Origin of the sequence: Microbacterium aquilitoris, from assembly GCF_031932285.1 — a bacterium.
GTDB classification, from domain to species: domain Bacteria; phylum Actinomycetota; class Actinomycetes; order Actinomycetales; family Microbacteriaceae; genus Microbacterium; species Microbacterium aquilitoris.
This window is the reverse complement of record NZ_JAUZVT010000001.1, coordinates 448,857-560,482: the sequence shown is the minus strand read 5'-3', so window position 1 is coordinate 560,482 and position 111,626 is coordinate 448,857. Positions and strand designations below refer to the sequence as shown.

112 protein-coding genes (2 of these 112 cut by a window edge) are annotated in these 111,626 nt (G+C 70.3%); 47 read left to right on the top strand and 65 right to left on the bottom strand.

Features of this window, described 5'->3' with window-relative positions:
* The 4 genes in view from Q9S78_RS02790 to Q9S78_RS02775 are tightly spaced (at most 23 nt apart) and all read right to left on the bottom strand, a layout consistent with a single transcriptional unit that may run on beyond the window.
* On the bottom strand, positions 1-657 hold the 5' portion of the coding sequence (locus tag Q9S78_RS02790) for a LytR/AlgR family response regulator transcription factor (RefSeq protein WP_311858576.1). Its footprint begins 63 nt before the window's first position; the window shows 657 of its 720 coding nt (coding positions 1-657); it begins with the start codon at positions 655-657; its stop codon lies off the left edge, out of view.
* Positions 654-1,841 carry a sensor histidine kinase gene (locus Q9S78_RS02785; RefSeq protein ID WP_018187959.1) on the bottom strand — a complete coding sequence of 396 codons (1,188 nt, stop codon included), beginning with the start codon at positions 1,839-1,841 and terminating at the stop codon, positions 654-656. Before Q9S78_RS02785 ends, Q9S78_RS02790 begins: the two co-directional genes overlap by 4 nt.
* A 23-nt stretch (positions 1,842-1,864) precedes the next feature.
* Positions 1,865-2,101 (bottom strand): YbdD/YjiX family protein, encoded by a 237-nt coding sequence (locus tag Q9S78_RS02780; RefSeq protein ID WP_196800634.1) that lies wholly within the window; start codon positions 2,099-2,101, stop codon positions 1,865-1,867.
* A gap of 1 nt (position 2,102) precedes the next feature.
* Positions 2,103-4,364: a carbon starvation CstA family protein gene (locus Q9S78_RS02775; RefSeq protein WP_018187957.1), complete on the bottom strand. Its 2,262-nt coding sequence runs from the start codon at positions 4,362-4,364 to the stop codon at positions 2,103-2,105.
* A gap of 195 nt (positions 4,365-4,559) precedes the next feature.
* On the opposite strand from Q9S78_RS02775, the gene Q9S78_RS02770 reads away from it, so the two are divergent.
* The 7 genes from Q9S78_RS02770 (at position 4,560) to Q9S78_RS02740 (ending at position 11,953) form a co-directional block, all read left to right on the top strand.
* The gene (locus Q9S78_RS02770) at positions 4,560-4,868 is read left to right on the top strand and encodes a GNAT family N-acetyltransferase (RefSeq protein WP_116227894.1); all 309 of its coding nucleotides are present in this window, start codon (positions 4,560-4,562) and stop codon (positions 4,866-4,868) included.
* A gap of 3 nt (positions 4,869-4,871) precedes the next feature.
* Entirely contained in the window at positions 4,872-5,846 is a 975-nt protein-coding gene (locus Q9S78_RS02765) for a pirin family protein (protein ID WP_116227893.1), read from the top strand.
* A 61-nt stretch (positions 5,847-5,907) separates the two neighbouring features.
* The gene (locus Q9S78_RS02760) at positions 5,908-6,462 is read left to right on the top strand and encodes an ECF transporter S component (protein WP_020097706.1); all 555 of its coding nucleotides are present in this window, start codon (positions 5,908-5,910) and stop codon (positions 6,460-6,462) included.
* A 1-nt stretch (position 6,463) separates the two neighbouring features.
* Complete coding sequence (locus Q9S78_RS02755) at positions 6,464-8,206, top strand: ABC transporter ATP-binding protein (RefSeq protein ID WP_311868754.1); 1,743 nt, start codon at positions 6,464-6,466, stop codon at positions 8,204-8,206.
* The gene (locus Q9S78_RS02750) at positions 8,203-8,997 is read left to right on the top strand and encodes a CbiQ family ECF transporter T component (protein ID WP_116227891.1); all 795 of its coding nucleotides are present in this window, start codon (positions 8,203-8,205) and stop codon (positions 8,995-8,997) included. The genes Q9S78_RS02755 and Q9S78_RS02750 overlap by 4 nt, the downstream gene beginning before the upstream one ends.
* Before the next feature lie 144 nt (positions 8,998-9,141).
* Positions 9,142-10,686 carry an APC family permease gene (locus Q9S78_RS02745; RefSeq protein WP_020097703.1) on the top strand — a complete coding sequence of 515 codons (1,545 nt, stop codon included), beginning with the start codon at positions 9,142-9,144 and terminating at the stop codon, positions 10,684-10,686.
* Positions 10,687-10,708: 22 nt separating this feature from the next.
* A complete protein-coding gene (locus Q9S78_RS02740; protein ID WP_116227890.1) occupies positions 10,709-11,953 on the top strand; it encodes a saccharopine dehydrogenase C-terminal domain-containing protein in 1,245 nt (414 codons plus the stop codon).
* A 72-nt stretch (positions 11,954-12,025) separates the two neighbouring features.
* Here Q9S78_RS02740 and Q9S78_RS02735 read toward each other — a convergent pair whose 3' ends face one another.
* The 8 genes from Q9S78_RS02735 to iolC all read right to left on the bottom strand — a co-directional run bounded on the left by Q9S78_RS02735 (position 12,026) and on the right by iolC (position 21,315).
* Positions 12,026-12,976, bottom strand: a complete 951-nt coding sequence (locus Q9S78_RS02735) for a hypothetical protein (protein ID WP_311868748.1) — start codon at positions 12,974-12,976, stop codon at positions 12,026-12,028.
* A gap of 93 nt (positions 12,977-13,069) precedes the next feature.
* On the bottom strand, positions 13,070-14,080 hold the full coding sequence (locus tag Q9S78_RS02730; RefSeq protein ID WP_311868746.1) for a Gfo/Idh/MocA family protein: 1,011 nt from the start codon (positions 14,078-14,080) through the stop codon (positions 13,070-13,072).
* 33 nt (positions 14,081-14,113) lie between these two features.
* Positions 14,114-15,031: a sugar phosphate isomerase/epimerase family protein gene (locus Q9S78_RS02725; RefSeq protein WP_311868743.1), complete on the bottom strand. Its 918-nt coding sequence runs from the start codon at positions 15,029-15,031 to the stop codon at positions 14,114-14,116.
* The gene (gene iolD / locus Q9S78_RS02720) at positions 15,028-16,953 is read right to left on the bottom strand and encodes a 3D-(3,5/4)-trihydroxycyclohexane-1,2-dione acylhydrolase (decyclizing) (RefSeq protein ID WP_116227886.1); all 1,926 of its coding nucleotides are present in this window, start codon (positions 16,951-16,953) and stop codon (positions 15,028-15,030) included. The genes Q9S78_RS02725 and iolD overlap by 4 nt, the downstream gene beginning before the upstream one ends.
* Positions 16,953-17,861, bottom strand: a complete 909-nt coding sequence (iolB, locus tag Q9S78_RS02715) for a 5-deoxy-glucuronate isomerase (protein WP_116227885.1) — start codon at positions 17,859-17,861, stop codon at positions 16,953-16,955. The genes iolD and iolB overlap by 1 nt, the downstream gene beginning before the upstream one ends.
* Before the next feature lie 39 nt (positions 17,862-17,900).
* Positions 17,901-19,442, bottom strand: a complete 1,542-nt coding sequence (locus tag Q9S78_RS02710; RefSeq protein WP_311868740.1) for a CoA-acylating methylmalonate-semialdehyde dehydrogenase — start codon at positions 19,440-19,442, stop codon at positions 17,901-17,903.
* The gene (locus Q9S78_RS02705) at positions 19,439-20,356 is read right to left on the bottom strand and encodes a Cgl0159 family (beta/alpha)8-fold protein (RefSeq protein WP_116227884.1); all 918 of its coding nucleotides are present in this window, start codon (positions 20,354-20,356) and stop codon (positions 19,439-19,441) included. Before Q9S78_RS02705 ends, Q9S78_RS02710 begins: the two co-directional genes overlap by 4 nt.
* Positions 20,353-21,315, bottom strand: a complete 963-nt coding sequence (gene iolC, locus Q9S78_RS02700; protein WP_116227883.1) for a 5-dehydro-2-deoxygluconokinase — start codon at positions 21,313-21,315, stop codon at positions 20,353-20,355. Before iolC ends, Q9S78_RS02705 begins: the two co-directional genes overlap by 4 nt.
* A gap of 152 nt (positions 21,316-21,467) precedes the next feature.
* Between iolC and Q9S78_RS02695 the strand changes: the two genes are divergently transcribed.
* Complete coding sequence (locus Q9S78_RS02695) at positions 21,468-22,229, top strand: GntR family transcriptional regulator (RefSeq protein ID WP_116227882.1); 762 nt, start codon at positions 21,468-21,470, stop codon at positions 22,227-22,229.
* Positions 22,230-22,313: 84 nt separating this feature from the next.
* Here the strand turns inward: Q9S78_RS02695 and Q9S78_RS02690 are convergent, their stop codons facing one another.
* The 3 genes from Q9S78_RS02690 to Q9S78_RS02680 all read right to left on the bottom strand — a co-directional run bounded on the left by Q9S78_RS02690 (position 22,314) and on the right by Q9S78_RS02680 (position 25,977).
* A complete protein-coding gene (locus Q9S78_RS02690) occupies positions 22,314-23,654 on the bottom strand; it encodes a CotH kinase family protein (RefSeq protein ID WP_311868738.1) in 1,341 nt (446 codons plus the stop codon).
* A gap of 64 nt (positions 23,655-23,718) precedes the next feature.
* A complete protein-coding gene (locus Q9S78_RS02685) occupies positions 23,719-24,882 on the bottom strand; it encodes an acyl-CoA dehydrogenase family protein (protein ID WP_018187937.1) in 1,164 nt (387 codons plus the stop codon).
* Between the two features lie 129 nt (positions 24,883-25,011).
* A complete protein-coding gene (locus tag Q9S78_RS02680) occupies positions 25,012-25,977 on the bottom strand; it encodes a M15 family metallopeptidase (protein ID WP_311868736.1) in 966 nt (321 codons plus the stop codon).
* 95 nt (positions 25,978-26,072) lie between these two features.
* Here Q9S78_RS02680 and Q9S78_RS02675 point away from each other — a divergent pair, with 95 nt between their 5' ends.
* The gene (locus Q9S78_RS02675; RefSeq protein ID WP_311868735.1) at positions 26,073-27,131 is read left to right on the top strand and encodes an Rv2578c family radical SAM protein; all 1,059 of its coding nucleotides are present in this window, start codon (positions 26,073-26,075) and stop codon (positions 27,129-27,131) included.
* A gap of 1 nt (position 27,132) precedes the next feature.
* On the opposite strand, the gene Q9S78_RS02670 is transcribed toward Q9S78_RS02675, so the two are convergent.
* Positions 27,133-27,558, bottom strand: coding sequence for a GNAT family acetyltransferase (locus Q9S78_RS02670; protein ID WP_311868734.1), 426 nt, complete (start codon positions 27,556-27,558; stop codon positions 27,133-27,135).
* A gap of 22 nt (positions 27,559-27,580) precedes the next feature.
* Positions 27,581-29,785 carry a DEAD/DEAH box helicase gene (locus Q9S78_RS02665; RefSeq protein ID WP_311868732.1) on the bottom strand — a complete coding sequence of 735 codons (2,205 nt, stop codon included), beginning with the start codon at positions 29,783-29,785 and terminating at the stop codon, positions 27,581-27,583.
* A gap of 232 nt (positions 29,786-30,017) precedes the next feature.
* Here Q9S78_RS02665 and Q9S78_RS02660 point away from each other — a divergent pair, with 232 nt between their 5' ends.
* Positions 30,018-30,926, top strand: a complete 909-nt coding sequence (locus Q9S78_RS02660; protein WP_311868730.1) for an aldose 1-epimerase family protein — start codon at positions 30,018-30,020, stop codon at positions 30,924-30,926.
* 3 nt (positions 30,927-30,929) lie between these two features.
* Here the strand turns inward: Q9S78_RS02660 and Q9S78_RS02655 are convergent, their stop codons facing one another.
* The 3 genes from Q9S78_RS02655 to Q9S78_RS02645 all read right to left on the bottom strand — a co-directional run bounded on the left by Q9S78_RS02655 (position 30,930) and on the right by Q9S78_RS02645 (position 35,557).
* Positions 30,930-34,235 carry an efflux RND transporter permease subunit gene (locus Q9S78_RS02655; protein WP_311868729.1) on the bottom strand — a complete coding sequence of 1,102 codons (3,306 nt, stop codon included), beginning with the start codon at positions 34,233-34,235 and terminating at the stop codon, positions 30,930-30,932.
* 88 nt (positions 34,236-34,323) lie between these two features.
* Positions 34,324-35,286, bottom strand: a complete 963-nt coding sequence (locus tag Q9S78_RS02650) for a DNA topoisomerase IB (protein WP_181900394.1) — start codon at positions 35,284-35,286, stop codon at positions 34,324-34,326.
* A gap of 1 nt (position 35,287) precedes the next feature.
* Complete coding sequence (locus Q9S78_RS02645) at positions 35,288-35,557, bottom strand: DUF7218 family protein (protein ID WP_020097684.1); 270 nt, start codon at positions 35,555-35,557, stop codon at positions 35,288-35,290.
* Between the two features lie 185 nt (positions 35,558-35,742).
* Between Q9S78_RS02645 and Q9S78_RS02640 the strand changes: the two genes are divergently transcribed.
* On the top strand, positions 35,743-35,901 hold the full coding sequence (locus Q9S78_RS02640; RefSeq protein WP_018187927.1) for a hypothetical protein: 159 nt from the start codon (positions 35,743-35,745) through the stop codon (positions 35,899-35,901).
* A 107-nt stretch (positions 35,902-36,008) separates the two neighbouring features.
* Here the strand turns inward: Q9S78_RS02640 and Q9S78_RS02635 are convergent, their stop codons facing one another.
* The gene (locus Q9S78_RS02635) at positions 36,009-36,764 is read right to left on the bottom strand and encodes a MerR family transcriptional regulator (protein ID WP_311868727.1); all 756 of its coding nucleotides are present in this window, start codon (positions 36,762-36,764) and stop codon (positions 36,009-36,011) included.
* A gap of 137 nt (positions 36,765-36,901) precedes the next feature.
* Here Q9S78_RS02635 and Q9S78_RS02630 point away from each other — a divergent pair, with 137 nt between their 5' ends.
* The gene (locus Q9S78_RS02630; RefSeq protein WP_020097682.1) at positions 36,902-37,753 is read left to right on the top strand and encodes a DUF4097 family beta strand repeat-containing protein; all 852 of its coding nucleotides are present in this window, start codon (positions 36,902-36,904) and stop codon (positions 37,751-37,753) included.
* Between the two features lies 1 nt (position 37,754).
* Positions 37,755-38,357: a PadR family transcriptional regulator gene (locus tag Q9S78_RS02625; protein WP_018187924.1), complete on the top strand. Its 603-nt coding sequence runs from the start codon at positions 37,755-37,757 to the stop codon at positions 38,355-38,357.
* Here Q9S78_RS02625 and Q9S78_RS02620 read toward each other — a convergent pair whose 3' ends face one another.
* Positions 38,358-38,918, bottom strand: coding sequence for a universal stress protein (locus Q9S78_RS02620; protein WP_311868726.1), 561 nt, complete (start codon positions 38,916-38,918; stop codon positions 38,358-38,360).
* Positions 38,919-39,064: 146 nt separating this feature from the next.
* Here Q9S78_RS02620 and Q9S78_RS02615 point away from each other — a divergent pair, with 146 nt between their 5' ends.
* On the top strand, positions 39,065-39,274 hold the full coding sequence (locus tag Q9S78_RS02615) for a DUF3073 family protein (RefSeq protein WP_018187922.1): 210 nt from the start codon (positions 39,065-39,067) through the stop codon (positions 39,272-39,274).
* Positions 39,275-39,289: 15 nt separating this feature from the next.
* Here Q9S78_RS02615 and Q9S78_RS02610 read toward each other — a convergent pair whose 3' ends face one another.
* Genes Q9S78_RS02610 through purM form a run of 3 tightly spaced genes read right to left on the bottom strand, consistent with a single transcriptional unit; the run spans position 39,290 to position 43,135 of the window.
* Entirely contained in the window at positions 39,290-40,525 is a 1,236-nt protein-coding gene (locus Q9S78_RS02610; protein WP_116227871.1) for an MFS transporter, read from the bottom strand.
* An 18-nt stretch (positions 40,526-40,543) separates the two neighbouring features.
* Positions 40,544-42,007: an amidophosphoribosyltransferase gene (purF, locus tag Q9S78_RS02605; protein WP_020097678.1), complete on the bottom strand. Its 1,464-nt coding sequence runs from the start codon at positions 42,005-42,007 to the stop codon at positions 40,544-40,546.
* A gap of 9 nt (positions 42,008-42,016) precedes the next feature.
* Positions 42,017-43,135, bottom strand: coding sequence for a phosphoribosylformylglycinamidine cyclo-ligase (purM, locus tag Q9S78_RS02600; protein ID WP_311868723.1), 1,119 nt, complete (start codon positions 43,133-43,135; stop codon positions 42,017-42,019).
* 79 nt (positions 43,136-43,214) lie between these two features.
* On the opposite strand from purM, the gene Q9S78_RS02595 reads away from it, so the two are divergent.
* On the top strand, positions 43,215-43,823 hold the full coding sequence (locus Q9S78_RS02595; RefSeq protein ID WP_311868721.1) for a zinc-binding alcohol dehydrogenase: 609 nt from the start codon (positions 43,215-43,217) through the stop codon (positions 43,821-43,823).
* On the opposite strand, the gene Q9S78_RS02590 is transcribed toward Q9S78_RS02595, so the two are convergent.
* The 3 genes from Q9S78_RS02590 to Q9S78_RS02580 are packed head-to-tail and all read right to left on the bottom strand — an operon-like array spanning position 43,824 to position 45,318.
* Entirely contained in the window at positions 43,824-44,141 is a 318-nt protein-coding gene (locus tag Q9S78_RS02590) for a potassium transporter Trk (RefSeq protein WP_116227868.1), read from the bottom strand. It abuts the gene before it with no gap.
* 22 nt (positions 44,142-44,163) lie between these two features.
* Positions 44,164-44,916 (bottom strand): HtaA domain-containing protein, encoded by a 753-nt coding sequence (locus Q9S78_RS02585; protein ID WP_311868718.1) that lies wholly within the window; start codon positions 44,914-44,916, stop codon positions 44,164-44,166.
* A 48-nt stretch (positions 44,917-44,964) separates the two neighbouring features.
* A complete protein-coding gene (locus Q9S78_RS02580) occupies positions 44,965-45,318 on the bottom strand; it encodes a sterol carrier family protein (RefSeq protein ID WP_018187915.1) in 354 nt (117 codons plus the stop codon).
* A 44-nt stretch (positions 45,319-45,362) separates the two neighbouring features.
* Here Q9S78_RS02580 and purD point away from each other — a divergent pair, with 44 nt between their 5' ends.
* A complete protein-coding gene (gene purD / locus Q9S78_RS02575) occupies positions 45,363-46,634 on the top strand; it encodes a phosphoribosylamine--glycine ligase (RefSeq protein WP_311868711.1) in 1,272 nt (423 codons plus the stop codon).
* A 7-nt stretch (positions 46,635-46,641) separates the two neighbouring features.
* Here the strand turns inward: purD and Q9S78_RS02570 are convergent, their stop codons facing one another.
* The 3 genes from Q9S78_RS02570 to Q9S78_RS02560 all read right to left on the bottom strand — a co-directional run bounded on the left by Q9S78_RS02570 (position 46,642) and on the right by Q9S78_RS02560 (position 49,365).
* Positions 46,642-48,132, bottom strand: a complete 1,491-nt coding sequence (locus Q9S78_RS02570; protein ID WP_018187913.1) for an MFS transporter — start codon at positions 48,130-48,132, stop codon at positions 46,642-46,644.
* Positions 48,129-48,752 (bottom strand): PadR family transcriptional regulator, encoded by a 624-nt coding sequence (locus Q9S78_RS02565; RefSeq protein WP_311859568.1) that lies wholly within the window; start codon positions 48,750-48,752, stop codon positions 48,129-48,131. Before Q9S78_RS02565 ends, Q9S78_RS02570 begins: the two co-directional genes overlap by 4 nt.
* 64 nt (positions 48,753-48,816) lie before the next feature.
* The gene (locus Q9S78_RS02560; protein WP_311868706.1) at positions 48,817-49,365 is read right to left on the bottom strand and encodes a hypothetical protein; all 549 of its coding nucleotides are present in this window, start codon (positions 49,363-49,365) and stop codon (positions 48,817-48,819) included.
* Here Q9S78_RS02560 and Q9S78_RS02555 point away from each other — a divergent pair.
* The 3 genes from Q9S78_RS02555 to Q9S78_RS02545 all read left to right on the top strand — a co-directional run bounded on the left by Q9S78_RS02555 (position 49,364) and on the right by Q9S78_RS02545 (position 52,647).
* A complete protein-coding gene (locus Q9S78_RS02555; protein ID WP_311868704.1) occupies positions 49,364-50,299 on the top strand; it encodes a phosphoribosylaminoimidazolesuccinocarboxamide synthase in 936 nt (311 codons plus the stop codon). The genes Q9S78_RS02560 and Q9S78_RS02555 overlap by 2 nt on opposite strands.
* Positions 50,300-50,377: 78 nt before the next feature.
* Positions 50,378-51,736: a uracil-xanthine permease family protein gene (locus Q9S78_RS02550; RefSeq protein WP_311858526.1), complete on the top strand. Its 1,359-nt coding sequence runs from the start codon at positions 50,378-50,380 to the stop codon at positions 51,734-51,736.
* A 38-nt stretch (positions 51,737-51,774) separates the two neighbouring features.
* Complete coding sequence (locus Q9S78_RS02545; protein WP_311868701.1) at positions 51,775-52,647, top strand: VOC family protein; 873 nt, start codon at positions 51,775-51,777, stop codon at positions 52,645-52,647.
* Positions 52,648-52,684: 37 nt separating this feature from the next.
* On the opposite strand, the gene Q9S78_RS02540 is transcribed toward Q9S78_RS02545, so the two are convergent.
* From Q9S78_RS02540 to Q9S78_RS02520, 5 genes are all read right to left on the bottom strand, one after another.
* On the bottom strand, positions 52,685-53,719 hold the full coding sequence (locus tag Q9S78_RS02540; protein WP_018187907.1) for a LacI family DNA-binding transcriptional regulator: 1,035 nt from the start codon (positions 53,717-53,719) through the stop codon (positions 52,685-52,687).
* A complete protein-coding gene (locus Q9S78_RS02535; RefSeq protein WP_311868699.1) occupies positions 53,716-55,161 on the bottom strand; it encodes a GH1 family beta-glucosidase in 1,446 nt (481 codons plus the stop codon). Before Q9S78_RS02535 ends, Q9S78_RS02540 begins: the two co-directional genes overlap by 4 nt.
* Before the next feature lie 43 nt (positions 55,162-55,204).
* On the bottom strand, positions 55,205-56,122 hold the full coding sequence (locus Q9S78_RS02530; RefSeq protein ID WP_018187905.1) for a carbohydrate ABC transporter permease: 918 nt from the start codon (positions 56,120-56,122) through the stop codon (positions 55,205-55,207).
* Positions 56,119-57,147, bottom strand: coding sequence for a carbohydrate ABC transporter permease (locus tag Q9S78_RS02525; RefSeq protein ID WP_018187904.1), 1,029 nt, complete (start codon positions 57,145-57,147; stop codon positions 56,119-56,121). The genes Q9S78_RS02530 and Q9S78_RS02525 overlap by 4 nt, the downstream gene beginning before the upstream one ends.
* 78 nt (positions 57,148-57,225) lie before the next feature.
* Positions 57,226-58,500 (bottom strand): ABC transporter substrate-binding protein, encoded by a 1,275-nt coding sequence (locus tag Q9S78_RS02520; protein ID WP_018187903.1) that lies wholly within the window; start codon positions 58,498-58,500, stop codon positions 57,226-57,228.
* A 230-nt stretch (positions 58,501-58,730) separates the two neighbouring features.
* On the opposite strand from Q9S78_RS02520, the gene purS reads away from it, so the two are divergent.
* The gene (gene purS / locus Q9S78_RS02515; RefSeq protein ID WP_020097666.1) at positions 58,731-58,976 is read left to right on the top strand and encodes a phosphoribosylformylglycinamidine synthase subunit PurS; all 246 of its coding nucleotides are present in this window, start codon (positions 58,731-58,733) and stop codon (positions 58,974-58,976) included.
* Positions 58,973-59,680: a phosphoribosylformylglycinamidine synthase subunit PurQ gene (gene purQ / locus Q9S78_RS02510; protein WP_311868696.1), complete on the top strand. Its 708-nt coding sequence runs from the start codon at positions 58,973-58,975 to the stop codon at positions 59,678-59,680. The genes purS and purQ overlap by 4 nt, the downstream gene beginning before the upstream one ends.
* A 6-nt stretch (positions 59,681-59,686) precedes the next feature.
* On the opposite strand, the gene Q9S78_RS02505 is transcribed toward purQ, so the two are convergent.
* Entirely contained in the window at positions 59,687-62,233 is a 2,547-nt protein-coding gene (locus Q9S78_RS02505; protein ID WP_311868695.1) for an excinuclease ABC subunit UvrA, read from the bottom strand.
* A gap of 68 nt (positions 62,234-62,301) precedes the next feature.
* Between Q9S78_RS02505 and Q9S78_RS02500 the strand changes: the two genes are divergently transcribed.
* Positions 62,302-63,219: a 2-hydroxyacid dehydrogenase gene (locus Q9S78_RS02500; RefSeq protein ID WP_311858516.1), complete on the top strand. Its 918-nt coding sequence runs from the start codon at positions 62,302-62,304 to the stop codon at positions 63,217-63,219.
* Between the two features lie 19 nt (positions 63,220-63,238).
* On the opposite strand, the gene Q9S78_RS02495 is transcribed toward Q9S78_RS02500, so the two are convergent.
* Positions 63,239-63,757 (bottom strand): adenine phosphoribosyltransferase, encoded by a 519-nt coding sequence (locus Q9S78_RS02495; protein WP_311858514.1) that lies wholly within the window; start codon positions 63,755-63,757, stop codon positions 63,239-63,241.
* 64 nt (positions 63,758-63,821) lie between these two features.
* On the opposite strand from Q9S78_RS02495, the gene Q9S78_RS02490 reads away from it, so the two are divergent.
* Genes Q9S78_RS02490 through Q9S78_RS02475 form a run of 4 tightly spaced genes read left to right on the top strand, consistent with a single transcriptional unit; the run spans position 63,822 to position 68,559 of the window.
* On the top strand, positions 63,822-65,495 hold the full coding sequence (locus tag Q9S78_RS02490; protein WP_311868692.1) for a glycoside hydrolase family 13 protein: 1,674 nt from the start codon (positions 63,822-63,824) through the stop codon (positions 65,493-65,495).
* Position 65,496: 1 nt separating this feature from the next.
* Positions 65,497-66,522: a LacI family DNA-binding transcriptional regulator gene (locus tag Q9S78_RS02485; protein WP_311868689.1), complete on the top strand. Its 1,026-nt coding sequence runs from the start codon at positions 65,497-65,499 to the stop codon at positions 66,520-66,522.
* A gap of 10 nt (positions 66,523-66,532) precedes the next feature.
* A complete protein-coding gene (locus Q9S78_RS02480; protein ID WP_311868687.1) occupies positions 66,533-67,747 on the top strand; it encodes an amidohydrolase in 1,215 nt (404 codons plus the stop codon).
* Positions 67,744-68,559: a hypothetical protein gene (locus Q9S78_RS02475; RefSeq protein WP_018187894.1), complete on the top strand. Its 816-nt coding sequence runs from the start codon at positions 67,744-67,746 to the stop codon at positions 68,557-68,559. Before Q9S78_RS02480 ends, Q9S78_RS02475 begins: the two co-directional genes overlap by 4 nt.
* Here the strand turns inward: Q9S78_RS02475 and Q9S78_RS02470 are convergent.
* Positions 68,553-69,617 carry a VanZ family protein gene (locus Q9S78_RS02470; protein ID WP_311868684.1) on the bottom strand — a complete coding sequence of 355 codons (1,065 nt, stop codon included), beginning with the start codon at positions 69,615-69,617 and terminating at the stop codon, positions 68,553-68,555. The two genes, Q9S78_RS02475 and Q9S78_RS02470, sit on opposite strands and share 7 nt — an antisense overlap.
* Positions 69,618-69,679: 62 nt before the next feature.
* On the opposite strand from Q9S78_RS02470, the gene Q9S78_RS02465 reads away from it, so the two are divergent.
* Genes Q9S78_RS02465 through sufU form a run of 4 tightly spaced genes read left to right on the top strand, consistent with a single transcriptional unit; the run spans position 69,680 to position 74,317 of the window.
* Positions 69,680-71,731 (top strand): APC family permease, encoded by a 2,052-nt coding sequence (locus tag Q9S78_RS02465; RefSeq protein ID WP_018187892.1) that lies wholly within the window; start codon positions 69,680-69,682, stop codon positions 71,729-71,731.
* Positions 71,732-71,766: 35 nt separating this feature from the next.
* A complete protein-coding gene (locus Q9S78_RS02460) occupies positions 71,767-72,513 on the top strand; it encodes a hypothetical protein (protein WP_311868680.1) in 747 nt (248 codons plus the stop codon).
* 50 nt (positions 72,514-72,563) lie between these two features.
* On the top strand, positions 72,564-73,859 hold the full coding sequence (locus tag Q9S78_RS02455; RefSeq protein ID WP_311868678.1) for a SufS family cysteine desulfurase: 1,296 nt from the start codon (positions 72,564-72,566) through the stop codon (positions 73,857-73,859).
* Entirely contained in the window at positions 73,856-74,317 is a 462-nt protein-coding gene (gene sufU / locus Q9S78_RS02450) for a Fe-S cluster assembly sulfur transfer protein SufU (protein WP_018187890.1), read from the top strand. The genes Q9S78_RS02455 and sufU overlap by 4 nt, the downstream gene beginning before the upstream one ends.
* A 33-nt stretch (positions 74,318-74,350) precedes the next feature.
* Here the strand turns inward: sufU and Q9S78_RS02445 are convergent, their stop codons facing one another.
* The 3 genes from Q9S78_RS02445 to Q9S78_RS02435 all read right to left on the bottom strand — a co-directional run bounded on the left by Q9S78_RS02445 (position 74,351) and on the right by Q9S78_RS02435 (position 76,038).
* A complete protein-coding gene (locus Q9S78_RS02445) occupies positions 74,351-75,319 on the bottom strand; it encodes an SRPBCC family protein (protein ID WP_311868675.1) in 969 nt (322 codons plus the stop codon).
* A gap of 22 nt (positions 75,320-75,341) precedes the next feature.
* Entirely contained in the window at positions 75,342-75,683 is a 342-nt protein-coding gene (locus tag Q9S78_RS02440) for an ArsR/SmtB family transcription factor (protein ID WP_311868674.1), read from the bottom strand.
* Between the two features lie 61 nt (positions 75,684-75,744).
* Positions 75,745-76,038 carry a metal-sensitive transcriptional regulator gene (locus tag Q9S78_RS02435; protein ID WP_116227847.1) on the bottom strand — a complete coding sequence of 98 codons (294 nt, stop codon included), beginning with the start codon at positions 76,036-76,038 and terminating at the stop codon, positions 75,745-75,747.
* Positions 76,039-76,113: 75 nt separating this feature from the next.
* Between Q9S78_RS02435 and Q9S78_RS02430 the strand changes: the two genes are divergently transcribed.
* Positions 76,114-76,503 (top strand): hypothetical protein, encoded by a 390-nt coding sequence (locus Q9S78_RS02430; RefSeq protein ID WP_311868671.1) that lies wholly within the window; start codon positions 76,114-76,116, stop codon positions 76,501-76,503.
* Entirely contained in the window at positions 76,463-76,621 is a 159-nt protein-coding gene (locus Q9S78_RS14300) for a DUF6671 family protein (RefSeq protein ID WP_376716527.1), read from the top strand. The genes Q9S78_RS02430 and Q9S78_RS14300 overlap by 41 nt, the downstream gene beginning before the upstream one ends.
* 3 nt (positions 76,622-76,624) lie before the next feature.
* On the opposite strand, the gene Q9S78_RS02425 is transcribed toward Q9S78_RS14300, so the two are convergent.
* Entirely contained in the window at positions 76,625-76,981 is a 357-nt protein-coding gene (locus Q9S78_RS02425; protein ID WP_311868669.1) for a hypothetical protein, read from the bottom strand.
* A 160-nt stretch (positions 76,982-77,141) separates the two neighbouring features.
* Here Q9S78_RS02425 and Q9S78_RS02420 point away from each other — a divergent pair, with 160 nt between their 5' ends.
* Positions 77,142-78,449, top strand: a complete 1,308-nt coding sequence (locus Q9S78_RS02420) for an HNH endonuclease signature motif containing protein (RefSeq protein ID WP_311868667.1) — start codon at positions 77,142-77,144, stop codon at positions 78,447-78,449.
* A gap of 16 nt (positions 78,450-78,465) precedes the next feature.
* On the opposite strand, the gene Q9S78_RS02415 is transcribed toward Q9S78_RS02420, so the two are convergent.
* The gene (locus tag Q9S78_RS02415) at positions 78,466-78,804 is read right to left on the bottom strand and encodes a TraR/DksA family transcriptional regulator (protein WP_018187884.1); all 339 of its coding nucleotides are present in this window, start codon (positions 78,802-78,804) and stop codon (positions 78,466-78,468) included.
* A gap of 98 nt (positions 78,805-78,902) precedes the next feature.
* Here Q9S78_RS02415 and Q9S78_RS02410 point away from each other — a divergent pair, with 98 nt between their 5' ends.
* Entirely contained in the window at positions 78,903-79,097 is a 195-nt protein-coding gene (locus tag Q9S78_RS02410) for a hypothetical protein (protein WP_018187883.1), read from the top strand.
* Here Q9S78_RS02410 and Q9S78_RS02405 read toward each other — a convergent pair.
* Positions 79,085-79,627, bottom strand: a complete 543-nt coding sequence (locus Q9S78_RS02405; RefSeq protein ID WP_311868664.1) for a septum formation family protein — start codon at positions 79,625-79,627, stop codon at positions 79,085-79,087. The genes Q9S78_RS02410 and Q9S78_RS02405 overlap by 13 nt on opposite strands.
* A 137-nt stretch (positions 79,628-79,764) precedes the next feature.
* Between Q9S78_RS02405 and purL the strand changes: the two genes are divergently transcribed.
* From purL to Q9S78_RS02390, 3 genes are read left to right on the top strand one after another with little or no spacing between them, the layout of a single operon-like run.
* Complete coding sequence (gene purL, locus Q9S78_RS02400) at positions 79,765-82,098, top strand: phosphoribosylformylglycinamidine synthase subunit PurL (protein ID WP_311868662.1); 2,334 nt, start codon at positions 79,765-79,767, stop codon at positions 82,096-82,098.
* The gene (locus tag Q9S78_RS02395) at positions 82,095-82,229 is read left to right on the top strand and encodes a hypothetical protein (RefSeq protein WP_018187880.1); all 135 of its coding nucleotides are present in this window, start codon (positions 82,095-82,097) and stop codon (positions 82,227-82,229) included. Before purL ends, Q9S78_RS02395 begins: the two co-directional genes overlap by 4 nt.
* 8 nt (positions 82,230-82,237) lie before the next feature.
* On the top strand, positions 82,238-82,969 hold the full coding sequence (locus Q9S78_RS02390; RefSeq protein WP_018187879.1) for a YqjF family protein: 732 nt from the start codon (positions 82,238-82,240) through the stop codon (positions 82,967-82,969).
* Positions 82,970-82,975: 6 nt separating this feature from the next.
* On the opposite strand, the gene Q9S78_RS02385 is transcribed toward Q9S78_RS02390, so the two are convergent.
* Positions 82,976-83,374 (bottom strand): DUF4259 domain-containing protein, encoded by a 399-nt coding sequence (locus tag Q9S78_RS02385; protein WP_028497435.1) that lies wholly within the window; start codon positions 83,372-83,374, stop codon positions 82,976-82,978.
* Between the two features lie 83 nt (positions 83,375-83,457).
* Between Q9S78_RS02385 and Q9S78_RS02380 the strand changes: the two genes are divergently transcribed.
* Together Q9S78_RS02380 and Q9S78_RS02375 are read left to right on the top strand one after the other, a co-directional pair.
* Positions 83,458-84,324 carry a hypothetical protein gene (locus Q9S78_RS02380; protein WP_020097650.1) on the top strand — a complete coding sequence of 289 codons (867 nt, stop codon included), beginning with the start codon at positions 83,458-83,460 and terminating at the stop codon, positions 84,322-84,324.
* A 10-nt stretch (positions 84,325-84,334) separates the two neighbouring features.
* Positions 84,335-85,087 carry a hypothetical protein gene (locus Q9S78_RS02375; RefSeq protein ID WP_018187876.1) on the top strand — a complete coding sequence of 251 codons (753 nt, stop codon included), beginning with the start codon at positions 84,335-84,337 and terminating at the stop codon, positions 85,085-85,087.
* A 13-nt stretch (positions 85,088-85,100) separates the two neighbouring features.
* Here the strand turns inward: Q9S78_RS02375 and Q9S78_RS02370 are convergent, their stop codons facing one another.
* The 3 genes from Q9S78_RS02370 to Q9S78_RS02360 are packed head-to-tail and all read right to left on the bottom strand — an operon-like array spanning position 85,101 to position 88,297.
* A complete protein-coding gene (locus Q9S78_RS02370; protein WP_018187875.1) occupies positions 85,101-86,021 on the bottom strand; it encodes a glycine betaine ABC transporter substrate-binding protein in 921 nt (306 codons plus the stop codon).
* 51 nt (positions 86,022-86,072) lie between these two features.
* Positions 86,073-86,999: an ABC transporter permease gene (locus tag Q9S78_RS02365; RefSeq protein ID WP_311868657.1), complete on the bottom strand. Its 927-nt coding sequence runs from the start codon at positions 86,997-86,999 to the stop codon at positions 86,073-86,075.
* Complete coding sequence (locus tag Q9S78_RS02360) at positions 86,999-88,297, bottom strand: quaternary amine ABC transporter ATP-binding protein (RefSeq protein ID WP_116227839.1); 1,299 nt, start codon at positions 88,295-88,297, stop codon at positions 86,999-87,001. Before Q9S78_RS02360 ends, Q9S78_RS02365 begins: the two co-directional genes overlap by 1 nt.
* Positions 88,298-88,678: 381 nt before the next feature.
* On the opposite strand from Q9S78_RS02360, the gene Q9S78_RS02355 reads away from it, so the two are divergent.
* From Q9S78_RS02355 to Q9S78_RS02335, 5 genes are all read left to right on the top strand, one after another.
* A complete protein-coding gene (locus tag Q9S78_RS02355) occupies positions 88,679-89,845 on the top strand; it encodes a MalY/PatB family protein (protein ID WP_311868655.1) in 1,167 nt (388 codons plus the stop codon).
* A 142-nt stretch (positions 89,846-89,987) separates the two neighbouring features.
* Entirely contained in the window at positions 89,988-90,365 is a 378-nt protein-coding gene (locus Q9S78_RS02350) for a GntR family transcriptional regulator (RefSeq protein WP_116227837.1), read from the top strand.
* The gene (locus tag Q9S78_RS02345; RefSeq protein WP_311868654.1) at positions 90,362-91,258 is read left to right on the top strand and encodes an ABC transporter ATP-binding protein; all 897 of its coding nucleotides are present in this window, start codon (positions 90,362-90,364) and stop codon (positions 91,256-91,258) included. The genes Q9S78_RS02350 and Q9S78_RS02345 overlap by 4 nt, the downstream gene beginning before the upstream one ends.
* Positions 91,255-91,953, top strand: a complete 699-nt coding sequence (locus Q9S78_RS02340) for a hypothetical protein (RefSeq protein ID WP_311868652.1) — start codon at positions 91,255-91,257, stop codon at positions 91,951-91,953. Before Q9S78_RS02345 ends, Q9S78_RS02340 begins: the two co-directional genes overlap by 4 nt.
* Positions 91,954-92,049: 96 nt before the next feature.
* The gene (locus Q9S78_RS02335; RefSeq protein WP_311868650.1) at positions 92,050-93,951 is read left to right on the top strand and encodes an alpha-amylase family protein; all 1,902 of its coding nucleotides are present in this window, start codon (positions 92,050-92,052) and stop codon (positions 93,949-93,951) included.
* Between the two features lie 95 nt (positions 93,952-94,046).
* Here the strand turns inward: Q9S78_RS02335 and Q9S78_RS02330 are convergent, their stop codons facing one another.
* From Q9S78_RS02330 to Q9S78_RS02280, 11 genes are all read right to left on the bottom strand, one after another.
* Positions 94,047-94,337, bottom strand: a complete 291-nt coding sequence (locus Q9S78_RS02330) for a chorismate mutase (protein WP_018187867.1) — start codon at positions 94,335-94,337, stop codon at positions 94,047-94,049.
* A gap of 41 nt (positions 94,338-94,378) precedes the next feature.
* Positions 94,379-95,920 (bottom strand): alpha-L-fucosidase, encoded by a 1,542-nt coding sequence (locus tag Q9S78_RS02325; RefSeq protein ID WP_311868649.1) that lies wholly within the window; start codon positions 95,918-95,920, stop codon positions 94,379-94,381.
* A 53-nt stretch (positions 95,921-95,973) separates the two neighbouring features.
* Positions 95,974-96,738: a ComEA family DNA-binding protein gene (locus tag Q9S78_RS02320; protein WP_311858485.1), complete on the bottom strand. Its 765-nt coding sequence runs from the start codon at positions 96,736-96,738 to the stop codon at positions 95,974-95,976.
* Positions 96,735-97,241: a hypothetical protein gene (locus Q9S78_RS02315; RefSeq protein WP_018187864.1), complete on the bottom strand. Its 507-nt coding sequence runs from the start codon at positions 97,239-97,241 to the stop codon at positions 96,735-96,737. Before Q9S78_RS02315 ends, Q9S78_RS02320 begins: the two co-directional genes overlap by 4 nt.
* Entirely contained in the window at positions 97,238-97,975 is a 738-nt protein-coding gene (locus Q9S78_RS02310; RefSeq protein WP_311858484.1) for a 4Fe-4S single cluster domain-containing protein, read from the bottom strand. The genes Q9S78_RS02315 and Q9S78_RS02310 overlap by 4 nt, the downstream gene beginning before the upstream one ends.
* On the bottom strand, positions 97,972-98,178 hold the full coding sequence (locus Q9S78_RS02305; RefSeq protein ID WP_116227830.1) for a DUF2997 domain-containing protein: 207 nt from the start codon (positions 98,176-98,178) through the stop codon (positions 97,972-97,974). The genes Q9S78_RS02310 and Q9S78_RS02305 overlap by 4 nt, the downstream gene beginning before the upstream one ends.
* Before the next feature lie 32 nt (positions 98,179-98,210).
* Complete coding sequence (locus Q9S78_RS02300; protein WP_311858481.1) at positions 98,211-99,830, bottom strand: Ycf46 family AAA ATPase; 1,620 nt, start codon at positions 99,828-99,830, stop codon at positions 98,211-98,213.
* Positions 99,831-99,853: 23 nt separating this feature from the next.
* Entirely contained in the window at positions 99,854-100,615 is a 762-nt protein-coding gene (locus Q9S78_RS02295; protein WP_116227828.1) for a hypothetical protein, read from the bottom strand.
* Positions 100,612-101,385, bottom strand: a complete 774-nt coding sequence (locus Q9S78_RS02290) for a hypothetical protein (RefSeq protein WP_311868648.1) — start codon at positions 101,383-101,385, stop codon at positions 100,612-100,614. Before Q9S78_RS02290 ends, Q9S78_RS02295 begins: the two co-directional genes overlap by 4 nt.
* Before the next feature lie 73 nt (positions 101,386-101,458).
* Positions 101,459-102,580 carry a lactonase family protein gene (locus Q9S78_RS02285; protein ID WP_311858479.1) on the bottom strand — a complete coding sequence of 374 codons (1,122 nt, stop codon included), beginning with the start codon at positions 102,578-102,580 and terminating at the stop codon, positions 101,459-101,461.
* Positions 102,581-102,583: 3 nt separating this feature from the next.
* Positions 102,584-103,870, bottom strand: coding sequence for an adenylosuccinate synthase (locus Q9S78_RS02280; protein ID WP_018187857.1), 1,287 nt, complete (start codon positions 103,868-103,870; stop codon positions 102,584-102,586).
* Positions 103,871-103,976: 106 nt separating this feature from the next.
* Here Q9S78_RS02280 and Q9S78_RS02275 point away from each other — a divergent pair, with 106 nt between their 5' ends.
* The 3 genes from Q9S78_RS02275 to Q9S78_RS02265 are packed head-to-tail and all read left to right on the top strand — an operon-like array spanning position 103,977 to position 105,990.
* Positions 103,977-104,315, top strand: coding sequence for a PadR family transcriptional regulator (locus Q9S78_RS02275; protein ID WP_311858478.1), 339 nt, complete (start codon positions 103,977-103,979; stop codon positions 104,313-104,315).
* Complete coding sequence (locus Q9S78_RS02270; RefSeq protein WP_311858477.1) at positions 104,312-105,253, top strand: hypothetical protein; 942 nt, start codon at positions 104,312-104,314, stop codon at positions 105,251-105,253. The genes Q9S78_RS02275 and Q9S78_RS02270 overlap by 4 nt, the downstream gene beginning before the upstream one ends.
* A 29-nt stretch (positions 105,254-105,282) precedes the next feature.
* Entirely contained in the window at positions 105,283-105,990 is a 708-nt protein-coding gene (locus Q9S78_RS02265; protein ID WP_311858476.1) for a Pr6Pr family membrane protein, read from the top strand.
* Positions 105,991-105,998: 8 nt separating this feature from the next.
* On the opposite strand, the gene Q9S78_RS02260 is transcribed toward Q9S78_RS02265, so the two are convergent.
* The 5 genes in view from Q9S78_RS02260 to Q9S78_RS02240 are tightly spaced (at most 49 nt apart) and all read right to left on the bottom strand, a layout consistent with a single transcriptional unit that may run on beyond the window.
* Entirely contained in the window at positions 105,999-107,006 is a 1,008-nt protein-coding gene (locus tag Q9S78_RS02260; RefSeq protein WP_311868646.1) for a LacI family DNA-binding transcriptional regulator, read from the bottom strand.
* Complete coding sequence (locus Q9S78_RS02255) at positions 107,003-108,526, bottom strand: sugar ABC transporter ATP-binding protein (protein ID WP_311869659.1); 1,524 nt, start codon at positions 108,524-108,526, stop codon at positions 107,003-107,005. Before Q9S78_RS02255 ends, Q9S78_RS02260 begins: the two co-directional genes overlap by 4 nt.
* A 49-nt stretch (positions 108,527-108,575) precedes the next feature.
* Complete coding sequence (locus Q9S78_RS02250; RefSeq protein WP_020097628.1) at positions 108,576-109,604, bottom strand: ABC transporter permease subunit; 1,029 nt, start codon at positions 109,602-109,604, stop codon at positions 108,576-108,578.
* Complete coding sequence (locus Q9S78_RS02245; protein WP_311868643.1) at positions 109,601-110,650, bottom strand: ABC transporter permease; 1,050 nt, start codon at positions 110,648-110,650, stop codon at positions 109,601-109,603. Before Q9S78_RS02245 ends, Q9S78_RS02250 begins: the two co-directional genes overlap by 4 nt.
* Positions 110,647-111,626: the 3' portion of a sugar ABC transporter ATP-binding protein gene (locus Q9S78_RS02240; protein WP_311868641.1), read on the bottom strand. 613 nt of this gene lie beyond the right edge of the window; only the last 980 of its 1,593 coding nucleotides appear in the window; its start codon lies off the right edge, out of view; its stop codon occupies positions 110,647-110,649. Before Q9S78_RS02240 ends, Q9S78_RS02245 begins: the two co-directional genes overlap by 4 nt.

The window sequence follows — 111,626 nt, the reverse complement described above, 5'->3', positions numbered from 1 at the left end:
CAGCGCGGTCTCGCCGACCCAGACGGTCGGTTCCGCTCCCGCGAGTCGGACCTCGGTGACGGATGCCGCTCGCACGAGGAACGAGCGATGGATCCGGACGAAACCGGCATCCGCCCACCGGGACTCGAGTTCCGAGATCGGGATGCGGACGAGGTGCCCGGAGTCGCCGTCGGTGTGCAGGCGGGTGTAGTCGCCCTCGGCGCGCACCCAGCGGACGTCGCGGCGGTGCACGAACCGCACGGCGGAGCCGACGGTGACGGGCAGCACCTCGTCGGACTCGGTGGGACGGTCGTTCTGCGCGATGCGGTCGACGGCGCGGCGCAGCCGTTCGAGGCGTACGGGCTTCAGCAGATAGTCGAGCGCGCGCAGCTCGAACGCTTCGACGGCGTGCGCGTCGTCCGCGGTCACGAAGACGACAGCCGGCGGGGACGCCAGCGCGCTCAGCGCGGTCGCGAGGTCGAGACCCGAGAGCCCGGGCATGTGGATGTCGAGGAAAGCCGCCGCGACCGGCCTCTCGGTGAGCAGGCGCAGCGCCTCGGCTCCCGACGACGCCGTGAGCACCTCTCCGATGCGGTCGTCGCCGCGCAGCAGGAAGGCGAGCTCGTCGAGCGCGGGCTTCTCGTCGTCGGCGACCAGGACGTCGATCACGACGCTCACTCCTCGCCTCGCGTCAGGTGGTGCGGCTGCGATTTCGGGATCCGCATGCGCACGAGGGTACCGGCGCCCGTGTTCGTCTCGACGACGAGTCCGCCCTCGGCTCCGTAGAGCTGCCGGAGCCGGGTGTCGACGTTCCGCAGGCCCACGTTCGCCGCATCGCCGGCACGCGTCAGGAGCGCGTGCAGCTCGTCCGGGTCCATGCCCGCGCCGTCGTCCTCGACCGTGATCTCGGTGTGGGTCGCGGCATCCTCCGAGGCGATGAGGATCGTCCCCCCGCCCTCCCCCGGCTCGAGCCCGTGTCGGACGGCGTTCTCGACGAGCGGCTGCACCGACAGGAACGGGATGACGGTGGACAGCGTCTCGGGCGAGATCCGCAGCGTCACGGTGAGGCGGTCGCCGAAGCGCGCCCGCTCGAGTTCGAGATAGGAGTGGATGCTGCGGAGCTCTTCCGCCAGCGTCGTGAACTCCCCCTGGCGCCGGAACGAATACCGCGTGAAGTCGGCGAACTCCAGCACCAGCTCGCGTGCGCGAGGCGGATCGGTCGTGATGAACGAAGCGATCGCGGTGAGCGCGTTGTAGATGAAGTGCGGCGAGATCTGCTGCCGGAGCGCACGCAGGTCGGCTTCGGCGAGTGCAGCGCGCGAGGCATCCAACTCCCCGAGCGTCGCCTGCGCGGCGCACCACTCGGCGACCTCCCCCGCCGCGCGGACGAGCGCGGCCCGCACGGGGGCGGCGAAGGCGACCAGCACGCCCGCGACGGCGCCGTCCACACGGATCGGCGCGCCGACGGCTTCGAGCCCGTCCCCGCCCTCGGCGCGGGGGAAGACGCGGCGCTTGCCAGTCTCGGCGACCTGCGCCGCGATGCGGTGGGCCGCGGCATCCAGTCCCTCGGTCTGTCCGTCGCGGGCGACGACGACGTCGCCGACCACGAGCATGACGGCGGGGCTGCCGAGCACGGCCCGCAGGTGCCGCGCGGCGCGCGCGACGTCGGGGGTTGCGAGCCCGCCGCGCAGGTAGGGCGCCGCGAGGCTCGCCTGGTGGAGGGCCCGGTACGTGGCCTCCTCGGCCTCGCTGCCGAGCCCTCCCGCGCCCCGGGCGTAGCGGCGGGCGAGGAGCAGCAGGGCGGACAGCACGATGCCGCCGACCACGCCGAGCAGAGCGGCGAGGACGACGGCATCGGTCATGCGACGAGCCTAGATCGCGGGCGTCAGCAGCAGCGGGCGCCCGGGTTGCGGTCCTGGTCGTCCATCTTCTGACGCCAGAACTGCCGCTCGGTCATGGGCTCCTCATCCGGGTGCACCCGACGGTGGTGCGCGACGTACGTCGCGTACGCCGTGTCGCCCATGAGGGTCGTCACGTACCAGCGGATGCCGCGACCCGCCCGCAGCACGAGGTCGAGCATCGCCCGCATCGGCGAGACCGCGGCATCCGTCCGTGTACTCATGTCAGTGCCTGTTCGCGGTGCGCTCGTCGGCGAGGATCGGCTCCCACTGCTTCTCGAGCTCGCGCTCGGCAGCCGTGCCGATGAACCCGGCGGGAGCGAAGCGGCGCGAGGGCACCGCCTCGTCCTCGTGGTTCTCGCCGCCGCCGCGGCGGATCGCGGCGATCGTGACGCACACGGCGGCGATGATCACGATGATCGCGAGGGTCACGAACACGATCGACAGGGTGCCCTGCACGAAGGTGTTGCGGATGACGGCCTCCATGACCGCCGGCTCGCCGAGCGTCGTGTCGCCCTGAGCGAGCGCGTCGCGGTAGCGGAAGTGGTTCGACCAGTATCCGATCGCCGGGTTCGGCGAGAAGATCTTGTACGCCGACGCGGTGATCGTCACGACCGCCGCGAACGCGAGCGGCAGGGCGACGATCCAGAGCCACCGCACGTACGACGGACCGCGCTTGGCGATGATCGCGAGGACCACGGCGAGCGCGATCGCGGCGAGCAGCTGGTTGGCGATGCCGAACAGCGGGAAGAAGGTGTTGATGCCGCCGAGGGGGTCGGTCACCCCGAGGATGAGGATCGCTCCCCAGCCGGCGACCATGATCGCCGTCGTGATCCAGACACCCGGACGCCACGACACGTCGCGGAACTTCGGGACCCAGTGGCCGATCGAGTCCTGCAGCATGAAGCGCGCGACGCGGGTCCCGGCATCCACCGCCGTGAGGATGAACAGTGCCTCGAACATGATGGCGAAGTGGTACCAGAAGGCCATCATCGCCTGCCCGCCGAGGGCCTGCTGCATGATGTGCGCGAGACCGAGCGCGAGGGTCGGTGCGCCACCGGTACGCGAGACGATCGACTCCTCGCCGACCGCCGCCGCGGTGCTCGTCAGCATGTCGGGCGTGAGGTTCACCCCGGTGATGCCGAGCGAGTTCACGAAGGCGACCGCGCCCTCCACGGTGCCCATCGTCGAGGCCGCCGATGCGTTCATCGCGTAGTAGATGCCCTGGTCGATCGAGATCGCGGCGACGAGGGCCATGATCGCGACGAAGGACTCCATGATCATGCCGCCGTAGCCGATGAAGCGCGTCTGGCGCTCCTTCTCGACGAGCTTGGGGGTCGTGCCCGATGCGATGAGCGCGTGGAAGCCCGAGAGCGCACCGCACGCAATGGTCACGAACAAGAAGGGGAAGAGAGGACCCGCGAACACCGGCCCGGTTCCGGCGATCGCGAAGTCGGTGACGGCGGGAACGGTGATCTCGGGACGGACGAGGACGATCGCTCCGGCCAGCATCACGATGACGCCGATCTTCATGAACGTCGACAGGTAGTCGCGCGGGGCGAGCAGCAGCCAGACGGGGAGGACCGCGGCGATGAAGCCGTAGATGATGATTCCCCAGGCGATGACACTGCGGTCGAGGTGCAGGAACTCCTGACCCCACGCGGTCTCGGCGACCCAGCCGCCGGCGACGATCGCCGCGATCAGCAGGACGAAGCCGATGATCGAGACCTCGGTGACCTTGCCGGGGCGGAGGTACCGCAGGTAGAGGCCCATGAACAGGGCGATCGGGATCGTCATCGACACCGAGAAGACGCCCCACGGGCTCTCGCCGAGCGCGTTGACGACGACGAGGGCGAGGATCGCGACGATGATCAGCATGATCAGCAGCGACGCGACGATCGCAGCGGTGCCGCCGATGCGGCCGAGCTCCTGGCGAGCCATCTGACCGATCGTCCGGCCACCGCGGCGCATGGAGAAGAAGAGGACCGTGTAGTCCTGCACGGCGCCCGCGAGCACGACGCCCACGATGATCCAGATGGTGCCGGGGAGGAAGCCCATCTGCGCCGCGAGCACGGGACCGACGAGCGGGCCGGCGCCGGCGATGGCGGCGAAGTGGTGGCCGTAGAGGACGCGACGGTCGGTGGGGACGTAGTCCTTGCCGTCCTGCTTGACCTCGGCGGGCGTCGCCCGACGGTCGTCGGGGCGCAGCAGATGCTTCTCGATGACCTTCGAATAGAAGCGGTAGCCGATCAGGTACGTCGCGACGGCGGCGAACACGAACCAGATCGCGTTGACGGTCTCACCGCGGACGATCGCGAGCATCGTCCAGCCGAGACCACCGGCGAGGGCGATGAGCGCCCAGACGACGATCTTCAGTGGCGTCCAGCGGCCGTCCTTGGTCTTCTGCTCCTCGGTGAGGGCGACGGGGGGAAGGGAGGGATCGGGTTCGAGCGTGGCGGCCTTGCCACGGCGCGACGGTGCAGACATGGGCGACTCCTTCGGGCGCGTCTTTGCGTACACGTCAGGGTAGGAAGACGGATGCCGCTCCCCCGGGCACGGTCGATGGGTGCTGCGACGAGCGGCACGGTCGGCGCGACGAGCGGTCGGACCTCGCGCTGTCCAGTCCTGGCGGGAAGGCAGTCACGCCGCTTACGGTTGATCCACACGACAGAGGGGGTCCCTGTGGCACACGACGCCGCACCGACGGTCACGCGCAACGATGAGAAGAACCGCTACGAGATCCACGTCGACGGGGCGGTGGCGGGTTACACGCTCTTCACGACCGACGACGCGGGCCGCACCGTGATGCCCCACACCAAGATCGACCCGGCCTATAAGGGTCAGGGTCTCGGCTCGACCCTCGTCGCCGACGCCGTGTCGGACCTCGCCGACCGGCACGCGACGGTCGTCCCCGAGTGCCCGTTCGTCGCGGGCTACCTCTCGGAGCACGACGTCCCCGGCCTCACGGTCGCCTCCCCCGACGCGGAGTGAGGGATGACCCGCCTCGACGCCGACCCGACCGAGACCGTCGACGCCCCGGCATCCTGTGACGGCCCGCGCGCACTGCTGCTGACCGCGCGCGAAGTCCCCCTCGGCGGCGTCCGCGGCATGCAGGTGCACCGCGCCCTGCCGCAGCGCGAGCTGCCGATGGTCGGCGCCTGGTGCTTCCTCGATCGGTTCGGCCCTCAGGTGACGACGATGCGCGTCGAACCCCACCCGCACATCGGGCTGCAGACCGTCACGTGGCCCTTCGCGGGCGAGACCCGCCACCGCGACACGATCGGCTCCGACGTCGTCATCAAGCGCGGGCAGCTGAACATCATGACCAGCGGGGCGGGCATCGCCCACTCCGAGTACTCGATGGGCGACGAGCCCACCGTCACCGACGCCCTCCAGCTCTGGGTCGCGCTCCCCGAGTCGCGCCGCCACGGCGGGCCCGATTTCGAGAGACACACCGACCTGCCCGTCGTGGACCTGGGCGACGGCGCAGCGGCGGTCGTCGTGGTCGGCGAGCTCGCCGGCATCCACTCTCCCGCCACGATGTACACGCCGATCGTCGGCGCGGAGGTCTTCATCCCCGCGGGGGCCCGGGTGCGGATTCCACTGAACCCCGCGTGGGAGCACGCCCTCGTCGGGGTCGACGGGGCTCCTCTCGTCCACGCCGGAGACGAGGAGTCCGTGACGCTCGGCGACCACGACCTGCTCTACCTGGGCCTCGCACGAGAGGTCATCGAGATCGAGGCACCGACCGACGTCACGGTCTTCGTGCTCGGCGGCGAACCGTTCGAGAGCGACATCGTCATGTGGTGGAACTTCGTCGGGCGCAGCCACGAGGAGATCGTCGCCGCACGTGACGAGTGGGAGGCGGACTCGCCGCGTTTCGGACACGTCGTCACGCACGGCGACGAGCGGATACCCGCGCCGCCGCTGCCGACCGTGCGGTTGACGAAACGGCGCCGGCGTCTCTGAGCGGTTTTCCACGGCCCGCGCACGGCCCGGCGGTTCACCCTGCGCGGATAGCCTTGAAACCGTGGCCCGGACCCCCCTGCTGTCCACGCGCGTGCTGCTCGTATGCGCGGCGCTCGGGGTGGCCACCGGCCTCCTGGGCGGCGTGGCGGGCGCGATCACCCCTCTCGTGCTCATCGGCGCCCCGTGGGCGTACGGCCTCGTGCTCGGATCGCACGTGCTGCCGGGGATCATCGCCCAGCAGGTGTTCCGCCTGCCGCTCGTCGCCCTCACGACCCACGTGCTCGCCGCCCTCGTCGCCAGCGCCGTCAACCCGGCATGGATTTGGCGCTTCGTCGGCACCGCCCTCCTGTTCGGCGCGATCCAGGAGGGCGTCGCCGCCCTCACCCGCTACCGTTCGTGGGGCGCGTGGCGCTTCTTCACCGCGGCCCTCGTGATCGGCGTCCTCGTCGCCGCCGTCGTCTTCGCGGCCGCCGACCTCGGCAAGCTCGCCGTGTGGGCCCAGATCGCCTACCTGGTCATCGCCCTCGCCGGCCCGATCCTCTGGACGGCCGCGGGACTCGCCCTCGGCGAGCGCCTGCGCCGGGCGGGCGTCGCCCGCGGAGTCAGGACCGGCTGACGTGCCCGACGACCCGGCGCCGCTGCTGCATCTGCGCGGCGTCGCGATCACGCACGAGGGAGCGGATGCCGCGGCCCCGGCATGCGTCTCGTTCGACGTTCGCCCCGGTGAGGTCGTCCTGCTGCTGGGTCCGAGCGGATCGGGGAAGTCGACCCTCGCGCTCGCGTCCAACGGGCTGATCCCGCAGGCCGTGCCGGCGCGGCTCGAAGGGACCGTCACGGTGCGCGGCCTGTCGACCCGCGAGACACCGGTGGCGACCCTCGCTCGCCACGTCGGCATGGTGTTCCAGGACCCCGACGCGCAGCTCGTGACGGGGAGCGTCTTCGACGAGGTCACCTTTGGTCCCGAGAACCTGCAGATGCCGGTGGCCGAGGTGCTCGCCCGCACCGAGCAGGCACTCCGCCGGGTCGGGCTGTGGGACAGGCGCGCGGAGAACCCCGACCGCCTATCGGGCGGAGGCAAGCAGCGGCTCGCGATCGCGTGCGCGCTGGCGATGGGGTCCGAGCTGCTCGTCCTCGACGAACCGACCGCGAACCTCGACCCGGCCGGCATCGAGGATGTGTACGCGGCCCTCCGCGACGTCGCCGCCGACGGCCGGTCGGTTCTGCTCGTGGAGCATGACCTCGACGCCGCCGCCGAGCTCACCGACCGGGTCGTCGTGCTCGACGCGGACGGGCGCACGATCGCCGACGGCGGCGTGGACGAGGTGCTGCGGGACCGCGCCGATGAGCTCGACGCCCTCGGCGTGTGGCTGCCCGTCTCGACGATGGCCGCCCTCGCCCTTCGCCGAGCGGGCTGGGACCTGCCGCGGCTGCCCCTGACCCCGCCCGAGCTGCACGAGGCGCTCGAATCGGCCGACGCTCCGGTGCCCCGTGCAGGTGATTCGCTGCTCGGGCGGGTCGAAGAGCGCCCGGAGCCCCGTCCCGACCTGCACTCGGCACACCCGGCGGTCGAGGTGAGCGGCCTGACGCTGCGGCGCGGGCGGCGGACGGTGCTGCACGACGTCGACCTGACGATCGGGGCAGGCGAGTTCGTCGCCGTCGTCGGTGCGAACGGGGCCGGCAAGACGACCCTCGTGCAGGCGATCGCGGGCGTGCTCGCACCGCCCCATGGCACCGTGCGGGTCGACGGCGCCGACCCCGCGACCACCGCGCTCCGCGACCTGTCGCGCCGGATCGGTTTCGTCTTCCAGAACCCCGAGCACCAGTTCATCGCCCACACCGTCTTCGACGAGCTCGCCCACGGCCTGCGCGGCCGCGGCCTCGAAGACGCCGAGATCCGCACCCGCACGACGCGGATGCTCGCGCGGTTCGGCCTCGAGGCCAAGGCCGACGTGCACCCGTTCCTGCTCTCCGGCGGCCAGAAGCGGCGCCTCTCCGTCGGCACGGCGCTCATCGCCGGCGCGCCCGTGCTCGCCCTCGACGAGCCGACGTTCGGGCAGGACCGCGCGCGCGCCGACGAGCTGCTGCAGCTGCTCCGCGACCTCAACGAGGCGGGCACGACGGTCATCGTCGTGACGCACGACATGCAGCTGGTCGCCGAGTACGCCGAGCGCACCGTCGTCGTGCACGACGGTCGGATCAGGGCGGATGCCGCGACCCGCGACGTCTTCGCCGACGAGGCCCTGCTCCGCGAGGCGGGGCTGCGGCGCCCCGCGCTGCAGCGGGCGCTGCGGGGCGTCACCCGGCATCCGCAGCTCGCAGGGATCACGGCGCTCCGCGACCTCGCCGGAGGACGCGGATGACGGTCGACCCCTCCGCGACCGGATCGCCGGGCTTCCTCGCCCATCTCTCGCCGCTCGCGAAGCTGGCTGCGCCGCTTCCGGCGATGATCGTGCTCGTGGTCGCGCGTGACCTCGTCACGCCGCTCACGTTCCTCGCGCTGGCCTATCTGCTGCTCCTCGTCGGCAGACGGATGTCGTGGCGCGTCGCCGCCCTGTTGTTCGTCGGCCTCCCGATCGGTGCGGCGATCATGGGTCTCGCGCTCGGACTGTGGGTCGATGCCGCGCTCGTCGACGACACCCCGGCGGTGCTGCGGGTCGGCGCGTGGACCCTGCACGCCGGCGCGGTCGAGGTGGGTCTCGCGACGGGCGCACGGCTCGCCGCGATCCTCGCCCTGGGGCTCATCGCCGGCCTCACGACGACGGGGCCGGACCTCGTCCGCGCATCCGTGCAGCAGCTGCGCGTGCCGTACCGCATCGGCTACGCGGCGCTCGCGGCGATCCGCTTCGTGCCGCGGTTCGCCTACGAGCTCGAACTGATCCGCCAGGCGCATCGGGTGCGGGGCGCGCACGGCGGACGCGGCCCGTTCGCCGCCGTCGCCCGTGGCGCCGGCTACGTGGTGCCGCTGCTGGCCGGAGCGATCCGGCACGCGGAGCGCGTGGCCCTGGCGATGGACGCCCGCGCCTTCGGCGCCCACCCCGACCGCACCGAGCGGTACCTGCTGCCCTGGCGGCGCCGCGACACCGTCTTCGTGCTGGCGTTCTGGGCGGTGTCGGCGGCGACGCTCGCGGCGCTGTTCCCCTGGGGTCTCTGAGCGCACCGGACCGACGGAAATCGGGTCTCGTGCCGCGAGGAACCCGGTGCTACTGTGAGGCAACTTTCCCGCAGGGCCCGACGCTCCCGATGCCGCAGGCCGCACCCGATCGCGGGAGCGGCTCGCGTTTCTGAGGAGGCCCGCGTGACCACGACACCCGTTCACCTGACCCGGCCGGACGGCAAGGGGCTCGCCGCCGGCACGCTCGGCCTCTGGGGCTCGACCGTCATCGGTCTCGCCTCGACCGCGCCGGTCTATTCGCTCGTCGCGACGCTCGGCTACGTCGTCCTCGCCGTCGGCGGGCAGGCGCCGATCGCGTTCGTGATCGCGTTCATCCCGATGCTGCTCATCGCCTTCGCCTACCGCGAGCTCAACAACGCCGTCCCCGACTGCGGGACAGCGTTCACGTGGGCGACCAAGGCGTTCGGGCCGTGGGTCGGCTGGATGGGAGGGTGGGGCGTCGCGATCGCCGGCATGATCGTGCTCGCGAACCTCGCCCAGGTGGGCTCGGTGTACTTCTGGGCGCTCCTCGGGCAGGAGTTCGAGGAGCAGAACGACTGGCGCATCATCGTCGTCGCCGTCGCTTTCATCGCGGCGATGACCTGGATCTCGTGGCGCGGTGTCGAGATCGGCGAGCGCATCCAGAACGTGCTGCTCGGCATCCAGTACCTCGCCCTCATCGTCTTCGTCATCGCCGCCCTGACGCAGTTCTTCGCCGGCGACGCACCGGCGGCGACGCCGTTCAGCTGGGAGTGGCTGAACCCGTTCGCCTTCGGCGACTGGGGCGGGTTCGTCGAGGCGATCCTGCTCGCGATCTTCATCTACTGGGGCTGGGACACGTGCCTCGCCCTCAACGAGGAGACGAAGGACCCCAAGCGCATCCCGGGACTGGCGGCCCTGCTCACCTGCGTGCTCCTGCTCGTCACCTACGTCTCAGTCACGATCGCCGCGATGATGTACGCGGGCATCGGCGAAGAGGGCGGCGGGCTCGGCAATCCCGAGAACGCCGACGACTTCTTCCTCGGCATCCGCGACGGACTGCTCGGTCCGTGGGGGTGGCTTCTGGTGGTGGCGGTGCTCATCTCGGCCGTGTCGTCGACGCAGACCACGATCCTCCCGACCGCCCGCGGCACCCTCGCGATGGGCGTCTACCGGGCGCTGCCCGCGAAGTTCAAGGACGTCCACCCCGACTACCGGACCCCGTCGTTCTCGACGCTCGTCATGGGCGTCGTCGCGATCGTCTACTACGTCGTGATGACGACGATCAGCGACGCGATCCTGCAGGACACGATCCTCTCCCTCGGCCTCGCGATCGCCTTCTACTACGCCATCACGGGGTACGCGTGCGTCTGGTACTTCCGGGCCGACCTCTTCCGCTCCGCGCGCGACTTCTTCTTCAAGGGGCTGTTCCCGCTCATCGGCGCGCTCATGCTGACGTACGCGTTCATCCAGTCGGCGATCGACATGCTGGCCCCCGACTACAGCTACTACGGCACTCTGCTCGGGGTCGGCTCGACGTTCGTGGTCGGCATCGGGGCGCTCGCGCTGGGCGCGGTCCTCATGGTCGTCTGGTTCTTCTTCCCTCGGGCCAAGCGCTTCTTCCGCGGCGAGAGCCTCAACCGCGACACCCCCGTCCTCGTCCCCGACGACACCAGCTCGCTCCCCCGTTCGATCGACGGCGGCATCTGACCGCCCGAAAGGAACCCTCCGCATGCGCATCCTCATCATCGGCGCGGGCGGTGTCGGCAGTGCTGCCGCCCGCATCCTCCGCCGCCGCGACTTCTTCGAGGCCGTCGTCATCGCCGACTACGACCCGGCCCGCCCGCAGGCGCTCGTGGACGAGCTCGGCGACGAGCGGTTCGCCGCGGCGCAGGTGGATGCCTCGAACGCCGAGTCCGTGGCATCCCTCCTCCGCGAGCACTCCGCCACCCACGTGCTGAACGCCGTCGACCCGCGGTTCGTCATGCCGATCTTCGACGGTGCGTTCGCGGCCGGGGCGACGTACCTCGACATGGCCATGAGCCTGTCGCAGCGGCATCCGGATCGCCCGTATGAGGAGGTGGGCGTCAAGCTCGGCGACGCGCAGTTCGCGAAGGAGCAGGAGTGGCAGGATGCCGGGCGCCTGGCGCTCGTCGGGATCGGCGTCGAGCCGGGCCTGTCGGACGTCTTCGCGCGCTACGCGGAGGATGAGCTGTTCGACGAGATCGACGAGTTGGGCGTGCGCGACGGCGCGAACCTCGTCGTCGCGGGGTACGACTTCGCGCCCTCGTTCTCGATCTGGACGACGATCGAGGAGTGCCTGAACCCGCCGGTCATCTACGAGGAGGGCAAGGGCTGGTACGTCACCGAGCCCTTCAGCGAGCCGGAGGTGTTCGACTTCCCCGACGGGATCGGCCCGGTCGAGTGCGTCAACGTCGAGCACGAAGAGGTACTCCTCATGCCGCGGTGGACGAAGGCCAAGCGCGTGACGTTCAAGTACGGCCTCGGCGACGAGTTCATCGAGGTGCTGCGGGTGCTCAACAAGCTCGGCCTCGACAAGACCGACCCGCTGACCGTGAAGGGGGTGCAGGTCTCACCGCGTGACGTCGTGGCGGCGGCCCTCCCCGACCCGGCCACCATCGGCGACAAGATGAGCGGCAAGACGTGCGCCGGCGTGTGGGTGACGGGGACCGGCAAGGACGGGCAGCCGCGCTCGACGTACCTGTACCACGTGGCCGACAACGAGCAGACGATGCGCGAGGACAACTCGCAGGCCGTCGTCTGGCAGACGGCGATCAACCCCGTCATCGCGCTCGAGCTGCTCGCCCGGGGCACGTGGTCGGGGACGGGCGTGCTCGGTCCCGAGGCGTTCGACGCGAAGCCGTTCCTCGAGCTGCTCGCCGCACCGAAGCCCGAGGGCTACGGCTCACCGTGGGGCATGCGGGAGCAGCCGCATCCCGTACCGTCCGAGGCCTGAGGAGGGGCGAGGTCCCGATCGGGCCGGGAAACGGGCGCGCATTCCCGGCCCGAACGGGACTTCGACAGCGGCTCAGCGCCGGTAGGTCGTGAGCGCGCGGTCGCGCGAGACCTGCGCGGTGAGCCCCTCGGCCTCGAGCAGGCCGACCGTCCGCCGCGACAGGGGTGGCAGGGCGGGGGTGCGGGTGAGTCCCACGAGCAGCGTGCGGTGCGTCGTGGCGGTCCGCACCTCGAGGCGCGCGTACTCGCCGCGCTCGCGCCAGCGGAGCAGATCGATGTCGCGGTAGGCGAACCGCTCCTCGCGCCCGGCGTTCGCGATGCGCACGTCAGAGGCGCCGAACGTGATCGTGTACGTCGCCGACCGGTGCTGGACGACGGCCCACAGAGCGAGGTAGGCGAGCCCCGCGAAGGGAAGCGCGACCAGGACGACGAGGGAGCGGGGCCCGAGCCGGGGGAAGACGTCCGAGAGGCCGATCAGCACGGCGATGACGAGGACGGCGGCGGCGATGATCGCGAGGACGATCCCCGCAGCGAGGCCACGCATCGACATCGACACCGCGCGGACCTCCACTGCGGCGCCTCCCGCCGGCGCAGCACGCCAATCGAGAGTCGACGGCGGCGATGGTCGCCGCCCGACCCGGATGCGGCCGAGGACGCGTCCGAGGAGGGCGATCCAGATCCACGCGGATGCCGGGGCGAGAGCGATCCCGCCGGCGACGACGACTGCGCGCAGCACCGGGCTGCCCTGCAGGTCGCCCCACGAGCCGACGGTGGCGAGCACGGCTCCCGCCGCGCTCGCGACGACGACGTGGACGATCAGGCCCGCCGCACCGAGACGCTCGACCGCGCCGACGAAAGCAGCACCAAGCGCCCATCCGCCGACGACGGCCAGCAGGATCGACCAGATGTCCAGGTCGGACGCCGCCAGGACGACCGCCACGGCGAGGGCGAACAGGGCGAGTCCCGCCCCGAGGGCAACGACGGGGAACACCCACGAGCGGCGGTCGTCGACGGCATCCCTCACGAGGGTCGATCGTACGGGGCAGCGACGGCGAGGTCCCGATCCGGCCGGGAAACGCGTGCGCTCACCCGGCCCGATCGGGACCTCATCACGACGTCAGGTCAGGTCGACGGCGACCGACACACCCTCGATCGCCGAGCGCTGCGCCGCGTCTGCCAAAAGCAGCGCGGCGCGGCCGTCGTCGAACGTCGGGCTCGCGGACTCCTCGCCGCTCACCAGCTTGAGGAACTCCGCCAGCTCGGCCCGGTACGAAGGGGTGTAGCGGGTGACCATGGATGCCTCGAACGGCGCACCGGCGGCGACACCGTTCGCGTTCGACAGGCTCACGAGGCTCGTGCCCTGGTTGGCGACGGTCAGGTCGCCGTCGCTGCCGTAGGCCTCGATGCGCTGGTCGTACCCGGTCGTGCTGTGGCGCGAGTTGATGATCGTGACGAGCGCACCCGAGGCGGACTTGAGGATGGCGGTGGTCGTGTCGAAGTCGCCGTGCTCGCGGGCGCCGTCGTCGAAGGTCGTCGTGCCGAAGGCGGTGACCTGCACGATGTCGGGCAGGAAGTAGCGCGCCATGTCGAAGTCGTGGATCGTCATGTCGCGGAAGATGCCGCCCGACACGGCGACGTACGACGCCGGCGGCGCCGAAGGGTCGCGGCTGATGATCGTCAGCTGCTCGAGGCGGCCGATCTCGCCCGCAGCGACGCGCGAACGCGCCGTGTGGAAGCCGGGGTCGAACCGGCGGTTGAACCCGAGCGCGACGGGCACACCGGCGGCGGCGACCACGGGACGGAGCGCCTCGACGCGGGCGATGTCGAGATCGATCGGCTTCTCGCAGAGGACGGGGATGCCGGCCTCCACTGCGGCGCGGATCAGGTCGACGTGCGTGGGTGTCGGCGAGGCGACGAGCACCGCGTCGACCTCGCCCGAGGCGAAGACCTCGGCGGGATCGGTCGTGGTCTTCCCGCCGTACTGGGCGGCGAGCCGCTCGGCACCGTCGATGAACGGGTCGGCGATCCACGCGAGCTCGGCGTCGGGTGAGGCGGCGATGCTCGCGGCGTGCACCTGACCGATGCGTCCGGAGCCGAAGAGTCCGAAGCGGACGGGGGTGGCGGTCATGTCGTTCCTGTTCGTCGAGAGAGGGATTCGGTGTCAGACCCAGGCGCGCAGGGCGTCGCGGTTGGTGACCTGATCGGCGGAGCGGGCGGCGACGAAGGCGTCGAGGGCGACGTCGGGTCCGTTGAGCACGTCCTGCTCGACGACGACCCAGCCCTCGTACCCGCGGGCGTCGAGGGCGGTCATGACGGCGGCGAGGTCGATGTCGCCCTGGCCGAAGGCGACGAACGAGCCGCCCGACCAGACCTCCGGCATCCCCCCGCCTGCGGCGAGGACCCGTCGGAGCGCGGCGAGGTCGACGTCCTTGAGGTGCAGGTGGTTGATGCGGTCGCCCCAGCGCTCGACGGCGGCGAGCGGATCGCCGCCCGCGATGAAGAGGTGTCCGGTGTCGAGGGTGAGGTCGACGTCGGTGTCGGCGACGAACCGGTCGATCTCGTCGGGCGACTCGACGAAGGTCCCCGCGTGGTGGTGGAACGTCGGCTCGAAGCCGGCGCCCCGGACGATGCGCGCGGCGCGGGCGACGTTGTCGGTGAGGCGGCCCCAGGCATCCGTGTCGAGCCGGTCGACCTCGGCGCCGCGACCCGGGGCACCGCGGCGGAGCGACGACCCGTCGTCGGCGAGCGTCGGAAGCGGCAGGGGGCCGGCGCCGGCCTCGGCACCCGCCGAGAACTGGCGGAGCGCCGCGCGCAGGTCGGGCAGGGCGGCGGCGAAGGCGTCGTCGTCCGAGAACGGCAGCTGGACCCAACCGCCGGCGAGCCCGAGGCCGAACCGCTCGAGGCGGCCCCGGAGGACGGCGTCCTCACCGAGGAACCCGAGGGGGCCCAGGTCGATGCCGGCGTAGTCCGCCTCGGCGAGCGCCGCCATCATCGCGTCGGGCGAGATCGTCTCGGCGCCCTCCGGGGTCAGCTCGAAGACGCCGAAGCTCACCGGCGCGCCGGCGACGACCGCCTTCATCGCTGACCTCCGCCAAGGAGGGGGCGCTGGGCGGCGCGTTCGCCGACGTAGGCCTCGCGGGCCTGCTGCGTGGACTCGATGGTCGACACCTCCGGGACGGGCACGTCCCACCACCCGGCGTTGTCGGGTGCGTAGACGAGCGGATCGCTGTTGATGTGGATGAACGTCGACCGATCGGATGCCTTCGCGGCGGCGACGGCGGCGGTCAGGTTCGCCGCGGCATCCGGTCCTTCGGCGATCTCGACGACCTCGAGACCGTAGCTGCGGGCGTTCATCGCGAGGTCGACGGGGAGGACGTCGCCGCCCTGGAAGTTCTTCGCGGCGGGGTCGTAGGTGCGGTATTGCGTTCCGAAGCGCTGCGACCCGACCGTCTCGGAGAGGTGACCGATCGAGGCAAAGCCGTGGTTCTGGATGAGGACCACGATGATCTTGATGCCTTCGGCGACCGCCGTGACGAGCTCGCTGTTGAGCATCAGGTACGACCCGTCGCCCACCATGACGACGACGTCGCGGTCATCCCCCGCGGCGACGAGCCCGCGCTTCGCGCCGAGCCCGCCGGCGATCTCGTAGCCCATGCACGAGAACGCGTATTCGACGTGGTAGCCGAGCGGGTCCCGCACGCGCCACAGCTTGTGGAGGTCGCCGGGGAGCGATCCGGCCGCCTGCACGATGACGTCGCGGGGGTCGGTCGCGGCGTGCACGGCGTGGATGATCTCGGGCTGACCGGGACGGTCGGCACCCGACGGCGCGAACGCGCGGTCGACGATCTCGTCCCACTCCGCCTTCTGTCGGGCGATCCGCTCGGCGTGGTCGGCCGTGACGCGGAAGCCCTCGAGGTCCCGCGTCAGCGCGACCAGTGCTTCGCGGGCGTCGGCGACGACGGGCAGCTCCGAGCCGTGCTTGTAGGCGTCGAAGGCGGCGACGTTGATGTTGACGAAGACGACGTCCGGGTTCTGGAAGGCCGTCCGCGACGCGGTGGTGAAGTCGCTGTAACGGGTGCCGATCCCGATGACGACGTCGGCCTCGGCGGCGAGCCGGTTGGCCGCGAGCGAGCCGGTCGCGCCGACCCCGCCGAGGTACTGCGGGTGGTCCCAGGCGAGGGACCCGCCGCCGGCCTGCGTCGTGCCGACGGGGATGCCGGTGGCCTCGACGAACGCACGGAGCTGCTCCTCGGCCTCGGAGTAGATGACGCCGCCGCCCGCGACGATGAACGGCGTCTTCGCCGAGCGGATCGCGGCGACCGCCCGCTCGAGCGGTCCGCGCTCGGGGAGCGGCCGGCGGATGTGCCACTCCCGGTCCTGCAGGAACTCGATCGGCACGTCGAGCGCCTCGGCCTGCACGTCCTCGGGGAGGGCGATCGTGACGGCGCCCGTCTCGGCGGGGTCGGTCAGCACCCGCATCGCGGCGAGCGCGATCGAGTAGAGCTGCTCGGGCCGCTGCACGCGGTCGAAGAACTTCGAGAGCGGGCGGAACGCGTCGTTGACCGTGAGCCCGATGTCCCACGGCTGCTCGAGCTGCTGCAGCACGGGGTCGGCGACACGGGTCGCGAACGTGTCGCTCGGCAGTAGGAGCGCGGGAAGGCGATTGGTCGTCGCGAGGGCGGCTCCCGTGAGCATGTTGGCCGCGCCCGGACCGACGGATGCCGCGGCGGCATACGTGCCGCGGCGGCGGTGCATCCGCGCGTAGCCGACGGCCTGGTGCACCATCGCCTGCTCGTTGCGGGCCTGGTGATACGGCATGAGGTCGGGATCGTGGACGTTCAGCTGAGTGAGCGCCTGGCCGATGCCGGCGACGTTGCCGTGACCGAAGATGCCGAAGACCCCGGGGATCGTGCGCTCGCGCACGTCGCCGTCGACCGTCCACTGGTGGGCCAGGAACTCGATGAGCGCCTGGCTGACCGTCATCCGCTTCGTCTCTGCCATCAGGATCGGCCTTCCTCGGTCGGGTACGGGAGCCGCGGATCGACGTCCTGCTCCGTCCAGGTGTCGCGGACCCACGCGTGCGCGGGGTCGTCGCTGATGAGCCACGCCCGGCCGGGGTCGGGCCCGGCCATGACGTTCAGGTAGTACAGGTCGTAGCCCGGCGCGGCGACGGCGGGGCCGTGGTAGCCGTAGGGCACGAGGGCGATGTCGCCCGTCCGCACCATCGCGGCGATGTCGATTTCGCCCGCGGGCGAGGAGTAGGTGCTGAACATCCCGAAGGCACTGTCCTCGGCGGCCGCCGACCCCGCGACCGGCGCCGACTCGAAGTAGTAGATCTCCTCGAGGCGCGACTCGTGCCCCGGGACGTGCTCGTCGTGCTTGTGCGGCGGGTACGACGACCAGTTGTCGGCGGGGGTGATCACTTCGCAGACGATGAGGCGGTCGGCATCCAGCGCCTGCGGCGTCCCGAAGTTGTGCACCTGTCGGCTCGACGATCCCGCGCCGCGCAGCTCGACGGGGGTCTCCGCCGCGGCGATGTGGCGCCACGGATGGCGGACGGATGCCGGGGCCTCCGCGACGGCCACACGGCCGCCGCCTGTGAGCGTCGCCGTCCGTCCGACCGGGAGGTAGAGCACGTCGGTCGGGCCGTCGAAGACCGACCGACGACCCTGCAGCGTCGTCCGTGCGCTGTCGTCGCCGTCTGCATGGTCGACCTCGAACGAGCCCGCGAGCGGCACGATGATGCGCTCGACGTCGGTCTCGGCCAGCTCGACGGCATCGCCGTCCGCGAGGTCGGCGACACGGATGCCGGTGTGCTGCCAGCCGGGGGTGCCCCGGCCGACGACGCTCTCCCAGCCGCCTGCGGCGAGGTCGCCGCGGCGGTGGAACCAGGTGTTCTCGATGCTCATCTTCGCGCTCTCGGGATGCCGCCGCCGGGCGGCGTGCGATCAGGTGTTCTGGGGGAAGCCGAGGTTGATGCCGCCGTGCTCTCCGAGGGCACGCGTGGCGGGGTCGAGCCACCGGCTGGTGATCGCCTTCTCACGGGTGAAGAAGTCGAACCCGTGGACACCGTACGCTTTCGCGTCGCCGAACAGCGACTTCTTCCAGCCGCCGAACGAGTGGTACGCGACGGGGACGGGGATGGGCACGTTGATGCCGATCATGCCGACCTGCACCTCGTGCTGGAACCGGCGCGCGGCGCCGCCGTCGTTGGTGAAGATCGCGGTGCCGTTGCCGAACTCGCCCGAGTTGATGAGCGCGAGGCCCTCGTCGTAGCTCTCGACGCGGACGACCGAGAGGACGGGTCCGAAGATCTCCTCCGTGTAGGCGCGGGAGGTCGTCGGGACGTGGTCGAGGAGGGTGGGTCCGAAGAAGAACCCGTCCTCGTGGCCGTCGACCGTGAACCCGCGGCCGTCGACGACGACCGTCGCGCCGTCGGCCTCGGCGATGTCGACGTAGGAGGACACCTTGTCGCGGTGGACGTCGGTGATGAGCGGCCCCATGTCGGGCTCGACGCCGTCCTGGCCTGCGCCGTTGCCGATGCGGAGCTTCGCGATGCGCTCGGTCACCTTGGCGATCAGCTCGTCGGCGACCGGCTCGACAGCGAGGACGACGCTGATCGCCATGCACCGCTCGCCCGCCGCGCCGAAGCCCGCGTTGACCGCCTGGTCGGCGACGAGGTCGAGGTCGGCGTCGGGGAGCACGAGCATGTGGTTCTTCGCGCCGCCGAGGGCCTGCACGCGCTTGCCGTTCCGCGATGCGGTCTCGTAGATGTACTGCGCGATCGGAGTCGAGCCGACGAACGAGATCGACTGCACGACGGGGCTGTGCAGCAGCCCGTCGACGGCGAGCTTGTCGCCCTGCAGCACCGTGAAGACGCCGGCCGGCAAGCCCGCCTCCGCCCACAGCTCGGCGAGCCAGAGCGCGGCCGACGGGTCCTTCTCGCTGGGCTTGAGGACGACCGCGTTGCCGGCTGCGATCGCGATCGGGGCGAACCAGAGCGGCACCATGACGGGGAAGTTGAAGGGCGAGATGACACCGACGACGCCGAGGGGCTGCTTGATCGAGAAGACGTCGACGCCGGTCGACGCGTTCTCGGAGTACGCGCCCTTGATGAGGTGCGGGAACCCTGTTGCGAGCTCGACGACCTCCTGGCCGCGGAGGATCTCGCCCATGGCGTCGGAGACGACCTTGCCGTGCTCGCTCGTGATGAGCTCGGCGAGCTCGCCCTTGCGTGCGTTCAGCAGCTCGCGGAACGCGAAGAGCACGCCCTGACGCTTCGCGATCGAGAACGCGGACCACACGCGGAAGCCCTCGTCGGCCGCGGCGATCGCCTCGTCGATCTCGGCCTGGTCGGCCAGGGCGACCTCTGCCTGCACCGCGCCCGTCGCCGGGTTGTACACCGGAGCCGTCCGCCCGCTCGTCGAGGCACGGTGCGCGCCGCCGATCCAGTGGCCGATGACGCGGGTCTGGGTGGAGAGGGTGCTCATGAGTGTTCCTTCGTGACGAGGGAGGAGTGGACGAGACCGGCCGCGATGTCGACCGCAGCCGCGGTGTCGCCGTCGGGCGGGTAGAGGAGGGTCCGGCCGACGGTGAGTCCGCGGACACCGGGAAGCGCGAGGGCATCCTGCCATGAGGCGAAGGTGGTGTCGGGGTCCTCCCCCGAGTCCCCGCCGAGGAGCAGCGTCGGGAGGGTCGTTGCCGCCATGACCCGCTCCATGTCGGGCACGACGGGCAGCTTCATCCACGTGTACGCGCTCGACCCGCCGAGGCCCGACGCGATCGCGACCGACAGGACCACGGCATCCGTCGACAGGTCGTTGACGATGCGGCCGTCTCGCCACGAGCTCATGAACGGCTCGAGCATGATCGGGATGCCGGCGCCCGCCGCCGCGGTCACGGCGTGCGCCGTCGCCTCGAGGGTCGCGGCCGTCGCCGGGTCCTCGAGGTTGATGCGCATGAGCACCTTCGCGAAGTCCAGGTTCGCCGAGATCATCGAGGGCACGTCGTACGCGCCGTAGCGGTCGTCCATCTCGAAGGAGGATCCCCGCAGGCCGCCGCGGTTCATCGAGCCGACGACGATCTTGCCGTCGAGCAGGCCCAGGGCAGCGAGGTCGTCGATCACATCGGGGGTGCCGAGGACACCGTCGACCCCGGGGCGGCTGAGCGCGATGGCAAGGCGCTCGATCAGCTCGTAGCGGTCGGCCATGGCCGCGGCATCCGACCCCACGGCCAGTGCACCGCGGGCGGGATGATCCGCGGCGACGATGAAGAGGCGGCCGTCGCCGGAGTCGAGGTGGCGCCGGGTGCGGGTCGCGACAGCGTGCCGGATCGCCTCGGGGTCGAAGGCGCGCAGCTCGCGCAGACGCGCGAAGGCGGCCTCGCTGATGACTCGGTCGCTCATGTCGCGCTCCCCGCGCTCAGGATCGCCTCGACCTCGTCGGTCGTCGGCATCGCCGTCGAACATTCCAGGCGCGACGCCACGATGGCGCCGGCCGCATTCGCGAAGCGGAGGATCCGCTCCAAGTCCCAGCCGAGCAGCAGGCCGTGACAGAGGGCACCGCCGAACGCGTCCCCGGCGCCGAGCCCGTTGACCACGTCGACGGGATGCGGCGGCGCGACGACGGTCTCGGTGCGGGTCTTCGCGAGGACGCCCTCGGGTCCCTGCTTCACGATCGCGAGCTCGACGCCGCGCTCGAGCAGGGCGTCGGCCGCCCGCATCGGGTCGGTCTCGCCGACGGCGACCTCGCACTCCTCGCGGTTGCCCACGGCGACCGTCACGTGCTCGAGGGCGGCGGACACCTGCGCGCTCGCCTCGGCGGGGTCGGGCCAGAACATGGGCCGGTAGTCGAGGTCGAGGACGGTGTGGCGCGCGCGGCCGCGGCGACGCAGGGCGTCGAAGTGGGTGGAGCGGCTCGGCTCCTGGCTGAGGCCGGTGACCGTGAGCCAGAAGATGGATGCCTCCACCAGCACGTCGTCCGGCAGCTGGTCGGGCGTCACCTCGAGGTCGGGCGCCTTCGGTTCGCGGTAGAAGTACAGCGGGAAGTCGTCGGGCGGGAAGATCTCGCAGACGGTGAGCGGCGTCTTGTAGGTGCCGTCGACGGCGACGAGCGTCGGGTCGACCGAGAGGCGGTCCAGTTCGGCGCGGAGGTAGCGGCCGAACGGGTCGTCGCCGACGCGCGAGACGAGCGAGACGTCGTGCCCGTAGCGAGCGGCTGCGACGGCGACGTTGGCCGCGCTTCCGCCGAGGAACTTGCCGAAAGACGAGACCTCTTCGAGGCCGACACCGATCTGCAGCGGGTAGATGTCGACGCCGAGACGGCCGATCGACAGGACCTCGGGGGCGGTGGCGCGAGAGGTCATCCGGCGGTCGTGTCTCGAGGCGCGAACATGTCCTAACAATAACACATAGATAAATCCGGAAGCCAGGACGGATGTGCCGTTAGCCTGTCACGTGATGTTGTCGGTACAAACGCCGACGACACCCGTCATCCATCAGAAGGAGTGTGAGGGCTGTGGTCGATGCCGACACCTACTGGCCCGCGGAACTCTTCACCGACCTCGACCGCACCGGTCCCGTGCCGCTGTATTTCCAGGTGTCCAGTCGGCTCGAGGCCGCCATCCACTCCGGCGCGATCCCGGCCGGCGGACGCCTCGAGAACGAGATCGCGATCGGGCAGCGCCTCGGCCTCTCCCGCCCCACCATCCGCCGTGCGATCCAGGAGCTCGTCGACAAGGGCCTCCTCGTGCGACGCCGGGGCATCGGCACGCAGGTCGTCCAAGGGCAGGTGACGCGAGCGGTCGAGCTGACGAGCCTCTACGAGGACCTCAAGAACTCCTCGCACGTCCCCGCGACCCGCGTCCTCGGGCACGAGGTCATCCCGGCCACCGACGTCGTCGCCCACAGCCTCGGCCTGACACCCGGCGATGACGTCCTCTTCGTCCGTCGGCAGCGGAGCACCGACGGAGTGCCCGTCGCCGTGCTCGAGAACTACCTGCCGCCGGAGTTCGCCGACATCACCCGCGAGCAGCTCGAGGAGCACGGCCTCTACGAGATCCTCCGCGCGCGCGGCATCACCATCCGCGTCGCCAAACAGAAGATCGGCGCGCGCAGCGCGCGCGGCGACGAGGGAGAACTCCTCGACATCGACACCACGGGACCTGTCCTCACGATGGAGCGCGTCGCGTTCGACGACTCGGGCCGCGCCTTCGAGTACGGCCACCACTGCTACCGCCCCGACCTCTACAGCTTCGAGACGACGCTCGTCGCCAAGTAAGAGGCCGCACGCGATTCGATCGAGGTCCCGATCGGGCCGGGAAACAGCGCATCGTTTCCGGCCCGATCGGGACCTCGGTAGACGTCAGTCAGCGAGGCGTTCGAAGGATGCCGTCAGGTCCGCGGCATCCGAGGCGATGACGTCGGCGTCGACGAGGTCGCCGGCACCGGCCACGAGCGCGTCCGACCACGTCTGGAGGATCTCCTCCGCGGCCCCTGATCCGTAGAAGAGGTCGCGCAGTCTCTCCAGCTCGCTCTCGTACAGCGCGTGGAAGTCCTCGTCGGCAAGGAAGCGCGTGGCCAGGATGTTGGAGCCGCCGCGACCCCCGCCTCCGCCCATCTCCGGCCCGGCGACACCACCGGTATCGTCCGGCCGGGCGGGTCGGTTCGCCCCGGCATCACCCTCGGGCGCTCCCGCGTCGCCGCGGTCGGGCATCGCCATCCCGTCACCGCGGGCACCGCCTGCCCCGGCATCCCCTGGCGAAGCGCCGAAGGCGAGATTGAGGTCCCAGTTGACGACGGTCATCAGGTCGGTGTCCGCATCGTAGGCGAGGTAGGAGTTGTTGCCCGGCCCGTCGATGTCGTCGAAGTTGTCGACGAGGTCCTGGAACGCGAGGTAGGTGGCGAACTCCGTCACATCGAGGTGCTCCGACAGCTCGGCGCTGAACGTGTCGTCGTCGGAATCGTTGATGAACTCCAGGAACGAGATGAGCGGACTGAGATCGTCTTCGCCCGCCTCCTGATCGAAGACGTCTGTGTAGGACTCCGCGTCGTCGCCGCGGTAGGAGTAATCCCCGCCCGACTCGGCCTTGTAGAGCGCGGTCGCGCCGAGGGTGGACTCGTTCCAGCTTTCGCCCGGGTTCTCGACGACGAGGCGCAATGACGTGGACCCCCCGATCGTGAACCGCGTGGCCGCGGCCTGCTCGCTGGCGAGCCCCGCCCGGTCGAGGAGATCGAGTGCGACGGCTTCGTTGAGCGATGTCTCAGAGCTGTTGCCTCGGACGACGAACTCGGTGATGCCCTCGTGGTTCTGGTCGTCGACGAACTTGTCGAGCCGGATGACCCACGGGATGCCGCTGGGGTCGTCATCGCTCGTGACGCTCTTCAGCGACGAATTGCCTTTCAGCTTCAGCCCCGCGCGCTCGTAGACCTGGCCATCGATCGTGACGGTGACCTCGATCCACTCCTTGTCAGCCGTGCTCTCGTACGTCTTCAGAAGCTGGGCGAGCGCATCCTCATCCACGTCGACCGAGATCGCATGCACCGTCGAGGAGTCCCAGAAGCTGGCCGTCGAGGTCGCGGCGCCGGCGGCATCCGTCCCCTCTCGCTCCTCCTCGACGGCCGGCGCGACGCATCCCGCCAGAACGAGGGCGCCGACCGAGACGAGGGCGAGCGAGAGAGTGAGGCGGAGGTGTCGAGTGCGCATGCGTCGATGACACCCCGCCTCCCTTAATCGCGCCTAAGACGCGACTAAAGGCAGCCTTCGGGACTCAGCGCTTGCCGGCGATACGGCGCGAGACGATGTCGCGCATGATCTCGTTCGTGCCGCCGTAGATGCGGTGCACGCGGGCATCGAGGAACGCGCGCGCGATCGGGTACTCCATGATGTAGCCGTAGCCGCCGTGCAGCTGGACGCAGGCGTCGAGCACCTCCCACTCACGCTCGGTGGCCCAGAACTTGACCTGGGCGGCATCCTCCGCCGAGAGCTTGTTCTCGCCGTAGAGGGCGATCGCGCGGTCGATGTAGGCCCACATGACGTCGACCGTCGTGACGAGGTCGGCCATCGCGAAGCGCGTGTTCTGGAAGTCGATGATCCGCTGACCGAAGGCCTCGCGGTCCTTCGTGTACGCGATGGTCCATTCGACACCGGCCTGCGCGGCGGCCGCGCCGGCAACGCCGATCGACAGGCGCTCGAGCGGCAGGTTCATCATCAGCTGGATGAAGCCCTTGCCCTCCTCGCCGCCGATGAGGTTCTCATCGGGCACGAAGACGTCGGTGAAGCTGAGCTCGGCGGTGTCGTGACCCTGGAAGCCCATCTTGTGCAGCTTCTTACCGTGGTCGAACCCGGCCATGTCGGCCTCGAGCAGCAGGAGCGAGAAGGCGTCGGGGCGGTTGCCCTCGCCCGTCTTGACGAAGACGACGAAGATGTCGGACGTCGTCCCCGACGAGATGAACGTCTTCGCGCCGTTGACGATGTACCCGCCGTCGGTCTTCTTCGCAGTGGTCGAGATGCCGCGCAGGTCCGAGCCCGCACCGGGCTCGGTCATCGCGAGTGCGCCGAGGATCTCGCCGGTCGCCATGCGCGGCAGCCACTTCTGCTTCTGCTCCTGCGTGCCCATGTGCACGAGGTACGGCACGGCGAGGTCGTCCTGGATGCCGAAGGCACCGGCGAGCGAGCCCGCACCCGCCCGGATGATCTCCTCGTTCACGACCGTGCGGAAGCGGTAGTCCTGAAGCATGCCCGCACCACCGAACTCCTCGGGGACGCTCAGGCCGATGACGCCGGCCTCGCCCGCCGCGAGCATCGTGGCGCGGTCGATCTCGCCCGCGGCATCCCACTGTTCGCGCTTCTCGTTCGTGACGTACCGCTTGACGAACTCCTTGACGACGTCGCGGAACGCCTCGTGATCCTCGTCGTAGATGTTCCGCTCCATGCGCGGACCCCCTTCGTGTCAGTGCTCTCACGCTCGCGCGACGCTGCGCTCGTGGGCGGCGTCGCCAGCCTCCACTGTACGCGCGTCGTGGGATCGGATGCCAGGGTGGGCGCGACTCAGTTCCGCGGCTCAGCCGTAGTCGGGCGCGGGCTCGAGGCCGAAGAAGTCCTCGAGGGTATGGAACCCGCCGTCCGCATACGCGGCGGCCAATTCGCGGCCGATGAAGCGCAGGTGCCACGGTTCGGCGGAGTATCCGGTGGTCGGCGTGTGGCCCTCTTCGTAGCGGACGATGAAGCCGTAGCGCCAGGCGTTCTCGACGATCCAGTCGGACTGCGGGGTCCCGCCGAAGCCGTCGTGGTCTCCGCATCCGGAGTCACAGGCGACGACGTCGACCGCGAGTCCCGTCTGATGCTCGCTGTGCCCCGGGCGAGCGCTACGGAGGTCTGCGGCGGCCTTGCCGCGGTTGTCGACGTGGCGGTTGTACGTCTCGACCTGGTTGTCATAGGGGCGGAAGCCGCTGCTCACACCGATCTTGCCGGCTCCGGCGGCGCCGAGGTCCGCGGACAGCTCGTCGAGAGCGGCGGCGGTCTGGTCGAGCAGCCACCCGCCCGCGACGATCCGAAGGCCCTGCGGTCGCGCCTGCGGCGTGGGCCAGTGGTCGATCGGGCTCAGCGGATGCCTCTTGTTCGCGACCACCCAGAGGCGCCCCGCCTCGTGCAGGTCGATGCAAGGCGCCTCCCCCTCGGCGACGGCTGCCCGGAAGGGTTCGGCGCCGCCGAATGCCGTGATGACGTCCCGATCCGAGCCGCTGTCGAGTGCGGTGACGACGGCATCCGTCTCGCAGATCGGCGGGGTCTGGTCAGGCTGATCAGCCTCGGGCGTGGAGGCCGCGGGCAGGGAAGCCTCAGCCGCGGGTGGCGACGCGGCGGGATCGGATGCCGGATCGGCGACGGCGTCCTCCGGCGCGAACGCCCGAGACAGGACCATCACGAGCGTGACCGTCACGGCCGCGGCGAGGGTCAGGAGCACGAGAGCGCGCCGCTGGCGTCGCCTGCGGAGCACCCGTCGCCGGGCGGCGCTCCTCGTCTCTGACACGTGACCAGTCTCGCAGTCACCTGTGGGCATCCCTGGTGTTCGATCATCCCGCGTGTGTCGTTGACAGTCTTTCGTATATGTGTTCGAGTATAGAGATGCGGTGGCAGGGGCAAAACATCTCGACGGTCGACGACGCGGCACTGCCCGGCCTCGAGTCGATGGGTGGGCTCGTCCGATCGGTCACGACACCGGAGTTCGCGGGGATGACCTTCCACGAAGTCGTCGCCAAGTCCGCGCTCAACCACGTTCCGAGCGGATCGGCGATGCCGTTCTCCTGGACCGTGAACCCCTATCGAGGTTGCTCGCACGCCTGCACGTACTGCTTCGCTCGCAACACCCACACCTACCTCGACCTCGACGCGGGCGCGGACTTCGATTCGCAGATCGTCGTCAAGGTGAATGTCGCCGAGGTCCTCGCCCGTGAGCTCGCCAAGCCGTCGTGGCGACACGAGCCGGTCGCCCTCGGCACGAACACCGATCCGTATCAGAGGGCCGAGGGGCGGTACACGCTCATGCCCGGCATCATCGACGCGCTGACGGCGAGCGGCACACCGTTCTCGATCTTGACCAAGGGCACGCTGCTGCGTCGCGACCTGCCGCAGCTGACGGATGCCGCGACCCACGTACCGATCCACATCGCCATGTCGATCGCGATCCCCCACGAACCGCTGCGACAGCTCCTCGAAGCGGGAGCCCCGTCGTTCCAGGCGCGGCTCGACACGGTGAAGGCAGCGACGGATGCCGGTTTCTCGGTGACCGTCTTCCTCATGCCGATCGTGCCGCACCTCACCGACGGGGTCGATGTCCTCGATGATGCGATCGCGCGGATCGCCGCATCCGGAGCCCGTCGTGTCGTGTTCGGCGCACTGCACCTGCGACCCGGTGCGAAGGAGTGGTTCTGGGCATGGCTCGAGCGGGAATGCCCCGACCTCGTGCCCGCCTACCGCGGCCTGTACCCGGGGGCCTCGGTGTCTGCGCCGAAGGGGTACCGCTCCTGGCTGTCGGCGCGGGTCCGGCCGCTGCTGCGGCGCCACGGCCTGCACGGTCGGCTCGAGGAGGAGGACGTCCCACCGCGAGGAGCGGGTCCGGTGCGGACCACGGGGCCGGCCATGAAGACCGCGACCCGGGAACAGGCATCCGCGATGCTGTTCTGACTCAGTCGTCCGCGATCAGGCGCTTGCCGAGGACCGAGGTCGCGTCGCGGGCGTAGCCGAGCGTGTCGTAGAAGTCGGTGACGGCGTCGTTGCCCTCACGGACCATGAGCATCACCTTCGGACAGCCGAGTGCCTCGAGTCGACGCTCGGCTTCGGCGACCAGCATCCGTCCGATGCCCTCACCGCGGCGCGCCGGATCGGTTGCGAGGTAGTACAGCCACCCGCGGTGTCCGTCGTAGCCGGCCACGACCGATCCGACGACACGAACGCCGTCGGACGCGACCAGCAAGAGGTCGGGCCAGACGGCGCGGGCACGCGCGATGTCGCGGTGCGGGTCGTTCCAAGGACGCGTCAGGCCGACCGCGTGCCACAGCGACACGACCGGCTCGACGTCGGGATCACCGAGGGGGCGGATGACGATCGGCATCCGCCCACCCTAGTGAGCGATCTCAGGCGTCGACGTTCGCGGCCTGACGACCCGTGATCTCTTCGAGCACGTCGTCGCCGGCGCGCGCCTCGTCGAACGGCGCGTCGATCTCGGCGCGCTCGAGCATCTCGGTCATGCGCCGACGACGCTGACGGGTGATCAGCGTGACGACCGTGCCGGCACGACCGGCGCGACCGGTGCGGCCGGAGCGGTGCGTGTACGTCTTGTACTCGTCGGGCGCGTCGGCCTGGACCACCAGGTCGATATCGTCGACGTGGATGCCGCGGGCCGCGACATCGGTCGCGACGAGCACGTTCACCTTGCCGTCGGTCAGGCGCTGCAGGTTGCGCGTGCGCTTGGCCTGGTTCAGGTCGCCGTGGAGGGCGACGGCGGCGATCCCGGCATCCTCGAACTGCTCGACGAGCATCTCCGAGTAGGCGCGCGTGCGGGTGAAGACGAGCGTCTTGCCGTCGCGGTCGACCAGCGAGGTCAGGATCTCGGCCTTGTCGCGGTGGTCGATCACGAGCACGCGGTGATCGATCGTGCTGGTCTCCTGCGTCTCGCCGGCGACCTCGTAGACGGCCGGGTTCACGAGGAACTCGTCGACGAGCGCGGCGACCTCTCGGTCGAGCGTGGCGGAGAAGAGCAGCTTCTGCGCGTCATCCTGCACGAGGCGCAGGATGCGCTGCATCGGCTCGAGGAAGCCCAGCTCGCTCATGTGGTCCGCCTCGTCGAGGACGACGATGCCGACCTCCGACAGGTCGAGCTTGCCCTGCTTCTCGAGGTCCTCGATGCGGCCGGGAGTGCCGATGACGATGTCGACGCCCTTCTTGAGCGCGCCGACCTGACGGCCCTGCGGCACGCCGCCGTAGACCTGCGTCGTGAACAGTCCCACGCTCTGCGCGAGCTCCTGCACGGTGCGGTCGATCTGCAGCGCGAGCTCGCGCGTCGGCGCGAGGATCAGCGCCTGCGGCGAACGGCCCCAGGCGCGGCGCTTGCCGGCCTGACCGCGCAGCACGCGCTCGACGAGCGGAGCGCCGAAGGCGATCGTCTTGCCCGAGCCGGTGCGGCCACGGGCGAGCACGTCACGGCCATCGAGGATCGGGCGGACCGTGGCCGCCTGGATCGGGAACGGGCTCGTGGCGCCGAGGCCCTCGAGGGTCCGGACGATGTTCTGGCCGAGGCCGAGGTCGCTGAACGAGGCCTGCTCGACGGATGCGGCATCCACCGCTTCGGCCTGGAGACGCTCGTGCACGACGTCGACGTGGTCCTGGTGCGCCTTCGACTTCTCGGCAGCCTGCCAATCCGACCGGTTCGCGCGCTCGTCGCGGCGGGGCCGGTCGTCGCGGCGGGGACGGTCGTCGCGCTGCGGGCGGTCGTTGCGGTCGAAACGCGGACGCTCGGTCCGGTCATCCCGACGCGGACGGTCGTCGAAGCTGCGCGCCGGACGCTCGCTGCGGTCGAAACGGGGGCGCTCGGTGCGGTCATCACGACGGGGACGGTCATCGCGCTGCGGGCGGTCGTTGCGGTCGAAACGCGGACGCTCCGTCCGGTCATCACGACGCGGACGGTCATCGAACGAACGCGCGGGGCGGTCGTTGCGGTCGAAGCGCGGACGCTCGGTCCGGTCATCACGACGGGGACGGTCATCGAACGACCGAGCCGGACGCTCGTTCCGGTCGAAACGCGGCCGCTCAGCACCACCGGAACGATCGAAACGGGGACGCTCGGCGCGGTCATCCCGACGCGGACGGTCGTCGAAGCTGCGCGCCGGACGATCGCTGCGGTCGAAACGAGGGCGCTCGGTGCGGTCGTCGCGACGCGGACGGTCATCGAACGACCGAGCCGGACGCTCGTTCCGATCGAAACGCGGACGCTCAGCACCACCGGAACGATCGAAACGGGGACGCTCGGCGCGGTCGAAACGCGGGCGCTCGCCCTCGGCGTCGCGACGGGGACGGTCGTCGAAACCGCGGTCGCCGCGGCTGTTCGAGCGGATGCCGCGGGCTTCGGCCCGGCCGGCGCGGTCCTGCTCGGTCCAGCGACCCTTCGCGGGTGCCGACTCCTCGGCGGCGCGGAAGCCGCGGTGCTTGGGGCTCTTGCTGCCGGTGGTTCCGGCGGAGGCCTGACCCGGGCGACGCTTCGCGTCCTGGTAGGAGGTCTTCTTGCCGTAGCGGGGTTCGAAGTTCTGCGCGCGGCCGCCGGCCGGCTTCTTGTTCTTGGGCATGCGTGTGCTTTCTGAGTTCTCGCACGAAACAGCGCCGTGCGCCACGCACGGTGATACCCGGACTTCCGTCGGCCGGGGGCCATTCCAGTTACTGGTTCCGAAACCGCGGATCGGGTTTCGAGATCGGCCCCGAGGACTACACAGGATGCCCGCGCACAGCGCGGTGTCCTCCGCCGACTGCTCCACGATACCCGCCCCACCTGAGAAGCCGCCGCGCGGATACGCTGGCCGCATGGCCGCCGACCCCACCGGAACCCGCTTCAGCCTCCACGCCGCCGACGTCTCCGCGGAGATCACCGAGGTCGGCGCCGCGCTCCGTGCGCTGCGCGTCGGCGATGTCGATCTCGTGCCGGACTACCCCGACGACGTGCCAACACCCGCGGCATCCGGCATCGTCCTCGTGCCATGGCCGAACCGCATCCGCGACGGCCGTTGGGAGGACGACGGCGAGCTCCGCCAGCTCGCGATCACCGAGCCGAAGTTCGGCAACGCGTCGCACGGGCTGCTGCGGTTCGCGTCGTACCGGGCCGAACAGCGGACGGATGCCGCCCTCACCCTGCGAGCCGACGTGTTCCCACAGACGGGGTACCCGTACCACCTCGAGAACCGGGTGACCTACGCGCTCGAGGGGCGCGGCGTGCGCGTCACGCACGCGGTCACGAACGTCGGAGACGGCGATGCGCCCGTCGCCGTCGGGACCCACCCCTACTTCCGCATCTCGGACGTCGACACTGCCGACCTGTCGCTGCAGCTCGAGGCGCGGACGTGGTTCCGTCTCGACGAGCAGAACATCCCGGTCGCCGAGGAGCCCGTCGACGACGACCACGATCTGAGCTCACCGCGCCGCATCGGCGACCTGTCGCTCGACGTCGCGTTCGCCGGGCTCCCCCGGCGGGGCGGCCGCATCGAGGCTCATCTGGTCGCACCCGATTCGCGGCGTCTGACGGTGTGGGCCGGCGAGGGCTTCGAGTATGTGCAGGTGTTCACGACCGACCGGTTCCCCGGCCACGACGTGGCCGTCGCGATCGAACCGATGACGGCGCCCGCCGACGCGTTCAACTCGGGCCGGAGCCTCCGCCGACTCGCGCCCGGCGAGACGTGGACGCTCGAGTGGGGTGTCGACCTCACCGAGGCCGACTGACCCTCACTCCTCGCGCCGCGACTCTTCCGCGCCCGGCTCCTGAACCACAGGTTCCTCGACGGCAGCGGACTCGTCCATCGGGATCTCGACGTCCGGCGACTCCTCGATGACGAGCGCCGTGTCGACGGCCGCCGCACCGGTGACGGCAGCGGATGCCGCATCCCGTCGCGCGCGACGCGTGAGCGGCGCCGGGGTGCCCGCCGACGCACCGGCGACCGCCGGCACCACGTCGCCGCGCTTCGCGGCGCGACGCTCCTTGGCGCCTTCGACGAGGTTGTAGAGCGCCGGCAGCACCAGCAGGGTCAGCACCGTGGACGACACGAGGCCGCCGATCACGACGATCGCGAGCGGCTGCGAGATGAAGCCGCCGTGCCCGGTGATGCCGAGCGCCATCGGCGTGAGCGCGAAGATCGTCGCGAGGGCCGTCATGAGGATCGGCCGCAGACGGCGAGCGCCACCGGCGAGCACCGCCTCCGGCGTCGACAGTCCCTTCTCGCGGTACTGGTTGACGAGGTCGATGAGGACGATCGCGTTCGTCACGACGATGCCGACGAGCATCAGCACGCCGATGAGCGAGGCCACCCCGAGCGGCACGCCCGAGGCGATCTGCAGCAGGATCGCGCCGGTCGCCGCGAACGGAACTGACACGAGCAGCAGGATCGGCTGGCGCAGCGACTTGAAGGTCGCGACCATCACGATGTAGACGATCAGGATGGCGGCGAGGATCGCGAGCCCCAGCTGCGCGAAGGCATCCTGCTGCTGCGTGACGACACCGCCGACCTCCGCGTCCGCTCCCTGCGGGAGGTCCGCATCGGCGAGCGCCGCGGTCACGGTCGCGTTGGCGGCGTTGAGGTCGTCGCTCGACGGCGTGACCGTGACGGTTGCCGTCCGCTGACCGCGCTCGCTCGTGATCGAGGACGGGCCTTCGGACTGCGCCACGGTCGCGACCTCGTCGAGCCGGATCGGACCCGACGCGCTGGCGATCTCGAGCGCCCGCAGTTGCGCGATGGTCTTCGGGATCTCGGACGCCTGCAGGTAGACGGTGAGAGTGGAGTCGTCGATCTCGACGGTGCCGATCTGACGGGGCTGCATCGTGTTCGCGACGAGACCGCCGACGGCGACCTCGGAGAGCCCGAGTTCCGCTGCCTTGTCACGGTCGACGGCGACCGAGACGAAGGGGAGGGATGCCGACAGGTTCGAGTCGACCTGGTCGACGCCGTCGGCGTCCCTCAGCTGGGCGACCACCCTGTCGGTCGCGTCGCGGAGGACCCCGGCGTCGGGCGCCGTGATGTCGACCTCGATGTCGCTCGAGCCGAAGCCGCCCTGTGCAGCGGCAACGGTGACGTCACCGGCATCCTTCAGGTCGGCGACGGCCTTCTGCACGTCGGTCCGGATCTGCTCCTGATCGGCGTCGGGGTCGGTGGTGATCGAGTAGGTGATGCCCGTGCCACCCCCCGAGAAGGCGTCGCGGAGCGCGGAACCCGAGGAGCCGATGGAGGTCTGGACGGTGTCGACGCCGTCGACGTCGAGGAGCACCGCTTCGACGCGCTTCGCCGCGGCGTCCTGACTGCTGAGGCTCGCCGTCGCGCCGACGTTCTGGGTCACGGTGAACGTGTTCTGGCCCGAATCGCCCAGGAAGTTGACCTTCATGAGCGGCACGGCGAGGATCGTGCCGCCGAGCACGAGGACGGCGAGCAGCAGGGTGACGACGGAGTGGCGGAGCGTCCAGCGCAGCACCGGCAGGTACGACTTCTGCAAGCGGCTCGGCGGGGCGGTCGGGTCCTCGGGGTCGATGGCCCGGCCCGCGGCATCCAGGACCGGCTTGCCCGGCCGCAGGAACCAGTAAGCGAGCACCGGGACGATCGTGAGCGCGACGAACAGCGAGGCGAGCATCGCGATGGTGACGGTCAGCGCGAACGGACGGAAGAGCTCGCCCGTGAGGTCGCCGACGAACGCGATGGGGAGGAAGACGGCGACGGTGGTGAGGGTGGATGCCGTGATCGCCGCCGCGACCTCGCGCACCGCCAGGCGGATCGAGGCCAGCTTGTCGGCGTCGCCGACGTAGTGCCGCTTGATGTTCTCGATGACGACGATGGAGTCGTCGACGACGCGGCCGATCGCGATCGTGAGCGCGCCGAGCGTCAGGATGTTGAGCGAGTAGCCGAAGGCCTGGATGCCGATGAACGTGATGAGCACGCTCGTCGGGATCGAGATGGCGGTGACGAGGGTCGACCGCACCGACAGCAGGAAGATCAGGATGACGACGACCGCGAACGCGAGGCCGAGCAGGCCCTCCTGAGCGAGGGCCTCGATCGACTGCTCGATGTAGGGGGCCTGGTCGAACACGACCGTCACGGTCGCGCCGTTGCCGAGATCGTCCTTGATCTTCGTGAGCGAATCGCGGACGAGGTGCGAGACGTCGACGGTGTTGGCGGCCGGCAGCTTCGTGATCGACACGGTGAGGGCGGGCTTGCCGTCGACGCGCGAGATCGAGGTGACCGGGTCGGTGTCGAGCACGACCGTGGCGACGTCGCCGACCGTGAGTGCGCCGGCGGCGATCTGGTCGGCGTTGGTCGGGACGAGCGGGAGTGCGGCGATGCCGTCGACGGAGTCGAGCTTCGTGCCCGTCTGCACCGTGAGGGTCTGGTCGCCCTCCGAAACCGTGCCGCCGGGGAAGAGCCTGCCGTTCTGGTCGAGCGCGTCGGCGATCGCCGTCTGGGTGTACCCGGCGGCCGCGAGCTTCTCCTGGTCGGGCGTGATCGTGACGCGGGACGTCCGGCCACCGACGATCTGGGCGGCCGCGACCCCGTCGAGGTCCTCGACGTCGGGGATGACCGCGTTCTCCAGGCGGTCCTGGACGGCGGCCTCGTCGTCGTACCCCGTCACGGCGAGCGAGATGACCGGGAGGTCGTCGGTCGAGAAGGCGAGGACGTTGGTGTCGAGGCCGTCCGGCAGCGAATCGATCCGGTTGATCGCCTGCAGGATCTTCTGCTCGGCCGTCGCGAGGTCGGTGCCGTACGCGAAGGATGCCTGGACGATCGACGCGTTCGTCGTGCTCGTCGACGATGTGGACTCGAGGTCGGGGACCGCCTGGATCGCCTGCTCGATGGGCGTCGACACGTCGTTGTTGACGACGTCGGGTGAGGCACCCGGGTAGGTCGTCAGGATCGACAGCTGCGGCAGCTGGATCGGCGGGATCAGCTCCTGCTTGAGGCTCGTGAGAGCGAGGCCTCCGAAGATCGCGGCGACGATCGTGATGAGGGCGATGAGCGCACGGTTCTTGAGGCTCAGGACGGCGAGGTGAGACAACGAAGGCCCATTTCCACAGTGCAGGGGGCGGTGCGGGGATGCGCGCAAGTATCCCACGCGCCGCAGGGCCCGAGGCTGGGAGGGCGTGTCAGGACAGGATGAGCGTCCGGATGGCGGATTCGGGCGACACCGAGGTGTCGAGGAGGATGCCGCGACGGTACCGGTCGAACACGCGCGGGTCGATGTACGAGCTGCGGGCGACCGACGGGGTGTTGCCGAGCGCCTCGGCGGTCACCTTCACCGCGAGCACCTCGGCGCGCGCGAGTTCACTCTTCTTCGTCGTGGGGCCGATCCGCGCGAGGGCGTCGGCCGCGGTGATCGTCCCGCGGAGCGTCCGGAAGTCCTTCGCCGTGAAGGTTCCGCCGGTCATGGATCGGACGTAGAGATTGACGTCGCGAGGGCTGAGAGCGACGCGCCGTCGCCCGCGCAGATAGGCGAGCAGCGGCGAGGCGGGCCGTCCGCCCACGAGCAGTTCGACGGCCGCTGCGAGGTCGACATCGTCGACCTCCATCTCCTGTCGCTGACCGCTCTTGCCGGGGAAGCGGAGGGCGACCACAGTTCCGTCGACGACGGCGTCCCGGCGCAGAAGGGTCGTGAGTCCCCGGCTGCCGTGCTTCACGAGGTAGCGCTCGGCGCCCACGCGCGGCGCGGCGAGGTCGAGAAGCCGGAACGCGGCGGCGAGCACACGCTCCTGATCGATGTCCTCCCGGCGGAGCGATGTCGTCACCCGGCCGCGCGCTCGCGGCAGAGCCTCGGCGAGCTGCAGCGCGCGCGCGTACTTGCCCTTGTCCCGACCCGCGGTCCACTGCGGGTGGTAGCGGTACTGCACCCGCCCCGCCTCGTCGACGCCGGTCGCCTGCACGTGGCCGTTCGCGTCGGCGCAGATCCACACGTCCTGCCAGGCCGGCGGCAGCACGAGGGCGCGGACGCGTTCGGCCTCCTCCTTCGGGAGGGGATTGCCGTCGGCATCCAGGTATCGGAACCCGGTGCCCGAACGCAGTCGGCGGTAGCCGAGGTCGACACCGGGACGCACCCGCTTCAGGCGAGGCACGTCAGTGCGATCGGAGCATGTCGATGAGGTCGGCCTTGCGCGCCCGGGAATACCCGCTGAGGCCGAGCTCCTTCGCTCGTCCACGAAGGTCGGCCACCGTCCAGTCCTCGTAGTCGCCGGCTGCGCCGCCGCGCTTCCCGACCGCCTTCCGGCCGTCGCGAGCCGCCGCGTTGGAGATGCGGGCGGCCTTCTCCTTCGAGGCACCGTCGGCGCGGAGCTCCTCGTAGAGCTCGGGGTCTTTCAGGCTGTTCGAGCCGCGTCCTGCCGGCATGGTGCATCCGCCTCACGTGTCGATCGCGGGTAAGGATCGCCCGCGTGCGGCCACGTTATGTCACCGCAGGGCCAACCTGTCAAGGGCCTGTGATCACCTGAAAGAACGCTGATAACAATGTCTAGACGCACACCCGCGTCACCCCCGCCCCGGCGGACAACGGAGACAAACAGAGGGAGCCTCCAATGAACCTCGCACTCATCATCATCATCGTGATCGCCATCGTTTTGGCGATCGTGGGTGGCATCACGGAAGGCCTCCAGTTCCTGCTGTGGGTCGCCATCATCGTCGGTGTCATCGCTCTGATCGCATTCTTGCTGCGAGTACTCCGCAAGAACGCCTGATCGTCTGACGCACTCCCCCAGGTGCGTCAGCGGCGCTCTCCCCCAGGAGCGCTTCGAGGCCCCCTCCCGACCACGGTAGAGGGGGCCTCGTCACGTCCGGCATCCGATCACGCGCCGACGTGATGGCGGAGCGCCTCCCTGACGAAGGCCGCACCGGCGGCTCCGCCGTAGTTCTTCGCGAAACGATCGTCCGCCACGTACATGTCGGCGAGCCCGAGGACGTAGCCGCGGACGTCTCCACCCTCGGATGCGGGTGTCCCCGGAATCGTGCGGAGCCACGCGACGTGCCGCGCCGCGAGCTCCTGCGCCTCATCGGAGTCGGGACGGATGCCGCGCTCCGCCGCGCGTGCCCATTCCTGGGCGAGCCGCGCCGTGTCTTCCTGCCACTGCTTCTTCTCGGCGGACGGCATCCCGCGCCACCAGGCGTCTGATCGTGCGTACGCGTCCGCGCCCCAGCGGTCGGTGACCTCCTGTCGGTGGGCGGTGTGATCGAAGCCGTCGAACATCGTCTCGGCCATGGGTTCCTCTCCTCTTCTTCTCGCGTCGAGGGTCGACGCGACGGCGGCGATCTGCCGCTCGATGCGATCCCGCTCGGATTCGAGCAGGTCGAGGTGGGCGCTCAGCGCCTGATCCTCGGGGACGTCGTCGGCGAGCATCTCGGCGATGCGCGGCAGGCCGAGACCCCACTCGCGCAGCAGCAGGATGCGTTGCAGTCGGCGCAGGGCGGCAGCGTCGTAGAACCGGTAGCCGCCCGGCCCGACCCGCGTCGCCGGCAGCAGACCGACGTGGTCGTAGTGACGGAGCGTTCGGCTCGTCGTCCCGGCGAGCCGGGCGAGCTGCTGGATCGACCATTCGCGCGTCATGGAGATCACGCTAAGAGTTGACGCCGCGTCAAGGTCAAGTGCGCACCGTCGCTGACGATCTCGACACTCGAGATATATCGTGTTATCGTCCTTCCAACGCGATATATCTTGATTCGCGCTCATTCGCAGGAGACAACATGACTCTCGAGAAGTGGCTTGTCCAGCCCGGGGAGACCCGCATCATCGACCTCGACGGCATCCGTCGACTCAAAGTGGGACTCGTCGGCGGTCAGATCGACGTCGTCGCCCATGACGAACCGGGCGTCCGCATCGAGGTGCACTCGGTCACGCAGAAGGAACTGCGCATCGAGGCTCAGGACGGCGCGATCGAGATAGACCACGCGCAGCTGCGCTGGGACAACTTCCTCACGTCCTTCCGCAACTTCGGCAGCGGCGGCCCCCAGGCCGAGATCAGCATCGCGGTCCCCCGGGACATCGCCCTCACCCTCGGTGTCGTGAGCGCAAGCGCGCTCGTCGCAGGACTCGCCTCCGACGCGAAGCTGAACACCGTCTCGGGCGACATCATCGTCGACGGTCTCACCGGCGACGTGACGGCGAACTCCGTCTCGGGGGACGTACAGATGCGCGGTCTCACCGGGACGCTCAACGCCAATGCCGTCTCGGGCGCCGTCACGGCGGTCGGCACGATCCGCACCGCCTTCGCCGACACGGTCAGCGGAGCCGTCCTCATCGACTCCAGCGGCCCCACCCAGAACGTGTCGTTCAACACCGTGAGCGGAGCCGCGACTCTGCGCCTCGACGAGGCCGTGGCCGCGAAGTACACACTCCGCACCGTCAGCGGAAAGCTCCACGTCGACGGCATCGACCGCTCGCAGAGCGGGATCGGCTCGAACTACACCGGAACCGTCGGCGAGCTCAGCGGCTCGTTCGCCGAGGTGCGCGCCAACACGGTGTCGGGCGACGTCACCGTCATCCGTCGGGTCGCCGCCGCGATCTCCGACGACGCGCCCGTCGCCGAGGAGTACTGACATGCCCCCCGTCTTCTCGCACGGTGATCTGCGCCTCTACCTGCTGAGCCTGCTCGACGAGGCGCCTCGACACGGCTACGACCTCATGCAGGCGCTGTCGGACCGCACCGGTGGCACCTACACACCGAGCGCCGGCACCGTCTACCCGCGCCTCTCGAAGCTCGAAGAGGAGGGGCTCGTCACGAAGACGGTGGACGGCCGCAAGACCGTCTACGAGATCACGGATGCCGGTCGCGCCGAAGTCTCGGCCCGTTCGGGTGATCTCGCCGGGATCGAAGCGGGTCTCGCCGACAGCGTGCGCCTCATCGCCGATGAGGTGCGTGCCGGTGTCCGCGAGGCCATGCGCAGCCTGCAGGCCGATCTGGCCGCGGCATCCCAGCCCTCGTCCTCCCCGACGCAGCCCGCGGCGGCGGACCCGCGCTCGGCCGCCCGTGAACAGGTGCGCCGCGCCGACGAGCTGCTGGCGGAGTTCCGTGCCGAGCTGCGCGCCGACCTCCGCAGTCATGTCGCGCGGGGCGGCGACCTCGCGGCATCCGTCATCGACGACCTCAAGGTCGCTCTCGACGACGCGGCCGAGGCCGTCCGCCGGGCGACGCGGGGCTGATCAGGCTCCGGGCCAGAGCTCCTCGGGCCAGGACTGCCGTTCGCGCCACGGGTCCTCGTCATCCTTCACCGGTTCGCCGGTGGGGACGACGAGGACCGGTCGGGGCTGACGGTGAGCCAGCCGTGCAGCAACCGAGCCGGTGAAGAACTCCCGGATCGAGTCGCCGATCCCGCGCTTGCGGGTGCCCACGACGATCAGTCGCGCCTCGGTGCGGTCGGCGAGATCCTTCATCGCCAACGCCGGGTCCCCGGCGAGCATCTCGAGCTGCCACGCGACGTCGACGCCCTCGAGCGCACGTGCCGCCTCGTCGCGGAGCTGGGACTCGAGCGCCTCGCCGGGGACCGCGTCCAAGTTGATGGGCGCGGTGTGGACGTACCCGTCGGGGTCCTCGTAGGAGACGAATCGGGTGACATCGACGTGGACGACGAGCAGCGACGCCCCGTGCAGCCGGGCGTAGTGGGCGGCCTCGCGCAGCACCCGCGACGGTTGCCGCGGCACGATCCCCACGATGACGGGCCGATGAGGGCGACGGGCGGTCGGCTGCGATGCGGCATCGGACATGGCAGATCACCTTCCTGCTCGCCGCCCGCGAGGGCGGTGGGAACGCTCCGTGGTACCCTGAATGCTACTCTTCCCGGCCTCTGCCGGACTGTGACTGCGTCGGGCTGCCGGACCAAGCCCGCACTCGTGAAATGAGGGGGTTACGCATGGGGCGTGGCCGTCAAAAGGCGAAGAACACCAAGATCGCCCGTGAGCTGAAGTACGACACCTACAGCTTGAACATCAACGCGCTCGAGCGGGAGCTCGGCGCGCCTGGTGACGAGCAGTACGAGGACAAGTGGGCCGATCAGTACGCCGATGAGGATGACGAGGACGACGAGTCCGAATCCTCCTCCCCGTCGCTCGAGAAGGCCTGACCTCCCCGGTCGTACTCACCACGATCCGTGGCGCGGTTCCCACTCCTGTTCGACCGTCTTCCGTCGCGCGATCACGACGCCGGCCGGGAGTGCGAGCAGCGAGATCACGATGAGGATGACGAGGGGCGCCGTCCATGACCCGCTTGCGTCGTGCAGCAGCCCGATGCTCAGCGGGATGAACATCGTCACGCCGTAGCCGAGGCTCTGCGCGAATGCGCTGAGCGCGACGGTCGCATCGTGCGTGCGCGTGCGAAGACCCACCGAGGTCAGCACCAGCGGGAACAGCAGCGGCAGCGTGCCCAACAGCGACACCCACAACCAGGGGGCGGATGCCGGGGCCACCAGCAGCCCGCCCGCGCCGAGCACCCCGCACGCCGACGCGATGACGAACAGCGGCAGCACGATGTCGCGGCGTGCGACGAGCGCCGGCACGACGAGCGAGGCCGGCAGGCCGATCAGCGCGAACAGCGAGAGCAGGACGCCCGCGACCTGCGGGGTGACCCCCGCCGTGTCGACGAGGATCTTGGGCAGCCACGCGAACGATGTGTACGCGACAGCGCTCGATGCGAAGAACGTGGTGGCGAGCGCCCACGCGGTGGGGAGACGCCACATCCTCCCGAAGACACGGGTGCTGACCGGCGCGAGGTCGACGTCGGCGGCCGCCGCGAGCCGCCGGGCCTGCAGCGCCAGCACGATCCATGGCGCGAGCCCGGCCAGGGCGAAGACGGCCCAGAGCCCGAGCGAGACGCGCCAGCCCGCGGCATCCGCGATGGGCACCGCGATCAGCGGGGGCAGGAAGGTCGAGAGAGCCATGGTCGTCGTGTAGACGGTCGTGAGCAGGCCGATGCGGTCGGCGAAGTACTTCTTCACGAGCGCGGGCACGAGGACGTTGCCGACACCGACGCCGGCGAAGATCAGTGCCGACCCGAGGAGCAGCCCGGACGCGTCGATCGCTGCGGCCCGGGCGACGAGCCCGAGTCCGACGACCCCGAGCGCGACGAGGGTCGTGCGCTCCAAGCCGAAACGGCGCTCGAACCCCGAGGCGAGCAGACCGAACACCGCGAAGCAGAGCGGCGGCACGGTGCCGATGAGACCGAGGACGGCGGCGGGAAGGTCGAAGTCCTCGCCGATCGCATCGAACAGGGGCGACAGCGACGCGACCGCCGACCGTAGCGAGAACGCGAGCAGGACGATGCCGACGAGGGCGAGGATCCGACCCCGTCGCACGGCGATGAGATCGGAGGACGTCACCGATTCAGCCTAGGCGGCTCAGGACTCCTGCGTGCCCTCGACCCAGGCGAGGTACTCGTCACTCACGGTTCCCGTGACGTACCGGCCGTCGAAGCAGCTCATGTCGAGGTCTTCGACGTCGGGCGCGCCCTCGAGGATCGCCGCCTTGAGGTCGTCGATCTCCTGGTAGACGAGGTAGTCGCAGCCGAGTTCCTCGGCGATCTCGGGGATCGTCCGGTTGTAGGCGACGAGTTCGTGACGCGACGGCATGTTGATGCCGTAGACGTGGGGGAAGCGGATGGGCGGCGCGGCGGAGGCGAACGTCACCGACTTGGCCCCGGCATCCCGAGCCATCTGGATGATCTCCTTCGAGGTCGTGCCGCGCACGATCGAGTCGTCGATGAGGAGGACGTTCTTGCCCTTGAACTCGGTCGACATCGCATTGAGCTTCTGGCGCACGCTCTTCTTGCGGATCGCCTGCCCCGGCATGATGAACGTCCGGCCGATGTAGCGGTTCTTGTAGAAGCCCTCGCGGTACTCGATGCCGAGCTTGCGCGCGACCTGCATCGCGGCGGGACGAGACGAGTCGGGGATCGGCATGACGACGTCGATCGACCCCTCGGGGGTGTACTTCGCGATCGTGTCGGCGAGGCGCTCGCCCATGCGCAAACGCGCCTCGTAGACCGAGATGCCGTTCATGACCGAGTCGGGACGCGCGAGGTAGACGTACTCGAACGAGCACGGCACGAGCTGAGGGCTCGGCGCGACCTGCTGCGTGAACAGGTTGCCTTCGAGGTCGATGAACACGGCCTCACCCGGCTCGACGTCGCGGACGACCTCGAAGCCGGCGTTCTCGAGGACGAGCGACTCGGAGGCGACCGTCCACTCGTACCGGCCGTTCTCGGCCTTGCGGGTGCCGAGGATCAGGGGGCGGATGCCGAAGGGATCACGGAAGGACAGCAGCCCGTAGCCGGCGATGAGGGCGATCGCGGCGTACGAGCCCTCGACGCGCTGGTGGACGCGCGTGACGGCCTCGAAGATCTGCTCGTGGTCGAGCTCGAGGCCCGAGATGACCTGCTGCAGCTCGTTCGCGAGGACGTTCACGAGCAGCTCGGTGTCGGAGCTCGTGTTGAGGTGACGACGGTCGGTGCGGAAGAGCTCCTCGGTGAGCTCGCGCGTGTTCGTCAGGTTGCCGTTGTGGACGAGGACGATGCCGTACGGGGCGTTGACGTAGAACGGCTGCGCCTCCTCCTCGTTCGAGGCGGTGCCCTTCGTCGCGTAGCGGACGTGGCCGAGGCCGATCGTGCCGAGCAGCGAGCGCATGTCGCGGGTGCGGAACGCCTCACGGACCATGCCGCGGTTCTTCGCGATGTGGAAGATGCCGCTGGCCTCGGCGGTCGCGATGCCGGTCGAATCCTGCCCGCGGTGCTGCAGCAGCAGCAGGGCGTCGTAGACCTCTTGGTTGGCGGGTCCCTGAGCGACGACGCCGACGATTCCGCACATAGGTGTAGCTCAGTCCGTTTCTGCGTAGGAGCCGACCAGGCGCACTGCGCCACCGTCGACGCCCTTCGCGCCCTGCTCGTAGTCGCCGGCCGGCAGTGCCGCATCCGACACCGTCCCGACCTGCCAGGTGTGGATGCCCTCCGCAGAGAGGGTGGATGCCGCGGCGTCGGCGGTCTCGGCGGAGACGACTGCGAGGAAGCCGACGCCGAGGTTCCAGGTGCCCTCGGTCTGCTCGAGCGTCAGCCCGCCGATGTCGGCGAGGACGCGGAACACGGGTGACGGCGACCAGGTGGAGCGGTCGATGTCGACCCAGGTGCCGACCGGCAGCACGCGCGCGAGGTTGGCGGCGATGCCGCCGCCGGTCACGTGGCTGAGGGAGTGGATCGCCCCGGGGTGCGCGTCGAGCGCGCGCAGCAGCGGCGACGTGTAGAGGCGCGTCGGCTCGAGGAGCTCCTCGCCCCACGTCCGGCCGAAGTCGGCGGCGTTGTCGCCGTAGCCGATGCCGGCGTTCGCGATGATGTGGCGGATGAGCGAGTAGCCGTTCGAGTGCGGGCCGCTCGAGGCGAGGGCCAGCACGACGTCGCCCGAACGCACGCGGTCGGCGCCGAGGACGGCATCCGCTTCGACGACACCCGTCGCCGCGCCCGCGACGTCGTAGTCGTTGATGCCGAGGAGGCCGGGGTGCTCCGCCGTCTCGCCGCCGACGAGGGCTGTTCCGGTGGCGGAGCAGCCGTCGGCGATGCCGCGGACGATGTCAGCGATCCGCTCGGGGAAGACCTTGCCCGTCGCGATGTAGTCCGTCATGAAGAGGGGCTTCGCCCCGACCACGACGATGTCGTCGACGACCATGCCGACCAGGTCCTGGCCGATCGTGTCGTGCTTGTCGATCGCCTGCGCGATGGCGACCTTCGTGCCGACGCCGTCGGTCGAGGTCGCAAGCAGCGGCTTGGCGTAGCCGAGCAGAGCGGATGCGTCGAAGAGGCCGGCGAAGCCGCCCACACCCCCGAGGACCTCAGGGCCGTGGGTTCGACGGACGGCCGATTTCATCAACTCGACGGCGAGGTCTCCCGCCGCGGTGTCGACGCCGGCAGCGGAATAGGGATTGGTGGGGGTGGAGGCCACCCGCACAGCCTACCGGCCACCGGACAGGGTGATCCGCCATCCTCGCTACGGGACGCCGACCACAGGGGAGCCATAGGATGTCGCCATGAGCGGGGCTGAACGGCCCGAGTGGGTCGTACGGGAGGACGCAAGCGCGACGGTGATCGTCGCGCTGTTCGTGCGCCAGGCGCTCGGCATCCGCGCTCCCGAAGAGCTGCCGCATCTGCGGGGCGCTCCCGCCGCGCAGCCCGTCGACGACGATGACGCGGCGGTGCTGCAGCGGCAATGGCTCGCGTACTGGGCGATGTCGGTCGAGCCGCAGGCGCATCCCTCCCCCGTCCCGCTCGATCTGGTCGGCGGGTTCGAGACGCTCGCCGTGCTGCCGGTCGAGGGGTTCGACGAGCTGCGGGCGGCCATGGCTCCGCTGGCGGAGGACGCCGTCGCCTACGCGAACTGGGCGAGCGAGCGCTACGCCGCGCAGGCCCGGTCGGGGTCGGCCAGCAGCTACCGCGCCTATGCGAGCGCGATCGCCGAGCACGAGCGACGCGTCGGTCGGCGCGCGCACTCGTTCGAGCTCAACGTGCAGGTGCTCCCACTGACGCAGCGGGGCGTGTGGTGGATCGGTTCCCTCACGATCGCGGTCACCGACGGCCTGCGCGGCGACGTCGCGGCCTTCGACCCGGCGATCCAGCCGATCATCGCCGAACTCGCCTGATCAGTCGGACTCTTCGACGCGTTCCCGCTCGATGCGCACCGTCCGGTGTCGACCCGCAAGGACGCGGTCGAAAACCAGCGCGATGACGCCGCCGAGCGCGACTCCGGCGGGCACGCAGCCGAGCAGGAGGAAGCCGAACACCTGACTCTGCGAGTAGGTCGCGCCCGTGCTCTCGCTGATCTGACCGTCACCGAAGGCGAAGGTCAGGATGAGGGCGACGAGGATGCCGAGGGCAGCGCCGACGCCGAAGAAGGCGGCGAACTTGGGACTCCGACGCAGCTCAGCGGACTCGACGTGCGATTCGGAATGCTCGGCCATGCTCCCATTGTCCACCCGCGCCTCAGGGAAGCGGGTCGACGATCGGCTCGGGCTGCGCCGAGCGGGCGCTGTTGCGCTTTCGCCGCTGCACCGACCCGACGGCCAGCAGGGCGGCGAGAAGGGCCGCGATCCCCACCACGACGACCGGGACCAGGATGCCGGTGCCCCCGGCATCCGCTTCGTCACCGGCCGGCGCCACGGCGGGCTCGGCGGTCGTGCAGGTGGCGACGACGGTCAGGTCGAACGTGCCGGCGACTCCCGACCAGAGGACATCGCGGCCCTCGGCGGTCAACTCGGTCGCCGCGCCCACGCCGTCGAGGTTGACGGTGTCGCCCGACTCCGAGACCGCGGCGGCCCGCAGATCGACCGTCGCCAGCGGAGCCTGCGGCATCTGGTCGGCGCCCTCGGGTTGCACGTCGAAGAGGAGGGATCCCTGGTCGCCGTCGATGACGAGGGTCGGCGCGGAGAGGGTCGTCTTCACGCCGGCTGCACTCGAGTATGCGAGCGTGCCGTCGAAGCTGGCGCTGCCCGACGGAGCCACCGGCTCGAGCACGCCCGTGCCTTTGTCGAAGGTGAGGATCCCGTCAGCGGCAGCGAGCGACCCGCTCGCCTGCACGTCGGAGGCACCGGCATCCCACACCGCCGTCGCCTGCGAGACGGTGCACGTGCGGGGCGCGGCCTGGGCGGGGAGCGCGGTGACGGGGAGGAGAGCGGCCGCCAGTGCGATCACGAGGATCGCCGATCGCGCGTCCACCCCGAGGTGTCGTGCCTGCATGCGGTTCCTCTCCGCAGGCGATCGTACCGGCGGGCGGGTGCGGAGATGTCAGGGGCGGAGCGGCAGGAGCCCGTCGAGGTTGGCGCGCACGCCCGACGCGCGGACGGAGCCGGCCGTGACGGCGTCGGCCCAGGCGGTCTGGCCCGTCGCGAGCGCGATCCAGGTCGCGGCATCCGTCTCGATCACGTTCGGAGGGGTACCGCGCGTGTGGCGCGGTCCCTCGACCACCTGCACGGCGCCGAAGGGAGGGACGCGCACTTCGACCGAGTTGCCGGGCGCTTTCTCGACGAGCAGTTGCAGCAGATAGCGGACGGCGGTGGCGAGGTCGGTGCGCGCCGCCCCGCCGGCAGCGACGGCGGCGAGCGCGTCGCGCCCGTCTCCGGTGGTGATGGTGCGGGCCATGGATGCCACCGTAACGCGCGGGCGGCGCTCGGTAGTCTGGCGGGGTGAAGATCCTGGTCCTCGGCTCGGGCGCGCGCGAGCACGCCATCATCCTCGCTCTGGTCGCCGAAGGCGCCGGGCACGAGATCTTCGCGGCCCCCGGCAACGCCGGCATCGCCGCCGACGCGACGCTCGTCGGGAACCTCGACCAGAACGACCCCGCAGCCGTCACCGCCTTCGCCAACGAGGAGCACATCGACCTCGTCGTGATCGGCCCCGAAGCGCCCCTCGTCGCGGGCGTCGCCGATGCACTGCGCGAGCGCGGCATCCCCGTCTTCGGACCCGGCAAGGCTGCCGCGCAGATGGAGGGGTCGAAGGCGTTCGCGAAGCGGATCATGGATGCCGCCGGTGTCCCGACCGGACGCGCGGCGCGCGCGCAGACCCGCGACGAGGTCGCCGCCGCGATCGACGAGTACGGCGCCCCCTACGTCGTGAAGGCCGACGGACTCGCTGCCGGCAAGGGCGTCATCGTCACGTCCGACCGCGAGGCGGCCCTCGCCCATGCCGACACGTACCTGCCGAGCGGCCCCGTGCTCGTCGAGGAGTTCCTCGCCGGTCCCGAGGTCTCGCTCTTCTTCCTGAGCGACGGCGACACGGTCCGCGCGCTCAGTCCCGCGCAGGACTTCAAGCGCGCGCTCGACGGCGATGAGGGCCCCAACACGGGCGGCATGGGTGCGTACTCGCCCCTCCCCTGGCTGGCCGACCGCTTCGGCAGCGAAGAGGCGTTCGTCGCGCAGGTCACCGCCGAGGTCGCCGAACCCGTCATCCGTCAGCTGGATGCCGAGGGCACCCCGTTCATCGGACTGCTCTACGCCGGGCTCATCCTGACCGACGCCGGCGTGAAGGTCATCGAGTTCAACGCGCGCTTCGGCGACCCCGAGACCCAGGTCGTCCTCCCCCGGCTGACGACCCCGCTGTCGCGGCTGCTGCTCGCCGCCGCGAGCGGCACGCTCGAGTCGGAGCCCGCTCCCGAGTTCTCAGCCGAGGCAGCCGTCACCGTCGTGCTGGCCAGCGAGGGATACCCCGAGCAGCCGATCACGGGTCGCCCCCTCACGGGAACGGATGCCGCGGCATCCGTCGACGGCGTCCACCTCGCCCACGCGGCGACGAAGGGCGCCGACGGCGGACTCGTCGCGACCGGTGGCCGCGTCCTGAACGTCGTGGCCGTCGGCACGGACCTCGCCGATGCGCGCGGCCGGGCGTACGCCGCCCTCGAGCAGATCTCGCTCGAGGGGGCGCACTACCGCCGCGACATCGCGCTCAGCGCCTCGAACTAGGCGAACCTCAGCGCTTCGCGAGGTGCGCCGGGCGGCGCAGGAACAGCACCAGCACGACGCCCACCGCGATGACGGCGGCCGGCAGCAGCATGGCCTGACCCATGGCGGTCGAGAATCCCTCGGCGACGGCGGGCGGCATCCCGCCACCGCCTCCGAAGTCGCCACCGGCGGCATCTCCGGCACCGGGCAGGTTCGCCTCGAGGCGCGCCTGCATGACGGCGGCGATCGCGGCGGAGCCGATGACCGAACCGATCGTGCGCGTCGTGTTGTAGATGCCCGAACCGGCGCCCGCCTGCTTCGGCGGGAGGTTGCGGGTTGCGGTGGTCGCGAGCGGTCCCCACATGCCGGCGTTCGCGACGCCGATGATGGCCGAGGGGATGAGCAGCAGCAGGACGGGCGCCTCGGTGTTCATGAGGAGCACGTATCCGATGAGCCCGATCACCATGAGCGACAGGCCGGGAACGAGCAGCACGCGCGGGTCGACGCGATCGAGGATGCGACCCGCGAAGGGTGCGAGCACACCCGACAGCACCGCCATTGGGATGAGCAGCAGCGCCGACTCGGTCGGGGTGAGACCGCGGGCGAGCTGCGTGAAGAAAGCCATCGGCAGCGCCATGCTCGTGACGGTGAAACCGACGGCGGCGATCGCGAGGTTCGAGATCGCGAAGTTCCGGTCGCGGAACAGCTCGAGCGGCACGAGGGGTTCGCTCTTGGTGCGCGCCTGCGTCCACACGAAGACCGCGAGCACGGCGACGCCGGCGACGATCATGACCCAGACCCACGCGGCCCACTCGTAGTGCTGACCCTCCTGCAGTCCGAAGACGATGAGGAACAGGGCGACCGCGCTCAGGACCACGCCGAGGACATCGAAGCGGTGCGGATGCGTCTCGAGCTGCGGGACGAGCCGCACGGCGAGGACGAAGGCGATGATGCCGACCGGGATGTTGACGAAGAAGATCCATTCCCAGCCGAAGCCGTCGACGAGCAGCCCGCCCGCGAGCGGTCCGACGAGGGTCGCGACACCGGCGGTCGCACCCCACAGGCCCATGGCCGCTCCGCGCCGCTCGGCGGGGAAGGTGCGGGTGATGACGGCCATCGTCTGCGGCGTCATGAGCGCGGCGCCGAGGCCCTGCGCGGCGCGCGCGAGGATCAGCATCTCGAGCGAACCCGACAGGCCGCAGGCGAGCGAGGCGAGCGTGAAGATCGCGAGCCCGATGAGGTAGATGTTCTTCGGCCCGAACCGATCGCCGAGGCGTCCCGTGACCAGCAGCGGCACGGCGTACGTCAGGAGGTAGGCGGACGTGACCCACACGACGTTGTCGAGGTTGCTCGTCGACGGGTCGAGGGCCGCCTTGATGGCGGGGTTCGCGACCGAGACGATCGTGGTGTCGACGAGGATCATGAAGAACCCGAGGACGAGCGCCCAGAGGGCGGGCCACGGATTCGATGGGGCGGGGGGTGCGCCCGGCGTGCGGACGGTGGTCGTGCTCTCGCTCATGTGCGTGCGGATTCTCTCTGTGCCAGATAGCGGTCGGTGACGGGGATGTCGACGACACCCCAGACGGTGTCGGGACGACGGATGAACTCGACCGCTTCGTCGAGCCAGGCGATGTCGGCGGCGAGCAGGGCGGCCTGCCGGTGGACTTCGATGAGGAACTGGGGGTGGGACCCGTGCGCGATGGCGGTCTCGCGAGCACTCCGGTGCGCATTCAGGGATGCCGCGAGTCCCTCCCGCCGCGCGTCGAGCAGCTCGATCACCTCGTCCCGGCCGAGGTTGTGCGCCTCGGTGAGGGCGATGCGGAACCGCTCGGGATCGTCGATCGAGACCAGCTCGCGACGGATCCAGACGAGGAGCGCGGTGTCACCGGCATCCGTCAGCGTGTACGTCGTGCGTTCGGGCCGGTTGCCGGCGCGGTCGCTGCCGACCTCGGCGATATGACCCTGCCGCTCGAGGCGGGCGACCGTGTGGTAGATCGTGCCGTGGGTCAGGGCGATCATGCGATCGGCTCGGCGCTCGCGCAGCAGGCGCACCATCTCGTAGGTGTGCATGTCGTCCTCGTGCAGCAGCGCGAGGAGCATGATCGCGGTGGGGGTGAGCCGCGAGACGGCATCCGTCATGGGCCTCCCTCCGAGCGATTAGTCCACGTGGACTATACGCCTGTTCGAGATGAAGCCGCAGTCGTCAGTCGGCCGCGCGGAGGATCGCCCACGCCCGATCCACGCCGTCGGTGATCGCCGTGATCTGGATGCCGACCATGCGGTCGACGGTGATTCCCGTCAGACGCCCCGGGGCACCGCACCCCTGCGTGACGGTGAGGGGCCCCTTGATCGTCACGGGCGGCTCGTCCTCGCCGGCCGCGGGACTCAACGAGAGGGTGATGGTCGCGTCACGCGGGATGCAGTCGAATTCCAGGGTGTACTCCTGGTCGCGCACCGCGCTGGCCGACACGTTCAGGGAGGTCACGGGCTCGACGCCGACCGCGTCACCGGTGAAGACGAGTCGGCTCGCCTCGAGCGGATCCTCGACAGGGATGTCGTACGGCGGGTCCGCCGGCTCCTCGGACTCCGGCGATGCAGACGGGGACGGAGTCGAGGACGGCGACGGCGCGGACGACACCGGCATGGACGGACTCGGCGAGGGCGCCGCGTCGTCCACCCCCGTCGTGGAGATGCAGCCGCTCAGACCGAGCGACAGCGTGAGAGCGGTCAAGGCGAGGAGCGGGCGGCGCATGACGACAGGGTACGCACGGGCACGCGCCGCCCGCGATAATGGCCGGGTGACGGATGCCGCGACTGCCCTGCCCGGATGGACCCACGTGTACTCGGGCAAGGTCCGGGACCTCTACCGCCCCGCCGACGGCTCGGACGGACGGATGCTGGTGGTCGCCAGTGACCGCGTCAGCGCGTTCGACCAGGTGCTCGACCCCGGCATCCCGGGTAAGGGCGAGCTCCTCACGCGCCTGAGCCTGTGGTGGTTCGCGCAGCTCGCGGGTGCCGACGGCGGCCGGCCGATCCCGAATCACCTGATCGAGGGCGTCGAGCCGCCCGCCGAGGTCGCCGGCCGCGCCATGGTGGTCCGCGAACTCGACATGCAGCCGATCGAGTGCGTCGTGCGCGGGTACCTCACCGGGTCGGGGTGGGCCGAGTATCAGGCCGACGGCACGGTCTGCGGCATCCCGCTCCCTTCGGGCCTGCACAACGGGGATCGCCTGCCCGAGCCGATCTACACCCCCGCGTACAAGGCACCGCTCGGCGAGCACGACGAGAACATCTCGTTCGAGCGCAGCGTCGAGCTCGTCGGCGAGGCCCGCGCGGCCGCGCTGCGCGACGCGTCGCTCGAGGTCTACCGCCGCGCCGCCGCCCTCGCCGAGGCGAAGGGACTGATCCTCGCCGACACGAAGTTCGAGTTCGGCTACGACACCGACGGCGTCCTCACCCTCGCCGACGAGGTCCTCACGAGCGACTCGTCGCGGTACTGGGATGCCGAGACCTGGCGCACCGGCTCGACGCCGGCCGAACGCATGGCGAGCTTCGACAAGCAGATCATCCGCGACTGGCTCGCGGCGAACTGGAACAAAGAGGGAACGCCTCCTGCCGTGCCGGCCGACGTCGTCGAGCAGACCGCGGCCAAGTATCGCGAACTCCTGGAACGCCTCACGTCCTGACAGCGTCGCTCCCGCACGTACAGCCTGCTCCCAGGTAGCCTGACCCCAGGCATCCCCCACCATCTGAGGAGCACGCGCATGCCCATCTGGACCCTTCACGGCGACGGACGCCGCGTCGCCCCCGGAGCCGTCGTCACCCCGAGCGAGCGTCTCGGCTGGGGCAGCACGATCGCGATCGGCGCACAGCACGTCGTGGCCATGTTCGGCGCGACGTTCCTGGTGCCGCTGCTGACCGGGTTCCCCGTCAGCACGACGCTGCTGTTCTCGGGACTCGGCACGCTCCTGTTCCTGCTCCTCACGCGCAACAAACTGCCCAGCTACCTCGGCTCGTCGTTCGCGTTCATCGCGCCGATCACCGCCTTCGGCCCGGGCCAGGGCAAGCCGCTCGACAGCCCGGAGCAGATCGGCCAGGCGCTCGTCGGCGTGTTCGTCGCCGGCATCCTGCTCGCCGGCATCGGCTTCCTCGTGCAGGCGACGGGAACGCGGTGGCTCGAGAAGCTCATGCCCCCCGTCGTGTCGGGCGCGATCGTCGCCCTCATCGGTCTCAACCTCGCGCCGGCCGCGTGGAACAACTTCAAGACCGACGCCGTGCTCGCGACCATCACCCTGGTCGCGTGCATCCTGTTCGCGGTGCTGTTCCGCGGCATCCTCGGACGCGTCTCGATCTTCCTCGGCGTCGTCGTCGGCTACATCGCCGCGCTGATCATGGGCCGCGTCGACTTCTCGGGCGTCACCACCCTGATCGACCAGGGGCAGTGGATCGGCCTTCCGACCTTCCACCTGCCCTCCTTCGGCGATCCGGTCGCGTGGGGCCTCCTGCCGATGTTCCTGCCCGTCGTGCTCGTCCTCGTGGCCGAGAACGTCGGCCACGTGCGCGGCGTCGCGACCATGACCGGCGACCCCACGGTCAACAAGCGGACCGGCCGCGCCCTTCTCGCCGACGGCCTTGCGACGACCCTCGCCGGCGCGTTCGGCGGCTCGGGCACGACCACCTACGGCGAGAACATCGGCGTCATGGCCGCGACCCGCATCTACTCGACGGCGGCGTACTGGGTGGCCGGCATCATCGCCGTGCTGCTGTCGTTCTCACCCGTCGTCGGTGCTGTGCTCTTCACGATCCCGAGTGGCGTGATCGGCGGCGTCACGACCGCGCTCTACGGCCTCATCGGCGTCATCGGCATCAAGATCTGGGTCGACAACCAGGTCGACTTCTCGCGCCCCGTGAACCAGTACACGGTCGCCGTCGCCTTCGTCATCGCGATCGCGAACTTCACGATGGATCTCGGTCAGCTGCAGTTCGGCGGCATCGTGCTCGGTACCGTGGCAGCGCTCGTGATCTACCACGCCGGGAATGCCATCGCCCGGGCCCGCAAGACCGGAGCGGATGACGGCGGTCCCATCGTCCCGATCGGACAGCTCGGCGGCGACCCGGACTGACGGGAACAACGTCGGGCGCGGCCGCGTTGCATATTCACATGAATACGTCCGCGCTCGACCGGCTCGCCCCCACCACCTCGATGGGCGCGGTCACCTTGCTCGTCGGCGACCTCGACGGGATGACGCGGTACTACCGCGACGTCGTCACGCTCGCGGTGCTCGACGCGGCGGGCGACACCGTCACGCTGGGCCGCGCCGGGCGCCCGATCGTCGTCCTCCGTCACGAGCCGTCGCTCCGCCACGCACCCGCCGGCGCCGCGGGCCTGTTCCACACCGCGATCCTCTTCGAATCGCAGACGGCCCTGGCCGCCGCGCTGTTCTCGCTCGCGCGGCACGCTCCGCAGTCGTTCACCGGTAGCGCCGACCACCTCGTGAGCCAGGCGTTCTACGCCACCGACCCCGAGGGCAACGGCATCGAGCTCTACTGGGACCGCGAACGCACCGCCTGGTCGTGGACCCACGGCCAGGTCGAGATGGACACCCTCTACCTCGACCCCAACGCGTTCCTCCGTGAACATCTGACGGATGCCGCGACCCAGGGCGCGAGCGCCGATGATGCGGCATCCGTCGGTCACGTCCACCTCTCGGTCGGTGACGTGCGGACCGCGCGAGAGTTCTACGTCGACGCGCTCGGCTTCGACGTGACGGCCGAGCTCGGCGGCTCAGCGCTCTTCGTGAGCGCGGGCGGCTACCACCACCACATGGCGATGAACGTCTGGAACTCCCGCGGCGCCGGGCCGAGGATGCCCGCCCTCGGTCTCGGCCGGGTCGACCTGGCCCTGCCCGATCAGGACAGCCTCGGTGAGCTCGGCGACCGCTTGAGCCACCACGGCGTGCAGATCGCCGACGACGGACGCACGGTGTCGTTCACCGACCCGTGGCGCAACGTCCTCCACGCCGCCGTCCGGTAAACCGACGCACCAGCCCGCGCGCGCGGCGCAGGAACCCTCAGGCGGACTCGCGCACCACGAGCTGCGTCTCGAGCAGCGTCTCGCGCGGCGGGAGACCGCCCGCCAACAAGGTCAGCAGAACGTCCGCCATGACCTCGCCCTGCTGGAGCGACGGCTGCCGCACCGTCGTCAGGGTCGGTGAGACCGACGTGGCGACCGGCGAATCGTCGTACCCGACGATCGCGACGTCCTCGGGGACGCGGAGTCCCGCACGAGCGAGCTCGACGAGGATCCCCCGCGCCATGAGGTCGCTCGCCGCGAAGAGGCCGTCGAACGCCGCACCGGAGTCGAGGATCCGCCGGACGGCCGCGGCCCCCGCCGCGGCGGTGAAGTCGCCGTCCTCGACCGCGACGGGCGCCAGGCCCGCGGCATCCAGCGCTTCGAGGAAGCCCGTCAGACGGTCGATGCCGCCGGGCATCGTGGTGGGGCCGGTGATCGTCGCGAGGCGGGTGCGGCCTTGGTCGAGCAGGTGCTGCGTCGCGAGCCGGCCACCCTCGACATTGTCGACGTCGACGTAGTAGTCCCGCTCACGCTCACGCACGGGTCGGCCGCCGTAGACGACGGGCACGGCCGCGGCGATCCGGTCGATGAAGGCGTCGCTCGTGTGGTGCGAGACGATGATCGCGCCGTCGACGGCGCCGCTGCGGAGGTACTCCGTCGCCTTGTCGTTCGGATCATCGCTCGCGATGATCAGGTTGAGGACGTAGTCCGACTTCGAGACGCGCTTGTTGATGCCCGTCACGATGGCCGCGAAGAACGGGTCTCCGAAGAACCGGGTCGTGTCCTCGGGGACGACGAGGGCGATCGCCATCGTCGCGCGGCTCGCCAGCGACCGCGCCGCGCGGTTGGGCACGTAGTTGAGCTCGTCGATCGCACGGCGGACGGCCTCGAGCGCGGCGGGGCTGACGGCCGTCGACCCGTTGACGACGCGCGAGACGGTGGACCGGGAGACCCCCGCTGCCGCGGCGACTTCTTCGATCGTCACGGGAGAGTGAAGGGTATCGGGCACGGCCACCTCGGAGAGTGCTGTCATTCGATCGCTCGGGCAGCGATGACCCGACGATACTCCAGAGCACTGTCCTTGAACGTCCGCTCCTGCGTGGCGTAGTCGACCCGGATCAGCCCGAACCTCTTGTCGTACCCCCACGCCCACTCGAAGTTGTCCATGAGCGACCAGTAGAAGTAGCCGCGCACGTCGACGCCGGCATCGGCGGCGTCGAGGATCGCCGCGAGGTGGCCGCGCAGGAACTCGACGCGGTCCGCGTCGTGCACCCGGACCTCGCCGCCCTCGACGACCCTCTCGTCGTCGTAGGCCGCGCCGTTCTCGGTCACGAACAGGGCGGTACCGGCATCCTTCGCGTACTCGTCCCAGACCCGCTCGAGCAGCACCGTGAGCCCTGCGGGCTGCACCTCCCAGTGCATCGCCGTGCGAGGCAGTCCGCGCTCGTACCAGTGGATGCCGTCGCCCGCCGGCCACGGAGAACCCACCACGCGGTCGGTCGGCGCATCGCCCGGCAGCGGCGGGTCGGCCGGGGCCGTGCCGCCGACGAACTCGCCGTGGTAGTAATTGACGCCCAGCGCGTCGAGCGGCTGCGAGATCGTCTCGAGGTCGCCGTGATGGACGGATGCCTCGAACCGCGCGACGGCCTCGGGGTCGACGGCGCGGATGTCCTCGACGATGTCGGCCGGGTAGCTCCCGCGGAAGATCGGGTCGAGGAACCAGCGGTTGAACTGGCCGTCGATCCGGCGTGCGGCGTCGACGTCCTCGGCCTTCGCCGGATCGGCCGCCTCGGCGACCGTGAGGTTCAGCGTGATGCCGAGGTTCAGCGCGGGATCGCGGCGGCGCAGCTCGTCGACCACGAGACCGTGTCCGCGCAGCAGGTGGTGGGATGCCAGCATCCCGTCACCGATGCTGAACCGGCCGGGAGCGTGGATCCCTCCCGTGTAGCTGAGGAACGACGAGCACCACGGCTCGTTGAGGGTCGTCCAATCGGTGACCCGGTCCCCCAGGGCGTCGTGCACCGAGAGCGCGTACTCCGCGAACCGCTCGCTCGTCTCGCGCGCCGTCCACCCGCCCTGCTCCTCGAGCGCCTGCGGCAGATCCCAGTGGTAGAGCGTGAGCCAGGGACGGATGCCCGCGCCCAGGAGCTCGTCGACGAGACGCTCGTAGAAGTCGATGCCCTTCGGGTTGACCGGGCCGCCGTCGGGACGCACGCGCGACCATGACGTCGAGAACCGATACGTGTCGAGGCCGAGCTCCTTCATGAGGGCGACGTCGCCCCGGTAGCGGTGGTAGTGATCGCACGCGACATCCCCGTTGTCACCGCCGATGACCGCGCCCAGGACACGGCTGAACGCGTCCCAGATCGACGCGGTACGACCGTCTTCGAAGGCGGCTCCTTCGATCTGGTACGCGGCGGTCGCCGCTCCGAAGAGGAAGTCGGTCGGGAAGGGACGCGGGATTCGAGCGGGCACGGGGGCAGAGTACTCCTGCGAAAGCACGTTCACGGGATGACCCTCAGCCCTTGACCGCGCCGGCCATGATGCCGCTGACGAGCTGCTTGCCGGCGAAGACGAACAGCAGGATCAGCGGCACGGTGGCCAGCAGGACACCGGCGAGGACGATCGAGTAGTCGACGAAGTAGTTCGCCTGCAGGAGCGACAGCGCGACCGGGAGGGTCGGGCTCTGCCGATCGAGCACGATGAACGGCCAGAAGAACTGGTTCCACGCACCGACGAAGGTGAAGAGGAAGAGCATGGCCGCAGCGGGGCGCGCCGCGGTGACACCGACCGTCCAGAAGGTGCGGATCTGACTCGCGCCGTCGACGCGGGCCGCCTCGATGAGCTCATCGGGAACCGTCTGGCCGATGTACTGGGTCATCCAGAACACACCGAAGGCGCTTGTGAGGGCCGGGATGATGATCGCGCCGATGGTGCCGGTCCAGCCGAGGTCGGCGAACAGGATGTACAGCGGCACGACGCCCAGCTGCATCGGAACGGCCATGGTGGCCACGACGAAGGCGAGCAGGAACTTGCTGCCGCGGAAGCGCAGCTTCGCGAACGCCCAGCCTGCGAGCGTCGAGAAGACGACGACGGATGCCGCGATCAGCGTCGAGCTGAAGACCGAGTTCCACAGGGCCAGCCAGAAGTTGACAGCCGGGTCGTTCATGACCGAGAGGGCATTCGTCACGAAGTTCGCGCCGGGGATCCACGACATGTTCGGGTCGTTGATCGTGAACTGGTCGCCCGAGCCGATGAGGAACGACCAGTAGTAGGGGAAGATCGCCGACACGGCGACGACGCCGAGCCCGACGTAGACCCAGAAGCCGGCACGGACGCCGCGGATGCGGGTGGTGCGCTCCCCGCGCCGACGGCGGGCGGCGTTCGGGATGTTCTCTTCGACGATGGCCAGGGGCGGCTCGCTGACGGTGGTCATCGTGCGGTGTCCTTCCGTGCGCGGCGGGGCGTTCTCACGCCACGGCCGCCCTCGTCGCGGACGAGGCGGCGGGTGATGAGGAGGTTCGCGAGACCGATCACCACGATGATGATGAAGAGGATCCACGCGAGGGCAGCAGCGCGGCCGAAATTGAACTCGCCCCAGCCGATGTTGTAGAGGTACAGCGTGATCGTCAGCCACTGCTGGGCGGGTCCGCCCTCGCCGGTGTTGTCGAACATGCGCGGCTCGTCGAAGATCTGCAGACCGCCGATCGTCGAGGTGATGATCACGAAGATGAGGGTCGGGCGGAGCGAGGGCAGCGTGATGCTGACGAACTGGCGGAACGCGCCGGCGCCGTCGACCGTGGCCGCCTCGTAGTACTCGCGCGGCACCGCCTGCATGGCCGCCAGCAGGATGAGGGCGTTGTAGCCGGTCCAGCGGAAGTTGACCATGGTGGCGATCGCGACGTGGCTCCAGAACGGGTCCTTGTGCCAGGCGATCGGATCGAGCCCGATGGTGCTCAGCGCGTTGTTCACGAGGCCGTGGACGTCGCCGAACATGTTGCTGAAGATCAGGGCGACGGCGACGGGGGCCATGACGAACGGGAGGAGCACGCTCATCCGCCAGAACGTCTTGGCGCGGATGTTGCGGTCGAGCATCGCGGCGATGAAAACCGCGAGCAGCAGCTGGGGGACGGTCGAGAGCAGGAAGATGCTGAAGGTGTTGCGGAGGGCGACCCAGAACTTCGGGTCGTTCAGGATCCAGGCGTACTGATCGAACCCGACGAAGGTGCCGGAGTTGCGGATCAGGTCCCACTCCTGGAACGAGATCACGGCGGTGAACCCGATCGGGAACAGGCCCACGATCGCGAACAGGATGAAGAACGGCGAGATGTAGAGGTAGGGCGAGACCTTCACGTCCCACCGGCTCAGCCGCTGGCGGAACGAGAGCACACGGATCGGACGCCCCCCGGCGGCCGGGCGGTCCTCCACGGGGGTCTGTGGTCGGATGTCGGTGGTGGTCACGTGGCGTCTCCGTCGTGGTCGAGCGGTGGGGGGATGCCGGCCGCCGCAAGCGCGGCCGGCATCCCGGTCAGGGACGGATCAGAAGGCCTCGACCTCGGCGACCCAGGTCTTCCACGCGGCATCCTCGGACTCCGACTTGTCGAAGACGCGGTTCACGGCGTTCTGCAGCGCGTCGTGGTACTTGAAGTAGTTCGCGCTCTTGAACGGGAGGACCGTGACGGCCTCGGCGCGGTCGGCGCCGATTTCGCCGGTCTTCGCACCGTTGTAGTAGTCGTTCACGTACCCCTGCAGGTCTGCGTTCTCGTACGCGTCGACCTGGCTCGGGAAGGCTCCGACGTTCACGAACGCCTCGACCTGCTGCTCCGGTGCGGACAGCCACGCGGCGAGCTTCTGCGCTTCCTCGACGTGCTTTCCGTTGGCCGGGATGGTCAGGTACGAACCGCCCCAGTTGCCGCCGCCGTTCGGGAACGTGTTGGCGATCTTCCAGTTCTTCTGGTCGGGTGCGTAGCCCGAGATGATGCCCTGCATCCAGCCGGGGCACAGCACGGTCGCGAAGTCGTCGCCCTGGAAGGACGCGATCCAGTCGTCGCCCCACTGAGCGGAGTACGCGGAGTTGGGGACGGCGCGCTCGATGACGCTCTTGTACGCGTCGGCGATCTCGGGGTTCGAGGTGGCGATGACGGAGCCGTCGGGCTTGTCGTAGGTGTACTCGATCTGGTTGACGATGCCCTGCAGGACCGAGTTCGCCGAGTCGATCATCGACTTGCCCGATGCTTCGCGGTACTTGTCGGCGACGTCGAAGTAGTTGTTCCAGTCGCCGTCGAACAGCGCCTCGACCTCGGCCGGCTCGGACGGGAGGCCGGCTGCCTCGAAGAGGTCGGAGCGGTAGCAGATCGCCTGCGGACCGATGTCGGTTCCGTAGCCGATGAGGTTGCCCTCGGGGTCCGTCGCCGCCTTCTCCTTCCAGTCGAGCCAACGACCCTTGAGGTCGTCGGGGACGGGAGCGAGCAGGTCGGAGTACTGCATGGCCTCGCTGAGCCAGTCGACCTCGACGGCCTCGATGTCGGCGAGCCCGCCCTTGCCGAGCTTCTGGAAGAAGTTCTTACGGGCGTCGCCGGACTCGGCCGCCTTGTTGTGGACGATCGTGACGCCCGGGTTGGCGTCCTCGTACTTCTGGAGGAACTCGTCGGTGTAGCCGAAGTTGTTGAAGGTCGCGATGGTCAGCGTGACCTTCTCGCCTTCGGCTCCGGTGCCGCCCTGGTCGCCGCCGCCGGCGCAGCCGGCGAGGACGAGAGCGGAAGTGGTGGCGACGCCGGCGATCAGACCGACGCGGCGCAGGGCGCGTGCGTTCACAGAACACTCCTTTGTGGTGTGGCGAGAGCGAGGTGCAGGGTCATCCCCATGGGAGCGCTCTCATCGAGTGGGTCTGACGCTATGGGATCGCTCCCACGACTGTCAAGGAAGCGCTCCCACCATCGCCATCACGGTTTGGTCACAGCACACGACGCACGCGGACGGTGCGCTGCGTCCGCGGGCTCTAGACTGGTCGCGCACCCCTGCCCGCGACATCCCGGAGCTTTCTGATGCCCACCATCGTCGTCGACGTCATGCCCAAGGCCGAGCTTCTGGACCCGCAGGGGAAGGCCGTCTCCGGGGCGCTGCAGCGACTCGGCCACGCCGGATTCGGCGACGTCCGCATCGGCAAGCGGTTCGAGCTCACCGTCGAGACGGCCGACGAGCAGACCCTCGCCGCGGTCCGCACGATCGCCGAGGAGATCCTCTCGAACTCCGTGATCGAGGACGTCGTGGGCATCGAGGTCGTCGAGTGACCGTCCGCGTCGGGGTCATCACCTTCCCCGGCTCGCTGGACGACGGCGACGCGCGTCGCGCCGTCCGCCTCGCCGGCGCCGAGCCCGTCGCCCTCTGGCACGGCTCGCACGACCTCGAGGGCGTCGACGCCCTCGTCCTGCCCGGCGGCTTCAGCTACGGCGACTACCTGCGCGCCGGGGCGATCGCAGCGCTCGCGCCGATCATGTCCGAGGTGAAGGATGCCGCGGCCAAGGGCATGCCGATCCTCGGCATCTGCAACGGCTTCCAGATGCTCGTCGAGGCCCACCTCCTGCCGGGCGGCCTGATCCGCAACGCGCACCAGCAGTTCATCCGCCGCGACCAGCGCCTGGTGGTCGAGAACGCCGACACCGCCTGGACGAACGAATTCCGCCGCGGCCAGGAGATCGTCATCCCGCTCAAGAACGCCGACGGCGGCTACATCGCCTCCGACGAGACGCTCGCCCGCATCCAGGGCGAGAACCTCGTCGCGTTCCGGTACGCGGGCGTCAACCCGAACGGGTCGCTGGACGACATCGCGGGGCTCACGAACGAACGCGGCAACGTCGTCGGACTCATGCCGCACCCGGAGCACGCGATCGAGCCGGGCTTCGGCCCCGACACCGCCGCGGCGATGCGCTCCGGCGTGGACGGACTGCGCTTCTTCACCGCGGCCGTCTCGGCCGTGGTGCACTCCGCCGCCTGAGCCGCCTCAGCCGCCGAGCCTGCGGGCGAGGTGCGGGCCCGTGCGGCTGTCGGGCGCTGCCGCGACCGCTTCGGGGGTCCCCTGCGCGACGATGCGACCCCCGGCATCCCCGCCCGACGGACCGAGGTCGATGACCCAGTCGGCCGCCGCGACGACGTCCATCTCGTGCTCGACCACGACGACGGTGTCGCCCGAATCGACGAGGGCGTGCAACTGCGCGAGCAGCAGCCGGACGTCGGAGGGATGCAGACCGGTCGTCGGCTCGTCCAGCAGGTAGAGCGTGTGACCGCGCCGCGCGCGCTGCAGCTCCGTCGCGAGCTTGATCCGCTGCGCCTCGCCGCCCGAGAGCTCGGTCGCCGGCTGCCCGAGACGCAGGTAGCCGAGGCCGACGTCCTGCAGGGTCCGAAGGCTTCGGGATGCCGCGGGCACCGCCGCGAGGAACGGTGCCGCCTCGTCGACCGTCATCCCGAGCACGTCGGCGATGTTCTTGCCGTCGTACGTCACCTCGAGGGTCTCGGGGTTGTAGCGCGCGCCGTGGCAGGTCGGGCACCGGCCGTAGCTGCCGGGCAAAAAGAGGAGCTCGACCGAGACGTACCCCTCGCCGAGGCACGTCTCGCAGCGGCCGCCCGCGACGTTGAACGAGAACCGGCCGGGCGCGTAGCCGCGTTCGCGTGCGAGGTCGGTCGCGGCGAAGACGGTGCGGACGGCGTCGAACAGACCCGTGTACGTCGCGAGGTTCGACCGCGGGGTGCGGCCGATCGGCTTCTGGTCGACCCGCACGAGGCGGTCGACGCCGTCCATCCCGGTGACCGAGCCGACGCGCAGGGTATCGGTCGACGACGACGGGAGCGTCGCCTCGGCGATGCGCTCGGACGGGTCATCGGCGCCGAGCGCCGCGTCGTCGGCATCCGTCTCGTCGACGTCGCCGCGCACGTGCCGCTCGACCACCTGGCGGAGCACCCGACTCACCAGCGTCGACTTGCCCGAGCCCGAGACACCGGTCACCGCGGTGAACACGCCGAGGGGGACCTCCACGTCGAGGCCGTCGAGGTTGTGCAGCGAGACGCCCTGGAGCGAGAGGATGCCGGTGGCCTCCCGGCGCTCGCGGCGCACAGCCGCGCTCTCGTTGGGGAACAGGAACGGGCGCGTCGCCGAGTCGGCGACGGCGGCCAGGCCCGCGACCTCGCCGGAGTAGAGGACGGCGCCGCCCGCCTCACCCGCGCCGGGACCGACGTCGACGATCCAGTCGGCGCGACGGACGACGTCCATGTTGTGCTCGACGACGAAGACCGAGTTGCCCGAGGCGCGGAGCTGCTCGAGCACGTCGAGGAGCGGAGCCGCGTCGTCGGGGTGGAGCCCCGCCGACGGCTCGTCGAGGACGTAGACGACGCCGAACAGTCCCGACCCCAGCTGGGTCGCCAGGCGCAGCCGCTGCATCTCGCCGGGCGAGAGGGTCGTCGTCACCCGGCCGAGTCCGAGGTAGCCGAGACCCAGATCGAGGAGCACCTGGATGCGGGCGACGAGGTCGGTCGTGATGGCCACGGCGACGTCGGTGCGCTCACCGGATGCGGTGGTCGGGAGGGCGGGTGCGGCATCCCGGATCCGCGTCGTCGGACGCAGGACCTCGGCGAGCTCGCGGATCGGAAGGGCGTTCAGCTCGGCGATCGAGTGCCCCGCGAACGTGACGGCGAGCGCCTCGCGGCGCAGGCCCGTGCCGCCGCAGAGCGGGCAGACGCCGGTGCGGACGAAGCCGAGCACGCGGCTGCGCATCGACGCGCTCTGCGAGTCGGCGAGGGTGTGGAAGACGAACTTCTTCGCGCTCCAGAACGTGCCGTTGTAGGGCTTCGCAACGCGGTCGCGCTGCGGCGTGATCTGGACGACGGGCTGCTCGTCGGTGAACAGGAGCCAGTCGCGGTCGGCCTGGTCGAGCTCTCGCCACGGGCGATCGACGTCGTAGCCGAGGGCGATCGTGATGTCGCGGAGGTTCTTGGCCTGCCACGCCCCCGGCCAGGCGGCGATCGCGCCGTCGCGGATGCTCAGCGACGGGTCGGGCACGAGGGTGTCCTCGGTCACGGTGTGCGCGACGCCGACACCGTGGCACTCGGGGCAGGCGCCGGCGGCCGTGTTCGGCGAGAACGCGTCGGAGTCGAGGCGCGTCGTGAAACCGGCAGGGAAGGTGCCCGCGCGGGAGAACAGCATGCGCAGCGAGTTCGACAGGGTGGTGACGGTCCCCACGCTGGAGCGCGAACTCGGCGCGCCCCGCCGCTGCTGCAGTGCGACGGCCGGCGGGAGCCCCGTGATCGACTCCACATGCGGGTCGTGACCCTGCTGGATCAGCCGCCGCGCGTACGGCGCAACCGACTCGAGGTACCGGCGCTGCGCCTCGGTGAAGATGGTGCCGAACGCGAGCGACGACTTGCCCGAGCCCGAGACGCCCGTGAAGGCGACGATCGCGTCGCGGGGGACGTCGACGTCGACGTGTCGCAGGTTGTTCTCGTTCGCCCCGCGCACGCGGACGAAGGCATCGGCGTCGCCGCGGGGGTTTTCAGGCATCGAACCAGCCTAGGTGTCCTGACCGCGACGCGGGCCGAGGCCCCGGGCCGGGCGATAGCCTCGAACGCATGGCTTCGATCAGCGTCAGCGTCCCCTCCGCCCGCCTCGCCGAGGACCTCTCCGACATCGAGGGGGCCGATGTGTTCGTCTGGAAGATGGATGCCCCCTCCCCCCGCCCGCGCATCGACGTCGTCGTCCCGCCGTACATGTCGAAGGGCAGCCCGCTCCCCCTGTTGGAGGGCGTCGAGGTCGGCCTCGTGCAGGGTCAGGCGATCGGGTACGAGGGCATCGAGGACCGGCTGCCCGCCGGCTCGGTCTTCGCGAACGCGGCGACCGTGCACGAGGCGGCCACCGCCGAGCTCGCCGTCGCTCTCACGCTGACGGCGCAGCGCGGCATCGACCGGTTCGTCCGCGCCCAGGCGACGGGCGACTGGACCCCCTTCCAGGCCACCGGACTCGCCGACCGGCGCGTCGTGCTGCTCGGCTACGGCGGCGTCGGCAAGGCGATCGCGGCGCGCCTCGCCCCCTTCGAGGTCGAGCTGGTGCCGGTCGCCTCGAGCGCGCGCGACGAGGACGGCATCCGTGTGCACAGCGTCGACGAGCTGCCCGAGCTGCTTCCGGGCGTCGACATCGTCGTCGCCTCGCTCCCCGGTGGCGACGGGACGCGGCACATCATCGACGACGCGTTCCTCGCCGCCCTGCCCGACGGCGCCCTCGTCGTGAACGTGGGACGCGGGTCGCTGATCGACACGGACGCCCTCGTCGCCCACGTCCGCAGCCGCGGCATCCGTGCGGCCCTCGACGTCACCGACCCCGAGCCGCTGCCGGCGGATCACCCGCTCTGGACGCTCGACGGCGTCGTCATCGCGCCGCACGTCGGGGGCGCGACCGACGCGATGCACCCGCGGATCGTACGGTTGCTGCGTCGGCAGATCGGGCACCTGCTCGCGGGCGAGGAGCCCGAGAACGTCGTGATCCGGACCTGATCAGACGGTGAAACCGTGATCAGACGGTGAACACGCTGTGCACGGGACCGCAGACGGAGCGGCCCTCGAGCGCGGTGAGCTCCATCAGCACGGACGTACCGGCGAGGCTGAAGCCGAGCTGCTCGAGCAGCTGCTGGCCGGCGCGGAGCGTGCCGCCGGTGGCGAGGACGTCGTCGACGAGCAGGACGCGGGCGCCCGAGGAGAGGTCGTCCGTCATCTCGATCGTCGCGCTGCCGTACTCGAGGTCGTAGCTCACCGAGCCGGCGGGGCGCGGCAGCTTGCCCGCCTTGCGGATCGGGGCGAGACCCGTGCCCGAGGCGATCGCGATCGCGCCCGCGAGCAGGAATCCGCGCGCCTCGACGCCGGCGACCACGTCGAACGAGCCGACGAACGGCTCGGCCATGGCCATCGCGATGGTGCGCAGCGCCGCCGGGTCGGCCAGCAGCGGCGAGATGTCGCGGAAGAGGATGCCGGGTTCGGGGAAGTCGGGGATCGTCGCGATGAGCGATTCGGCTCGGGCGAGTGCGTCGGGATTCACTGGGTCGAGGGTACTCGCCCTGCCTGATGCACCGTGCGCAAGCGCTTGCGCTAGGCTGGCGCGCATGACTTCGACCCCCTCCCCGACCGCCACGTCGACGCTGGCACCGATCGGCGAGAGCCGCCCCGGCGCCGAGTGGTGGCGCACCGCCGTGATCTACCAGATCTACCCCCGCTCCTTCGCGGATGCCTCGGGCGACGGCATCGGCGACCTGCCCGGCATCACGTCGCACCTCGACGACCTGGCGTCGCTCGGCGTCGACGCGGTCTGGCTGAGCCCGTTCTTCACCTCTCCGCAGAAGGATGCCGGCTACGACGTCGCCGACTACCGCGACGTCGACCCGCTCTTCGGCACCCTCGGCGACTTCGACGACATGCTCGAGGCGGCGCACGCCCGCGGCATCCGGGTCATCATCGACCTCGTCCCGAACCACTCCTCCGACAAGCACGTCTGGTTCCAGCAGGCCCTCGCCGCCGCCCCCGGCAGCCCGGAGCGCGCCCGCTACATGTTCCGCGACGGCCAGGGCGAGAACGGCGAACTACCGCCCAACAACTGGGAGTCCGTCTTCGGCGGTCCGGCCTGGACCCGCATCCCGGACGGCCAGTGGTACCTGCACCTCTTCGACAGTTCGCAGCCCGACTTCGACTGGAACAATCCCGAGGTGCGTGCCGCGTTCGAGAAGACGCTCCGCTTCTGGCTCGACCGCGGCGTCGACGGCTTCCGCGTCGACGTGGCGCACGGCCTCATCAAGGCCGACGGCCTGCCTGACTACACCCCGCCGGCCGAGGCCGACTCGATGGGCGGCGCCGAGCCTGTGCCGTACTGGGGCCAGGAGGGCGTCCACCAGGTGTGGCGCGAGTGGCACCGCGTGCTCGACGAGTACGAGGGCGACCGTGCGCTCTGCGCCGAGGCGTGGCTCCCGACCGTCGACGAGACCGCCAAGTGGGTCCGCTCCGACGAGATGCACCAGGCCTTCAACTTCCCCTATGCGATGAGCGAATGGGATGCCGCGCAGCTGCGCGAGATCATCAGCGAGTCCCTGCGGGCCTTCCCCGCCGTCGGGGCCCCGGCGACCTGGGTGCTCTCGAACCACGACGTCATCCGCCACGCGACCCGACTCGCGATGCCCGGCCACCCGCAGGGCCACGGCGTCGGGCCGAACACGCCCGGCAAGCCCGACCCGGCCGCAGGCCTGCGTCGCGCCCGCGCGGCGACGGCGCTCATGCTCGCCCTCCCCGGCTCGTCGTACCTGTACCAGGGCGAGGAGCTCGGCCTCCCCGAGGCGATGGAGCTGCCCGACGACGTCCGCGAGGACCCGACCTGGTTCCGCACGAACGGCGAGCGCTACGGGCGTGACGGATGCCGCGTCCCGCTGCCCTGGACCGCCGATCAGGGCGCGTTCGGCTTCAGCCCGACCGGCGAGAGCTGGCTGCCCCAGCCGGCCGAGTGGACCGCTCTGGCCCGCGACGTGCAGGAGGACCAGCCGGATTCGACGCTGTGGCTGTACCGCACGCTCCTCGCGACCCGTCGCGTCCACGAGCTGGGTGCGGGATCACTCGAGTGGCTGGACGGCTACGGTGACGACGTCATCGCGTTCCGCAACGGCGACGTCACCGTCGTCGCCAACGTCGGCACGACCCCGGTCGCGCTTCCCAAGGGCACGCTGCTGGTCGAGAGCGACGCGTTCGCGGGTCGCGAGTTGCCGGCCGACACCACGGTGTGGATCGCCGCGGACTGACGTGACCGGCATCGACGACGTCGCCCGCGCCGCAGGCGTGTCGGCGGCGACCGTCTCCCGTGCGCTGAGCGGGCGCGGGCGCATCTCGGATGCGACCCGCGCCCGTGTCCGCGCCGCCGCGGCCGACCTCGGCTACGTGGTGTCGGCCGCGGCATCCGCTCTCGCGACGGGCCGCGCCTCGAACGTCGGTGTGGTCGTGCCGCTGCTCGACCGGTGGTTCTTCGCCAACGTCCTCGACGGCATCGCGAGTCGCCTGGCGTCCGAGGGCTACGACATGACGCTCTACAGCATGAGCGACGACCGCGCGCAGCGCGACGGCGTGCTCGACACGTCGCTGCGCCGCGGCCGGGTCGACGGGCTCATCGTCCTGTCCGTCACGCTCGCCGATGACGAGGTGGACCGGATGCTGGCGCTCGAGCTGCCCGTGGTGGGTCTCAGCGCGACGACCTCGCGGTTCCCCGCCCTGCGCGTCGACGAGCTCGCCGTCGCCCGCGCCGCGACCGAGCACCTGCTGGGCCTCGGCCACCGGCGCATCGCCCACATCGGTGCGGGGTACGCGGGCGATCCGGGACTCGACATCCCGTCGCTGCGTCGTCACGGGTTCGCCTCGGCGATGGCGGATGCCGGCATCCCCGACGCCCCCTTCGCCGCCGCGGACTTCACGATCGAGGGCGGCCATCGCGCAGCGCTCGCCCTGCTGGAGCGCGACGATCCGCCGACGGCGATCTTCGCGGCATCCGACGAGATCGCCTTCGGCGCCCTCTTCGCCGCGCGCGACCGGGGCCTCGACGTGCCGGGGGACCTGTCGGTCGTCGGCGTCGACGGGCATGAGATGGGCGACTTCTTCGGTCTGACGACGGTCGCGCAGTTCCCGCACGAGCAGGGTGAGCGCGCAGCGGATGCCGTCCTCGCGGCCATCGACGGCCGCGACGAGATCGGCGATCTGGCCTTCCGGCTGGTCGAGCGCACCTCGACGAGCGCTCCCCGTGGAGGACTCGCTGAGGTAGCAGGCCGTCCCTCGCCGTAGGCTCGAAGGTATGCCCCTCGATCTCGAAGCGATCTACACCGATCTGCACCGGCACCCGGAACTCTCGTTCCAGGAGACCCGCACGGCCGGCGTCATCACGCGCGAGCTCGCAGCGCTCGGCCTCGACTACGAGGAGGGCGTCGGCCGCACCGGCGTCGTCACCGTGATCCGCAGCGGCGACGGCCCCGTCGTCTGGCTGCGCGCCGACATGGACGGCCTCCCCGTCCCCGAGCAGACCGGACTCCCCTACGCGAGCACGGCCCGAGGCGTCGACCCCGCCGGGCAGGACGTCCCGGTCATGCACGCGTGCGGCCACGACATGCACGTGACGGCGATGCTGGGCGCGCTCGAGAAGCTGCAGGCGACCCGCGGCGAATGGTCCGGCACGGTCGTCGCCGTGTTCCAGCCCGCCGAGGAGTACGGCGCCGGCGCGCAGGCGATGATCGCCGACGGCGTGTTCGACCGGTACCCGAAGCCCGACATCGTGCTCGGACAGCACCTCACCCCGTTGCCCGCCGGCACGATCGGTGTGCGCCCGGGCACGCAGATGGCGGCATCCGACGGCATCACCGTCACCCTCCACGGCCGCGGCGGACACGGCTCGCGCCCGCATTCGACGATCGACCCGATCGTCATGGCGGCGGCGACCGTCATGCGCCTGCAGACCGTCGTCTCGCGCGAGGTCGACCCCCGCGAGATGGCCGTCGTCACCGTCGGCTCGATCCACGCCGGCCTGAAGAACAACATCATCCCGGCCGAAGCGACCCTCGAGCTGAGCCTGCGCTACCCGGACGACGCGGCGCGGGCCGACATCCTCGCCCGCGTCGAGCGCGTCGTCCGCGCCGAGGCCGCGGCATCCGGCGCCGAGCAGGAGCCGACGATCACGACCCTCCACACCCTGCCGCCGACCATCAACGACGCGAACGCGACCGCCCGACTGACGGCGGCGATGGACCGCGCGTTCGGCGAGGGGACGGTCGTCGACCCCGGCATGTTCACCGGCAGCGAGGACGTCTCGTGGTTCGCCCGCGAGGCCGGCGCCCCGCTCGTCTACTGGTTCTGGGGCGGTGTCGACCCCCAGCAGTACGCGGATGCCGCCGCTGCCGGCACGATCTCGCGCGACATCCCGACGAACCACTCCCCGTTCTTCGCCCCCGTTCTCCACCCGACCATCGAGCGCGGCGTCGACGCCCTGACCGTCGCCGCGCGGGAGTTCCTCACATGAGCAACGACGACTGGCTGCCCTTCGCCCCCCTCGACCCGCAGGAGCACCGCGAGCCCGAGCGCCGCGAGAACCCCAACCGGGTCCCGATGATCCTCGGCGCCGTCGCCGGCGTCCTGCTCGTCGCCGTCATCGTCGTCGTCAGCGTGTATCTCGTGCGCGCGACCGAGCCGACCACGGCGGCGCCCGCTCCGGCGCAGAGCTCGCAGTCCGCACCGCAGCCGGCACCCTCGACACCGCAGGACCCGCAGCCGTCGGAGACGCCCGCGCCGGAGCCTCCCGCCGCGGCATCCACCATCGCCCTGAACGGCTCGGGCTTCACGGTGAAGACCGCGGACGGCACGTTCACCCACACGTGGGCGGACGACTCCGGCCCAGCGATCGCCGCGTTGACCAAGGCCTTCGGCACGGCGCCGAAGGAGGACTTCGTCAACGGCGACGCAGAGAACTGGGCCTACGACATCTACGTGTGGCCCGGCTTCCGCTTGTACGACGTGTTCCTCGGCGACGGCGGCCGCTCGCGCAGCGAGGTCCCCGCACCGACGTGGGTCACCGTGACCTCGGGGCTGCCGCAGTCCGTCCAGGTGACGAACGAGTTCGGCGTCGCCGTGGGCGACACCCTCGACCAGGCGCGGAGCAAGGGCCCGTTCGACGAGTTCGCGCTCACCAACGGCCACGTGCGCCTCACCTTCGGCGAGGGCCGCGGCACGTTCTACAGCAACGGCAAGCGCGAGTTCAGCGCCTTCGTCGAATCGGATGACGCGACGCAGAAGGTCGCGTCGATCACCTACACGTTCCGCGCCCGGGGTCAGTGAGCGACCGGCTCGCTCGCACGCGCGTCGACGAGCTGACGGCCGCTGACAACGCCCGGTAGGCCGCGCCCTGCGGGCGTCGCGAACAGCAGCACGAGCCACGTCACGACGAACGCGACGACGAGGATGCCGCCGACGGCCCCGAGCTCGCCGAGCAGGAGGTAGCCGCCGATCCCGCCCGCGAAGCGGAGCAGGCGGCCCACCGGCTCGGGGAACCGCCCGCCGTCGTAGCTCAGCTCGACGCACAGATCGCCGACCGTGCGTCCCGTCGCGAGGGTCACGCCGAGCCAGACCACGATCGGCACCCATCCCGACGCGACGTCGGCGATGACCCCGTCCGACACGATGTCCTCGCGTCGGAGCGCGAACTGCAGGAACAACTGCACGACCGTGCCCGCGGCCCCGGCCAGGATGGCCGTACCCACCAGGTCGCAGACGGCGCCGAGGAGGCGACGTCCGCGCGTGACGGGGCGGGGAGCCCCGGCATCCGCTGCCTTCTCGACGCCGCGGAGCCGCGCCGGGACGATGAGCCCGAGCACCGACCCGATGAGGGCTCCGAGCGTGTTGGTCAGCAGGTCGCCGACGTCGAAGAGGCGGTAGCCGCATGGGAAGATCCCCCAGACGCCGGTCAGCTGGGTCGTCTCGATGAACAGCGACAGCACGAGCCCCGCCAGCACCCCGAGGACGATGCCGCGGCGCCCCACGACCCGGATGAGGAAGCCGAGGGGGACGAAGAGGAGGACGTTGAAGACGACCTGCAGCAGTCGGACATCGGTGAGCGGCGAGCCGTCGGCGAACGCCCCCACGACGTCGTCGACGGTCGGCGCGAGCGACAGGACGGCACCCGCGCACCGGTAATCGTCCGAGGCGGGGATCGGGAGGAGGGTGTAACTCCAGATCGCCAGGAAGTAGACGAGGGATGCCGCCCAGAACCCCACACGGCCGACGCTGAGGCGGCCCCGGCGACGGTAGCTGAGGGCGACGACGGGCACGAAGAGGACCAGCCCCGCCACCGCGCCGAAGAGGATCGCGACGACCGCGGGGAAGACCTGTCCGTTCATGGCGCGAGTCTAGGGAACACGGCGCGACCCGCCCGCGTTGCGGCGGGTTCGCGGGAGGCGTAATGTCGCCCGCCGTGACCACTGACAGCCGCGATCCGAACGCGGCCTCCTCCCCCGCCGTCAAACGGATGCTGATCGGTGAGCCGCTCGACTCCGAGAAGCTCGACGCGCAGCTGCTGCCGAAGAAGCGCGCGCTGCCGATCTTCGCCTCGGACGCGCTCTCGTCGGTGGCCTACGCGCCGCAGGAACTGCTGATGATCCTGCTCATCGGCGGCACGGCGTTCATGGCCTTCGCGCCCCCGGTGGCTGCGGCCGTCGTCGTGCTCCTCATCGTCGTCGTGCTCAGCTACCGGCAGCTCATCAAGGCCTATCCGTCGGGCGGTGGCGACTACGAGGTCGCCCGCACCAACCTCGGCGAGAAGGCCGGTGTGGTCGTCGGGTCGGCGCTCCTCGTCGACTACGTCCTGACGGTCGCCGTGTCGGTGTCGTCCGGCGTCGACAACATCATCTCGGCGCTCCCCGTCCTCGACCCGTGGCGCGTCGAGCTCGCGGTGGGCTTCGTCATCCTGCTGGTCATCGTGAACCTGCGCGGCGTCCGCGAAGCCTCGCAGGCGTTCGCGATCCCGACGTACGTCTTCATCGGCTCGGTCGCCGTCATGATCGGCACCGGACTGTTCCGCTGGCTCATGGGCGACGCGCCCGTCGCGTCGAGCGCGGCATACACGGTCGAGCCCGAGAGCCTGTCGCAGGTCGCCTTCGTCCTGCTGCTGCTGCGTGCCTTTTCGAGCGGATGCTCCGCCCTGACCGGTGTCGAGGCCGTGAGCAACGGCGTGCCCGCCTTCCGCGCCCCGAAGGTCAAGAACGCGCAGACGACCCTGGTGCTCATGGGCGGGATCGCGATCGTGCTCTTCGCCGGACTCACGACGCTCGCCCTGGTCGCGAACGTCCACTACGCCGAGAACCCGTGCTCGCTCATCGGGTTCGACTGCGCGTCGGGCCCCCAGCCGAGCCTCATGGCGCAGGTCGCGGCGGCGACGTTCGGCGGCGACTCGATCTTCTTCTTCATCATCCAGGCCGCGACGGCCTGCGTCCTGCTGCTCGCCGCCAACACGGCATTCAACGGATTCCCGCTGCTCGGTTCGGTGCTCGCCCGCGACAGCTACGCCCCGAAGGCGCTGAACTCGCGCGGCGACCGCCTCGTGTTCTCGAACGGGATGCTGATCCTCGGCGGCGCGGCCATCGCGATCCTCGTGGTCTTCCAGGCCAACCTGACGACCCTCATCCAGCTCTACATCATCGGTGTGTTCGTGTCATTCTCCCTGGGCCAGATCGGCATGGTCCGCCACTGGCGGCGTGAACTGAAGCTGCTGAAGGGGAACACCCCCGAGCGGCGCGCGGCGTACTCGGGCCTCGTCATCAACACCGTCGGCGCGGCGTTCACCGTCGCGGTCCTCGCGATCGTGACGGTGACGAAGTTCACCCACGGAGCCTGGCTCGTCTTCCTCGCCATGCCCGTCCTCGCGTTCCTGATGATCGGCGTCAACCGGTACTACCGCGACGTCGAGCACGAGATCGAGATGGACGACACGGTCAAGTACGGCTCGTCGGGCGACCTCGCGATCATCCTGGTCGGCAAACTGCAGAAGCCCGTCGCGAAGGCGATCGACTACGCCCTCGCCGCCAAGCACGAGAAGACGCTCGCCGTCCACGTCGCGGTCACCTCCGACGACATCGCCGAGCTGAAGGCCGATTGGGAGTATCACCGGATGCCGGTGCCCCTCGTCGTCGTCGACTCGCCCTACCGTCACTACGCGTCTCCGCTGATCGGGTTCATCGAGAAGTACCGCGAGAAGCACGGGCCGTCGGTCGTCACCGTCTATCTGCCGCAGTACATCGTGGGCCACTGGTGGGAGACGCCGCTGCACAACCGTCGTGCGCGGCGCATCGCGCAGCAGCTGATGATGGTCCACGGCGTGACCGTGACCCTCGTGCCGTGGCTGCTCGACTCGTCCGAGATCGTCTACGGCCGGCGCTCGCGCCCGCTCCCCGGCGACGACCGCGGCGGCCGGATCGACCAGCGTCATTACGGTTTGGTGGAGCATTCCGACAACTGATGGAGTTATGACGGTCGTCCTGCCACGATGACGGCATGGCCGAGTCCCGCCGCCCCCGCAACCTCATCCCGCTGCTGACCTTGGCGGGCGCGCTCGCGATCGCCGCCGTCGTCGCGATCGTCCTCCTGATGAATCGGATGCCGGCACCCGCTGCCGCCCCCGCGCCCGGGTCACCGACGCCCGAGGCATCCACTCCGTCCGTCGCGCCCAGCCCGACGCCGACCGAGGCGGAGGAACCGACGGCGAGCGACGTCGCGCTGGGTGAGGACGGCTTCACGATCGTCGCCGACGACGGGTCGGAGCTCTTCGCCTACGGCTGGCGCGACGATGCCGCCGGAGCGGTGTCCGCGCTCACCGACGCGTTCGGTTCGAAGCCGTCGGAGTCGGTCTACGAAGGTGACGGCACGCACTTCCCCGACTACACGTCGTACACGTGGGACGGCTTCACCTACTTCGACATGATCCCGACCGAGGGCGGGAAGTCCCGGGACGAGTACTCCATCCCGTCGTACGTGACGATGACGGGCCAGGCCGTGGACGGCGTCACCGTGACGCCCGAGTTCGACCTGGCGATCGGCCTGACCGCCGACGAGGTCCGCTCCCTCGGACCGGACAAGGAGCTCGCGATGCCGGACGGCGAGCCGCGCTTCTTCTTCGCCATCGACCGCGCCGACGGGGCGGGGGAGAACGGAGAGCTCGACGGGTACTCACCCTGGGTCGACACCGACCCCGCGGACGAGACGGTCGTGTCCATCTCCTACCGTCCGTACTACGACTTCTGACCGACCGGGCCGGCCGACCCGGTGACCCGCCACCGGCGTAGCCTAGGGGGGTGACTTCTCCCGCCCTGTCCGAGCCCGCCACGCTCGACGCCACCCGGTTGCGCGAGGACTTCCCGATCCTCCAGCAGGAGGTCAACGGGCATCCGTTCGTGTACCTCGACTCCGCTGCGACGAGCCAGAAGCCGCGTCAGGTGCTGCAGGCCGAATACGATTTCCTCACCCGCAGCAATGCCGCCGTCCACCGCGGTGCGCACACGCTCGCCGCCGAGGCGACGGACCTGTTCGAGGATGCCCGGGCAACCGTCGCGCGCTTCGTCGGCGCCCGCGAGGAGCAGCTCGCCTGGACGAGCGGTGCGACGCAGGGGCTCAACCTCGTGGCCTACTCGATCGGCAACGCGACGCTCGGGCGGGGGGCACCGGCATCCGCTCGGTTCGCGCTGCAGCCCGGCGACGAGATCGTCGCGACCGAGGCCGAGCACCACGCGAACCTCATCCCGTGGCAGGAGCTCGCCGCGCGCACCGGCGCCGTGCTGCGGCACATCCCCGTGCAGGACGACGGCCGGCTCGACCTGGATGCCGCCGCGCAGATCATCGGCGAGCGCACGCGGATCGTCGCGTTCTCGCACGTGTCGAACGTGCTCGGGATCGTGAACCCGGTCGCCGAGATCGTCGCCCTCGCGCAGGAGGTCGGCGCGCTGACGGTGCTCGACGCCTGTCAGTCGGCGCCGCACATGCGGCTCGACCTGCCCGCCATGGGCGTCGATCTCGCCGTGTTCAGCGGGCACAAGATGCTCGGCCCGTACGGCGTCGGCGGCCTGTACGGCCGCAGCGACGTGCTCGAGGCTCTGCCGCCGTTCCTCACCGGCGGGTCGATGATCACGACCGTGACGCTCGACGAGGCCGGCTACCTGCCGCCGCCGCAGCGGTTCGAGGCGGGCACGCAGCCGATCGGTCCCGCGATCGGCCTCGCGGCCGCCGTGTCGTACCTGGAGGATGCCGGCATCACCGCCGTCCACGCGCACGAGGCCCGGCTCGCGGCCCGGATGCGCGAAGGGCTCGTCGACATCCCCGGCATCCGTCTGCTCGGAGACGCCGAGGGCGCCGAGCGCGTGGGCCTCTGGAGCTTCGTCGTCGACGGCGTGCACGCGCACGACGCCGGCCAGTTCCTCGATGCGCAGGGCATCGCCGTCCGCGTCGGACACCACTGCGCCGCTCCCCTGCACCGACGGTTCGGCGTGACGGCATCCGTCCGCGCCTCGGCCGCCCTGTACAACACCGACGCCGATGTCGATGCCCTGATCGATGCCGTCAGCGGCATCCGGTCCTACTTCGGAGTGAACGAATGAACGGTCTCGACTCGCTGTACCAGGAGCTCATCCTGGACCACTCGAAGCACCCCCACGGGCAGGGCCTGACTCCGGAAGAGGGCCGCACGGCGAGCTCGCACCAGCACAACCCGATGTGCGGCGACGACATCACCCTGCGGGTGCGCGTCGACGAGGCCGGTGAGCGCATCGTCGACCTGTCGTGGGAGGGCTCGGGCTGCTCGATCTCGCAGGCGTCCGCGTCGATGCTCGCCGCGCTGATCGAGGAGGACGGCGGCGACGCCGGCCTGCCGCGCGAGGACGCCGTGAAGCTCATCGACGGGTTCCGCGAAGCGCTGCGCTCGCGCGGCACGATTCCGCTCGACGAGGAGACCTTCGCCGACGCCGCAGCGTTGTCGGGGGTGTCGAAGTTCTCGGCCCGCGTCAAGTGCGCGATGCTCGCGTGGGTCGCACTCGAGGACGCCCTCGCCCGGGCCTGAGCCGGCGGACGAGGGCGTCGTCTCGGAGGCGCGTCACGCCGCCTGCAGCACCTCGCGCTCGAGTCGAGCGTAGGACGCTTCCATGCCGTCGGCCATGCCGGTGGCGAGGATCATGTCGCGGGTCTCCTTGTCGGGGTACTCGATGAGGAGCGTCAGCAGCGTCGCGCCGTCCTCCTCGTAGAACTGCAGGTCGTTCCTCGTCGACGGACCCTCCATGCCGATCATCTTCTCGGTGCTGACCGAGCGGCGCGGCTCGTCGAGGAGCAGGGTCTCGCCCTCGAAGCCGAAGCGTGTCTCGGGCTGACCGTCCTGTTCCCACACCGTCCGATAGTGCTGGCCGACGACGCACTCGACCATCGACCACCCGTCGGGCCCCAGCATCCACTTCTTTATCAGGTCGGGATCGTTGTGAGCGCGCCACACGAGCTCGCGCGGACCGTCGACGAGGCGGGTGATGCGGACGTGGACGTCGTCGAGCAGCTCGACGTTCGTCCCCCTGCCCTGGAACCAGTCGCGCAGGTCGTGGAGCACGGTGTCGAGCTGGCTCATCGCCAGGCGCGACCCCTCGACGGCGCCCATCGCGACGACCTGCTCGAGCGCCTCGACCGAGGTGAAGTACGTGATGTTCGAGAGCCGCGAACCGGTCGCGGTCTCGTCGAACGAGAAGCGCATCCGCATGGACGGGAACTCGGCGAGCGGCTCGCCGTTCTCGTCGGCGAACGCGTCGAGGACCTCGAAGCCGCGGCCCTCGTCGATCGCGAGAAACTCCCACGTGCCGCGGGAGGTCTCGCCCGTCGGGCTCGTCATCGCGTAGTGCGCGTGACCGCCGACCGTGAAGTCGAAGGCGGTGAAGGTGGCCGGCCACCCGGGAGGGCCCCAGAACCGCTCGAGCTGTCGCGGCTGCGTGAACGCACGCCACAGCCGGTCGACGGGGGCGTCGACGTCGGCCGTGAGCGTCATGGTGAGGTTCGCGGTGTCGGTGGTGATGTCGGTGACGGGCATGTCTCACTCCTTCGTGGATCGGTCAGTTCTCGGGCTCGGCCAGCAGTGCGTCGAGTCGGTCGACGCGGGAGCGCCAGAGGTCTTCGTAGCGGCCGAGCAGCGCACGGGCGCGGGCGATCATGTCGGGGTCCGCTCGGACGAGACGCTCGCGGCCCTCGGCGCGCTTGACGACCAGTTCCGCCGCCTCGAGCACGGCGACGTGCTTCTGGACGGCTGCGAACGACATGTCGTAGTCCGCGGCGAGCGCGGAGACGGACTGCTCGTGCTCGAGGGTGCGACGCAGGATGTCGCGCCGCGTCGCCGTCGCCAGGGCGTGGAAGACGCGGTCGATCTGTTCATCGTTGAGCTCCGTTTGTGCAACCATTTGGTTGTACGTTAGGGCAGCGGATGCCGGGCGTCAAGAGGTCCCGGCGTCGGCGGGTCGATCAGGCCAGGGAGAGGAAGAGCTTCTCCAACTCGTCGGGGTCCAGGTCGGCGGACCCCTCGGGGTCGGTCAGGCACTCCCGCAACGCCGTCGAGATGACGAGGAACCCGGCCCGATCGAGCGCCTTGGACACGGCGGCGAGCTGCTGGACGACGTCGCGGCACGAGGCATCCCCCTCGACCGCGGTGATCACTGCGGCGAGCTGGCCCTGCGCGCGCTTGAGGCGATTGACCACCTTGCGCTTCGCCTCGGCATCGTGCGTGACCGGATCGCCGACCTGTGCAGCCTCATCCATGTCGGCATCCTCTCGTTCTCGTCGAAGTGCCACTCACTATACCCCCCTGGGTATTATTCCGGAGGCTTCGGGCCGATGGTGCACGAAGAGGTGGCCGTGTTCGTCGACCTCAGCCGCGGCATCCACGTCTCGCAGGGCCGCCGGACGCACGCGAATGTCGCGCCGGCGCGGACGGTCGAATGTGAGCAGCTGGTGCGGATATCTCGCTCGCATCGCTTTCCGCACCAGGCTGTCGTCGCGCGGAGCGAGGGTCAGCTGTGGAAGGGACTGCAAGCCGAGGCATCCGTTCTCGCGCCGGTGCGCCGCGGAGCCGGCGTCCTCGAACCGGACCTCTGTGGGCACCTCAACCCGGAGCACCGGCGCACGCTCCGCCGCCTGTCGTGGATGAGGGCGGCACTCCTGCGGATGCCCGGGGTTCGGGCTCGTGGACGTGCAGCGCGGCGTCCCCTGCGCGGCGTGCGGTGAGCCGACCGCTCAGATCAGCGCGGACGTCCACGGGTGCGCTGCGTGCGACGAGCGCGAGCTGCGGACCCGGGCGATCTCGGTCGCAGACCCCGCGACGTGCGCGGCGTGCAACCCGTGAGGGTCAAGCGTCGCCCGTGATGCCCCATCGGTCGGTCGGAAACTGCCCGGTGTGGAGGTCCTCGATGGCGTCCAGCACTTCGCTGCGATCGAGCACGTACTCGCGGGGGTAGTCGATCGCCTGGTCTCCGACGGTCAGATCGATCGTGTCGTCATCGTCCTCGTCGTCGCCCTCCGTCGCCGTGGCGGCCGGCGAGATCGCGTTGACGATGCGCGTTCCCGACGGGTTCTGCGCAGTGAGGACGTACCTGTCGGGCCCACCGCCGATCATGACCTCCCACTCGCCGATGCGGTGCGTGATGAGGGTGTTCGCGATGCCGTCGAGGTCGTCGAGCCCCCATGGGTCAGTCTCGTCCGTCACCCCGCCATTATGAGACGTCAGCCGATCCGCCGCCATCGTGTACTTCGGGGCCCCGGGCGTCTCGCAGATGAGGCGTTTCTCATCTGTCGGCCTGTTCGCGACGTGTGATTCCGGCGGTTTTCGGGGTCTCGATGTCGGAGGTTGGTGCAAGAGTGCAGGTATGACGGATGCGGCGGAAACCCCCGGTGGCGAGTCGTATCTCGCCGCCATCTCGGGGATCGTTGCGGACGTCGAGGACGTGGAGCGGCGGATGGCCGCGGTACAGATCGCGCAGCTCCGTACGCTCGCCGCGGCGGGACGGCTAGCCGAGGAACAGGGCGCTTACCCGAACGCGAAGGTGACGCTGCACGACATGGTGCTGCGGTCGATCTCGGCCGAAGTCGCTGGAGCGATGCGCACAACCGATCGGACGGTGCAACGCCGGATCGGCGAAGCCCGGGTGACGATCGAGGGGTTCCCGGCAGCGGTGGCGGCCTGGGAGTCCGGCCGGATCGTGCGCGGGCATGTGAAGGCGATCGTCGAGACCGGGGTGAACCTGCCGGCAGAGTTGTGGGCTGAGTTCGAAGCGATCGCGATCGAGCGGTGCGAAGGCCAGACACCGAACCGAGTTCGGGGTGAGCTAGAGATCCTCGCGCACCGGATGCACCCGCGTTCGTTTGCCGAACGACACGAGGAAGCTGCCGCGGGCCGGTGCGTGCGGTTGATCCCCGGGCGGGATGGGATGTCGGATCTGATCGCCACCCTCCCCACCGTGATTGCGGAAGGGATCCACGACCGGCTCACCCAGCAGGCGCGGGCGATCATCGATACCCGGGAGGAGTGTGCAACCGGCTCGGACGTCGTCGCCACCGATGCGCGCACCACCGATCAGGTCCGCGCGGATGTGCTCGCCGACCTGCTCCTCGCCGGCACGCCGGCGCTCGACGACACCCGCGACACCACCGCCGGACCGCTCGGCGCCATCCGCGCACGCGTGCAGGTTCTGGTTCCCGCGGCGACACTTACCGGTGCCGACGACGGGCCGTGCGATCTTGCCGGTCGTTCCCCCATCGATCCCGCAACCGTCCGCACGCTCGCCGGCGACACCGGAGTCTGGGAGCGCCTGTTCCACGACCCCACCACCGGAGTCACCGTCGCCACAGACTCGTACCGTGTCCCGTCCGGGATGCGACGGTTCCTGCAAGCCCGGGATCAGCGCTGCCGGTTCCCCGGATGCCGCGTCGCCGCGATCCGGTGCGAAGTCGACCACACCCACGACCACGCCCTCGGCGGCAAGACGGAACTGTCCAACCTCGCGCATCTCTGCCAGAGGCACCATTCGATGAAGCAATTCACCGCATGGAAGGTCCGACGACTCCAGGGTGGTGTCCTCGAATGGACCTCACCCCTCGGCAGGACCTACCGCGAAGACGCACCCACCCCGGCCGTCGCCTTCACCCCTGCCACCACACACCCCGCACCCTTCTGAATCGCTCCGTCCCTCCTCAGCCGAGCGACGCGCACGCGACGCACATCGTCGCCTGCGGCCGAACCTCCAGCCGGGCCTCGGGAATCGGGCGACCGCACCGTTCGCACACCCCGTAGGTGCCGGCATCCACTCGCGAGAGCGCCGTCGCGACCTGCGCCAACTCGTCCCGCGTCGACGCCCTCAGCGCATCGACCCGCTGCCACTCCCCCGACAGCGTCGAGCCCTCGGGGTCATGCTCGTCGTCGGCCGTCGCATCCGATCGATCGACCCGCAGCGCCGCATCGTCGGCATCGAGCCGCGCCAACTGCGCCTGCAGCTCCCGCTCGCGCGCACGCAACCGCTCGATCGGATCCATCCGGTCAGCGTAGGCCTACCCACCGACCCGGCGACCGTCAAGACCGTCGCGGCACCGGCATCCGCCCTTCAGAGTGGGTGCAACGGAAGGGAGCCCTCATGGCTGACAACGACGGCACCGAGCACAACGACCCCGAAGAGATGCCCGATACTGAGGAACTCGAGGAGCCCAGCGTCGCGAAGGAGCCCGGCGAGGAGCCGAAGGCGCCGCAGCCCCAGGGCGAGGAGCCCAGCCACCACGCCGTCGGCATCGGCGTCATCGACTCCGACCCGGACGACTCTCAGGACGACTGACGGCCGTCGTCGGCGGCGCTGCCCGTCACGCTCACGCCCTCGTCACCGATGAAGCACTGCACCATGCGGTCCTTATCGATGCCGTCCCACCCGCTCTCGGTCGGCGTGTAGAAGGAGTACTCGAGTAGGGAGTCCTCCCAGGGTTGTCCGACGAAGTCTTCGAACGCCGGCAGACAGCCCTCATCGGCCGCTGTCGCTGTCCCGTCCTCACCGGGATAGTCACCGGCGTGAAGCACGAACACGTGGTAGACCTCGTAGGTGTGCGCGTCCCCGCACGGGATCGCCTGCACGACGTACACCGAATCCTCCGTGGCCCGAGGATGCACGGCGTCCGATTCGTCGAAGCAATCCCCCGCGACGAGATCGAACACGTCGAGTTCACCGCCGACCGTGATCACGCCGGAGGCGTCACGGTAGACCGCGCCCGACAGCTGGTAGAGCGCGGCTTCCGAGCAGCCGGACATCAAGGGCGCCGCAACGACCAACCCCGCCGCTGCGAGCGCACCCGAGCGCCACCGACGTGTCGACATGAATCCCCCAGGAGTATGCGTCGAACTGACGGCGTCAGCGTATCGGAGCGCGGCCCTCGCAGACACGACGGGATGCCGGTGCCCCGCCGATAGGATGAGGGCGTCCCCCGGCATCCCGAGTCTTGGAGCCCAGCCGCGTGAGCACCCCAGTCACCCCCTCCGTCGCAGACACCGTCGAGAACGCCATCGCCACGCCGGAGCGGGAGCAGCCCTACGGCGCCCTCGGCCTGAAGCCCGATGAGTACGACAAGATCCGCGAGATCCTCGGCCGGCGCCCCACCTCGGGCGAGCTGGCGATGTACTCCGTCATGTGGAGCGAGCACTGCTCCTACAAGTCCTCGAAGATCTACCTCCGCCGCTTCGGCGACAAGGTCTCGGACGAGATGAAGGAACGGCTCATGGTTGGCATGGGCCAGAACGCCGGCGTCGTCGACGTGGGCGAGGGCTGGGCCGTCACCTTCAAGGTCGAGTCCCACAACCACCCGAGCTACATCGAGCCGTTCCAGGGCGCCGCGACAGGTGTCGGCGGCATCGTCCGCGACATCATCTCGATGGGCGCACGCCCCGTCGCGGTCATGGACCAGCTGCGCTTCGGCGACATCGACGACCCCGACACCGCCCGCGTCGTGCACGGCGTCGTCAGCGGCATCAGCTTCTACGCGAACTGCCTCGGCCTGCCGAACATCGGCGGCGAGACCGTCTTCGACAAGGTCTACCAGGGCAACCCGCTCGTCAACGCGCTCGCGGTCGGCGTCCTCCGCCACGAGGACATCAAGCTCGCCAACGCCACCGGCGCCGGCAACAAGGTCGTCCTGTTCGGCGCCCGCACCGGCGGCGACGGCATCGGCGGCGCCTCGATCCTGGCGTCCGACACCTTCGCCGACGGCGGCCCCACCAAGCGTCCCGCCGTGCAGGTCGGCGACCCGTTCGCCGAGAAGGTGCTCATCGAGTGCTGCCTCGAGCTCTACCAGGGCGAGCTCGTCGAGGCCATCCAGGACCTCGGTGCCGCCGGAATCTCGTGCGCGACGAGCGAGCTGGCCGCCAACGGCGGCTCGGGCATGAAGGTCGACCTCGAGAAGGTGCTGCTGCGCGACCCGTCGCTCACGCCCGAGGAGATCCTCATGAGCGAGAGCCAGGAGCGCATGATGGCGATCGTCGCTCCCGAGAAGCTCGACGCGTTCCTCGCCGTCGTCCAGAAGTGGGATGTCGAGACGAGCGTCCTCGGCGAGGTCACCGGAGACGGCCGCCTGCAGATCTTCTGGCACGGCGAGCAGATCGTCGACGTCGACCCCTCGACCGTCGCGGTCGACGGCCCCGTCTACGAGCGTCCCGTCGCCTACCCGACCTGGATCGACGCGCTCCGCAAGGACTCCGCCGCGTCCCTCGAGCGGAGCGACGACCCCGAGGTGCTGCGCGAGCAGTTCCTGAAGCTCCTCGGCAGCCCGAACCTCGCCGACACGTCGTGGGTCACCAACCAGTACGACTACTACGTCATGGGCAACACGGCCCTCAGCTTCCCCGACGACGCCGGCATGATCCGCGTCGACGAGGAGTCGGGTCTCGGCTTCGCGATCGCGACCGACTGCAACGGCCGTTACTGCCAGCTCGACCCGTACGCGGGTGCGCAGCTCGCCCTGGCCGAGGCGTACCGCAACGTCGCCGTCACGGGCGCCGAGCCCACCGCCGTCACCGACTGCCTCAACTTCGGCAGCCCCGAGAACCCCGAGGTCATGTGGCAGTTCGGGCAGACCGTCGACGGTCTCGCCGACGCCTGCTTCGAACTCGGCGTCCCCGTCACGGGCGGCAACGTCAGCTTCTACAACCAGACCGGGGACCAGCCCATCTTCCCGACCCCCGTCGTGGGCGTGCTCGGCATCATGGACGACGTCTCGCGCCGCATCCCCAGCGGCTGGCAGGATGCCGGCGAGAACATCTACCTGCTCGGCACGACGTCCACCGAGCTCGACGGCTCGGCCTGGGCCGACACGATCCACGACCACCTCGGCGGTCGCCCGCCGAAGGTCGACCTCGCCGGCGAGAAGACCCTCGCGGGCCTGCTGCAGGCCGCGCGCGACGAGATGCTCGTCTCGAGCGCGCACGACCTGTCGGCCGGCGGCCTCGGTCAGGCTCTCGCCGAGGCGACGACCCGGTTCGGCGTCGGCGCCCGCGTGTGGCTCCGCGAGATCATGGAGCGCGACGGTGTCGATGCCGCGACCGCCCTGTTCAGCGAGTCGACCGGCCGCGTCATCGTGTCGGTGCCGCGCGAGGAGGACGTGAAGTTCCGGGGCCTCTGCGAGGGCCGCGGCTACCCCGTGCTCCGCATCGGCGTGACCGACGACGCCGCCGAGGGCGAGCAGGCGGCCCTCGAGATCCAGGGTGTCTTCACCGTCCCCGTCGCCGAGCTCCGTCAGGTCTCGAAGGCGACGCTTCCCGCCGCCTTCGGAGCCATCGTCGACGAGGCCACCGCGTGAGCGACGACCCGGAATACGCCGACTTCGTCGGGCGCAAGCGCGCCCGCACGAAGGTGGTCGCGTGGACCGTCATCGTCGCGATGGTGCTCGTGGGCGGCGGCGCGACCGTCCTCACCCTCCTGTTCGGCTGACCCGGACCATGGACGCCACCGCGCCTGCCCTGCCGGGTCGCGCGGTGCTGCAGCAGCGCTGGAGCGGCGCCTGCTTCCTGCACTGGCGGGTCGATCCGGCACGGGTCGAACCCCACCTGCCGCCCGGAACCGAACCCGACCTCTTCGACGGGTCGGCGTGGGTCGGGCTGATTCCGTTCGTCCTCAGTGAGTTCCGCTTCCTGCCGCTGCGCCCGGTCCCCTTCGTCGGCCGGTTCGTCGAGATCAACGTCCGCACCTACGCGAAGGATGCCGACGGCCGCCGCGGCGTCGTCTTCCAGACCCTCGAGGCCGAGCACCTCCTGCCGGTCCTCGGCGCGCGTGCCGTCTTCGGCCTGCCGTACCGCTGGGCGAAGGCCGCGATGCGAACGGACGGCGACGCGCTCGAGTACGCCTCGCGGCGGCATCCGGGGTTCGGCGACCGGACGCGCACCCGCATCCGCGTCGTCCCGGGGACCGAGGTCGTCGACGACGATCTGAGCCGCTTCCTCACGGCACGCTGGGGCTTCCACGAGCGACACCTCGGCCGCACGATCTGGGCCGCGAACGAGCACGAGCCGTGGCCGCTGGTGCGCGCCGAGGTCGAGCGTCTCGACGACGGCCTGCTCGCGGATGCCGGTTTCCCGGGCCTCGCCGACCGCGCGCCCGATTCCGTGCTCGCGATGCCCGCCCGGCATCCCGGCGTCATCACCCGCTTCTCGAGCGCACGCCGCGTGCGCTGACGGGCGTCAGGCGGGGAGCGCGTCCCGCAGCCGGGTGAGGGTCGCCCGCCAGTCGTCGATCTCGTCGGACTCATCCCAGAGTTCGGCGAGCTCGGAGTCGCCGCCGACCTTGTCGAGGGCGGCGCGCGCCAGTGCCACGACGGATGCCGGCGGCGCGCCGACCCGCGCGAGGAAGCCCTCGACCGACTCGGCGTCCTCCTCCTCCGAGAGCGGAAGACCGGAACCGTGTGCGACCACGGCGGCCGCCGCGACGGCGATGGCGTCGCGGTCCGTGTCCTCTTCATCACCCGCCGCGTAGCCCTGCAGGACGTCGGTGACGAAAGCCCACGAGTCCGCTTCGTCGAGTTCCCACGCCCAGTCCGCTGCGGTGTCGTTGCCGAACGGTTCCTCGCTCCATGTGCCCATGCGGCAGAGCGTAGCGAGCCCGAGCGACATCCCGACGTCCGATCCCTGGGAACGCGACCATCCGTCGCGGCTAGCATGGCGGCATGCAGCTCTGGATCGTGGGGGTCGGAGCCGCGCTGGCGGAGTTCTGGTGGGTCGCACCCGCCGCCGCAGGTGCCGGCGCGGTCGGGTTCGTCGGCGTCCGCCGCGGCCGGACCACCCGCGCCCGCCGCCTCGGGCTCACGGCGGCCCAGCATGAGCTGCAGCAGGCCCGATCCGACGCGGTCAGCGCGCGCGCCGCAGCGCGCGTCGCGCAGGCGGAACTCACCCGCGCCGAGGCCGAACGCGCCGTCGGCCGCGCCCACCCCGACGACGTCCGCACCGCGCGGCGCGCACTCGAGACGGCGCAGCGCGCCAAAGCCGCGGCGACCGCGACCATCCGCGTCGCTCGCGCCCGCGTCGGCGCGGAGCGCGCCGCCGTCCCCGCCCGCGGCACCGACCCGAAGCACCTCCCCCTCGCGCGTCTCATGGCCGCGCACGACGCGATCGCCGCACGCTGGATGGAGTACGAGACGGATGCCGCCCGCCGCCTCGCTTTCCCCGCGCTCAGCGACGTGCGCGTCCCCGCCACGGCCGAGTTCCTGCGCCTCGAGGGCATCGCCCGCGAGCACCGCCCGGCATCCGCCACCGCCACCCTGACGCCCGAGCAGTTCTCGACCTACCGGGCTGCCGTCGACGACACCGGGCGCGCGTTCGCCGCTGCGGAGCAGGAGGCCTGGCGCCTCGCCGGACACCGACCCGACGACGCCCCCGCGGACCACTCGACCGCTGCACGCTGGACGATCGTCGCGACCGAGGCGATCGCCCGCTCGGTGGACGGGATCTCGCGCGCCGCGGAGGGCGCGGCATCCGCTCTGGACGCCTACCGCTCACGGCGGGACGGTCGCGACCGCGACCAGCACCGCCCGTAAGGTGTAGCGAGTGACCGATTTCTGGCAATTCGCGGGCCACTACTGGTGGCTCGTGTTCCCGCTGTTCGGGCTCGCCTCCGCGGCGAGCGGATCGTTCGCCGCGTCGTCGAAGCGCCGACACAAGCAGCGCCTCGAGATCATGAAGGCGAAGGCCGAACTCACGGCGGCGCGTGCGGCGGCCAAGCGCGGCATCGGGTCGGCCTCCGCCGCCGAGATCGACGCCCCCTCGCAGTCCGTCGCGGACCAGGCCGACGACCTGCGCGCCGTCCACGACGAGGTCACGCACCGCTGGCTCGACTACGAGCTCGACGTCGCCAAGCTCATCGCGTTCCCGTCGATGAGCAACGGGCGCGACCCCCTCACCGCCGGGTTCCTCCGCGCCAAGAAGATCGCCGACCGCGCCCGCCCCGCCGACGGCTCGAAGCCTACGGCCGAGCAGGTCGCCGAGTACCGCCGGGCCGTCACCGACTTCGAGGTCGCCTTCGACCTCGCCGAGCGCGAAGCGCGTCGCACCCGTGACTCGGGACTGACGGACGCCGAGCGCAAACGGCTCGCGACGGCATCCCGCATGCTCGCCGTCGCCACCGACGACGCCGCGACGCCGGCGGAACGCCACCTCGCCTACCAGCGCGTCCGCGAGGAGATCGACGGGCTCATCGCCCTCTCGGACGAGGCGGTCGAGGTGCTCGAGAAGAAGGTGGCCCAGCCGCTGACCGAGCGCCCGAACGACAACGGGGACCCGGCCGAAGCCGGATCCCCGTGACCTCACGGACCGATCAGTCGGTGACGATCGTGTCGTAGGCGTCGGGGTTCTTCGTCAGCCACTCGTCGACGGCGTCGGCGTACTTGCCTTCGCCGTAGGTGTTGACGACGGTGTCCTCGAGGCTCGCGTACTCCTCGTCGTCCAGCTTGATGCCGGCGATGAGCTTCGCCGCCTCGGGGTTCTCCTCCTTGAAGCCGTCGGTCGCGAGGAAGTGCAGGGCCTCAGCCTCGCCCATCGCTCCCTTCGGGTCCTCGAGGTCCTTCAGGTTGTACTTGTCGTTGGCCCAGAACGGACGCCACGACGTCACGACGATGTCGCGCTGCGCGGCCTCGGCGCTGTCGAGCTCGGTGAGCATCGCCGCCGTCGACGACGTGACGAGCTGGTAGCTGTCCTCCAGCCCGTACTCGGGCAGCATCGACTCCTGCGTCTGCTTCGTCAGACCAGCCCCGGGCTCGATGCCGTAGATCTTGCCGCCGAAGCGGCTCGCGTTCGCCTTCAGCTCGTCGATCGAGTCGATGTCGACGTAGTCGGGCACCGCGATGGTCAGCTTCGCGCCCTCGTAGTACGCACCGAGGTCCTCGATCTGGTCCTTGTACTGGTCCATGTAGGACTTGTGGGTCAGCTCGGGCCAGGCCGAGGGGTAGATGTCGACGTCGCCCTGCGCGAGACCGGCGTAGAGCGGTCCCGCCTCGGTGAGCTCCTGCATCTTGACCGTGTAGCCGACCTTCTCGAGCTGGTCCTGGAGCAGGTACGCGGTGCTGAGGCCGTCGGTCCACGAGGGCAGGTAGCCGAGCGTGATGGTGCCGAGGTCGCCCTCGCCACCGCCGTTGGATCCGCCGCCGTTCTCGACGTCGTTGCCGGTCGCGCAGCCGGCGAGGGCGAGGGATGCCGCAGCGCCGATCGCGAGGATGCCGGTCAGGTGTCGCTTGTTCATGTGTGCCTTCCGTATGTGATTGCTGGTTCCGTATCGAGCAGGTCAGGTGGGTCAGACGCCCACGGGCTCCGGGGCGGGAGTCGGGGTCGAGACGCGAGCGTCCTTCGGCGCGCGACGACGCGCGATCGCACCGAGCAGCGAGCCGCGCTGCGTCTTCAGAGCGCCGAGGGCTCCCGTCAGGCGGTCGAGGTAGACGGCGAGGATGACGACGCTGAGCCCGGCCTCGACGCCCTTGGCGATGTCGACGGTCGACATGGCCTGGACGATCTCCTTGCCGAGGCCGTCGGCGCCGGCGATACCGGCGATGACCGCCATCGACAGGGCCAGCATGATCAGCTGGTTGACGCCGGCCATGATGCTCGGCATCGCGAGCGGCAGCTGCACGCCGCGGAGGATCTGGCCCGGGGTGGCGCCGAACGCGTGGCCGGCCTCGACCGTCTCGCTGTCGACGCCGCGGATGCCGAGCTCGGTCAGACGCACGCCCGGGGGCAGCGCGAAGATGACGGTCGCGACGACACCGGGCACGACGCCGATGCTGAAGAACACGATGGCGGGGATCAGGTAGACGAAAGCCGGCATGCTCTGCATGAGGTCGAGCACGGGGCGGAGGATCGCACTGAACGTGTCGTTGCGGGCCGCGGCGATGCCGAGGGGCACGGCGATGACGACGGCGATGATCGCCGCGACCAGGACGAGCGCGAGCGTCTGCATCGAGGTCACCCACTGACCGACCCCGAGGATGAGGACGAAGCCGACGACCGTGCCGATCGCGAAGCGCCACGAACGGAGCACCCAGGCGAGCGCCGCGAAGATCACGATCACGGCGACGATGGGCAACGACAGGAGACCGTTCGCGAGCGCGTCCACGAACCAGCCGACGACGGCCGAGACACCGGACAGCAGCCAGCCGAGCGTGTCGCGGATCCACGCCACGCCTGCTTCGGCCCACTCACCGATCGGGATGCGGAAACCACCCATCAGCGCACCTCCTCCTTCTCGGTGGCCGGTCGGTCGACCGCGCCGCCGGCGAGTGCCTCATCGATCACGGAGCCGGGCACCGGGTCGAGGATCACGGGGATCTCCGTCGTCTCGGTCGTCGACGGGCCGAGCGCGGTGAGCAGCGTGATGCGCGGGATGACGCCGACGAGGCGACCCTCGGCATCCGTCACCGCGAGCGGCAGCGGCGACTCGGCAGCGGGCACGAAGAGGTCCATGAGGACGTCGTCCTGGCCGACGGCCTGCGGCACCGGCCGGAGCGCGGAGGCCAGCGAGCTCTCGCCGCGGCGGACGAGCTTGAGCGCGTCGCGGTCGCTGACCATGCCGATGAGCTTGCGGCTGCGGTCGGTCACGTAGACGGCGGCCATGCGGGCGTCGCGCATGGTGCGCAGGGCGCGGCGGGGGCCGGCGGCATCCGTCACCGAGACCGACCCGGGACGCTCCATGACGTTCGCGGCGGTGAGGACGCGAGCGCGGTCGACGTCCTGCACGAACTGCTCGACGTAGTCGTTGGCGGGGTCGGTGAGGATGTCCTCCGGCGTGCCGATCTGCACGATGCGGCCGTCGCGCATGACCGCGATCCGGTCGCCGAGGAACATCGCCTCGTTGAGGTCGTGCGTGATGAAGATGATCGTCTTCTGCAGCTTGTGCTGCAGCTCGAGCAGCTGCTCCTGCATCTCGCGACGGATGAGCGGGTCGAGCGCGCTGAACGCCTCGTCCATGAGCAGGATGTCGGTGTCGGCGGCGAGCGCACGGGCGATGCCGACGCGCTGCTGCATGCCTCCCGACAGGGCCGACGGCAGCTTGTCGCCCCAGCCCTCGAGGCCGACGAGCCCGAGGATCTCCTCGGCCTTCGCGAGCCGCTCCGCCTTGCCGACGCCCTGCAGTTCGAGCGGGTAGGCGACGTTCGCCGCCACCGTGCGGTGCGGCAGCAGCGCGAAGTGCTGGAACACCATGGCGATGCGCTCACGACGGATGCCGCGGAGCTTCGCGGCCGGGATGCCGGTGATCGGCTCGCCGTGTACGAGCACCTCTCCGCCGGTCGCGTCGTGCAGCCCGTTGAGCATGCGGATGATGGTGGACTTCCCCGAGCCCGACAGGCCCATGATCACGAAGATCTCGCCCCGCTCGACGCGGAAGCTCGCGTCGATGACGGCGGCGGTCCCGGCGTCGCGGACCTGGTCTCGGGGTTCCCCGGCCTTCAGGCGCTTGACCGCCTGGCCGGGATTGCGTCCGAAGACTTTGAACAGATTCTTCGCTTCGACAGCGGCAGTTGTCACGTGCTTCCCTCGGCGGGCGCGCACGCGTCCGCATAGGTAGCGCCCGGGTGGCGATCACCGGCATCCGCACGAGCGAAACCTCACTCGAGTGCAGAGCTTCGGCGACGAACATCGGGTCCATCGCCCAGACCGCCGACCATACGTCCGCTCGTCACCACGCCCTGAGGCGCCGGCTCGAACGGCCGCGGACTGGTCGTCGAGGGCACGAGGCCCACGTTCGACGGTAACGAAGTCGGTTGACGTGGATCAAATCGAGCCACCCCCTTGACCTCTTCCCGAAGCGCGGATATCACGCGCGCGCACCCGCCGCGAGAGCAACCCGTCCATGCCCGCGGGGGTGCAGAGTGGAGGGGAGTCCACCCGGAATGAGGAGCACCACGCATGAGCGATTTCGCCCGACGCATCGACGCCACGACGATCGACCACCTGCGGTCGACGGGCGCCACCAAGTGGTCGGCCGCCGACGGGTCGCTCGGTGCCTTCGTCGCCGAGATGGACTTCGGGATCGATCCCGCGATCACGGCGGCTCTCCACCGTGCGGTCGACGCCGGGTCGTTCGGGTACATGCCCCGGGGGATCAGCGCCGATCTGTCCGAGGCGACCGCCGAGTTCGTGGCGAGGCGATACGGCTGGCAGGTCGCGGCATCCGACGTCCAGCCGGTGCCCGACGTGATCATGGGACTCGAGCTCGCCATGGAGCACTGCTCCGCGCCGGGGTCGAAGATCATCGTGCCCACGCCGTCGTACATGCCTTTCCTCTTCGTGCCCCCGATGCGCGGACGCGACGTCATCGAGGTGCCGCTCGCCGTCCGCAACGGGCGGTACGAGTTCGATCTCGATGCCCTGCAGCGCGCCTTCGACGACGGCGGGAACCTCCTGCTGCTCTGCAACCCCTACAACCCGGTCGGCCGCGTGTTCTCACGGGACGAGCTGCTCGCTATCTCGGAGGTCGTGGAACGCAACGGCGGGCGCGTCTTTTCCGACGAGATCTGGGCACCCCTCGTCTACAGCGGATCGACCCACGTGCCCTACGCCACGGTCTCGCCCGCCGCCGCCCAGCACACGATCACCGCGATGAGCGCGTCCAAAGCGTGGAACCTGCCGGGGCTCAAATGCGCCCAGCTCGTCCTCACGAGCGACACGGACCGCGAGACCTGGGAACGGCTCGGCCCCTTCGCCGGCCACGGCACGAGCAACCTGGGCGCGATCGCGAATGCGACGGCTTACCGCGAAGGCGACCCCTGGCTCGCCGACCTCGTGCCCTACATCGAGCTCAACCGCGACACCCTGCTCGACCTGGTCGCCGAGGAGATCCCCGACGCATGGATGCCGAAGCCCGAGGGGACGTACGTCGCGTGGATCGACCTCCGCGCGCTCGGGCTCGGCGATCGCCCCGCCGAGTTCCTCACCCGCGAAGCCGGCGTGACGCTGACCGAAGGATCGATGTGCGGCGTCGCCGGTACGGGTTTCACCCGGCTGATCTTCGCGACGCCGCGACCGATCCTGGAACAGATCGTGCGCCGGGTCGGCGACGCCGTCCGGGGCTGATCCGAGGCTGACCTCACTGACGACGAATCCCGCGGCACCCCTCAGGGGTCGCGGGATTCGTCGTATCCGGCTGTTGACACCGTCGAGGTTCGGTGGTTACCTACTCACGTAACTAACCAACGAACGAGAACGCGGAGTCGGAATGGTCGACGAAGGACGCCCGCTCTTCCTGCAGATCGCAGAGAGCGTCGAGGACTCGATCATCGACGGCAGCCTGTCCGAGCAGGAGCAGGCTCCGTCGACGAATGAGCTGGCGGCCTTCCACCGCATCAATCCGGCCACCGCGGCGAAGGGAATCGCGATGCTCACCGACAAAGGCGTCCTCGTGAAGCGCCGCGGCATCGGCATGTTCGTCGCCGACGGCGCTCGCGAGCTGCTCCTCACCGAGCGGCGTTCGGCCTTCGCCGACCGCTATCTCGATCCTCTTATCGCCGAGGCACGCAAGCTCGGCCTCGGACCCGACGACCTCGCGCGTCTGCTGACCGAGCGCGCCACGACCACGAAAGGAACGTCACGATGACCGCCGTCATCGAGGTGAAGAACCTCACCAAGCGTTACCGCGACACCACCGCCGTGGACGACATCTCGTTCACGATCGAGCGCGACGCCATCTACGGCCTCCTCGGCCGCAACGGCGCCGGCAAGACGACCGTGATGTCGATCCTCACGGCGCAGAACTTCGCCACCGCGGGCGATGTCCGCGTCTTCGGCGAGGCTCCCTACGAGAACGCCGCCGTCCTCAGCCGGATGTGCTTCGTCCGTGAGAGCCAGAAGTACCCCGACGACGCGACGCCGACGCACGCCTTCCGCATCGCCCGGCTGTTCTACCCGAATTGGGACCAGGGGGTCGCCGACCGGCTCGTCCGCGAGTTCCGCCTGCCGATGAAGACGCGCATCAAGAAGCTCTCGCGCGGCCAGCTCTCGGCCGTCGGCGTCATCATCGGCATCGCCGCCCGCGCCGAGGTCACCTTCTTCGACGAGCCGTACCTGGGGTTGGATGCCGTCGCCCGCCAGATCTTCTACGATCGCCTCCTCGAGGACTACGCCGAGCACCCGCGCACGATCATCCTCTCCAGCCACCTGATCGACGAGGTCGCCAACCTCCTCGAGAAGGTCCTCGTCATCGACGCCGGCCGCATCATCATGGACGAGGACACCGAGTCCATCCGGGGACGCGCGTCGACGATCGTCGGCGAGACCGCCGTGGTCGAGGAGTTCGTCGCGGGTCGCGAGGTCATCCACCGCGAGAGCCTCGGACGCACCACGAGCGCCACCCTCCTCGGCGCGCTGAGCGCCGAGGACCGCACCGAGCTCTCGCTGGCGGGCCTCGACGTCCTGCCGGTCTCGCTGCAGCAGCTCATCGTGCGGCAGACGCAGAACGCCGTCCACACCGACGAAGGAGCACTCCGATGAACCGCACCCTCAACGTCGTGCGCATGCAGCTCGTCAACCGCGCCACCTTCATCTGGGTGCCGCTGATCGTGCTGGGCGGCACGCTCGCCATCAGTCTCCTCATCTTCGGCATGCTCTCGACGAGCGCCATCGACACCACGACGATGTTCGGCGGCGGAGCGCAGGCTCCGCTGTGGTACTTCCTGGCCGTCGGCGTCCAGGCACTGACCCTGAGCTTCCCGTTCTCGCAGGCCATGAGCGTGACGCGGCGCGAGTTCTACCTCGGCACGCTCCTGACCGCCGCGCTGACGTCCGTCGGTCTCGCGGTGATCTTCGTCATCGGCGGACTCATCGAGCAGGCCACGCGCGGGTGGGGCATGAACGCCTACATGTTCCGCCTCACCTGGATCTGGTCGCAGGGGCCGCTCGTGGCGGGACTGTTCTTCGCCGTCGTCGCGATGCTGTTCTTCGTCGTCGGCTTCTTCTTCGCGACCGTCTACAAGCGCTGGGGCAACCTCATCCTCACCGTCCTGCTGATCGGACTCGGGCTGATCCTCATCGGCGGCCTCTGGGTCGTCGGACGGATGGATGCCTGGGGACCGGTGTTCGCCTGGTTCGGCTCGCTGACCCCGATCGCCCTGACGGGTGCACTCGTCCTCGTCATCGCCGCGCTGTCGGCCGTCTCGTACGGGACGCTCCGACGAGCCATCGCCTGAGGACGACACCCTCCGACGGCCGCGGCCGGGGATCGCCTGGCGCGATCCCCGGCCGCGATACGATTCGATCCACTCGACAGGGCGGTGGGGAGCACGATGGCACGTCTGACACCGGGTACGCAGAATGACAGGGATGCCGCCGTCGCCGCCGCATCCGCTGCCTCAGGCCGACCCGATCCGGAGTTCGAGGCTCGCCTCGACGACGTGTTCCCCGTCCTGCACGGCCTGTTCCTGCAGCTCTACGGCGAGCGCGAGGACGGCCAGGAGGCCCTCGCCGACGTCATCGCCGCCGCCGCCGCGAGCTGGCGCGACCGCCCCGCCGATCTCAAATCGCTCGACCGGCGACGCCTCGCCGACCCGGGCTGGTTCCTGTCGGAGAAGATGCTCGGCGGCGTCTGCTACGTCGACAGGTACGCGGGGTCCCTTCGGGGCATCCGGGATCGCATCCCCTACTTCCAGGAGCTGGGTCTCACCTACCTGCACCTGATGCCGCTGTTCGACTCCCCCGAGGGCAACAACGACGGCGGCTACGCGGTGTCGAGCTACCGCGCGGTCGACGACCGCCTCGGCACGATGGCAGACCTCGCCGCCCTGTCGGCGGAGTTGCGTGAGGCGGGGATCTCGCTCGTCGTGGACTTCATCTTCAACCACACGAGCAACGAGCACGAGTGGGCGCAGAAGGCGATCGCCGGCGTCCCCGGGTACGAGGACTTCTACCTGATCTTCCCCGACCGCACGATGCCCGATCTCTACGAGCAGACGGTCCGCGAGATCTTCCCCGACGACCACCCCGGCGCGTTCGTGCAGCTGCCCGACGGCCGCTGGATCTGGGCGACGTTCTACCACTTCCAGTGGGACCTCAACTATGCGAACCCGGCGGTCTTCCGCGCCATGGCGGGCGAGATGCTGTTCCTCGCGAACCAGGGCGTCGAGGTGCTCCGCATGGACGCCGTCGCGTTCATCTGGAAGCGGCTCGGCACCACGTGCGAATCGCTTCCCGAGGCGCACCTGCTGCTGCAGGCGTTCAACCAGGTCCTCACCCTCGGTGCCCCGTCGGTGCTCTTCAAGTCCGAGGCGATCGTGCACCCGGACGAGGTCATCACCTACATCTCGCCCGACGAGTGCCAGCTCTCCTACAACCCGCTGCAGATGGCGCTCGGCTGGGAGGCGCTGGCGACCCGCGACGGACGCCTCCTGCAGAAGGCGCTCGACGAACGCCACGCCCTGCCCGCGGGCACCGCGTGGGTGAACTACGTCCGCAGCCACGACGACATCGGCTGGACGTTCGCCGACGAGGATGCCGCGACCCTCGGCATCGACGGTTACTCGCACCGCCGATTCCTCAACGATTTCTACGTGGGGCGCTTCGAGGGCACGTTCTCGCGCGGCGTGCCGTTCCAGGAGAACCCGAAGACCGGCGACGCCCGCGTCGCGGGGACCACGGCGTCCCTCGCCGGCGTCGAGGCGGGCGACCCGGGCGGCGAGGACCGCGTCATCCTGGCGCATGCGCTCGCGCTGTCGACCGGCGGCATCCCTCTGCTCTATCTCGGTGACGAGCTCGGGCAGCTCAACGATCACTCGTACCTCGACGACCCCGCGCACGCCGGCGACAGCCGCTGGGTGCACCGTCCGGCAGCGGATGCCGCGGCGTTCGCCGCGCGGCACGACAACGCCACGGTCGCGGGGCGCATCCACGCCCGGCTCACCGCGCTCATCGCGGCCCGCCGCCGGACGCCCGAGTTCGCGGGCAATCCACTGACGCCGTTCCACACGCCGCATCCGTCGGTGGTCGGGTTCCAACGCGTCGGCGCCGGCGTCGTGCTCGTGCTCGCGAACGTCGGCGACGACGCGGTGACGGTCGGCCGAGAGACGCTCTCGGGGTTCGAGGCGACAGCGATCGACGTCGTCACGGATGCCGCCGTGGATCTGACCGACGGCCTCGAGCTCGCGCCGCACGGCGTCCGCTGGCTGCGGGTACAGCGTCAGCGGATGCAATAGATTCCGCGCGGCGCGCCGCGGCATCCCTCGCCTGATCGGCGTGTCGCCGCCGAAACTGTTGCATCCGCTGACGGGTCGCGTCGAGGACCCGTCCGTCAGCGCTCTTCGGCGGCCTCGGTGTGGTGTCGGATGACCTCGGCGACGACGAAGTTGAACCACTTCTCGGCGAACTCGGGGTCGAGGTCCGCCTCTTCGGCGAGGCGTCGCAGGCGCGCGGTCTGCTGCTCCTCGCGGGAAGGGTCGGATGCCGGCATCCCGTGCTCCGCCTTGAGGACGCCGACCTGCTTCGTGCAGCGGAATCGCTCGGCGAGCATGAACACGAGGGCGGCGTCGATGTTGTCGATGCTGGATCGCAGGGTCTGCAGCTGGACGTTCGGGTCGGTCATGATTCCTCCGGCGACGAGAGTACCGCGGTCGGTGATGAGACTCAGCCGTGCAGGAAATCCTTGCGCGCCGGCTCGTGCACGGGCTCGAGCCAGAGCTTCACGACGACCCCGACGGCGGACGGCGGTGTCTCGGGCAGCGTGACGCGGAGGGCGTCGGCATCCTGGGTCCATTCGGCCGAACCCGCACCGAGCACCGTGAGCTCTGCGATGGGACGTCCGAGCAGACCGCTCGAGCGTCCCCATGAGCGGATCGACGCGACGCCGTCCTCGGGCCAGCGGAGCACCGTCGCGTAGACGTAGTCGCCGGTGACGTCGGTGCGGGTCGTGAAGCGGACGTCCTCGGACGTGTACGGCGCGAACGCGTCGTCGATCATCGACCCCGCGACGACCTCGGTGGGTCCCTCACCGGGGATGAGCCAGGGCCGGGTCCCGAAGATCGCCTCGCCGTTGACGGTGAGCCAGTCGCCGATCCCCTCGAGCATCTCGCGCTCGGCCGGGGCGATCGTGCCGTCGGCCTTCGGCCCGATGTTCAGCAGCAGGTTGCCGTTCTTCGCGACGACGTCGACGAGTTCGCCGATCAGGTCGTCGACGCTCTTGTAGTCGTGGTCCTCGATCCACCCCCACGACGTCTTGCCGACCGAGCTGTCGTTCTGCCACACGTCGGGACGGATGCCGGGCATCGCCCCGCGTTCGATGTCGTAGACCGCACTCCCCTCGGCGAACGCCGTCCACTTGTAGTTGATGACGACGCCGCGGCCCCACTCGGCCGCACGGTTGTAGTAGTACGCAGCGAGCTTGCGGATGTATGGCTCGAAGGCGGGCTGCTCGAGCCACCAGTCGAACCACAGCACCTGCGGCCGGTATTTGTCGATGATCTCGACGGTGCGCAGCAGCCAGTCCTCGAGGAAGAGCTCGTTCGGCGCGGTCTCCTCGCGCTGGGCGGGGCCGTACAGGTCGAAGAAGCGCGCATCGCGGACGTCGGAGTCGAACCGCATCCCGCCGTTCTGGAAGAACCAGTGCTCGGCACGGTGCGAGGAGGCCCCGCGCACCATCCACGCGTCGTCGACGGCCGTCATGAGGTCGCCGAACACGTCGCGTCGAGGCCCCATCTTGGCCGCGCTCCACCGCGACCGGTCGGTGTCGTACATCGCGAACCCGTCGTGGTGCTCGGCGACGGGCACGACGAACTGGGCACCCGCGCGGCGGAACACCTCGGCCCACTCGGCCGGGTCGAAGCGGTCCATCGTGAACGAGGGGATGAAGTCCTTATACCCGAACTGATCGTGCGACCCGTAGGTGACGCGGTGGTGCTCGAACGCGCGATCGGCTTCGAGGTACATCGTGCGGGAGTACCACTCGCCCTGGGCGGGGACCGAGGGGATGCCCCAGTGGATGAAGATCCCGAACTTCGCGTCGCGGTACCAGAGCGGCGGTTCGTACGCCCGCAGCGACTCCCACGTCGCGTCGTACGGGCCGGCGTCGATGACGTCCTGCACAGCGGCGATCGCCGCCGAGTTGTCGCTGACGTCGACCCGAGGGGGAAGGGATGCCGGGTCGAGGGGCTCGAGAGGGGAGTCGGCCATGCCCCCGATCCTGGACCCCGCACGAACGAATTGCAACGTTGGAAAAGCGTCGGTCAGAGATCCACTCGTCGGCCGAACCGGCGTTCGCCGCGGGGCCGGGGCGAGCAGGTCGCCACCGATCGCAGTCGGACGATCTCGTGCGGCTGCAGGCCGGCGGCCTCTCCGAAGTCCTCGAGCGAGGTGAACCCGCCGTTCTTGCCGCGCGTCCGCACGGCGCGGCGTGCCTTGGTGCGGGTGAGGCCCGGCAGCTCGGCCAGTTCGTCCGCCGTCGCGTTCTGCACGTCGACGGGTTCGGCCGGCTCCGCCGTCTGCAGCAGGTCGGCGGACGACGCGCCGACCGAGGCGGCCAGGCGCGTCGCCTCCGTCGAGCGCGTCGGAGCCGCGGAGCGGGTCGAGGCCGCAGAGCGGGCCGAGCCGGAGGATGCCGCGGTCGTGGCGCGCTTCGTGGACCGCTGGGTGGATCGCCGTCCGCGCGAACCGTGGGTCGACGTCCGCGCCGCTCCCCGCGACGTGCGGGCCTCCCACCGCGACCGCAGCCACCCGGGGTTCAGGATGAGTGCGAAGACGATGCCCCCGAGGTGGGCGACCGCGTTGACCATGCTGGTCAGCCCGCCCCAGAGCTCGGTGATCACGGAGATGTACAACAGCCCGCTCACGGCGGTCGCCACGAATGCGGCACGTCGACGAGAGACCAGCCCCACGATGAGGAAGCCGATCCACGCCGACCCCGGCCCGAAGAAGACGAGGAGGAGCCACGAACTGACGCCGAGCAGCCAGCCCCAGCTCGGCACCCCGCCGTCGCGGGCGGGCGTGCTCACGCGTAATCCCGCACGTTCAGCACCATCGTCACGGTGTCATCCTCGTCGCGCGTCTCGGAGACGAGCTCGAACCCCGCCTGATCGGCGCGGGAGCGGATGCGCTCGGCGACCGCACGCTGCACGTGACGGGCGTAGGCGGCATCCACTCGCATCATGAGGGCGGTCGCCTCGGCCTCGGTCACCTCGTGGCCGTCGAGCCGCGACAGGTGGGCGCCCCAGACCCCATCGGCGGTCCGCGACATGACGATCTCGACGTCGTCAATCGTCGCCGTCAGCACACCGTCGACGAGCGCGGCATCCGCCCCGCCCAGGTCGGCGAGCGCGGCCGCGAGCAGGTCGGGGTCCTTCATGCGGGTCTGCACGGCGATCGGGACGGCCTCCGACCCGCCGCGGGGGCCGGACGTCGCCCCCGAGTTCAGGGCGATCGCGCCGAGGGCGCCCGTACCGCCGACGGCCGCGGCGGCGGCGAGGGCGGCGGGGAGGAGGATCAGCGAGATGCTCATCGGGAGGTTCCCTTTCTGATGGATGCCACGCGGTCACCGCGCACGCCCAGATCGTCCAGCAGGTCGGCGAGCGCGGCATCCGTCGCCCACCCGTTGACGGCGACAGCGCCGTCGGCGGAGATGCGCACTTCGAGGGCGTCCCGGCCGCCGTCGCGCGCGATGCGGTCGACCTCCGCGGCGTACCGGGGCGTGAGGGAGCGGATCGATTGGTTCTGCGACCCGATCCACGGCCGGCGCGTGTCGGGGAGGTCGGCGAGGTACGGTCCGTCGCACAGCAGGTCGGTCGCGGCGAGCAGGCGCGCGACGCCGTCGCGCTCCGCGGCCCAGGCCTGCAGACGGTCCAGCGTGTACCCCGAGAACGCCATGACGCCGAGTCCCGCATCGCGGAACGCCTCGGCGACCGTGGCGAGCGCGTCGGCCTGATCGAACGGCTCGCCGCCGAGGAGTGTCACACCCTCGGCGCCGGCGGCCCGTGCGTCCTCGACCCACCGCGACGCGAGATCGGCGGGGTCATCGAGCAGCGCCCCCCGTTCGGCCCACATGTGCGGGTTGAAGCATCCGGGGCAGCGGACCGAACACCCCTGCACCCACACCGCCGCCCGCAGCCCCGGGCCCTCGGCCGCGGTGGCCGGCACGAAACGCGACCACTGCAGCGCTGCACCGCCCCGCGGGGGCGGCGTCGTCCCGAGGAGGCTGCCCTCCCCGCCGACGCCGAGCGACTGGGTGACGATCACCGGTCCCGATCCTCCTGCACGAGGGAATCGGATGCCGCCGACGCGACGCGCGTGTAGTCCTCGGTGAACTGCGACGACGTCGCCTCCGCATCGAGCAGCGCCTCGAGCTGCTCGATGTAATCGAGGCACTCGGCCCCGGTCATCCCGAAGGTCTCGGCCGCGACCGACCCGTCGGAGCGCAACTGCACCACGAGCTTCTTCATGTCCGACTCCCGTTCCTGCGTGTCTCGACCGGTCAGTAGTCCACGGTACGACCGCCGCGACGCGACGACAGGGCCCCGTGGGTCTCCGTGCCGTTCGCGGTGACGTCGTGGGCGTCGAGGTCTTCGGTCCCGGTCGCACCGACGGCGCGCTGGGCGGCCCAGGCGCGGATGCGCTGGACCTCCTCGGCCTGTGTGACCGCGAGAGGGATCATCGTCTCGACGACACGGGTGACGACATCGGTGGTGATCGTCTTCCGGCCGCTGAAGCCCTCGTACAGGGCGGCGACCACGGCCTGCTCGATCTCGGCGCCCGAGTGGTTCTCGCTCGCGGCGACGAGGGCGGCGACGGCCGCCTCATCGTTCGCGATCGCGTCGAGCCCGTTGGCCGGGGTCGCGTGCGCGGCGAGCTGCAGCGACCAGATGACCTCGCGCTCGACGGTCGTGGGAAGGTCGACGAAGAAGATCTCATCGAAGCGTCCCTTGCGCATGAACTCGGGCGGCAGGGCGTCGATGTTGTTCGCGGTCGCGACGACGAAGACGGGGTGCTTCTTCTCCTGCATCCAGGTCAGGAACGTGCCGAACACGCGCGCCGTCGTGCCCGAGTCTCCCTGCCCCGTGGTGTTCGAGAAGCCCTTCTCGATCTCGTCGACCCACAGGATGCAGGGGGCCACCGCCTCGGCGGTCGCGATGGCCGTCCGCAGGTTCTGCTCGCTCGAGCCGACGAGGCCCGAGAAGATCCGGCCGATGTCGAGCCGCAGCAGCGGCAGCCCCCACGAGGCCGCCGTCGCCTTCGCGGTCATCGACTTGCCGCAGCCGGGGACGCCCGTGATCAGCACGCCCTTCGGCGAGGGCAGCCCGTACTCGTGTGCGCTCGGCAGCCACGACCCGTTGCGGCGCTCGAGCCAGCGCTTCAGGTTGTTGAGGCCGCCGACATCGTCGAGGTCGAGGTCGCCCGTGACGAACTCGAGCACGCCGGACTTGCGCACCACCTGGCGCTTCTCGTGCAGCACGACGCGGATGTCGTCGCCCGTCAGCTTGCCGTCGTTCACCATCGCCTGCGCGAAGGCGTTCTCGGCTTCGGCCATCGTGAGGCCGAGCGCGGCCTGGACGAGCGACTCCCGCGCTGCGTCGTCGGCGTCGACACGGATGTCACCCGAGTTGTTCTCGATCATCGTGTCGAGGAGATCGCGGATCTCCTCGGCGGTCGGCAACGGGAAGTCGAACAGGTGGGTCAGCTCGTCGAGCTCGGGCGGGATCACCCGCACCGGCGCCGTGACGACGAGCGTCCGCGACACGTCGCCGTGGCGGAACTCGAGTGCGGTCTCGCGCACCGTCCGCACGATCGCAGGGTCGCCCTGCCGGTGCTCGCCGCCGAAGTAGGCGTGCAGGTCGCAGAAGATGAAGACGCTCGGGTCGGTCACCCCCGCCGCGTGCTGCAGCGCCCGCGCGGGGTTCGTCGTGTTCGAGACGCTCTTGCCGTCGGGGTCGATGAGCCCGAGCGCCGACGTCCACGTCCAGACGCGGCGACGGTTGCGCTGGGCGTGCGCGGCATCCGTGATCGCGGCCACCGCCCGGACCTCCTCCGCCGTCTCGAGGTACAGCAGGGGCAGGCGGGCCTTGAAGGCCGCATCCAGCGTGGCGTCGAAGGTCACGTCGGTTCCTTTTCGTGTGGTGGTCATGGTGAGTCGGATGCCGGTTCGTCGAAGCGGATCGTCCACTTCCCCGATCCCTCGTCGGAGTCGACGCGGAGGACGACCCGGTCGCTCGGCGGCCAGGACGACCTCGTGTCGACGGCGTCGAACCCCTGCACGACGTCGAGGGCGGCCTCGCCGGGGTAGACGGCCTCGACGCCGAAGAAACCGTCACCGGCGTAGACGAACCGCGCGCTGAGGGCCTCGCCGTCGTAGACGAGGAGGGCAGATCCCTCGCCCGACACCGTCGCACCGTCGACGGGCGTGGGAGTCTCGCGGGTGACCGTTGCGCTCCAGTCCGTCAGCCGAGGGGCGAACCAGAGACGGCTCGCGTGGTCGCCGGCCACGAACGTGAGCGACCGCGACCCGCTCACGAGGCCGATGTAGGCCGGACGATCGTCGGCGGTACTCGCGTCGGCGTCGATCTGCTGATGGATGCTGAGGTAGTCCTGCTGACCCTCGGTGAGCGGGCCGATCACCCAGACGTCGTCCCCCGCGGGGATGTCCAGATAGCGGGTGCCCGCGGCCCCGATCAGCGTGTCGCCGTCGCGACCGACCTCCTGCGCGGCGGGGTCCGCCCACGGGCGGTACTCGTACTCGTTCGGATCGTCGAGCAGCAACTCCCCCGTGGCGGGGTTGATGCCCACGAACGGCACGACGATGAACGCCAGGACGACCGCGACGACCGACCCCGCGAGGAACGTGATCGTCGAGAAGCGCCGGATCCGGGCATCCGCGGTCGTCATGGCGTCCCCTCCGGGGTCGGGGTCGGCGTGGATCCGGCGTCGGTCGGGAACTCGATCCGCCAGGCCGTGTCGTGCCAGGACTCGATGTAGAAGAGCACGAGCGGCGCGTCGCGCCAGGCGATCGACCGGTCGAACGGCGAATCCTCGGTGAGCGGTCGTTCGCTGCCGTGGGCGGTCACGGCCTGGATCGAGAGGTTGTCACCGCCGCGTGCGCTCAGGCGCGCCGTCGTCGCGCCGCCGTCGTGGGTGAACATGAGGGTCTGCGAGCTCGAGAGGACGTCGTCGGCGCGCAGTCCCCGGTCGAAGCGCAGCGACGCCTCCCACGGCTCGTCGCCGGAGCCGTCGATCCACAGTTCGACGTCGGGCTGCTCGACGAGGATGACGATCTGACCGTCCCACAGCGTCGAGAAGCGGGGCGGCTCACCGCCCTCGCCCTCCGTGACGATGCGGCCATCGGCACCCGTGACCCAGACGGCGCTGACGCGGGTGTCTTCCGCGGGGGTGAGGACGATCGGGGTGTCGACGTCGAGACCCGTCAGCCGGATGACGGCGCCGTCCGGGCCGCGGTACGTGTCGGCGTCGCTCTCGTCCGCGACGACGGGATCAGGGTTCGTCCAGGGCGAGAGGGCGTAGTCGCCGCCACCCCCGCCGGCCCCGATCCGATCGAGCTCGAAATCGCCGGCATCCGCGTACGCGAGACCGATAATGGCGGCGACCACGAGGCCGAGGGTCGAGACGAGCACGGTGAAGCCGTCGAGGTTCGGGCCCACGGACCTGCCCGCCCTCGTCCGTCCGCCCGCGCTCATAAACCCCTCCGAGCCGACACGTTACCGGGCCGCCGGATCACGCCGGAAATGCTAGGAGGGCCGTCGGTGCCGGTGCTATTGTCCGGTGCCGCACGCGGCCCGGGACACCCGTCCGCTCGTCGATCGCGAGCGAGACGATCTCGTCGGCACGCTGACCTGCGACCAGCACGGTGTCACGGGCGACGACGTGGTGGCGGGGCCAGACGGTGCCGCACTCGGCGAGCGCGACGGGCTGCAGCATCTCGCCGCCGCCGCGCACCCGGACGGTCGCGATGGTGTCGCTCCCGCGCAGCCCCGCATAGAGGAACACGCCGTCCCGCGACATCGCGAGCTCGGCCCCGGCATCCCCCGGGTAGGCGCCGAGCTGCGCGCCGCCGACGAGCCGCCAGGATCCGGATGCGTCGGGGGCCAGGGCGAAGACCTCGCCGGAGTGCTCGGTCACGACGTAGAGGTGCCCGCTCGGATGCGGGCGCAGGTGCCGAGGCCCCGTGCCTGCCGGCAGGTCGAGGCGCTGGATCTCTCGGCCGCCGCGCCAGAAGCGCACGAGGTCGAGGCCGGTGTCGGTCGTCGCGATCAGTCCGCCGGGGAGGGATGCCGCCTGGTGCGCGTGCGAGGGTCGCGCCGACGAGTCGGGTGCAGCGTCGGGCTCGGGCGCGGGCTCGTCGGCGTAGGGCACGACGTCCGCGTACTCCGCGCCGACGGCCGCACGCAGGGCCCGAGCCGCCGCGGCGAGATCGGATGCCGGGTCGCCCGCGGCGGCATCCGTCCACCGTCGTGCGGCGCCGGGTCGCCCGTCGGCCGCCAGCGCGACCCGGACGACACCGCCGTCGCCGTAGCAGGAGACGATCAGCGCGTCCTCGAGCGCGAGGACGTGGCAGGGACTCTCGCCGACGGCGACCTCGGCGCCGAGCGGAGCGTAGGCGGTGTCACCCGTGCGCCGGTAGGCGCGCACGGTGCCCCGGCCCTCGAGCGCCGCGTACACGACGTCGAGAGACGGATGCCGCGCGATCCACGACGGCGATTCCGCCGCCACGACGTCAGGGCCCACCCCGAGCGGACCACTCGCGAGCGGGGAGTCGGGGCCACCGGCATCCAGCAGTCCGATGCCCGTCGCCGACCCGCCCATGTCGGCGGAGTACCCGCCGAGCAGGAACCGCACGGGTCAGTCGAGCAGGTCGTGGCGCACGATGACCGCGTCGCGCGCGGCGCCGACGCCGATCACCGAGATGCGCGTGCCGCTCATCTTCTCGAGCGCGAGCACGTAGTCCTGCGCGGTCTGCGGCAGGTCCTCGAAGGTGCGGGCGGTCGAGATGTCCTCGTCCCAGCCGGGGAAGTTCTCGAGGATCGGCGTCGCGTGGTGGAAGTCGGTCTGGTTGACCGGCACCTCGTCGAACCGCTCGCCGTCGACGTCGTAGGCGACGCAGACGGGGATCTCCTTCAGCCCGGTGAGGATGTCGAGCTTGGTGAGCACGAGGTCGGTGATGCCGTTGATCCGCGTCGCGTACCGCGTGATCGGGGCGTCGTACCAGCCGACGCGGCGCGGACGGCCGGTCGTCGTGCCGAACTCGAAGCCGCGTGAGCGCAGGAAGTCGCCGTTCTCGTCGAAGAGCTCGGTCGGGAAGGGACCGGAGCCGACACGGGTCGTGTACGCCTTCACGATGCCGACGATGCGGTCGAGGCGGTTCGGACCGACACCCGAGCCGGTCGAGGCGCCGCCCGCCGTGGCGGACGACGACGTGACGAACGGGTACGTGCCGTGATCGATGTCGAGCATCGTGGCCTGGCCGCCCTCGAAGACGACGACGTCACCGGCATCCAGCGCCTTGCTGAGCATCAGCCCGGTGTCGGCGACCATGGGGCGCAGGCGCTCGGCGTACGAGAGCAGATCCTCGACGACCTCGTCGACCGTGATGGCGCGACGGTTGAAGACCTTCACCAGCAGGTGGTTCTTCTGATCGAGCGCGCCTTCGACCTTCTGGCGCAGGATGTTCTCGTCGAAGAGGTCCTGCACGCGGATGCCGGTGCGGTTGATCTTGTCGGCGTAGGTCGGGCCGATGCCGCGACCGGTCGTGCCGATCATCTTCTTGCCGAGGAATCGCTCGGTCACCTTGTCGAGGGTGCGGTGGTACTGCGTGATGATGTGCGCACTCGCGCTGACCTTGAGCCGCGAGACGTCGAGGCCGCGGGCCTGCAGGGCGCCGAGCTCGGCGAAGAGCACCTCGAGGTCGATGACGACGCCGTTGCCGATGACGGCGTTGACGCCGGGCGACAGGATGCCGCTGGGCAGCAGGTGCAGGGCGTACTTCTCGTCGCCGATCACCACGGTGTGGCCGGCGTTGTTGCCGCCGTTGAACTTGACGACCCAGTCGGTGCGCTCACCCAGGAGGTCGGTGGCTTTGCCCTTGCCCTCGTCTCCCCATTGAACTCCGACGATCACGATGCCTGGCATGGGCTCTCCCCCGTTTATCGGACGGTTACACCCCATCCTATCGGGCCGGGTGTCAGGAGCCGACGGAGAGTGGCGGATACTATGCCTGTCAGAGTATGGTCGCCCCATGACGCAGGAGATGCGGGAACCGACGTTCCTCATGCTGACGGCTCTGGCCGACAGCCCCAAGCACGGCTACGCGCTGATCGAAGAGGTCGACCGCGTCTCCCGCGGCCACGTCCGCCTGAAAGTCGCGACCCTCTACGCGGCCCTCGACCGCCTCGAGAAGGAGGGCACGATCCGCATCGCCCGAGAGGAGCGCGTGCAGGGGCGCGTCCGCCGGTACGTGGAACTCACCCCCGACGGGGTCGATCTGCTCGCCGAGGAGGTCGCCCGACGCGAGGTGACCGTGGCCGAAGCCCGACGCCGCCTCGCGCTGCGCCCGGCGTTCGGAGGCGCCCTGTGACCACGATCGACGACACCCCCTGGCGCCGCGCGCTCCGCGCGTACCCCTCCTCGTGGCGCGAACGGCACGGCGAGGCCATGCTCGGCACGCTGCTCGACGAAGCCGAGGCGCGGGGACGAGACGAACCCTCCCGCGGCGAGCGCATCGCGCTGATGCGGAGCGGCCTCGCCGTTCGCATCCTGGGGTGGATGCCGCACCCCGCCCGCGAAGCCCTCGCCACGGCATCCGCGGCCACCGGGTTCGCCCTCGCCGTGATGTTCGCCGTGTTCAGCGGGTTCGGCGAACGCGTGGATTGGCGCCTCCCCGCCGAGGGACAGAACCTCGACCTGCAGGCGAGCCCGGGACTCGTGCCCGCCGGGCTGTGGGTGATCGCGTTCGTCCTGATTCTCTGTGGCGCCGCGCGAGCGGCGCGCGTTGCCTTCGCGGCCACGGCCGTGGTCGGCGCCGGGGTGTTCTTCTATGCCCAGCTCGACCCGCTCGCCGGTCCCCGCGCGATCACGACGGTGACGATGACGGTCTTCGCCCTCCTCGCCCTGCTCGCCCCGGTCCGCGCCCGTCTCGCGGCGGCTGCGACCGCGGCGGTGACGACCGGCATCCTCGTCTTCTTCCACCTCTTCTTCGAGGTGCCGCCCGGCAGCCCGTCGGACGCGATCTGGCTGCGGGTCCTGACGGAGGAGTTCACCGGCTTCCTGGCAGGTGCCGTCTGGGTGCTCGCGCTCATGGCGGCGATCGTGCGTGCTCGCGCCGTCGCCCGCTGCATCGGCGCCGCCGCGACGGTATGGACGATCGTGTGGCTGATCCGGCTGACGATGTGGGACGTCGTCACCGGGATGCTGGGCCTCGCCGCTGTCCTCGCCGTCGTCGCGATCGGGGCCGGGATCTTCCGCGCGGGAGCCCGATGGGGACGCGGAACGCACCCGCGGGAAGGCGCCGCCTGAGGCGGCGCGGCGCGCGCTAGGGTTCGGTCATGCGTACCCGAACGTGGCCGACGGTGTGGTCGGCGCTGAGGCTCGTCGCGGCGGCCACCATCACGGTCGCCGTCGTGGCCCAATTCATCACGACCGTCCGCACCGCGATCTCGCAGGACCGCGACGTCGCGACGACGATCGCCAACTTCTTCAGCTTCTTCACGATCCTGTCGAACATCGTCGGGGCCCTCGCCCTGTTGGCCGCTGTCGTCTGGTTCTGGATGCGGCCGCACCACGAGCAGCGCGAGCCGGCGGGGGTCGCGCTCGGACTCGCCGCCGCGACGAGCTACCTGTTCATCACGGGCGTCGTCTACAACCTGTTGCTGCGCGGCTATCCCACGTCGGATGATCACGTCGCCTGGGCGAACGAGATCGTGCACGTCGTCGCGCCGCTGTTCCTGCTGCTCGACCTGTTCCTCGCCCCCACCCGTCGGGCCCTTCCATGGCGCGCGGTGATCGTGATCCTCGCCGTCCCGATCGCCTGGATCGGATACACGCTCGTGCGCGGACCCCTCGTGATCGACCCGACCGACGGGGTGGCGTTCTGGTACCCCTATCCGTTCCTCGACCCGAACGGCATCAACGGGTGGGGCGGGGTCGGCGCGTACGTCGTCGGGATCTCGACAGCGTTCGTCGTCGTCGGTTCGCTCATCGTCGGGGTCGGGCGCCTGCGTACCCGCGCGCCTCGGGTCCCCGCCCCGGCTTGAGCCGACGCTCAGCGGCGGGACGACTCCCGCACGATCAGGTGCGTCGGGAGCGGAGTGTCCTCGGTGAGGCCGTCGGGCTCTTCGACGGCGAGGAGCACCTTCTGCATCATCAGCTCGCCGAGGGCGCGGAAGTCCTGCCGCACCGTCGTCAGCGGCGGCGAGAGGTAGGCCGCCTCGGGCACGTCGTCGAAGCCCACGACGGCGACGTCCTCCGGCACCTGCAGCCCTCGCGCGCGAAGGGCGGAGAGCAGGCCGATCGCCATGTGGTCGTTGCCCGCGAAGACCGCATCCCCTCGGGCGACGTCGAGGGTCCGGCCGATCTCGGCACCGCTGGCCGCCGTCCAGTCGCCGTGCGGCGGCTCCGCGACCGCGAGCTGACGCGCCGCGAGCTCGTCGCGCCAGCCTCGGATGCGTTCGATCGCGTCGGGATTGCGGGGCGGGCCCGCGATGTGGAGGATGCGACGGTGCCCCAGCTCCACGAGGTGCCGGACGGCCGCCCGCGCCCCCCGGTACTGGTCGATGGACACGAGCTGCGGGTGACGTCGCTGGGTCGCCGCCGCGGCGACCATCGGCACACCGAGGTCGAGCCCGCGCACGACCTCGAGGACGCCCAGGTCCGTCACGACCAGGACGATCGCGTCGACGCGCTGGCGGAGCAGTCCCTCGACGACCGAGCGGATGCTGGCGGCATCCGTGTCGGGCGCGGTCACCGAGTCGACGGAGTACCGCTCCACGCGCGCGGCGACGTTGAAGTGCATGGCGATGGACGTCGGCCCGAAGTCCGCCGTGCCGGGGGTGACGAGGCCGATCGTCCGCGTGCGCTTGGTGACGAGCGCGCGGGCGGCCGGCGACGGGCTGTAGCGCAGCTGCGCCATCGCCTGCTCGACCCGGGCCCGCGTCGCGGGCCGCACGTTCGGCAGGTCGTTGAGGACCCGCGACACCGTCTGGTGCGAGACCCCCGCCAGGCGCGCGACGTCGAAGATGTTCGCGGACTTCGCGCCGCGCTCGTCGCTCACGACTCGTCCTCGGGGCGGGCGACGAGCGCGAGCAGCGAGTCCACGGTCAACGAGTCGGCCGGGATCGTGTCGACGAGGCGGCCCGCGCGCATGACGGCGATGCGGTTCGAGACGCGCAGCACCTCTTCGAGCTCGGCCGAGATGAACAGCACCGACAGTCCGTTGTCGGCGAGGTCGGCGACGAGCCGCTGGATCTCGACCTTCGCTCCGACGTCGATGCCGCGGGTCGGCTCGTCGAGCACCAGGACGCGCGGTGACAGGGCGAGCAGCCGAGCGAGCAGCACCTTCTGCTGGTTGCCGCCCGACAGCGTGCCGGCCGGCCGGTTGGGGTCGGCGGGGCGGATGTCGAGAGCCTCGATCCAGCTCATCGCGAGCTCCCGGCGGCGCGCGTTGCCGAGCCGGTGCAGGATGCCGCGATCGGCCTGCAGCGCGAGGGTGATGTTGTCCTGCACGCTGAGCTCGCCGATGATCCCCTCGGTCCGGCGGTTCTCGGACGAGTAGACGATGCCCTGACCGATCGCCCGGCGCGGGGTCGGCAGGTGGGCGGGAGCACCACGGACCTCGAGGACACCGGCATCCGGTCGGTCCACGCCCGTGAGGGCACGCGCCAGTTCGCTGCGGCCCGACCCGAGCAGCCCCGCGAGCCCGACGACCTCGCCCTCGCCGATCGACACGGTCGCGTCGGTGAGCCCGGTACCCGAGGCGAGTCCCCATCCGGCGAGCGCGACGGGGACGGATGCCGCGGCATCCTCCCTCTGGTGGACGTCCATCTCGTCGGCACCGCGGCCCAGCATCTTCTCGACGAGGTCGATGCGCAGGAGCTCGGCGGGGACGTACTCGCCGATGAGGCGCCCGCCGCGGAGGACCGTGATGCGGTCGCAGATCTCGTAGACCTGGTCGAGGAAGTGCGAGACGAACAGCACCGCGACCCCGCGCGCGGTCAGCTCGCGGATGACGCGGAAGAGCTCGGCGACCTCATCGAGGTCGAGGCTCGAGGTCGGTTCGTCGAGCACGACGACACGCGCGTCGACCGAGATCGCGCGGGCGATCGCGACGAGCTGCTGCACGGCGAGCGAATGACCTGACAGGCGCGTCCGCGGGTCGATGTCGAGTCCGAGGCCCTCGAGGATCGCCCCCGCTCGGCGATGGGTCTCACGCCAGTCGATCGCTCCGAAGCGTCGACTCTCGCGCCCCAGCAGCACGTTCTCGCCGACCGACAGGTTCGGGAGCAGATCGATCTCCTGGTAGACCGCGCTGATCCCGGCCGCGAGGGCATCGGCGGGCGAGGCGAAGTGCACCGGCTCTCCGCCGACGCGGATCGTCCCGGCATCCGGGCGGAGCGCGCCCGTGATCGCCTTGATGAGCGTCGACTTGCCCGCCCCGTTCTCGCCCATGAGCGAGTGGACCTCGCCCGGCAGCAGCCGGAAGTCGACGGCGTCGAGCACCGTCTCGGCGCCGAAGCGAACGGTCGCGCCGGTCACTTCCACGACCGGCGCGACCGCTGCTTCGCGCGCATCCATACGGACCATCATGCCCGCGGTGAGCCTCCCCCGAGGTTCACGCCTGACATCACCGTGACGTTCGCGCCGTCCGCGCGACCAGCAGGCGCTGCACGACCACGAAGACGAGCAGCAGCGCGCCGATCGTGATGCGCGTCCAGGACTGGTCGACGCCGAGGAACGAGATCGCCGTCTTGATGGTGCCGTAGACGAACACGCCGATCATCGAGCCGAGCACGAACCCGCTGCCGCCCGTGAGCAGCGTGCCGCCGATCACCACCGCGGCGATGGTGTCGAGCTCGGTCCCGATGCCGTTCAGCGGGTAGGACGCCCCGGTGTACGCCGTGAAGACGACACCCGCGAGCCCCGCACACACCCCGCTGATGACGTACGCCAGCAGCTTCGTCCGCACGACCGGCAGGCCCATGAGGCGCGCCGACTGCTCGTTGCCGCCGATCGCATAGATCGTGCGTCCGAACCGCGTGAACTGCAGGATCAGGATGCCGACGACCACCACGACGAGCGCGAGGATGCCCGTCGGGGTGAGGTAGAAGCTGCCGGGGCCGCCCTGCATGCGGGTCGACTGGAGCCACAGGATCGCGGGCTCCTCGACGCGGATCGACGAGAGGCTCACCATGAACGCGAGCCCCCGCGCCGCGAACATCGCCGCGAGCGAGGCGATGAACGGCTGCACCCCGAAGTACTGCACGAGCACCCCGACGAACAGTCCCATCAGCGCACCGAGGACGAGCATGACCGGGATGACGATCGCGACCGGTGTGCCCTGGCTCAGCATGCTCGCCCCCAGCATCCCGGTGAACGCCATGACCGCGCCGACCGACAGGTCGATGCCGCCGGTGAGGATGACGAAGGTCATGCCGACCGCGAGGATCAGCAAGTACGCGTTGTCGAGCAGGAGCGCCGACAGCACACGCGGCGTGACGAAGTTGCCGAAGTAGGCCTGCGCCCCGATGAGCATCGCGACGAGGATGACGACGGCGGCGAACACGGGCACCCACGAGGCGTGCCGGCTGCGGAAGCGCTGGATCGTGTCGGCGAACCCGCCGGTGCGACCGAGGTCTGCGGTGACGGCGCTCACGAGGCCACCTCCACGGTGCGACGGCCGCCGCCTCGGAGGGCATCGACCCCCTTCGCGACCAGCGACCGCGTTCGCGGGGACTGGACGAGCACGACGATGACGACGACGATCGCGAGGAACAGCGGGCTGACCGCCGGCGGGACGCCGAGGAAGGTGATCGTCGACTTCAGCGTCTGGATCGTGAAGACGCCGACGACGGTGCCCGCGATCGTGAACTTGCCGCCCATGAGGCTCGTCCCGCCGAGGACGACGGCGAGGATCGCGTCGAGCTCGATGTAGAGGCCCGCCGCGTTGGCGTCGGCCGCCATGATGTTCGACGAGTAGAGGATGCCGGCGAACCCGGCGAGCAGGCCGCTCGCCGCGTACGCGCCCCAGATGATGCCGCGCGACCGCACCCCGGCGAGGCGGCTGGCCTCGGGGTTGATGCCGACGGCCTCGGTGAGGACGCCGAGCGCGGTGCGACGCTGCAGCACCGCGACGATGACGATCGCGACGACCGAGACGTAGAAGGCGAACGGCAGGCCCACCAGGTAGCCCTGCGCCATGAAGCGGTACGGCGCGCTCGTGATGGTCGTGATGAAGCCGCCCGTGATGAGGAGAGCGACGCCGCGACCGGCGAGCATGAGCACGAGGGTCGCGATGATCGGCTGGACGCCGACGACCGCGACGAGGAAGCCGTTCCACGCCCCCAGCAACAGCGCCACGAAGACAGCGAGCGCGATCGCGATGAGCACGGTCGACAGGTCCTCGGGAGCGGGCGAGGCCGAGATGTAGGTGAGCGCGACGGCACCCGAGACCGCCATGATCGCGCCGACCGAGAGGTCGATGCCGCGCGTCGCGATGACGAGCGTCATGCCCAGCGCCACCAGCATGAGCGGTGCGCTGTTGCGCAGGATGTCGATCAGCGGGCCGTACAGCTGACCGTTCTGCACCGTGATCGAGATGAAGGAGGGACGCGCGATCGTGTTGACGATCACGAGCACGAGCAGTGCCGCGATCGGCCAGACGAGGCGGTGCGCCAGGAAGCGCTTGAGGGTCGGGTTCATGCCGCTGTCTCCGGGTTGAGGCGAGACGACGTCGTCTCGCCGGACTCTTGCGCGATGAGGGCGACCAGATCGTCGACCGTCACGTCGGCGGCGTCCAGTTCGCCGATCTTAGAACGGTCGCGCAGCACCACGATGCGCTGGGCGATGCGGACCACCTCCTCGAGCTCCGAGGAGATGAAGACGACCGACAGCCCCTCCGCCGAGAGCTCGGCGACCTTGCGCTGGATGTCGGCCTTCGCGCCGACGTCGATGCCGCGCGTCGGCTCGTCGAGGATGATCAGCTGCGGCGCGGTGGCGAGCCACCGGGCGAGCAGCACCTTCTGCTGGTTGCCGCCCGAGAGGTTGCGCACGAGCGCGTTCGGGTCGGCGGGGCGGACGCCGAGCGCCGAGATGTACTCGGCGACGATGGCGTCCCGCTCGGTGCGGCTGATGGGACGCATGGCGCCCCGCTTGGCCTGGATGCCGAGCACGATGTTCTCGGCCACGGTGAGGTCGGCGATGATCCCCTCGGCGCGACGGTCCTCGCTCGAGAAGGCGATGCGCTTGTCGATCGCGTTCCGCGGGTTCGTGATGCGCGCGGCATCCCCCCGCACTTCGTGCGTACCGGCGTCGGCGCGATCGGCGCCGTAGACGAGGCGGACGAGTTCGCTGCGGCCGGAGCCCAGCAGACCCGCGATGCCGACGACCTCGCCCTCGTACACCTCCATGTCGACGGGTTCGATGACGTTCTTGCGGCCGAGGCCCGCCACCCGCAGGACCGGTGTCGCGGTGCGGTCGATCTCGCGCTCGGACGCGCGCGAGAGAGCCTCGAGTTCGTCGAGCTGGCGGCCGATCATCTTCGCGATGAGTTCGCCGCGCGGCAGCTCGGCCGGCAGGTACTCCCCCACCAGCTGCCCGTTGCGGAGGACCGTGAGGCGGTCGGAGATCTCGTAGACCTGGTCGAGGAAGTGCGTGACGAAGAGGATGGCGACGCCGC

What these genes read in the sequence shown, in the direction of transcription:
- Q9S78_RS02785 (WP_018187959.1), bottom strand. Translation starts at nt 1,841, where the DNA reads ATGACCGATGCCGTCGTCCTCGCCGCTCTGCTCGGCGTGGTCGGCGGC.
- Q9S78_RS02780 (WP_196800634.1), bottom strand. Translation starts at nt 2,101, where the DNA reads ATGAGTACACGGACGGATGCCGCGGTCTCGCCGATGCGGGCGATGCTC.
- Q9S78_RS02775 (WP_018187957.1), bottom strand. Translation starts at nt 4,364, where the DNA reads ATGTCTGCACCGTCGCGCCGTGGCAAGGCCGCCACGCTCGAACCCGAT.
- Q9S78_RS02765 (WP_116227893.1), top strand. Translation starts at nt 4,872, where the DNA reads ATGACCCGCCTCGACGCCGACCCGACCGAGACCGTCGACGCCCCGGCA.
- Q9S78_RS02750 (WP_116227891.1), top strand. Translation starts at nt 8,203, where the DNA reads ATGACGGTCGACCCCTCCGCGACCGGATCGCCGGGCTTCCTCGCCCAT.
- Q9S78_RS02740 (WP_116227890.1), top strand. Translation starts at nt 10,709, where the DNA reads ATGCGCATCCTCATCATCGGCGCGGGCGGTGTCGGCAGTGCTGCCGCC.
- Q9S78_RS02730 (WP_311868746.1), bottom strand. Translation starts at nt 14,080, where the DNA reads ATGACCGCCACCCCCGTCCGCTTCGGACTCTTCGGCTCCGGACGCATC.
- Q9S78_RS02725 (WP_311868743.1), bottom strand. Translation starts at nt 15,031, where the DNA reads ATGAAGGCGGTCGTCGCCGGCGCGCCGGTGAGCTTCGGCGTCTTCGAG.
- iolD (WP_116227886.1), bottom strand. Translation starts at nt 16,953, where the DNA reads ATGGCAGAGACGAAGCGGATGACGGTCAGCCAGGCGCTCATCGAGTTC.
- iolB (WP_116227885.1), bottom strand. Translation starts at nt 17,861, where the DNA reads ATGAGCATCGAGAACACCTGGTTCCACCGCCGCGGCGACCTCGCCGCA.
- Q9S78_RS02710 (WP_311868740.1), bottom strand. Translation starts at nt 19,442, where the DNA reads ATGAGCACCCTCTCCACCCAGACCCGCGTCATCGGCCACTGGATCGGC.
- Q9S78_RS02705 (WP_116227884.1), bottom strand. Translation starts at nt 20,356, where the DNA reads ATGAGCGACCGAGTCATCAGCGAGGCCGCCTTCGCGCGTCTGCGCGAG.
- iolC (WP_116227883.1), bottom strand. Translation starts at nt 21,315, where the DNA reads ATGACCTCTCGCGCCACCGCCCCCGAGGTCCTGTCGATCGGCCGTCTC.
- Q9S78_RS02690 (WP_311868738.1), bottom strand. Translation starts at nt 23,654, where the DNA reads ATGCGCACTCGACACCTCCGCCTCACTCTCTCGCTCGCCCTCGTCTCG.
- Q9S78_RS02685 (WP_018187937.1), bottom strand. Translation starts at nt 24,882, where the DNA reads ATGGAGCGGAACATCTACGACGAGGATCACGAGGCGTTCCGCGACGTC.
- Q9S78_RS02675 (WP_311868735.1), top strand. Translation starts at nt 26,073, where the DNA reads ATGCGGTGGCAGGGGCAAAACATCTCGACGGTCGACGACGCGGCACTG.
- Q9S78_RS02670 (WP_311868734.1), bottom strand. Translation starts at nt 27,558, where the DNA reads ATGCCGATCGTCATCCGCCCCCTCGGTGATCCCGACGTCGAGCCGGTC.
- Q9S78_RS02665 (WP_311868732.1), bottom strand. Translation starts at nt 29,785, where the DNA reads ATGCCCAAGAACAAGAAGCCGGCCGGCGGCCGCGCGCAGAACTTCGAA.
- Q9S78_RS02660 (WP_311868730.1), top strand. Translation starts at nt 30,018, where the DNA reads ATGGCCGCCGACCCCACCGGAACCCGCTTCAGCCTCCACGCCGCCGAC.
- Q9S78_RS02645 (WP_020097684.1), bottom strand. Translation starts at nt 35,557, where the DNA reads ATGCCGGCAGGACGCGGCTCGAACAGCCTGAAAGACCCCGAGCTCTAC.
- Q9S78_RS02640 (WP_018187927.1), top strand. Translation starts at nt 35,743, where the DNA reads ATGAACCTCGCACTCATCATCATCATCGTGATCGCCATCGTTTTGGCG.
- Q9S78_RS02635 (WP_311868727.1), bottom strand. Translation starts at nt 36,764, where the DNA reads ATGACGCGCGAATGGTCGATCCAGCAGCTCGCCCGGCTCGCCGGGACG.
- Q9S78_RS02630 (WP_020097682.1), top strand. Translation starts at nt 36,902, where the DNA reads ATGACTCTCGAGAAGTGGCTTGTCCAGCCCGGGGAGACCCGCATCATC.
- Q9S78_RS02625 (WP_018187924.1), top strand. Translation starts at nt 37,755, where the DNA reads ATGCCCCCCGTCTTCTCGCACGGTGATCTGCGCCTCTACCTGCTGAGC.
- Q9S78_RS02620 (WP_311868726.1), bottom strand. Translation starts at nt 38,918, where the DNA reads ATGTCCGATGCCGCATCGCAGCCGACCGCCCGTCGCCCTCATCGGCCC.
- Q9S78_RS02615 (WP_018187922.1), top strand. Translation starts at nt 39,065, where the DNA reads ATGGGGCGTGGCCGTCAAAAGGCGAAGAACACCAAGATCGCCCGTGAG.
- purF (WP_020097678.1), bottom strand. Translation starts at nt 42,007, where the DNA reads ATGTGCGGAATCGTCGGCGTCGTCGCTCAGGGACCCGCCAACCAAGAG.
- Q9S78_RS02595 (WP_311868721.1), top strand. Translation starts at nt 43,215, where the DNA reads ATGAGCGGGGCTGAACGGCCCGAGTGGGTCGTACGGGAGGACGCAAGC.
- Q9S78_RS02590 (WP_116227868.1), bottom strand. Translation starts at nt 44,141, where the DNA reads ATGGCCGAGCATTCCGAATCGCACGTCGAGTCCGCTGAGCTGCGTCGG.
- Q9S78_RS02585 (WP_311868718.1), bottom strand. Translation starts at nt 44,916, where the DNA reads ATGCAGGCACGACACCTCGGGGTGGACGCGCGATCGGCGATCCTCGTG.
- Q9S78_RS02580 (WP_018187915.1), bottom strand. Translation starts at nt 45,318, where the DNA reads ATGGCCCGCACCATCACCACCGGAGACGGGCGCGACGCGCTCGCCGCC.
- Q9S78_RS02570 (WP_018187913.1), bottom strand. Translation starts at nt 48,132, where the DNA reads ATGAGCGAGAGCACGACCACCGTCCGCACGCCGGGCGCACCCCCCGCC.
- Q9S78_RS02565 (WP_311859568.1), bottom strand. Translation starts at nt 48,752, where the DNA reads ATGACGGATGCCGTCTCGCGGCTCACCCCCACCGCGATCATGCTCCTC.
- Q9S78_RS02555 (WP_311868704.1), top strand. Translation starts at nt 49,364, where the DNA reads ATGACGACAGGGTACGCACGGGCACGCGCCGCCCGCGATAATGGCCGG.
- Q9S78_RS02560 (WP_311868706.1), bottom strand. Translation starts at nt 49,365, where the DNA reads ATGCGCCGCCCGCTCCTCGCCTTGACCGCTCTCACGCTGTCGCTCGGT.
- Q9S78_RS02550 (WP_311858526.1), top strand. Translation starts at nt 50,378, where the DNA reads ATGCCCATCTGGACCCTTCACGGCGACGGACGCCGCGTCGCCCCCGGA.
- Q9S78_RS02545 (WP_311868701.1), top strand. Translation starts at nt 51,775, where the DNA reads ATGAATACGTCCGCGCTCGACCGGCTCGCCCCCACCACCTCGATGGGC.
- Q9S78_RS02540 (WP_018187907.1), bottom strand. Translation starts at nt 53,719, where the DNA reads ATGACAGCACTCTCCGAGGTGGCCGTGCCCGATACCCTTCACTCTCCC.
- Q9S78_RS02530 (WP_018187905.1), bottom strand. Translation starts at nt 56,122, where the DNA reads ATGACCACCGTCAGCGAGCCGCCCCTGGCCATCGTCGAAGAGAACATC.
- purS (WP_020097666.1), top strand. Translation starts at nt 58,731, where the DNA reads ATGCCCACCATCGTCGTCGACGTCATGCCCAAGGCCGAGCTTCTGGAC.
- Q9S78_RS02505 (WP_311868695.1), bottom strand. Translation starts at nt 62,233, where the DNA reads ATGCCTGAAAACCCCCGCGGCGACGCCGATGCCTTCGTCCGCGTGCGC.
- Q9S78_RS02500 (WP_311858516.1), top strand. Translation starts at nt 62,302, where the DNA reads ATGGCTTCGATCAGCGTCAGCGTCCCCTCCGCCCGCCTCGCCGAGGAC.
- Q9S78_RS02490 (WP_311868692.1), top strand. Translation starts at nt 63,822, where the DNA reads ATGACTTCGACCCCCTCCCCGACCGCCACGTCGACGCTGGCACCGATC.
- Q9S78_RS02480 (WP_311868687.1), top strand. Translation starts at nt 66,533, where the DNA reads ATGCCCCTCGATCTCGAAGCGATCTACACCGATCTGCACCGGCACCCG.
- Q9S78_RS02475 (WP_018187894.1), top strand. Translation starts at nt 67,744, where the DNA reads ATGAGCAACGACGACTGGCTGCCCTTCGCCCCCCTCGACCCGCAGGAG.
- Q9S78_RS02470 (WP_311868684.1), bottom strand. Translation starts at nt 69,617, where the DNA reads ATGAACGGACAGGTCTTCCCCGCGGTCGTCGCGATCCTCTTCGGCGCG.
- Q9S78_RS02465 (WP_018187892.1), top strand. Translation starts at nt 69,680, where the DNA reads ATGTCGCCCGCCGTGACCACTGACAGCCGCGATCCGAACGCGGCCTCC.
- Q9S78_RS02460 (WP_311868680.1), top strand. Translation starts at nt 71,767, where the DNA reads ATGGCCGAGTCCCGCCGCCCCCGCAACCTCATCCCGCTGCTGACCTTG.
- sufU (WP_018187890.1), top strand. Translation starts at nt 73,856, where the DNA reads ATGAACGGTCTCGACTCGCTGTACCAGGAGCTCATCCTGGACCACTCG.
- Q9S78_RS02445 (WP_311868675.1), bottom strand. Translation starts at nt 75,319, where the DNA reads ATGCCCGTCACCGACATCACCACCGACACCGCGAACCTCACCATGACG.
- Q9S78_RS02440 (WP_311868674.1), bottom strand. Translation starts at nt 75,683, where the DNA reads ATGGTTGCACAAACGGAGCTCAACGATGAACAGATCGACCGCGTCTTC.
- Q9S78_RS02435 (WP_116227847.1), bottom strand. Translation starts at nt 76,038, where the DNA reads ATGGATGAGGCTGCACAGGTCGGCGATCCGGTCACGCACGATGCCGAG.
- Q9S78_RS02430 (WP_311868671.1), top strand. Translation starts at nt 76,114, where the DNA reads ATGGTGCACGAAGAGGTGGCCGTGTTCGTCGACCTCAGCCGCGGCATC.
- Q9S78_RS02420 (WP_311868667.1), top strand. Translation starts at nt 77,142, where the DNA reads ATGACGGATGCGGCGGAAACCCCCGGTGGCGAGTCGTATCTCGCCGCC.
- Q9S78_RS02415 (WP_018187884.1), bottom strand. Translation starts at nt 78,804, where the DNA reads ATGGATCCGATCGAGCGGTTGCGTGCGCGCGAGCGGGAGCTGCAGGCG.
- Q9S78_RS02410 (WP_018187883.1), top strand. Translation starts at nt 78,903, where the DNA reads ATGGCTGACAACGACGGCACCGAGCACAACGACCCCGAAGAGATGCCC.
- Q9S78_RS02405 (WP_311868664.1), bottom strand. Translation starts at nt 79,627, where the DNA reads ATGTCGACACGTCGGTGGCGCTCGGGTGCGCTCGCAGCGGCGGGGTTG.
- Q9S78_RS02390 (WP_018187879.1), top strand. Translation starts at nt 82,238, where the DNA reads ATGGACGCCACCGCGCCTGCCCTGCCGGGTCGCGCGGTGCTGCAGCAG.
- Q9S78_RS02385 (WP_028497435.1), bottom strand. Translation starts at nt 83,374, where the DNA reads ATGGGCACATGGAGCGAGGAACCGTTCGGCAACGACACCGCAGCGGAC.
- Q9S78_RS02380 (WP_020097650.1), top strand. Translation starts at nt 83,458, where the DNA reads ATGCAGCTCTGGATCGTGGGGGTCGGAGCCGCGCTGGCGGAGTTCTGG.
- Q9S78_RS02370 (WP_018187875.1), bottom strand. Translation starts at nt 86,021, where the DNA reads ATGAACAAGCGACACCTGACCGGCATCCTCGCGATCGGCGCTGCGGCA.
- Q9S78_RS02365 (WP_311868657.1), bottom strand. Translation starts at nt 86,999, where the DNA reads ATGGGTGGTTTCCGCATCCCGATCGGTGAGTGGGCCGAAGCAGGCGTG.
- Q9S78_RS02355 (WP_311868655.1), top strand. Translation starts at nt 88,679, where the DNA reads ATGAGCGATTTCGCCCGACGCATCGACGCCACGACGATCGACCACCTG.
- Q9S78_RS02350 (WP_116227837.1), top strand. Translation starts at nt 89,988, where the DNA reads ATGGTCGACGAAGGACGCCCGCTCTTCCTGCAGATCGCAGAGAGCGTC.
- Q9S78_RS02345 (WP_311868654.1), top strand. Translation starts at nt 90,362, where the DNA reads ATGACCGCCGTCATCGAGGTGAAGAACCTCACCAAGCGTTACCGCGAC.
- Q9S78_RS02340 (WP_311868652.1), top strand. Translation starts at nt 91,255, where the DNA reads ATGAACCGCACCCTCAACGTCGTGCGCATGCAGCTCGTCAACCGCGCC.
- Q9S78_RS02335 (WP_311868650.1), top strand. Translation starts at nt 92,050, where the DNA reads ATGGCACGTCTGACACCGGGTACGCAGAATGACAGGGATGCCGCCGTC.
- Q9S78_RS02330 (WP_018187867.1), bottom strand. Translation starts at nt 94,337, where the DNA reads ATGACCGACCCGAACGTCCAGCTGCAGACCCTGCGATCCAGCATCGAC.
- Q9S78_RS02325 (WP_311868649.1), bottom strand. Translation starts at nt 95,920, where the DNA reads ATGGCCGACTCCCCTCTCGAGCCCCTCGACCCGGCATCCCTTCCCCCT.
- Q9S78_RS02315 (WP_018187864.1), bottom strand. Translation starts at nt 97,241, where the DNA reads ATGAGCATCTCGCTGATCCTCCTCCCCGCCGCCCTCGCCGCCGCCGCG.
- Q9S78_RS02305 (WP_116227830.1), bottom strand. Translation starts at nt 98,178, where the DNA reads ATGAAGAAGCTCGTGGTGCAGTTGCGCTCCGACGGGTCGGTCGCGGCC.
- Q9S78_RS02295 (WP_116227828.1), bottom strand. Translation starts at nt 100,615, where the DNA reads ATGACGACCGCGGATGCCCGGATCCGGCGCTTCTCGACGATCACGTTC.
- Q9S78_RS02280 (WP_018187857.1), bottom strand. Translation starts at nt 103,870, where the DNA reads ATGCCAGGCATCGTGATCGTCGGAGTTCAATGGGGAGACGAGGGCAAG.
- Q9S78_RS02275 (WP_311858478.1), top strand. Translation starts at nt 103,977, where the DNA reads ATGACGCAGGAGATGCGGGAACCGACGTTCCTCATGCTGACGGCTCTG.
- Q9S78_RS02265 (WP_311858476.1), top strand. Translation starts at nt 105,283, where the DNA reads ATGCGTACCCGAACGTGGCCGACGGTGTGGTCGGCGCTGAGGCTCGTC.
- Q9S78_RS02255 (WP_311869659.1), bottom strand. Translation starts at nt 108,526, where the DNA reads ATGGATGCGCGCGAAGCAGCGGTCGCGCCGGTCGTGGAAGTGACCGGC.
- Q9S78_RS02245 (WP_311868643.1), bottom strand. Translation starts at nt 110,650, where the DNA reads ATGAACCCGACCCTCAAGCGCTTCCTGGCGCACCGCCTCGTCTGGCCG.